Genomic DNA, 113,730 nt, shown 5'->3' with positions numbered 1-113,730 from the left:
GAAGATTCAGGCGCGAGACGGCTGCAAATCGTCGGACCCTCACGGCTCGAATCATAGCACCCGTGCGCCCGGGAGGGGGGCGCGACGCCTCGCTCGCTCGCGCCGCCGTCCCGCCGCCGCGCCGCTCGCCGCAGGACTGTATAGACATGTCGAAACAGACATGCTCGATAGGATAGATCGAGACGAGCCGCGCGCCCGCTCACCGGCGGCCGAGCGCGCGGTCGAGCTGCAGCTTGACGGCCTTGATCGCCTCCTGGCGGGCCTTCGGCTCGGTGCCGACGTGGGCGGTGCCGGTGCCCGAGGCGGTGTAGGCCAGGCCGGTGAACTCGCGGACGCGCTGCGCGGGCGCGTCGAAGCCGTGCACCGCGCCAGGGTACTCGACGAGGTCGATCATCCGCGGGAACCGCTGCGCCAGCCGGCGGCACGGTTCGGCGGGGGTCCAGTCGTCGTCGCTGCCGATCAGGATCGTGAGGGGGATCCGCGGGCGCCACTTCGAGTCGGCGAGGAAGCGCTGGCAGCCGGGATAGAAGGCGACGGCGGCGCGGACGACGGCGCCGCGCGGCGGGTCCTTGCCGGTGGTCGACAGCACGCTGGTGCCGCCGTGGGACCATCCGAGCAGGGCCAGGCGCCCGGGGTCGACGAACGGCTGGCCCGCGAGCCAGGCGGCGGCGCCCTCGGCGTCGCGCGAGCGGCGGCCCACCGTCACCGGCCGAGGCCCGCGCAGCCGGCACAGGCTGCCGACGCCGCGCGGGCCGAAGCTGTCGGGGAACAGCACCACGTAGCCCTGCCGCACCAGCCGCTCGGCCCAGTCGTCGTGACGCTCCGACAGCCGCGCAGGATCGACGGTGCTGAACAGGCCGCTGCAGCCGTGCAGCGCGATCACGGCGGGAAACGGGCCCGGGCCGGCCGGCCGATAGAGGTAGCCGGTGAGCGGCGTGCCGGCCGTGTCGGCGGAGCGAAACTCGACCCGCTCGGGCTGCTGCGCCGCAGCGATCGCGGGCGCCAGGACCGCCAGCGCCGACGCGAGCGCGGCTGCACCGACGGGCGCGCTGCGGGTCGTGAATCGCTGGACCATGCCACGACGAATGATAGCACCGTGGGCGCGTCGCGGGCGTCGGCGCGCGAGGCCGCGCAGGCGCGCGGGCGACCGGAGCCTGTGCGGCGGGCCACTCTCGGTCGGACGGGCCGTGCTGCTTTCTGCGGCGTCGGGGAGGAATGCGAGGCCACGTCGAATGCATCGCGTCGCCTCGCGCTCATGCGATACCCATGTCTGGCCGACAATGATGCTGGCACCTGCGAGGTGCGGTGTTATCGAGAGCGCGCGGCGGCGAGGCGATCGAGCGCGGCTTCGCTGGCATCCACGAGATCGCCGGGCTGCACGGTGAATCGTCGTACGAGCTCGGCGAGCTCGCTGTCCGGCGCGGCGCCGCTGCGGGTGGTGTTCGCGGTCGCGTGCCGCGACCGTCGGCGCCGGCGGGTATGACAGTGCTGTCACGGGGCGTGACACCGCAGTCGGTGTTTGCGCGCCCCGGGGCGAATGCTAAGGTCGTGGCGAGATTAACCTACCATGACGAAGCACATCCTCTCCCCCATGGCACTGTCGCTCGCGGCCTTGCTCGCGTGCAACCCCGACAAGAGCCCGATCGACAGCTCGACCGACAGCGCGACCGACAGCTCCGGCAGCGAGAGCGCAGGCTCCGAGTCGAGCAGCGGCGATCCGACGGGCGACCCGAGCGGCGATCCGTCCGGCTCCGGTTCCGGCTCGGAGTCCGAGTCCGAGAGCGGCACCTCGAGCGGCGGCGACACGACCGAAGACCCGACCGGCGGGACCGGCACCGGCGAGGGCGGCCAGGCGTGCATCGACACGCCGACGGTCATCGCGGTCGACGCCGAGACGGCGCTGGGCATCTCCGCCGAGGCGTTCCTGGCCGACAAGCTCGGGCCCCGGTCGACCACGCTCACCTTCGCCAGCGAGCCGCTGACCCTGGCCGACGCGTGGATCAACAAGGAGCTGCCGCTGACCGTCGAGCTGCGCTACGCCGGCGGCGAGGTCCGCTGGATCGACTCGGAGATCAACCCCGAGTACGAGGGCGAGGGCTTCCCCGAAGAGTGTGCCGATCGCCTCGAGATCGACGTCGGCTTCGACTTCGTCACCGAGGGGCTCGAGTTCGACGAGCACCGCGACGGCGTCCTGACGGTGGCGAGCGCCGACCGGGGCCAGCTGCGCGTCAAGCTGCTGCCGCCCGGGCTCGACGGCTCGTTCGACCCGGCGACGCTCTACAAGGCCGACGCGGATCCGCCGTGGGTGGTCACCGGCCTCGAGATCGGCGCGACGTTCCAGGGCGCGCAGGCCGGCGGCAGCCTCCTCAACGAGGTGCTGGTCGGAGAGAGCGAGGACGGCTTCGTCGGCTTCGGCCCGGCCGCCTCGTGGGGCGACGACATCGATCCGTGACCCGTCCTCAGGCGAACACGCGCGCGAGCACGCTGCGGGCGCACCAGTACCCGCACATGCCGTGGACCCCGCCGCCCGGCGGGGTCGAGGACGAGCACACGAAGATGTCCGGCGCCGGGGTGCTGTACGGGTCGAGCCGCGGCGCCGGACGGACGAGCAACTGCCGCAGATCGGCGAGGCCGCCGTTGATGTCGCCGCCGACGTAGTTGGCGTCGTAGCGCTCCATCTCGACGGCGTTGCGGCTGGCGCGGGCCAGGATCGTCGCGGTGAAGCCGGGCGCGAAGCGCTCGACGTGGGCCTCGATCGCGGCCGCGGCGTCGACCGGCGAGGCGTGCGGCACATGACAGTAGGCCCACGCGACGTGCCTGCCGGCGGGGGCGCGCGTGTCGTCGAACAGGCTCGGCTGGGCGAGCAGCACGAACGGCGGACGCGCGAGGCGACCGGCGTGGACGGCGGTGGTGGCGGCGGCGACGTCGGCGAGCGTGCCCGAGAGATGGACGGTGCCGGCGCGCGCGCAATTGGGGTCGCGCCAGGCGATCGGCGCCCGCAGGGCCCAGTCGATCTTGAACACGCCGGGGCCGTAGCGGAACCCGCGGAGCCGGCGACGGTAACGCTCGGGCAGGCGATCGCCGGCGACGGCGAGGAGCTGCCGCGGGGTGAGGTCGAGGACGTAGGCGTGGGCCGGCGGCAGCTCGGAGAGGTGGGCGACGCGACGGCCCAGCTCGAGCGCGCCGCCGTGGGCGCGCAGGCAGGCGACGAGGGCGTCGGTGATCGCCTGCGAGCCGCCGCGGGCGAGCGGCCAGCCGACGGCGTGGCCGGCCATGGCGAGCACCAGCGCGAACGCGGTGGTGCCGAACGCCTCGAGCGGGACCATCGCGTGCGCGGCGATGCCGGCCAGCAGCGCGCGCGCCGGCTCGTGTGCGAACCGGCGCTCGGCGAGGGCCCGCATCGGTCGCAGCGCGTGCACGCCGAAGCGCGCGAGCAGCAGCGGGTGCTCGCGGGCCGCCCACAGCGGTCGCAGCAGGAGCGGCAGCAGGTCGTCGAAGCGGTCGACGAGCGGGCCGAGGAGGTCGCGGTAGGCGAGGGCGTCGCCGGCGAACTGCGCGGCGGTGACGTTGACGCGGCGCTCGAGCATCACCGCGCTGCCGTCGGCGAGCACGTGCGCGAGCGGGGCCGGCGGATCGATCCACGCGAGGCCGTGGCGCGTCAGCTCGAGCTCGCGGAACAGCGGCGAGGCGGCGCCGAGCGGATGCACGGCCGAGCAGTAGTCGTGGACGAAGCCCGGCAGGGTGAGCGGCCCGGAGCGACAGCCTCCGCCGGGGGTGTCGCCGGCCTCGACGACCAGTGTCGAGAGGCCCGCGCGCGCGAGCACGACGGCCGCGGCGAGGCCGTTGGGGCCGGCGCCGACGACTACGACGTCGTGCGCGACGCGTGCCATTGCTGCAGCCGGTGGCGAGCGGCATCGAGGTTGATCCGCACGACCTCGCGGGCGGCCCACACGACGAACAGGGGCGTGCCGATCCGCGGCGGGCGATGCCCGTGCACGGCGCCCGGCTCGTCGTCGGGGCGGTACAGGTTGCCCTCGGTCGGCGGCTGGTCGCGCCCGAGGTGGAACGACCGCAGCGCGCGGTACAGCAGCCGCTCGCTGGTCCGCGGCAGCACGCGGTGGATCGCCAGCCCGAGCTCGGCGCTGCGCGGGACGAAGCGCTGGCGGCGAGGGTGCGCGGCCAGCTCGACGAGCGCCTCGGCGACCTTCTCGGGCGACTGCATCGGCGGCATCGCGTGCGCCTCGCGGCCGAGGTCGTCGGCGGCGGCCTGGAAGTGCGGGGTGTCGATCGCGTAGGGGAAGATCGTGCACACCTCGATGTCGGGGTATTCGGCCAGCTCGACGCGCAGCGCCTCCGACAGGCCGTGGAGGCCGAACTTGCTGATGACGTACGAGGGCACGAACGGGTGGCCGATCTTGCTGAGCACCGAGCCGACGTTGATCAGCGTGCCGCGCCGCTGGCGGCGGAAGATCGGCACGACGGCGCGGGCGCCGTGGATCGCGCCGAACAAATTGGTCTCGATCACGCGCCGGTGATCCTCGAGCGGGCCATCCTCGAGCCGCGCGAACACGGTGACGCCGGCGTTGTTGACCCACACGTCGATGTCGCGCCAGCGAGCAATCGCGGCCTCGGCGAGGCGCGTGACCTCGTCGGGCCGGGTGACGTCGGTCGGGACCACCAGCGCCTCGCCGCCGCGCGCGCGACAGCCTCGCGCCGTCTCCTCGAGCTCGTCCTCGCGGCGCGCGGCCAGCACGACCCGCCAATTGCGCTCGGCGAAGCGATGGGCCGCCTCGCGCCCGAGCCCGCTCGAGGCGCCCGTGATGACCGCCACGCCTTCATTCGTTCGTCGCATGATCGTGCAGAGTGGGGGAGGGGGTACAATCGTCGTTGCGCCGATGGGCGCGCGAATCGAGAATGCGGTTACTTGTGCTCGTCGGCCCTGGTCGGGGTCTTCTTTCCGACGTCGCCGCCCGGCGGCTCGGTCCCGGGCTCGGGCGCGGCCGCGGCGCCCGGATTGGCGGCGCCGCTGACCGGCGGAGGGGTGGCCTCCTGCGGGCCCGCGGGCGGGGGGCCCTTGGTGCGCGTGTCGACCGGCGCCGGCTGGGCCTTCGGCTGCTCGGGCTGGCGGGTGCAGGCGGCGGCGAGCAGCAGGACCAGCGCCGCGATCGCGGCATGCCGACCCTCGCTCGCCTGTCGCCCGATATGCGCCGTCCTCGCGCCTTGCCGGCCTGTCGGGGCCGGCCCCGGCGCCTGGCCGGGGCGCCAATGGTGGCACCGGCGAATGTGCGGTGTCCGCGTGGGGTCGTGGGCGGTCACTCGTTCGATTCCTCCCCCTCGTCCGTCTGGCCGTAGGCGGCCATCACGTCGGCCATGTCCTGGTACTCCTGATCGGGCATGCGCTCGAGCTGGCGGATGATCGCGTCGTCGGCGTCGTCCTCGCGCGCCTGCTGGATCAGGTCCTTCTTGCGCGCGGGGAAGTCGATGCCTCGCAGGTGTCGGGTGACGTTGATCGGTGAACGGCCGCCGGTGCCTCTGGTCATTGTTCAGTCTCCTTGGTGCCTGGGCGGCTTTTCGTAGCACGCGCGCGACCGCGCGCCAGCGGGGTCGACGGGGCGCGGGTCGGCGCGCCACGCGGAGCGCGAGCGATGCTCCGACAGGGCCGGCGAGGTCGGGCCCGCACCGCGGGGACCCGCGGCCGAGGCCCGCGCGCGTCGGCGTCGATCATCGTCGCCGGCATGACGCGGGTGCTGTCCCTCAACCTCAACTTCTACGGCGAGCGCCACGGCCCGTGGTGCGAGCGAAGGGCCCTGGTCGCGGCGGCGATCCGCGAGGCGCGGCCCGACCTGGTCGCGCTGCAGGCGGTCGCGCGCGCGCCGGACCGGGACGACGGGCTCGACCAGGCGGCCCAGCTCGGCCGCTGCGTGCCCGGCTACGAGGTCGTCTATCGCGCCGCGGCGGTGCACGCGGACGGGCGCGAGGAGGGGCTGGCGTTCCTGTCGCGCTACCCGCTGCTCGACCTGCGGGTCCACGCGCTGTCGCGCCGCGACGACGGCGAGGATACGTCTCGCCGCGCGCTGCTGCACGGGCTGTTCGCGGCGCCGGGCGGGCCGCTGCACCTCGTCGACGCCCACTTCTCGTGGGTCGAGGCGCAGGCGCGCGACAACGTGAGCGAGGCGCTGGCCTACCTCGCCGCGGTCGAGGGGCCGGCGGCGCTGGTCGGCGACTTCAACCAGACCCCCACCAGCGAGGCGCTGGCGCGGCTGCGCGACGCGGGCCTGGTCGACGCCTGGGCGGCGCTGCGACCCGAGGCGCCGGGCTACACCTTTTACGAGGACGGCGCGCTGCGCCGGCGCATCGATTATCAATTGTTGGATCGCCGGCTCGCGCCGCAGCTGCGCCGCGCCGACCTCGTGCTCGACGGACCCGGCGAACGGCGGGCGTCCGATCACGCGGGCCTGCTGGTGACGATCGACGACCCGGCGCGGGCGTGACGGCGAGCGGTGATTCGAGCGTCGCGCCGCCGCAGGCGCCGGAGCGGCGAGCCGGCGGCGGCTCGCACGAATGACCAGGGTTTTCGTCAGCCCAGCGGCCGCGGCGCTGCAGCCGGCGCGACAATGACGGGCGCCGGTTTTTCGCATGAGTACGTGATCGTTCGCTGAATGTGCAACGAGCGAGCGCATGGCGACTGGCCCGGTCCGGATGTCCATGTCATGAACGCGCCGTATGCAAGAATCAGCGGGAGACCCCACGATCTACGAGGTCATCCGGGCGGAGCACGCCCGGATCTCGCAGCTCCTCGCGGAGCTGCGAGGCGAGGACGCGGACGAGCCGGAGGAGCTGTTCGCGACCGTCCGCGACCTGCTCGAGCGACACGCGCGGGCCGAGGAGGCGGTGTTCTACGACGTCCTGCTGCAGAGCGGCGACGACGAGCTGCGGACGCTGGCCCGCGAGGCCGAGGCGGAGCACTCGGAGGTCCGCCGCCTGCTCGCCGAGCTCGAGCCGATGCCGGTCGACGACGCCAAGTGGGCGGCCGCGGTCGAGTCGCTGGCGCTGGCGGTGCAGCGGCACGTCGAGCGCGAGGAGAGCGAGATCTTCACGGCGATGGAGGCGATCCTCGACGACGATCAGGCGCGCACGCTGGCCGAGACGTTCGAGGCGATGGAGGCGCGAGTCGAATCGGAGGAGGCCGCCTGAGCGCCGCGGTCGCGCTCGCCCCCGCCGTGATCGTCCGCGAGGCTCTCGATGGCTCGACTGGTCGCACTCGCTGATTCGCTCGACGCGCGCGCCGACGAGGAGACGACGGTGCGACGCGCGGCCGGGCGGACGCAGGAGCGGCCGCTCGCGGTCGCGGGCTGTCGGCCGCGCGAGGTGGTGGTGATGCGGGCGCTGCCGGGGCTCGGCGACTTCCTGTGCGTGACGCCGGCGCTGCGGGCCCTGCGGGGCGCGTTGCCGGCGGCCCGCGTGACGCTGCTGGGGCTCGCGGGGACGCGCCCGCTGGTCGACCGCTATCGCCACCTGCTCGACGCGTTCCTCGAGTTCCCCGGCTTCCCCGGCCTGCCGGAGGCGCCCGCGAACGTGCGGGCGCTGCCCGAGTTCCTGCGCGCGGTGCAGGGCCGCTTCGACCTCGCGCTGCAGATGCACGGGAGCGGCGTGGTCAGCAACACGTTCGTGCAATTGTTGGGGGCGCGGGTGAGCGCCGGCTGTTACGCGACGCCGCTGGCGTGCCCCGATCCGGCGACGTTCATGCCGTATCCGGCGGGGCTCGCCGAGCCGCAGGTGTACCTGGCGCTGCTGGCGTCGCTCGGGATCGCGGGGCGCGGCGAGCGGCTCGAGTTCCCGATCGCGGGGCACGAGCAGGCCGAGCTCGACACGCTGCTGCGCGGGCTGGCGGTGGCGGACGACGCCGCGCTGGCGCTCGTGCACGTCGGCGCCGCGGACGCGCGCCGCCGGGTCGAGCCGTGGGTGCTGGGGCGAGTCGTCGACGGGCTGGCCGAGCGCGGGCTCGAGCCGGCGCTGACCGGCAGCTGCGCCGACGCGGCGCTGGCCGAATCGGTGCGCGCGCACGTCCGCTCCCGGCCGCTCGATCTGGTCGGTCGCACCTCGCTCGGCACGCTCGGCGCGCTGGTGCGGCGCGCGAGGCTGGTGGTCGCCGGCGACACCGGCGTGTCGCACCTCGCCAGCGCGCTGGGGACGGCCAGCGTGATCGTGTTCCTCGCCAGCGCGCCGCAGCGGTGGGCGCCGCTCGATCGCCGGCTGCACCGCGTGGTCGACGGCAGGACGGCGCCGGCCGGCGCGGCGGCGATCCTCGCCGAGGTCGACGCGGTGCTGGCCGCGACCGGAGTGGCCCATGCTTGACGCGGCGGCGCCGGGCTTCCCGCGGTCCGTCGACCGCCTGCTGGTGGTCCCGCCGGCGGCCGGGTGCGACGCGTTGATGGCACCTCTGAGACATGTCCGATCGGCCATGCCGCGGGCGACGCTGGTGCTGCTCGGCGATCCGGCGCTCGGGGGGTGCGTCGACGTCGACGAGGTGGTGCCGGATCGGGCGCTGGCGCATTTCGATCTGGCGGACCTGTCGGGGCTGATCGCCGAGCTGGCGGCGGCCAGGCTGGCGGCGGCGCTGGTGTTCACCGACGAGCGCGAGTCGGCGTTCGAGGCGGCGTACCTGGCCTACCTCGCCGGGGTGCGCGTGCGCGCCGGGTTCGCGGGGGAGTTCGGCGGCGGCGTGCTGGCGCCCGCGGTCGCGCCGCCGCCGGCCGGCACCGTCGGCGCGGCGCGCCATCTGTTCCTTCTCGACGCGCTCGGTCTGGGCGCGACTGCCACGCCGGCAGTGAAAGCGAGGCCCTCGTGCGACGACTCCGCGTCCTGACCTGGCACGTTCACGGCAGCTACCTCTACTACCTCACGCAGGCGCCGCACGCGTTCTGGCTGCCCGTAAGGCCAGGTCGCCCGGAGGGCTACGGCGGGCGCAGCGGCAGCTTCGCCTGGGGCGACGACGTGCACGAGGTCGCGGCCGAGGAGGTGCGGCGGCGCGAGTTCGACGTCGTGCTGTTCCAGTCGCGCCGCAACTGGGAGGTCGACCAGTTCGAGCTGCTCACGCCGGCGCAGCGCCGGCTGCCGCGGGTGTTCCTCGAGCACGACCCGCCGCGCGAGTCGCCGACCGACACGCGCCACCCGGTCGACGACCCCGAGGTGCTGCTGGTGCACGTCACGCCGTTCAACGCGTTGATGTGGGACGCCGGTCGCACGCCGGTGCGGGTGGTGGAGCACGGCGTGAGCGTGCCCGACGAGGCCCGCTTCCGCGGCGAGCTGGCGCGCGGGATCGTGGTCGTCAACAACCTGCCGCGACGCGGGCGCCGGCTCGGCCACGACGTGTTCGAGCGCGTGCGCGCCGAGGTGCCGCTCGACCTCGCGGGCATGGCCTCGCGCGAGCTCGGGGGCCTCGGCGACCTGCCGCTCCGCGAGCTGCACGCGCGCCTCGGCGACTACCGGTTCTTCTTCAACCCGATCCGCTACACCAGCCTCGGCCTGGCGGTGTGCGAGGCGATGATGATCGGCCTGCCGATCCTCGGCCTCGCCACCACGGAGATGAGCGCGGCCGTGCAGAACGGGGTCAACGGCTACGTCGAGACCGACGTCGGGCGGCTGGTGATGCACATGCGGCGACTGCTGGCCGAGCCGGAGGAGGCGCGCGCGCTGAGCGAGGGGGCGCGGCGGATCGCCCGCGAGCGGTTCGGCATCCGCCGCTTCGCGGCCGACTGGACGCGCGTGCTGGCCGAGGTGGCCGGCGTGCGGCGCCCGGTGGTCGCTCTCGGCGAGGCGCCCGGGAGGTTCGCGTGAAGCCGCTGGCGGTCGACCGCTCGCCGGAGCCGCGCCCGGCCGGGTGCCCGCTGCGGATCGCGATGATCAGCGAGCACGCGTCGCCGCTGGCGCCGCTCGGCGGGCGCGACAGCGGCGGGCAGAACGTGTATGTGGCCCAGGTCGCGCGCCACCTCGGGCGCCTCGGCCACCGCGTCGACGTGTTCACGCGCCGCGACAGCCCGACGTTGCCGGCGGTGATCGAGCTCGACGAGCGGGTGCGGGTGATCCCGGTCGACGCCGGGCCGGCGGCGCCGGTGCGCAAGGAGGAGCTGCTGCCGCTGATGCCGGCGTTCACCCGCTTCGTCGCGCGCCACGTGCGACGCGGCGGCTACGACCTGGCGCACGCCAACTTCTTCATGAGCGGCCTGTGTGCGGCGGAGCTCAAGCGCGAGCTCGGGCTGCCGTTCGCGGTCACGTTCCACGCGCTCGGCAAGGTGCGTCGCCTGCACCAGGGCGCGGCCGACGGGTTCCCCGACGCGCGGATCGCCATCGAGGAGCGGATCGTCCGCGAGGCCGACGCGGTGATCGCCGAGTGCCCGCAGGACGAGGTCGACCTGATCACGCTGTACGCGGCCGAGCCGGAGCGGCTGGTGACGATCCCGTGCGGCTTCGATCCGCGGGAGTTCGCGCCGGGCGACCGGCTGGCGGCCCGCGCCGCGCTCGGCCTGGCGCCGAGCGACAAGGTGGTGCTGCAGCTCGGGCGCCTGGTGCCGCGCAAGGGGATCGACAACGTCATCGCCGCGCTGGCGCGGCTGCCCGGCGACCTGCGGGCGCGATTGTTGGTGGTCGGCGGCGAATCACGCGACCCCGAGCCGGCGTTGACGCCGGAGATCGGGCGGCTGCGCGAGGTGGCGCGAATGGAGGGAGTGGCCGATAGGGTCGAGTTCGTCGGCAGCCGCGGGCGCGACGAGCTGCGCGACTATTACGTGGCGGCGGACGTGTTCGTCAGCACGCCGTGGTACGAGCCGTTCGGCATCACGCCGCTCGAGGCGATGGCCTGCGGCACGCCGGTGCTCGGGGCCAACGTCGGCGGGATCGCCCACACCGTGGCGCACGGCGAGACCGGCTACCTCGTGCCGCCGAAGGACCCCGACGCGCTGGCCGACAAGCTGGCGCTGGTGCTGGCGCAGCCGCGCCTGGCGGCGCGCCTCGGGCAATTGGCGGTGCGCCGCGTGCACGCGCTGTTCACCTGGGAGAAGGTCGCGGCGCGCCTGGCCGAGGCGTTCGTCGCGGTGGCCGGCCGGCGCGTCGAGACGTACGCGGCGCCGGTGGCCGCGGCCACGGTGGTCGAGCGCGGCTTCGACGGCCTGCTCGCCGTGCTCGCGCGGGCCCGCGGCAGCCTGCGCGACGACATCGTGCGCGCGGCCGACCTGCTGGCGGCGACGTTCGCCCGCGGCGGCAAGGTGCTGGTGTGCGGCAATGGTGGCAGCGCCACGGACGCGCAGCACTTCGCGGCCGAGCTGGTCGGTCGCTTCCTCGCGCCGGGCCGGGCGGGGTTGCCGGTGGTGGCGCTCACGGCCGACTCGGCGGTGCTGACCGCGTGGGCCAACGACGTCGGCTACGACGACGTGTTCGCCCGCCAGGTGCAGGCGCTCGGCCGGCCCGGCGACGCGCTCGTCGGCATCTCGACCAGCGGGCGCTCGGCCAACGTGATCGCGGCGCTGCGGGCCGCGCGGGACGGCGGGCTCGCCACGTTCGCGCTGCTCGGCGGCAGCGGCGGCGCGGCGCTGGACCTGGCCGACTGCGCGGTGCTCGTGCCGTCGCGCGAGACGCAGCGCGTGCAGGAGGTGCACACGCTGGCGCTGCACCTCATCTGCGAGCTGGTGGAGGAGCGCGTGCTGGCCCGCTCCGACGCCGTCCCCGTCGCGTCGCGTCGCCAGCGCGCCCTCTCGCAAGGAGAACCGCATGTCCCCGACCACCGATTCGTCCCTCGCGGGTAAGACCGCGCTCGTCACCGGCGGCGCCAGCGGCCTCGGGGCCGAGATCTGCCGCTGCCTCGCGGCCGCCGGCGCCCGCGTGGTCGCCACCGACGTGCGCACCGAGCCGCTCGAGCAGTTGGTCGGCGAGGTGCGCCGCGCCGGCGGCGACATCGAGGCCGCGCGCCTCGACGTGCTCGACGGCGACGCCGCGGAGGCGCTCGTGCACGACGTCCGGGCCCGCCACGGCCGCCTCGACTTCCTCGTCAACAACGCCGGCACCGACAAGACGCTGGCGATCGACGAGCTCAGCGTCGCCGACATCGACCGCGTGCTCGGGGTCAACCTGCGCGGGCCGTTCGTGCTCAGCCGCGCCGCGTTCCCGCTGCTGCGCGCCCAGGGCGGCGGCTACATCGTCAACATCGTCTCGACCGCGGCGAAGCGGGCGTGGGCCAACGCCAGCGCCTATCACGCCAGCAAGTGGGGCCTTTTGGGCCTCAGCCACGCGCTCCACGTCGAGGCGCGGCCGTTCGGGATCAAGGTCACCGCGCTGCTCGCCGGCGGCATGCGCACGCCGTTCATCCTCGACCGCTTCCCCGACACCCCGCTCGCCAACCTGCAGGACCCGCGCAACGTCGCCGAGACGATCCGCTTCCTGCTGGCGATGCCCGGCGAATCGGTGGTCCCGGAATTGATGGTGGTGCCGATGCGCGAGACGAGCTGGCCATGACGATCGCAAATGTGGGCACCCGCGGGCCGCGGCCCGCGATCTTCCTCGACAAGGATGGGACGCTGATCGACGACGTGCCGTACAACGTCGACCCGGCGCGCGTCTGCCTGACCCGCGGGGCGCGCGAGGGGGTGACGGCGCTGCAGGCGGCCGGCTACGCGCTGGTGGTCGTCACCAATCAATCGGGGGTGGCGCGCGGGCTGTTCGGCGGCGAGGCGCTGCTGATCGTGCGCGCGCGCATCGAGGCGCTGCTCGGCCGCCGGCTCGACGGGTTCTACTGGTGCCCGCATTACCCGGCCGGGGTGGTCCGCGAGTACGCGATCGCGTGCGGCTGCCGCAAGCCGCAGCCGGGCCTCCTCACCCGCGCCGCCGGCGAGCTCGGCCTCGACCTCGCGCGCTCGTGGATGGTCGGCGACATCCTCAGCGACGTCGAGGCGGGCTGCCGCGCCGGCTGCCGCACCGCCCTGCTCGGGCAGCCGCCGGACCCGCTGTCGCTCGCGCCGCAATACATGCCGACGCTCGTCGCCGGCGACCTCGCCGAGGCGGCGCGGCGGATCCTCGGCGCGACGGGCAAGTCAGGAGAAAGGAGCGCGCTCGATGACCCACGTCCTGCTCCCCGTGCTTGACGCGTTCGCCGGCGTGCGCGCGCTGGTGATCGGCGAGGCGATGCTCGACTCGTACCTCAATGGCCACAGCGAGCGGCTGTGCCGCGAGGCGCCGGTGCCGGTGGTCGACGTCGTCGAGCGCCGCGACGTGCCCGGCGGCGGGGCCAACACGGCGGTCAACGCGGCGGCGCTGGGGGCCCGGGTCACGTTCGTGTCGGTGGTCGGCGCCGACGACGAGGCCGAGCGCCTGGCGGCGGCGCTGGCGGCCCGCGGGATCGCCGGCGACGGCCTGCTGCGCGACCGCGAGCGCTACACGCTGATCAAACAGCGGGTGCTGGCGAGCGGGCAGATCCTGCTGCGGCTCGACGCGGGCAGCCGCGACGAGCTCGGGGCCGCGGCCGAGGCCGAGCTGCGCGCCCGCGTGCGCGCGGCCTGGCGCGAGGTCGACGCGGTGATCGTGTCCGACTACGGCTACGGCGTCCTGACCCCGGGCGTGATCGCCGAGATCGCGGCGCTGCAGGCCGCGGCGCCGCGCGTGCTGGTGGTCGACGGCAAGGACCTGCGCCGCCTGGCGCACGCGCGGCCGACGGCCTGCAAGCCCAACTACTGCGAGGCCGCGCACCTGCTCGGGCTGAGCAACGGGCACGGCGAGGGGCGCGTCGAGCAGATCGCCGCGCACGAGGCCGAATTGCTGGCGCTGACCGGCGCGCGCGTGGCCGCGGTCACGCTCGACACCTCGGGCGCCCTGGTCTTCGAGACAGGTCAGCCGCCGTACCGCACGTACACGCGGCCGTCGTCCGACGCCAACGCGACCGGGGCGGGCGACACCTTCGTCAGCGCGCTGGCGCTGGCGCTGGCCTCGGGCGCGCCGACCCACGCCAGCGCCGACCTGGCCTCGAGCGCGGCGACGGTGGTGGTCGGGCGCAACGGCACCACCGCCTGCAGCGCGGCCGAGCTGCGGGTGTTCCTCACCGCGCAGGACAAGGTGCTGACCGTCGACGACCTCGCCGCGCTGGCCGCCGACCTGCACCGCGCCGGCAAGCGGGTGGTGTTCACCAACGGCTGCTTCGACATCCTGCACCGCGGGCACATCACGTGCCTGAGCCGGGCCAAGGCGCTCGGCGACGTGCTGATCGTCGGCCTCAACAGCGACGCCGGCGTGCGCCGCCTGAAGGGCCCGACGCGCCCGATCAACCGCGCGGCCGATCGGGCCCAGGTGCTCGCGGCGCTGTCGTGCGTCGATCACATCGTCGAATTCGCCGAGGACACGCCGGCGCGGCTCATCGAGCTGGCGCGCCCCGATGTCTACGTCAAGGGCGGCGACTACTCGCTGGCGACGCTGCCCGAGGCGCCGCTGGTCGCCAGCTTCGGCGGCGAGGTGTCGTTCCTGCCGTACCTCGACGACTTCAGCACCACCGGGATCCTGGCGCGGATCGGGGCGAGGTCGGGCGGATGACGGCGGCGTGGGCAGGCGCGCGGCGGGTGCTGTGCATCCGCCTCGACTCGCTCGGCGACGTGCTCATGACCACGCCGGCGCTGCGCGCGGTGCAGGCCGGCGGGCGCCGGGTGACGCTGCTGACGTCGCGCGCGGGCGCGGCCGTCGGGCAGTTGGTGCCCGAGGTCGACGAGGTGTGGCCGTACGACGCGCCGTGGCTCAAGGCGACGGCGCCGCGCGACGGCGCGCTCGACCGCGCGTTCGTCGAGCGCCTGCGGGCGGCCCGCTTCGACGCCGCGATCGTGTTCACCGTGTACAGCCAGAACCCGCTGCCGGCGGCGCTGCTGGCGTTCCTGGCCGACATCCCGCTGCGCCTCGCGCACTGCCGCGAGAACCCGTACCAGCTGCTGACGGACTGGGTGAAGGAGCGCGAGCCCGAGGCCGGGGTGCGCCACGAGGTGCGGCGCCAGCTCGACCTGGTGGCCCACGTCGGCATGCGCGCGGACTGTGAGCAATTGTCCTTGCAGACATGTCCTGAAGACCTCGTCATCGCCGCCGCCGAGCTGCGCCGCAGGGGCGTGGGCCTGCGGCCGTGGGTGGCGCTGCACGCCGGCGCGACCGCGAGCTCGCGCCGCTACCCGCCCGAGTCCTACGCGGCGGTGGTGCGCGCGCTGGTCGGCGAGCACGGGGTCGACGTCGTGCTCACCGGCGCGGCCGACGAGGCCGGGCTGGTGGCGCAGATCCAGGCGGAGGCCGGGGTGCCGAGCCACTCGCTGGCCGGCCGGCTGCCGCTCGGCGCGCTGGCTGCGGTGCTGCGGCGGGCGGCGCTGCTGATCAGCAACAACACCGGGCCGGCGCACGTGGCCGCCGCCGTGGGCACGCCGGTGGTGTGCCTGTACGCGCTGACGAACCCGCAGCACACGCCGTGGGGGGTGCCCGCGCGGGTGCTGAGCCGGCCGGTGCCGTGCGCCAACTGCTACCGATCGATCTGTCCCGAAGGACACCACGAGTGCCTGCGCGGCGTGGCGCCGGCGGCCGTGGTGTCGGCGGCGCTCGAGCTGCTGCGCCAGCGCGCCGCGGCGAAGGTCCAACCGCGTGAGGTGCCCGCATGCCGACCCTCGACGTCCTGATCCCGACCTGCGATCGCCCGGCCGCGCTGGCGGTGACGCTGACCAGCCTGTGCGCGCAGTCGCGACCCGCCCCCGGGGGCGTGCCGTTCCGCGTCGTGGTGTCCGATCAGGGCGACGCGCCGATCGCCGGCTCCGGCGAGCTGCGCGGGGTGATGCGGGTGCTGCAGGCCCACGGCCACGCCGTCGAGCTGCACCGCCACCTGCCGCGGCGCGGGATCGCCGAGCACCGGCACTACCTGCTCGCGCAGTGCCGGGCCGAGCACGCGCTGTTCCTCGACGACGACCTGCTGCTCGAGCCGTGGGTGGTCGCGCAGATGACCGAGGCGCTGGCGCGCGAGGGCTGCGGCTTCGTCGGCAGCGCGGTCCACGGGCTCAGCTCGATCGGCGACGTCCGCCCGCACCAGCAGGGCGTCGAGCTGTGGCCGGGCCGCGTCGAGCCCGAGCTGGTCGAGCACGGCGGCCCGGCGTGGCGCCGGCACGAGCTGCACAACGCCGCCAACCTGTGGCACGTGCAGCGCTCGCTCGGGCTGACGCCGGAGCGCACGCGCCGCTACAAGGTCGCGTGGGTCGGCGGCTGCGTGCTCTACGACGTCGCCAAGCTGCGGGCCGTCGGCGGCTTCGAGTTCTGGACCGAGCTGCCGCGCGAGCACTGCGGCGAGGACGTGCTGGCGCAGCTGCGCGTGATGGCCCGCTTCGGCGGCTGCGGCCTGATGCCGAGCGGCGTCTATCACCTCGAGCTGCCGACCACGATCGCCGCGCGCGACGTCGACGCGCCGCGCGTGCTGCCGGTCGTGCCGGCGCAGGAGTCGACGCGAGGCGCATGAACCGGCGCGCCGACGCGACGCCGGAGTGGTCGCAGGTGCGCCGGCTCCTGGTCGTGCGCCTCGACAACCTCGGCGACGTGATCATGACCGGGCCGGCGCTGCGGGCGGTCAAGGCCGCGCTGCCGGGCGTGCACCTGACGCTGCTCGCCAGCCCGGGCGGGGCGCCGGCGGCCGCGCTGCTGCCGTGGGTCGACGAGGTGCAGACCTGCCGCGCGCTGTGGCAGGACCTCGGCCGCCTCGAGTTCGACCCGGCGCGCGAGGCCTCGCTGATCGCGGCGCTGCGGCGCGGCGCGTACGACGTCGCCGTGATCCTGACCAGCTTCAGCCAGACCCCGCACGCGGCCGCGTTCGCCTGCGCGCTGGCCGGGGTCCCGCACCGGATCGGCGAGTCGCGCGAGCACGGGCGAGCGCTGACGTTCGCCGCGAGCTCCGCCCCGGTCGGGCTGCATCAGGTCGCGCGCAACCTGCGGCTCGTGGCGGCGGTGGGGCTGCCCGCGAGCGACGGCCGGCTCGAGATCCGGCTCCCCGCAGCCGCGCTTCAGGCCGCGCGCCGACGAATCATGGCACTCGGGATCTCCGGCGATTATCTGCTGTTCAACCCGTTCGCCAGCTGCCCGGCGCGCACCCTCGATCCGCCGCGCCACGCCCGCGCGGCCCGCCTGCTCGCCGAGCGCTCCGGCTTGCCCGTGGTGATGTGCGGGGCCCCGCGCGACCGGGCGCGAGCGGCCGCGCTGGCGCGCGTACTCGGCGACCGCGGCGTCGACCTCGTCGGTGCCACCGAGCTGCCCGAGTTCGCGGCCCTGCTCGCCGGGGCGCGCCTGGTGCTCACCAACAACACCGCGGCGCTGCACCTCGCCGACGCGCTCGCGGTCCCGCAGCTGGTGACCTACGCCGGCACCGACCTCGTCTCGCAGTGGGAGCCGCGCGCCTCGCCGCACCGGCTGCTCCGCCGCGACACCGCGTGCACGCCGTGCTATCGCATGACATGTCCGTTAGGACAGGCATGCATGGCGCTGCCGGCCGAGGCGATCGCGGCCGTGGGGCTGGAACTGCTCGGTGACACGGCATTCAGCCGGAACCGGGGAACTTTGGCGGACCGACACGATCGAGAGCGCCCGTAGGCGCCGCAGGAAGCACCGGGTCGACGGGCGGGTTCAGTCGATGACGCCGAATCGATGCGCGGACGAACCGGCCAAGGCCGAGGAGCCACAGGGCGCCCACGGCCTTCGTCCACCAGCCTGGGTAGCATACGAAGAGGAGGAACCCGAGGTTGAAGACGTGATGGACCAGGCGGTCGTATCTTCCGAACACCCGCCTCATGAATTTATCGTATTCCTCGGGGCCGCCCCATCGAGCGGCGGGTGAAGGTACTTCTTCGGTCGAAGAGGACTCCATACCCGCACCGGCGATCAGCGTGCGCCGATATCGCCGGGCGAGGCGCTTGCGGGCGAGCCGCTCCACGAGCCCCCCCCAGAGTCGATAGTAGAGGTAGAAGCCCAGCGCGCTCTGCCACCAGACCACGTCAAGATGCAACGTGAGCGGAAAGATGATGAGGAAGAGAGGCCCCCAGAAGAGGAGCGCGATGGGCGTCAGCAATGCCCGCGACCAGAAGTGGTCCGTCGCCACCCAGCCCCAGGGCTGCGGGGGGAGCGGCGTGTAGGTCTCGAGCGCTTGCAGCTCGCCGGTGCGGCGGGCCAGCTCTTCGCGCAGGCGGTAGCGGTCGATCGCGGCGTCGGCCTGGAGCGCAGGCATGGGGCCCGTCCTGACTACTTGTTCTGCGCCTTCTCGCATTTGTCCTTCACGATGGATCCGGTGTGCTTCGCGACCCCAAAGCCCAGACCGACACAGGGGCCGGTGCCGAGAGGTGTCGTTGCCCATTCGCAGCCCGCGAACACGCCGGCGCCGATCGTCAGGGCGCTGATTCCGGCCGCGAGATTGCAAAGGAGTCCTCGCGTCTCCGCCAGCGCCTCGATGACGACGTCGTGGTCCCACGCTTGATAGACGCTTGCGACCACGAGATGCGCCTCTCTCGCGGTGAGAGCAGCGAACGCGGCGCTCTCCGTGGTGACTTTGCCGCCCACGAATTCCTGCTCGGCGAGCACGCGCTGGTCGAGAGTCAGCTGCGCCACGCCGGTACCATCCTCGTCCAGACGCATGGCAATGGTCACGTGACCGGGCGCGATGTGATAGTCGATCTGCATGTGGAGTCCGTCCGCGGTCTCCACGAAGGCGTCGACATGATGAAGATCGATCGGTGATTCGAGGTCAACCGCCGAAGGATAGTGCTCGTGCGCCGGCGTGGCAGGCGCGGGACTGGCAACGGGCGCCGCGAGCGAAACGGCGATGAAGAGTTCGGTCAGCATATGCCGCCATGGCAAACGCTGAGCCGTTCACAAGCGGACGGCAACAGATCCCCGGCCGCCGCGTCCGCCCGGCCGGCCGAACTGTTCCGCGCCGATGTCCGCGCCGATGTGTGCGGACTGGCCGCCCCGGTTCAGGGCGCGATCCAGGACGACAGCGGGCCGCCCGCGGTACAGCTCGTCCCAGGCGAGTCAGGCCGTACGCGTGCGCAGCTGACCCTCGTAGTCGCGCTTGCCGATCGGCACGCCGTGCGACCGCAGGATGTCGTAGGCGGTGACGGCGTGGAAATGGAAGTTCGGCAGCGAGAACGAGAGGATGAAGGTCTCCGAGGTGAAGGCCAGCCTGCGGGGGCCGATCTGGAGGTCCAGGTCCTTGCCCGCCCATCCGTCGACCTCGCCGCGGCGGAACGCCTCCAGCGCGGTCTCTGCCCTGACCATCATCGCCTGCAGCTCGGCGAAGGGGACCGGCCCGACCAGCGCGGGCGGAGTGAACGCTCCGGTCTTCAGCGCCTCCACGCCCCACACGGCGTGGTGCCATGCCGCTTCGATCTGGAAATGGAAGGGCGCCATGTCGTCGAACAGGCGCGTGTGCACGAAGGCATCGGCATCGACGCCCGTCTCCGCGAAATGATCGGCCGCACGGCCGAGAAACCCGCCGATGGCCCGCACGGTCTGCAGGAAGGTAGGCACGCTGAGGTCATAGAGCGATGTGGACATCGGGCGTAGCTTGCTCACCGGATAAAGTACGGCGACGAGGGCGCCCGCGTCAACACGGTCTTCGTCTCGCTCCTGGCCAGCTGCCACCTGCACGGCATCGCGGCGAGGGATCCGACGACGATGACTCCATGCATGCGCCTCCTTGTCTCGCTTGCCGGTCGCCATGCGTGCAGTCCCTCGGGGAGCAGCCGCGGCCGTTTCACGACTTGATAAACGCCGAACCTCGTGCAACCGGCGGGGCGGCGACCTCATCCTCCTCGAGACGTGCCGACGCGCCTGCCCGGGTGACGGCCGGCGCCCCACTCGAGCCGATCCGGACTGTGCACGCGCCTCGATCCATTCCCCGGCGTAATTCGGGGCGTCGGAAAGCGGTCCCGACGCGGGGCGGCGAACCGTTCACATCGGCGGAATTCGTAGGCATCAGGATGTGGGCTGTCGGTCCCTATGATTCCGCACGCGCTCGCGCAGGGAATGGGTGCCTGCACGGGACACGGTGCGAGCGCCGTGACTGGGCTCCGCTCGCCGGGAGGTCGGTCCTTCGGCTGAACAGCTCATTCACGGCCTCTGCGCAGATTGCGCTTGTTGCGCCCGCGCGGGCACCCGTCGATACTGCATTCGACATGAATGCATCATCTCCGGCTGCGAGAATGTCCTGCCGGGATGGTATCGACTGGAGGCTGCCGGCCTCGCATTGGCGCTCGTCGTCGTGCATGCACGCGAGGAGACGACCCGGCGCGTGAGCTGAAACGGACGTATGCATGCGTATTGCCACGAAGATCGCCATGGTGGGCCTCATGGGCCTGGTCGTCGCCGGTATGCTCTACTCGTCGAGCGACGATGCAGGTCCGGTGAGCGCCGCGAGCGACGGAGGTCCAGCCGAAGAGGGGGGCGCCAGTGGTCCGGCGGACCCGCGCGTCGCGGCCTCCGCCAGCGCGCCCGCCGGCGCCGGGCCGGTCGCGCCGGCGAGCTCGGGACGACTCGCCGACCTGGCGCAGAACCTGCTCGGGATGAAGCCCGGGCCGACCGCGCAGCAGGTGCGTATCGCCCGCGACTTCGAGGCGCTGTACACGAAGTGGGACCTGCCGTTGTTCGAGTCGATGTTCACCAGGCCGACCCCTGCCCATGTCCTGGAGGAGCGCATCGAATGGTTTCACGACCGTCTGGGCACCTGCTCGTCCGGCCAGCTGATGAGCTGGCGCGACGACCTGAACGCCCGCTACGTCTATCCGTGCGAGCGCGGCACGCTGGAGGTCGGGTTCCCGCTCGACGAGAAGTCGGGGCTGCTGACGGGCCTGGCGCTGGGGGCCCGCGGGATCGACCCCATCGACGCGGCGCGAGACGCCGCCGACGCGGCGCTGCTCCTGACCGTGGAGTGGAGCGACCAGGGGTTCTTGCAGACGTTCAGCGACGGCTTCGAGCTCGAGAAGATGAAGGCGTTCTTCGCCGACATTCGCCGCAAGTACGGCGCCTGCAAGCGCGGCGAGACGTACCTCGTCAGCGCCCGGGGCGCATTGTTCATGATCGACTGCGAGCGCGGAGTCCGCTTGATGAAGGTCGAGCTGAACGACGACGACAAGATCCGCGGGTTCAAGATCTCGTCACCTCCGGCCCCCGGCCCGCAGGCCGAAGCGGCGGGGTCCCAATGAGGCCGAGGCCCTGAGCTCGCGGAGCGCGGCCGAACCGCCGACCACGGGGCATTCGCAGGACATGTCCCCGCGAACAGGATCATTCGCGACGGGTGAGGTCGAGCGTCCGCGAGGGCGAGGTGTCGGCGCGCAGCGACTCGCGCAGGAGGTCGAGCGCGCGGCGGTTGTTGGTCTCGTCGGCGGAGGCGATGCAGTCGGCGGGGGCGAGCAGCTGGAAGTTGCGCATGTACGCGTCCATGGCGGTGAACAGCACGCACATGTCGCCGGCGATGCCGGTGAGGATCAGGCAGCGCGCGCCGAGGTGCTGCAGCAGGACCTCGAGCGAGGTGCCGAGGAAGCCGGAGTGGCGCGGCTTGAGCACGAAGTAGTCGCGCTCGTGCGGCACGAGCTTGTCGGCGATCGCGGCGCCGGGGGTGTGGGCGCGGACGTGAGCGATGAGGCCGCGGAAGTCGGAGCGCCAGCGGCCGAAGTTGTCGTTGACGTAGATGACGGGGATCTCGGCCGCGCGGGCACGACCCGCCAGCTCGGCGATCGGGTCGGCGACGGCCCGAGCGCGGCGCAGCAGCGGCTCGGCGTCGGGGAAGGTGAAGCCGTTGATCATGTCGACGATCAGCAGCGCGAGGTGACAGCCCTTCTCGGCGTCGTCGGATAGATTCGGCGCATCGGGCATCGCGGCGGCTCTCGTCGCTGTCATGGACCATCCCGGCCCACGGGCAACGCGACGCCGCGCGCCACGGCGGACCCATCCGCGCGACGCGCCTTTGCGGCGCCGCCACGCCCCGCGGTGGGTCCGCAGGCCGCAGGTGTCCGCGTCGGCGGAGCGTGTCGAGCCGGGTCGCGCCAGTTGCGCAATGGCGAGCGTCGACGCATTCGCCTTCGCCGGTGAATGCGTGGTCGCGGTGGGTGGTGCGCCGACGCAGTTCCGCGCGGCGATTGTGACCTCGTCGCCCCGGCCGTGTCCGCGCCGAACGGGCGGCTTGTCGCGCCCGCAACATAGCGCACACCCACAGGTCATGCCTCCCCGAACCAGCCCTCGCGTCGTCATCGCCGGCGGCGGCCTCGCCGGCCTGGCCTGCGCCAAGGTGCTCGCCGACGCCGGTCTCCCCGTCACCGTCCTCGAGAGCCAGGCGTACCTCGGCGGCCGCGCGGGCACGTTCCTCGACCAGGACGGCGAATGGGTCGAGCAGGGCCTGCACCTGTTCCTCGGGGCATATTCACAGTTCCGCGCGCTGCTCCGCGACATCGGCCGGCCGCCGCGCCAGGTCCTGTACTTCACCGACGACCTGCGCTTCGAGGAGCCGTCGGGCCCGGCGGCGACGTTCGGGACCAATCCGGTGTACGCGCCGCTGCGCACGCTGCTCGGCGCGCTCGGCAACAACGATTACCTCGGACCGCTGGCCAAGCTGTCGCTGCTGCCGCTGCTGGCCCCGTCGGTCCTGCCCGACGCGCTGCTGCAGCGGTTCGACCGCATGACGGTGGTCGACTGGTGGCGGCGCGCCTCGAACTCGAAGCAGGCGCTGGAGCGGGCGCTGCGGCCGTTCTGTCGCGCGATTCAGTTCACCGACGCGGAGCTGTTCTCGGCCTACAACCTGCTCGGCTGGGCCCACCAGACGCTCGTCCGCCCGCTGCGCGCACGCCTGGGCGGCTACCGCGGCGCGCGCGACGAGCTGATCTTCGCGCCGCTGGCGGCGTGGCTGAAGCAGCGCGGGGTGGAGATCCGCATGAAGGTCGAGCTCGACGAGATCGTGTACGACGAGGCCTCGCAGCGGATCACGAAGTTCCGCCTGGTCGGCGGCGAGGAGGTCGAGGCCGACGCGTACGTGGTGGCCGTGCCGGCGTGGGTGTTCGCCCCGAAGATCCCGCTCGCGCTGCGTCATCGCCCGTTCTTCGCCGACATCATCGACCTGCCGACGGCGCCGGCGATCTCGGTGCAGCTCTGGTTCGATCGCGTGATCACCCGCCGCGACGGCTACACCATGGTGGCGCGCAGCAATTGCCCGGTGTACCAGGACCAGGCGCGGTACACCTATCCGTACGCCAAGGGCAGCCGGATCTCCGTGATCGTCAGCCCCGCCGACGCGCTCCTCGACTGGAGCGACGCGGCGATCGTCGACCACGTGCTCGCCGACCTCGGCGCGGCTCACCCGGAGATCGCGGCGGCGAAGGTGGTCAAGCGCGTGGTGCTCAAGCACAAGAAGCACCTGATCCGCCCGCTGCCGGGGGCGATGACGAGGCGGCCGAAGCAGGTCACGCCGGTCGACAACCTGTTCCTCGCCGGCGACTGGACGCAGCAGGAGTTCTTCGGCTCGCAGGAGGGCGCGGTGCGCGGCGGCAACGCGTGCGGCCGGGCGATCCTGCGGCGCGTGCAGTACGGGCTGTTGAAGTGATGGTGCCGGCGCCGGCGCTCGTCGGCGTTCGTCGTGGTCACCTCGCCCGGTCTCATCGCGGCCAGTCCGCCAGGTCGGCCTCGGACTCGCGGTCGAGCGGAGAGCCGTCGCCGCGGATCGGGAAGCCCTGGCGGCCGCTCTGGAGGGCGCGGAAGGTGCCGTCGAGGACCACGCGATCGAGCCGATCCCAGGAGCGCACGACGTCGATGTCGTCGACGCTCAGGCGGCCGAGAGGACAGCTGTTGCGGCGGACCAGCGGGCCGTGACGCGGGTGCTCTTCCATGTGCTCGATCTCGGCGAAGAGCTCGACGCTCTCGAGACCGACCGCCTGCAACACCGCCAGCCATGCCGCGAGCTCGGGGCCCGACATCGCGCGAGCGGGCCAGAATCCGGCCGTGCGCCTGCGCTGTCCGGTCCGCGCCTCCGACTCCCGGAGCTTGGCGAATACAGGCCGCATCGCCTCGGCGGTCGGGGGCGCCGTGAATGCCGCCTCGTCGCCAGCCTCGACATGGACGGTCCCGGAGCGCTCCTGCCACAGAATGCTGCTCGCGTCGCTCGATCCGCACCACACCTGAATGCGCTCGCGCCCAGCACAGAGCTCGGGACCGGCGGGCCAGAGGTCGACGCCCGTGCGGCCGACGAAGGTGCACCAGGAAGGCGCGAGTCGAGGGAGCGCGGCGCGAGCGTGGAAATAGCCGGTCCAGCGCGCGTGCGCTGCGAGCAGCACCAGCGGGCCGACGAGCGCGATCCAGTGCAGGCGCGCAGGCTCGCCGCCGCGCCGCGCGAGCCGGCGCAGCACCACGGCGCAGGCGCCGACCGCGAGCGCGATGGAAGGACCGACGGCGAGGTCGACGATCAGCTCGCGCGTCACATAAGTGGCGTTGGCATGGAAGGGGATCGGGCGCTGCGCCAGATACCCCAGCCAGGCGAGCGGGGCCGTCACGACGCTCCACGTGGCGGCCTCCGCCAGCCCCCACCGCCACGACCGCCGGACGCGGCCGCAGCCGATGCCCGCCGCGAGCGGCAACAATAGGATCAGCGGAGCCGCCCCCGCGAGCTTCGCCTCGAAGCGCTCGACGATCCGCGTCGCCTCCCAGTTGGCCCCGAACTGCAGGTTCTCCGGCGGGAACCGCAGCGCGAGCAACCGATCGACGAACTCGGGGACACATGCGATAAGGAGGGCGATCGCCAGCGCCGACAGCCAGCGGGTCGGAACGAGGCCGGCTCGGCGCCAGCAGACGGCGATCCAGGCGACGACGGCCATCACCGCGGCCGCGCAGGCGGCGAGCGCCAGCGGGTCGAGCGGCTCGATCAATGCAGCACCTCGATCTCCGCCAGCCATGGTTCGATGGCGATCGCGTACACGGTCAGCGAGAGCGCGAGGACGCCGAGCACCACGAGGATGTCGGCGAGCAGGGACTCGAGGGAGGAGGTTGTCATCGGCGCGCGGACCTCGGTCGAGTATGCCGGTGTTGACGGCGGGCGTGGCTGCTAGCAGCGTGCGCCATGCCGTCGACGAGGGGACGCGAATTCGCGCTGGTCCGCGGAGCGCCGAGCGAGGCCGCGTGGGACGAGCTGACCGCGGCGCTGGAGGCCCGGCGCGCGGCCGGCGAGGAGCTCGGGCCCTGGGCTGAAGCGCTGGGCCCCGAGCTGGCCAAATGGCCCGCCGAGGTGCCGCGCCTGCTGCCGCTGCAGTGGACGTACCGGCTGGCCGCCCGGGGCAGCCTGCCGGAGGCCGCGCTGGCGAACACGCTGCTGCTCAGCGACCGCTGGGCCATGACGCACTTCGACGATTTCCGTCCGCTGACGCAGCGCGAGGGCGACGCGCACGACATCCTCGGCGACGAGTACGACGACGTCACGCCCGACGCTCGCACCGAGCAAGAGCGCGTGTTCCAGGCCGCCGAGCTGCGGGGAGTTGTCAATCTCGACATGTCGTTCTTCTCGGACGACAACCCCTATTCGCCGGGTCCGATGGTCTGGCTCGAGAGCCCGCAGCTGCTGTTCGCGGCGCCGTTCGTCGCCCATCTGCGCGAGCTGAATCTGGCGCACGCGCTCGCCAGCTGGGACGAGCCCGGCGCGCAGCTGAGCGAGCTGCTCCGCCGCGCGCCCGCGCTGCGCCGCCTCGATCTGTCGCAGAACGACCTCGGCGAGGCGGCGCTGATCGCCCTGGGCGCCTGTCCGGAGGCGCGACAGCTGCAGCGCCTCGTCCTCACCGGCAACAATTCCGGCCCCGCGTCGCGCCGGGCGTTCGCCGCCGCCGGCCTCCGCGGCGTGGTCGAGGATCTCGACGATGATGGCGATGATTGACGGGTACGAACCACACCCGGCGGAATATCGCGGCGCGTGACCGTGTTCGTCCCGGCGATGCGCGCTCGCCTGGCTCTGGTCTGCGTCCGGCTCATTTCAGCAGGAAGGCGACGAGCGTCCAGTCCTGGTCGGCCGGCGAAGAGCCGGTCAGGAGCACCGGGCCGCTGTCGAGGCGGACGGCCGCGCCTCCCACGATCGGCGAGGGGAGCTCGGGGCCGGGGGTGAGCGTGTTGGTCGTCGGCTCGTAGAATTGCGTGAGCGTGAACGGGTCCTCCCAGGAGCCGGGCGCGCCGACGATCCACACCCGGCCGTCGGCGAGCAGGACGCCGTGCGGTGTCTTGTCGAAGCGGACGTCCGGGTCCGCCAGCGTCTGCAGCGGGATCATCGTCTCCGTCTCGACGTCGAAGCGGACCAGCCACGGGCCGGGTTCGAAGAGGTGGCCGTCGTGGCCGAGCAGCAGGATGTCCCCGTCGGGCAGGGGCAGGGCCTCGCGGTCGAAGCGGCTCTCGTCGGCGGCGTCGTCGGTGATCTGGCGGCTCGTGCCGGCGTCGAGGTCGGCGATCTCGGGTCCCTTGGGGAAGGCGGTCGCGTCCGAGCCGTTGGAAATGATGCCGCCGAACAGGAGGACCTCGCCGCTCGGGAGCCGGGCGGCCGCGAACAGCGGGGCGATGTAGTGGCTGAAGTAGCCGAACTCCGTCTCGACCGGGAGCGGCGTCGTGACGCCCGTGGCCGGGTCGAAGCGCTCGGCGAGCAGGCTGTCGTCGCCGAGCGCGACGATCGTCCCGCCGGGCTCGACGATCGTCTTCCCTGCGATCCGTCCGGCCGTCAGCGACCCGACGACCTCGACCGTCGCGCCGTCGGCGGCGATGTGCTCGATCTCGAAGACGTCGACGTCCGTGTAGTCGGTCGAGCTGCTCCCGCCGAGCACGAGCACGCCGCCGTCCGGCGCGGGGGCGCTGTTGTGATAGGAGCGCGGGTGGAGCAGCGCGGGCCCGGGCGAAAAGCCGCCGTCGACCGTGAACACCTCCGTCGCCGGGACCTGCTCGAAGCTCTTGTTCTCTCCCTGACCGAGGACGATGTTGCCGCCGATCAACAGCGCGCGCCCGCCGGGCAGCGTCGCCAGCGTGAAGCCGCTGCGCGGCGAGGGGGCGGCGAGCGCGACGACCTCGTCCATGTAGACGTAGGGCTCGTCGATCCCCGCGGTCGTGGTCGCCTCCGTGGGCGCGCCGGTCGTCGCGCCGGTCGTCGTCTCGGTGGTCCCCTCGGCGTCGTCGGTCGTCGCAGCGTCGCCGGTCGCCTGCTCGGTGTCGGCCGCCTTCGGCCCGCAGGCCAGAGACAGCAGCAAGACGGCGGAGCCCAGGCGAGTGTGCGCGAAGCAGACGTTCGAAGCCATCCGGAGAGCCTAGCACGGCACACCGCGTGGAAGTCGAGCGGCTTGTCGATGGTGAACTGACCGCGCATGCCCGGCGTCGCCGGTGCAGCGGTCGTCGCGGGCGTCGAAGCTGAACAGGGGGTCGTCGCCAAACACGTAGAGGGAGTAATAGGCGTCGAGCTCGGGGGCGAATTCGTCGGGAGCGGCGACGAGGCGAGTCCTGGCGATGACCGGGCAGGCCCGCTCGGTCACCGGCTCGTCGGGCTCACCCGACTCGCCGGACGGCTCGGCCGGTTCGGGGCCGCAGGCGACCACGGCGCACAGACCGGCGACGAGGGCGGCTCGTCGGCGACGCCGTGGCGGTGCTGCGGCACATGGTCGAGCGGACATGTCCTGAAGGACCTATAACGAGGCGAGCGGGGGCCTCGGCGTACCGGGACCGTCGTGCGAGCGCCCGGCCCGAGGAGAATGCCGAGGGCAGGCGAGGACGAGCGCGCTCGAGGAGCGTAAGCCGCGCTCGCGCGCGAGGCGAGGCGGACGTGTCATGAGTCGCGAGCCCTGCGAGGGCAAGAACCGCATTCTGCTGCCGAGCGCTCACCATGGGACGGACCGGGCGGCTCGATGGACGACGTATTCGACCAGGCCCGCCGCGCGCGCTCGAGGTCGTCCTCGAGGTCGCGGGTGGTCTGGTCGCGGCCATTGGCCCTCTTCGCGGGCGGCGGATTTTGCAGGCGCGGTACCGCCATCGGCGGCGAAGCGGCCCATGATATCCTGCCGTCCATGTGGCGCGCGGTACGAGGCGACCGGATCGTGTACGACGAGTTCTGGCCGGGGCTCTGGTTGGTCGCGTTGGTCTGCTGGCCGATCGTCGGCGTCGCCTGTATCGATCCGTATCGGATCGATCTGTTGCAGTTCGTCGTGTCGGTCGCCGGCGCCGTCGCCGGCGTCGCGCTGCGCCGTCGCTGCGAGCTCGACCGGGCGAGCAGGAGCGTGCGCGTCGCGTGGGTGCTGGCGGCGACGCCGGGCCTGCCGGCGATCACGCTGCGTGGGATCGTCGACCGCTCGGCCTCCGTCGTCGCCGAGGTGATCGTCGACCTGCCGATCGTCAGCAGGTATGGCACGCGCTACCCGATCGAGCTTCTCTACAGCCAGCCGCTGCGCCGCCCCGGAGGCGACGTCGACCGGACGCGGGTCGCTGCCTTCGGCAGCTTCGCCAAGGCGCTCGAGCTCGCCCGGAGTCTCGCCGCGGATCTCGGCGTGACGGCGCGCGACGTGCGGTCGGAGACCGATGCGCCGGCGATCACGCTCGGCATGTGACCCGTCACCCCCGACTCGCGGGTGAAAGCGGCGCGACTCAACGCGGGCTCGGGACCGCGGCCGTCGGATCGAGATCCGGCGCCGGCATGTCGGCCAGAGCTCGCGCCATCCGGTGCGCGTCGTTCCAGGCCGTGGAAGCGGCCAGGACCGGCGCGAAGCGGCTGTTCACGAGCGCGGCGTCGCCATCGACGGCCACGACCTCGCCGGCGCGGTCGAGCTCGACGAACGCGGCGGCGTCGGCGGTCTCGGCGGCGAAGGTGCGCGAGCCGTCGAGGCGCGAGGTGTGCCGAATGCTGCCGAGCCCGGGGAATTGAGCGACGATCTCGAGCTCGAGGCGCTCGCGCTCGCGGGTGATCGTGACACTGATGATCGCGTCGCGCTCGGCGAGCTCGATCACCACCTGGCCCTCGATGCAGATGCAGCGGAGGTCGCTCGCGCCGCCGGTCGCCGAAAAGCCGGACCCGTCGAAGCTGATGCTGTACCCGAGGTCCTGGAGGAGTTCGGCGAGGGGCGTGAGCGTGGTGCCGCAGAACCCGGTCGGCACGGGGCCAGCGAGCGGTGCGGTGGCCGTGGCGGCGTCGGGGGCCATGACGAGCAGGCAGGCCGCAGCCGATGCGAGGCGCGCTGCGGAGGAACAGGAGGTGCGGAGCGAAGGACGGGACATGACGGCAGCGTGCGGGAGGGTGCCGGGGCGGCAACGTCGGGCAAGCGGCGGCGCCGTCGCCGGCCGCTCATTCGGGGTGCGGCGCAGCGGAGTCGGCGCGGCCGGCGAGCAGCCAGCGGCATCGGGCACCGAGGCGAGGTGGACGCCGCCGCGCCGGCGAGGCACCCGAACCCGGGCGGAGCTCCACGACGACACACGCGTGGTGCCCCATTTCACAGCGAGCGTCATGACGACGGCCCGCGATGTCCGTGATGTCCGACGCTCGCAGCGATCGCAGAGGCGACGATCACACGCAGGACGCGCTCTGGCTGAAGATGGGACCGCAGGTGCCATCCTCCGCGAAGGCGGCGCAGGCGTCCACCTTGGCCGCCTTGTAGCAGTCGATGAGCTCGCCGACGGTGATCGGGCAGTCCGCCGAGACCTCGTTGGCGATGCACGCGTCGGTCGTGTTGACCGTCAGGAACGTGCCGTCGCTGTCGCACGTGTACTGCGTGCCGGGCTCGTCGTCGATCGCGGCCGCGAGCGTCTCGCAGTAGGTGACCTGCTGCTCCTCCGAGAGGTCGGCGAGGGGGCATTCGGTGATGGTCTTGTCGCAGCCTTCGCCGCCGCCGCCGTTGCTGTCAGCGTCACCGTCGCTTTCGGTGCCGGAGTTGGTGTCGCCGCCGTCTTCGCCGCAGGCCGGCAGGGAGCTGAGGAAGGAGAGGGCGAGCAACGAGAGCAAAGTGATACGCATGAGGGTGGCCTTCGTGGGGATTGGTTCGCGGACCAGACGGAGCCCTCCCTCCGTGGTCGCGGCGAAAAAATCAGGCGCGAGCATTGGCTCGCGCGCGGTCCGAATCAGGCCGGTTCGACGGGGAGCGGCTCTTCGCCGGCGTCCAGCCGGGTGGCGATGAGGCGCAGGATGCTGTCGACCGTGCGCGTGCTCACCCCAATGGCACGACCGAGTTCGGCGCGCGTGCCTGCGACCAGTCGCTGGCGGGCCGACGCGCAGCGGCGCGCCGCCGTCGAGCGATGGATCCGGTAGATGACCGCGAGCTCGTCGATGCCGACGCGATCGAGCAGGTGGTAGCGGAGGAGCAGTCGCTCGGCCATCGGCAGCCGCGCCCACGCGGCCTCCAGCGCCTCGGTGAAGCGCGTGGTGTAGAGCTCCTTCTGATAGTCGACGTCCGGATCGCTCAGCGGTGTGATGAGCCGGCGGGCCAGCTCGCCGAGGTCGGGGGGTTGCCGCGCGCGCTTGCGATCGAGCGCGAGCCTGACCGCGACGGTCCGCACGAAGCCTCCCAGCGCGCCGCGCCCCGAGTAGCGGGCGAGCTTCGGCTCACCGCCGGGCGGGCCGACGAACAGGGCGACGCGCAGGGTCTGGACCACCTCGTCGAGCTCGGCCCCCGCGAGGTCGACCGCGCGCAGGTTCGGCAGCACGTCGCGGACGTAGCGGACCTCGGCGTGGCGGATGGCGTCGCGGTCGCCGAGCAAGCAGGCCCACGCGAGGAGGAGCTCGGCGCGGCGGTCCGCGGCCGCCGGGTCGGACCAGAGCTCGGGGTCCACGCCGGCCAGGCGGCGCGCGACGTCCTCTCGCTGCCACGTCACGGCCGGCCACGCGACGCGCGCCTGCTCGAGAACCGAGTCGACCAGGTCGTTCACGGGTGTGGCGATGCTAGATCTCCGACTTCACACGGGTCAACAGCGCGGCATCGGCGGCGGTTGACTCCCCGCGTCGACCTCGACGACATTGCGCGCGTTGGACGGCTGTCCGGAAGAAGAGACAATCTCGGCGTATCTCGAGGGCGATCTTGGCGCGGCCGAGCGCGCCGCCGTCGACGCTCACCTCGAGGCGTGTACGGATTGTCGGGTGCTGCTCGCCGGGCTGGCGCGCAGTCAGGTGGGCGTCCGGGTCGAGGACGACCGCAGCGCAGACCCCATGACCGGCGTGGTGATCGGTCGTTACACCCTCGCCGATCTCCTCGGCTCGGGCGGGATGGGGCTCGTCTATCGCGCCCACGACCCGGTCCTCGACCGCGAGGTCGCGGTCAAGCTCATCCACGCGCTCGATGTCCGCCCGGCCGATCGCGAGCGGCTGCTGCGCGAGGCGCGAGCGATGGCCCGGCTGTCGCACCCCAACGTCCTCACCGTGTTCGACGCCGGCGAGTCGGGCGACGAGCTGTTCGTGGCGATGGCGCTCGTCCGCGGCAGCACCCTGCGGCAGCACTGCGCGCGCAAGCGGCCCGACTGGCGCGAGGTCGCGACGCTGTGTCTGGGAGCGGCTCGCGGCCTCGCGGCCTCGCACCGGGCCGGCGTGCTCCACCGCGACGTCAAGCCGGACAACATCCTGGTCGGCGAGGACGGCAGCGTGCAGGTGACCGACTTCGGGCTGGCCCGGGCGACGACGGATCCGAGCGCGCCGCTCTGGCCGACCAGCCCCGAGAGCGGGAGGGCCGGTACGCCGGGCTACATGGCGCCCGAGCTGCGTGCGGGCGGCGAGCCGACGGCGGCGAGCGATCAATACGCGTTCTGCCTGACCCTGAAGGAGTGCCTCGGGCGGGTGCCACGCCGGCTCGAGAAGATCGTCCGCCGCGGCCTCGCCGTGCAGCCGGCCGACCGCTACCCGTCGATGGACGCGCTCGTGGTGGCGCTGGCGCGCGCGACCGAGCGCCGCTGGCCGCGCGTCGCCGGGCTCCTCGCGTTCGCGGCGGTCGTCGTGCTGGTGCTGGCGTGGGCGATCCCCGGAGCACCGCAGCCGCCGGTCGTCGCCGCGAGCGATCCATGCGACGAGCCGCGGGTGCGCATGGACGGGCTGTGGAACCCGGCGCAGAAGCAACGACTGCGCGAGGCCGTGATCCGCAGCGGCCTCGCGCGGGGCGAGCTCCTGAGCGAGCGACTGGAGGCCCGCCTCGACGAGCACGCGCGCCGCTGGGTCGAGATGCGCACGGAGCTCTGTCGCGACGGGAGCGAGGACCGGGCGATCGCGGCGCGCCGGATCGCGTGCCTCGAGGAGGGGTTCGGCGAGTTCGCGGAGTACTTCACCAGGACGGGGGATGTGGAGCGCTCCGTCCTGCAGCAGCTCGAGTGGCTGTCGTACGGCCTCAAGTCGCCGGAGCGGTGCGCGGCCGATGTCCCGATCACGCTGTTGCCGAGCCCCGATCCGGCGGTGCGCGAGGAGGTCGCGCGCGCGCGCAAGGAGCTCCGCGCGGCCCTCGCCATGGCCGAAGACGAGGCTCGATTCGACGCCGCGCTGGCGTCGGTGCGGGCGGTGCAGGCGACGGCGCGGCGGGTGGGCTACCTGCCGCTCGAGGCCGCGGCGCTGAACGACGAGGCCGACCTGCTCTTGCAGTCAGGTGATCTCGCGGGGACGCGGGCGCGGCTCGAGGCCGCGGCGGAGCTCGCCGAGGCGTCCGGCGACGACATCCGCCGGGCGCAGGTGCTCGGGAACCTGGTCATGGTGGTCGGCGTCGGGTTCGAGGAGCCCGACGCGGCGCTGGTGTACGCGGCGCGAGCGCGGCCGATCGTCGAGCGGCTGCAGATGCCGGTCCTCGCGGCCTCGCTGTTGCGGGTCGAGGCGCAGGCGCTGCTCTACAAGCAAGACGCCGCCGGGGCGCGCGACCGGCTCGAGCGCGCCCTCGCGGTGTGGGACCGGACGCTGGTCGGTGATCACGACGCGATCGTGGGGACCTTGAGCTTGCTCGGCGCTTGCGCGCAGAAGCTGGGCGCGTGGGAGGCCGGCGAGGACTACCAGCGGCGCGCCCACGAGATGGCGGTCCGGCTGCACGGGGAGCACCACGTGCTGACCGCGTCCTATTTGCGAGATTGGGCCAGCGGGGTCCTCGACCAGGCCAGGGCGGCAGACGCACCCGGCGAGCGCGAGCGCCTCGGACGCCTCGCGCTCGACAAGGCCGACCGGGCCGCCGCCGACCTCGAGGCGTCCCTCGGGGCCGAGCACCTGGAGAGCGGCGAGGCGCAGCTCGTCCGTTGCCGGGTGTTGTCGACGCTGTCGGAGTTCGAGCGCGCCGCCTCGGCGTGCGAGCAGGCGCTCGCGGTGTATCGCCGGGTCCACGGCGCGGACAGCCCGCTGCTGGTGGAGCCGCTGTCCCTGCTCGGCGCGGTGCACCACGCCCGCGGTGAGCTCGAGCCGGCCCACGCCGCGCTCGCGGAGGCGCTCACGCGCAGCGCCTCCGGCGACCCGACCACGCGGGCCGAGGTGCAGTTCTCGCTGGCCAAGGTCGTCGCGGACCTGGGGCAGTCGCGCCGCGCGCTCGAGCTGGCCCGCGCGGCGCGGCCGGCCCTCGCGGCCGATGCCAGGACCAGCAATTCGCTGGCCGAGCTCGACGCGTGGTTGGCCGCGCCCCGACGTCCGGGCAAACGAGCGCACCGTCCGACGCAGTGAGGCGCCCGGCGGGGTCGTCGGTGCAGGCGTGGGCGGACGCGATGATTGACATGATGACCCTCGAGACATGTTGCATCGCGCATGCACACCAGCGCGGCGATCGATCCCCGACGGGCGCGGCCGACGTCCTGTCGGTATTCGCCGGCGGCTCCGCGCGAGCGCGCCCGCGCGAGCGCGTGCGAACGCCCGCCGGGCGGCGAGGTGGCGCGTCCCCGAGGGCGCTCACGTGGGTCGCCCGCGGCCGCTGCGGGGCCTGAAACGCCGGCACGGAGCATTGCGCGGTTCTGTCGGCGCCGGCGGTCTCGCGGCTTGCGGTACCCTGGCGTGTCTCGACAATCGCCTCAGGAGATTCGACGATGGTCCGGTTCGATCGGTGCGCTGCTCCCGTGCTGCTCCTCCTCGCCGCCGCTGTGGTCGGCGCCTCGCCGGCGTCGGCGGGGCCCAAGCTCGGCGCCAAGGTGCCGAAGGACGCCGGCGCGGTGGAGCCGGGCGTGACGCCGACGACGCCCCCGCCGGCGCCGGGGAGCAAGGGCCCGCGGCCCGGGGTCAAGGCGCCGAAGGACGCCGGCGCGTCGAACCCGGGCGCGACCCCGACGTCGCCGGGTCCGGCGGGCCAGGGCGTCAAGCCCGGCGCCGACATCCCGAAGGACGGCGGCATGCTGGAGCACCTCGTGACGCCGATAACGCCGCCGGCGGCGTCCGCAGGCCCGGGCATCAAGCCCGGGGTCAACATCCCGAAGGACGGCGGGGTGATGCACCCGGGGGTGAGGCCGACGACGCCCTCGCCGACGCCCGAGGTGAAGGGCTGGCCGCACTCGATCCTCTCGGGGAGCTCGACCAACTGCGCGCGCAATCCTCTGCCGCACGAGGTGCTCGTCTACCGCGACAAGAACTTCGCCGGCAGCTGCGCGGTGCTGGTGCCGGGCTTCTACCCCTACGCGGGCAACTTCCTGGTCGGCAACGACGCGATCAGTTCGGTGAAGGTGGGCAGCGAGGTCCGGGCCCGCGTGTTCAAGGACCCGGTGTTCGCCGGCGACTGGAACGCCTACGCGCCCGGGACGGCGGCCGCGGAGCTCGGCGGCTTCAACGACAGGATCTCGTCGATCCGCGTCGAGCCGGCCAAACGCTCGCAGCTGTGCGACGACCTCCGCGAGGGAGAGATCGCGCTGTTCGAGAACCCGCGCGGCCAGGGCGACTGTGTGGTGCTGCCGAGCGACGAGTCGTACGCGAACGCGGAGAGCATGGGCATCGAGAACGACAGCATCTCGTCGATGCGCAACAACAGCGCGCGCCGGCTGACCGCCTACTGGCACCCGTCGTTCTCGCAGGGGGGCATCGAGCTGCCGCCGCACACGCTCGTCGATTCGCTCCCGGGCGACGGCTTCCTGACCGAGGGCCTCAACGACAACATCTCGAGCATCAAGATGGCGAACTAGCCGCCGTCGCGCCGAACGCACGGGCGAGGAGGCCCGCGTCTTCGAGGAATTCGCCGGCCATCACGGCAACCTGGTCTGATAGCATCCGGGGCGATGAGCCTCGCCACCGCCCCGACCCAGCCCGGCGCGCGCTTCGACGACGCGGAGCTCGCGGAGCTCGCCACGGTCCTCGGGCGCGAGTACGCGATCGAGCGCGAGCTCGGGCGCGGCGGCATGGGCGTCGTGCTGCTCGCGCGCGACCTCCGGCTCGAGCGGCCGGTCGCGGTCAAGGTGCTGCCGCGCGAGCGGGCCGCCGACGCGGCGCACCGCCAGCGGTTCCTCCGCGAGGCGAAGACGGCGGCGAAGCTGTCGCACCCGAACATCGTGCCGGTCCTCCACGCCGACGAGGCCGGCGCGTTCGCGTACTTCACGATGCCGTACGTCGACGGTGAGACGCTCACCGAGCGCGTGCAGAGCCGCGGCCGACCGACGGCGCGCGAGGTGGTGCGGCTGCTCCGCGAGGTCGCGTGGGCGCTGGCCTACGCGCACGCGCGGGGCGTGGTGCACCGCGACATCAAGCCGGAGAACATCCTCGTCGAGCGCGCGACCGGCCGCGTGCTCGTCACCGACTTCGGGATCGCGTTCGAGGCCCAGGCGTCGCGGCTGACCGGCGACGACCACATGGTCGGCACCGCGACGTACATGAGCCCCGAGCAGATCCTCGGGCGCGAGCTCGACGGGCGCAGCGACCTCTACTCGCTCGGCGTCGTCGGCTATTGGCTGCTCGCGGGTCAGCACCCGTTCGAGGGTGCGGCGACGCCGACGGTGCTCGTCAAGCACGCGACCGAGCCGGCCCCGCCGCTGCGTACGCTCGCCCCCGAGGTCCCCGCGAGCCTCGCCGCGGCGATCGATCGCTGCCTCACCAAGGAGCCCGACGCGCGCTGGTCGTCCGGCGAGGCGCTCGCCGAGGCGCTCGCCGCCGTCGAGGGCGAGCTCGCCGGCGTCCCCGCGCACACCGGCGGCGACCTCCTGCTCGACGAACGCCAGGTCTCCGCGGTGCTCCAGCGCGCCGCCCAGCTCCAGGCCGACGCCGCCCGCCGCGTCGAGGAGCGCTCGCGGGCCGAGACCTCGCCGACCCCGACGACCGCGAGCGCGCTGCGCGTGTCGGAGGTCCAGGCCGCGGCGGCCGAGGCGGGCATCGCCCCCGAGTTCGTGGCGATGGCCGCCGCCGAGCTGCCCGCCGGCGGCGCGCTCGCGGTCCCGAAGGTCTCGGCGGCCGCGGAGGGCCGCTGGGCGGTGCGCCTGTTCGGCAAGGACGTGCGCCAGCTGGTCGCCTCGCGGGTGTTCCGGGCCCCGGCGAAGGCCGTGCTCGACGCGCTCGCGCACGTGTGGCAGGCGAGCCCGTACAACCTGCGCCTGCTCGACGCCGTCGGCCCGCACCCGCTCGACGGCGGCGCGGTGACGTTCCGCGTGCCGAAGTTCACCTTCAACGCCGACGGGTCCGCCGTCGGCGGCTTCCCTTATTACATGTACGTGCTGGGGATCCGTCAGGTCCGCTTGACGATGCAGCGCCGCGGCCGCGACGCGATCGAGTGCACGGTGACCGCCGAGCTGCACGAGACGATCGCGTTCGGCCGCAAGCTGTTCTATGGGTGGGTGGGCAGCATGACCACGATCGCCGGCGTGGCCGCCGGCGTGGCCATGTTCTTGACGCTGCTCCCGATCTTCGCCGCGCTCGGCACCCTCGGCGTGGCCGTCACGACGTACACCGGCCTCTACAAGCTCAACCATGTCGCCTACGCCTATTATTTCAGGCAGGCGCAGGAGTCGCTCGAGACGCTGCTGGCCGACGTCGACGCCAACCTGCGCACGCAGGCGTTGTTCGGCAGCATGCCCGCCCCGCAGGCGGCGCTGTCGCGCGGAGAGGACTGATCGGGCATGTCCTCCAGGACATGTCTGATGTGAGCCGGTCGGCTCACTTGTGCATCTGTGGTGAATGGATCGGTCGAGCGTGTGCCCATTTGTGAGGAGTGAGGATTCGTGCCAGGGCGAGGGCGGCGCCGGGGAAAAATATCGGGCTGTTCCATGCGAATGCGTCGAGTCGATGAGGCGGCCGACGTCCAATCGCCGGCGAGCCCGCTGTCGCTGCGAGGTCCACGTCAGCCGCGCGACGGAGGCGCCGGGTGGGGCGTCGGCATCTCGGGACAGACGAGCGGAGCATGAACAGCGGCGCCTCGGACTCGTGCGGGTCGCCACCGTCCCGTTCGACTCGTGAGCGGACGGGGCGCTCCGCTGCCGGTGCAGCCTCGTCGCTGCGGGGGCGGTCGACCGCGACGATACGACGACGCCGTGCGCGCGCAGCGAGCCGATCACGCGGGCGAGCTCGACCGGCCCGGCTGCCGGCGGGGAGCGTCGAATCGAACGCCGTTCGCAGAGCGGTGCGGCTGAGAGCGCATTCGCGCGCAGATCCGCCGGCGAGCGGCGACGGCTGCGGCCGCCGGGGCCCTGCGGCGATCGGGCCTCGCGGCGACGTCCGCACCGGCGATCGCGGGTGCTCCCGGGGGCGTCGTCTGTGCAGTGCACACAATCGTGATCGCCGCGATCGCGGGCCTACGAACACGAGACCGCGACGCGGCGAGGACGGCCGCTGCGGGGTCTTCCGGGCGCCGCTGAGGTCGTCGATCCACGGGTTCCTGTCGCCGGTGTCAGACCCGAATCGAATCGCTCATAATCGCGCGTGTCGCCATAGTTCGTCGATGAGGGCTCGACCGATCTCGTGGTCGACGGAGGACCGCGATCGGACCGTCGCGCAGGGCGATGAATCTTCGCGAAAGTGGCTCCTGAGGCCGCGTAGAGGGCCGTCGGCCGGCGATCGGCGCGACGACCTCGGGGCTCGCGGAGCCGGCTCGTCTGCCCGCGGACGGCGCTCGCGGCCCGTCGTGAGTTGCCGCCGCGGCTCCGCTTGATCCGCGCGAGAACACTCCGTTGCGATATACACATCGTCACGGAGTACGGACCTTGCCACAGATGATTTTGGAAGACTTCAACCTCGAGAACGCCGAACGCCGCCTCTGCAACGAGGCCCTCACCACCGCCGGTAACATCGTCGGCGCGGCCGCCCTCCTCGGCATCACCCGTCACGCGCTCAAGCGCCGGATCATCAAGCTGGGCCTCGAGTGGCCGCGACGCGGCGGTGAGTCCGCCGCGGTGTCGGCGTCGGCGTCGGCGCACACGAGCTGAGACGACGGCCGCGGTCCAGGGCGACCCCCTGGCCGCGCGGACCGGCTCCGCGGCGCTCTCGACGGGCGCCGCTCCGCGGCCGCGACCGGGTCTCCCCGTGACGCGCCGAACCTCGCCCGCGAGCAGCTCCCGGCGTCGACCGTCGCCTGCTCTTCAGTACATGTCCTGATGTTCAGAAGGTCGCCGTGGGCGCGAGCGCGCTCCGCAAGGCCCGGGGGATCCCCGGAGCGGCGGAGCGGCTCGCGCCGGCAGGGCGATCGCCCGCACATGGGCGCAACGCGGTCCCTCAGCGTTGTCTGCCGGGGGGGCGAGCGACGGTGGTTTGTGGCATCCTCGGCGTATGGATGAGGGTGATCGTTTCAGCGAGCTGCGCGCGGGGGTCCGGCAGGCGATCCTCGACCGCGACGGCGTGACCGACCGTGCGACGCGACGCCGCGCCTACGACGGCGAGGGCGCGCCGGGGGCGATCGCCGAGTACGTGGCGACGGTGCAGCGCAACGCCTACCGCGTCGACGACGAGATGGTGAGGGCGGTGCGCCAGGCCGGGCTCGACGACGACGCGATCTTCGAGCTGACGGTGGCGACCGCGGTCGGCGAGGCGACGCGGCAGTACGACGCGGCGATGGCGGCGCTGGCGGCGGCGCTGGAGAAGCGAGGGGGCTGACATGCGGATCCCGTCGATCGAGTCGCCGCGGGCGCTCCGCGAGCAGCTGATGCTGGCCCTCATGCGCGTGCTCAGCGGCCACCGGGCGCCCGACGTGGTCCGCACGCTGCGCTACCGGCCGGACATGTTCGGCGCGCCGATGGGCGCGGTGTTCCAGGAGGTGATGCGCGGGCCGTCGGATTGGTCGATCGGCGAGCGCGAGCTGTTCGCCGCCTGGGTGTCGAAGAAGAACGAGTGCGAGTTCTGAACGCGGGCCCACGGCGCGGTCGCGTCGAAGGTGATGGGCGACGGCACGGTCGCGGCGGCGCTGGCCGACCCCGACGCCGCCGAGCTGCCCGAGAAGGTCAAGGCGACGCTGCGGCTGCTGACGAAGGTGACCCGCGCCCGCGAGGCGCTCGGGCCGGCCGACGTCGAGCCGGTGCTGGCGGCCGGCGTGTCGCGGCAGGGTGTGATCGACGCGCTGATGGTCGCGTTCGCGTTCAACGTGATCACCCGCCTGGCCGACGCGTTCGAGTTCGAGGTGCCGCCGCAGGCCTCGTTCGACGCCTCGGCGAAGCGGCTGCTGTCGCGCGGCTACAAGTAGGAGCGGGGCGCGCCACGACGGCCGCACCAGGCGCCGCGCTCGACCTGCACGAAGACAGGACGAGCGCCACACCCGGACGTGACCGAAGGGACAGATCGAGCTCAGCGCGTGGCGACCGCGAGGCGCTCGATGTGGTCCTGCCAGGCCGCCAGGGCCGCGGGGCGGAGGTCGGCCAGGGCCTGCGGGCCGGTGTGCTCGAGCTGCAGGCGGGCGCCGCCGGGGCCCTGGGAGATCTGCCAGCGCACGCGCCCGGCCGGGTGCCCGTCGTGCTGCCACCTGTACTCGAGGACAGAGGACGGCGCGAACTCGGTCACGGCGCCGGCGGGCGCGAGGCCGACGGTCGCGGCCGGCGGGGGCGGGCCGCCGACGACCACGGGGTCCGCGGCGCCCGCGAGCAGGGCCTCCCAGACCCGGGCGACGGGGCGACGGAACTGGCGCTCGAAGCGGACCGCCCAGCCCTGCTCGGTGGCGACGGCGGAGCCCTGGGCGAGCCCGAAGCGGGCGATGAAGGCCTCGTGGGCGGTCCAGGTGTCGTCGGGCGCGACGAAGGGGCGCCCGTCGAGGGAAGCCGCGAGGGCGTCGAGGCACACGTGCCAGCCGCTGGCGAAGCTGGCCGCGCCGGCGCGGTCGTCGAAGGTGTGGACGAGCACGAGCAGGCAGCCCGAGGGTTCGGGGTGGACCTCCCAGCGCAGGTGGTCGCCGCTCCACGTGTACGCGAACACGCGCGGCGGCTCGAGGTGGGTGACCACACCGGTGCTGACGTCGTCGTCCATGGTGAAGCGGATCTCGCCGCCGACGCGCAGGTCGATGGCCATCGCCGCAGGGAACCACGCCAGCAGGTGCGGGGCCTCGGTGAGGGCGCGCCAGACCTTGGCGGGCGCGTGCGGCAGGCGATGCTCGATGCGCAGGACGGTGCGGCCGTCGATGATGTGCAGGGTGTCGTTCATGTGCGCTCCTTCGCAGGGGGGTCGTCGGGTTCGTCGGGCATGGCGTCGAGGTGGCGTTCGAGGGCCTCGAAGCTGCCGGCCCACATGCGGCGATAGGGCGCGAGCCACTGCTCGACGGCCCGCAGCGGCTCGGGACACAGCCGATACCAGCGCCGCGTGCCGTCGCGACCGACCCGCACGAGGCCGGCCTCGCGCAGCGCCTTGAGGTGCTTGGAGGTGCTCGGCTGCGGCAGGCCGAGCCGCTCGGTCAGCTCGCCGACCAGCCGCGGACGCTCGCGCAGGAGGTCGAGGATCTGCCGGCGCGCCGGCTCGGCCAGGACTTGGAAGGCCTCGGACACGCCCGCAACATGGCACGACGTCTATATGCTCGCAAGAGAATATAAATGCGCGATCGCCGCTATGTGACGCCGCGTGACCCCCACGGAGGGTCGCGCGGCACCTGTCTCTTCGAGCATGCGGGCCCGAAGGCCGCGGCGATCAACCCTGGGCGATGCAGCGCTCGATCAGCTTGCGGCTCATGCCGGTGAATCGGCACAGGCGATCGACGCGGTCGTCGGCGTAGGCGAGGTTGATGATCATGAGGTCGAGGTCGAGGATCTTCAGCAGGCTGCGGGCGGCGTCGCTGCGCCGCTGGGGGTCGTCGACGTGGGCCTCGATCAGGGCGACGCCCTCGCAGCGGAGGAAGCTGGTGACGGCCTCGACCCACCACGGGCGCACGCCGACGCGCACGTGGGCGAGGCCGATCCGCCAGCGCTCGGCGAAGTAGCGCTCGCCGTACTCGCCGGCGAACAGCTCGCCGAGCCAGCGCAGGTGCGTCTGCTTGAGCGCGTCGACGCGGCCGGCGATGAGCGCGGCCTGCTCCGGATCTTCGTGCAGCCGGGCGTAGAAGCGATCGGTGAGCACGGGGCCGTGGGCGGCGAACAGCGGGGCCAGCTCGCGCAGCCGGGCGGCGTCGCCGGCGTCGAAGCCGAGGTGGTGCTGGAGGACGGGCATGAGCGCGGCCGTGTCGGTCATGGAGGCTCCGGGGACGCCGCGTCGCGCGTGAGCCAGGGGCCGAGCAGCGCGAGCAGCTTGCGGGTGATGTGATTGGTGTGGCGCCGCCAGGTGCGGCCGCCGGGGACGAGGACGACGAGGAACAGGCGCGGCGCGCAGTCACGCGCGAGCGGACGAATCACCAAGCGGTCGGCGTCGGGCTCGCACAGGGTGAGCTCGTCGACGCCGGCGAGGCCGAGGTCGCGGACGGCGCGGGTGACGATGTCGTCGAACAGCCCGGTGAGCCCGGCCGCGACGTCGCGGCGCGCGGGCTCGCCGGCGGCGGCGACGAGCAGGCCCTGGTCGGTGCACACGAGGGACAGCGGATAGCCGCCGCGGCCGTTCATGCCGGCCAGGAGCGCGGTGAGCTGCGACTCGACGCCCGGCATCGACGCTCACCCGAGCAGGCGGCCGATCTCCTTCGCCGCGCGCGAGATGTCGAGGAAGACGAGGCCGAGCTTGGCGGCCTCGGTGGCGAGGACGGTGAGCACGGCGTCGGCGCCGGTGCGCGCGAGGATCGTGAAGCCCTGCGAGCCGCGGACCATGACGAGCGAGAACTCGCCGCGCGCGAGCTCGCGGACGATCCGCTCGCTCATGCCGAGCAAGGCGGCGCTCATGGCGGCGACGCGGTCGTCCTCGACGTCGGCCGGCAGGGCCGAGGCGATCATCAGGCCGTCGTTGTCGACCACGGCCGCGGCCTCGATGTCGGGGGTGGTGGTGGAGAGTTGGCGCAGGAGCTTGCTGATCTGTTCGGATCGACTCATCGATGGTCCTCCGCGTCGGTCGCGGTGCGTCGCCGGGCCAGGGCCCGCAAGTTCTGTTGAATCACGCGATCGCCGGGCCGGCGGGTCAGCGCGCGGCGCAGCAATTGTTCGGCGGCGTCGAGGTCGCCGCGGCGCAGCAATTCGCGGCCGCGCTCGACCATGACGTCGATGTCCTCGGTGTCGACCGCGGCGAGCGCGGGCGGGCGCCGCTGCGCGGCGGGGACGCGCTCGATCGCGCCGAGCCGCAGGGCGTCGAGGGCGGCGTCGATCACGAGGGTGGCGATCCCGAGGTCCGGATCGACGAGCTCGGACAGGGTGCGCTGGCCGTCGAGCTCGAGCACGATCGGGTCGAAGGGGCCGCCGGTGGGCTTCCACGGGCGCTCGTCGACCCGCCGCAGGACGGCGTCGGCGAGCCGCTTCCACTCGTCGCGCAGGCGGTAGGCGTCCATCAGCGCGAAGGTGACGTTGTCGCCGCAGCGGTCGCCGGCCGGCTCGCCGCGGGCCAGCACGAAGCGGCCGCGGTCGTGGAACGCGAGCTCCCGCAGGGCCTCGACGCCGGACAGGCGGCCGCAGACGACGCTGCCCACATGACCTTTGAGCAAGGCGATCTCGCCGCGGCCCTCGACGCGCAGCCAGCCGCTGACCGCCTCGACCTGCGCCAATTGCAGCAGCGAGACGAGGCTGACGTCGCGCAGGTCGCCGCGCAGCAGCTCGGTAGATCGCGGACGCAGCGCTCGGATGGGCTCAATCACCGCAGTTCCCCCGGTCACCATCAATCGATGCACTGCACTGTATCATCGTGGGTGCGCCTGACCAGCGCCACGTGCCGGCAAGAGTTGCGGGGGCGTGCCCGCGGCCTCGCTCGCGCGTGCGAATCGCCGCGCGAGGTGCTGACATTGCGTCATCGGGCGCGACGCCGACGCGGTGCCGGCGCGCGGCGACGGCGAGTCGTCAGTCGTGCACCTCAAGTGAAAAGATTGCTGGCGGCGGGTCGACGCGAACGCGAGTGACGTGCACCTCGAGTGTAAAGAGGTCGCTCGCCCGTGCAGGGGCCGCGGGCCTGTGGGGCGGGGACGGGCGGGCGCGCTCGATCGCGCGAGGCGTGGCGGCCGGGAATAGGCGGCCAAGACTCGGGTTTCACTGCCGCATGTGTCCACGCCGGCTCCTCGCCGCGTCGCTGATGGCGGCGGGCTGTAGCACCCATCTCGCTCCGCTGCTCGACTCGCCGGTCTCCGTGTCGGCGCTGCCGGAGGCCGCGGGTCCGCCCGTCTCGCTGCTGGTGTGTCGATTCGCCGACCACCGCGACACTCGCCTGGTGACCCCTTCGCCGGTCGGGCTGATCCCCGGGCCCAATCTGTTCTACACGGGGGGCACGCTGCACCGTGTCGATCGCTTCGCCGACGTCCACGGCGGACGGCACCAGGTGCGCATGGGCGACCTCGAGACGGCATTGCCCGATCTGCTGGCGGCGTCGATCCGCGAGGTGCGACCGAGCTGGCCGATCGAGGTCACGGCGTCGCCCGACCGCTGTCGCTCCGGCGGCGACGCGATGTTCGTGATCGACGGCGCGATCCGCCGCACCGACCTGCGCATGCACACCAACATCGTCCCGCTGGGGTTCCTGGCGCTGGTCGGGGTGCCGTTCAGCTTCCTCCATTTCACGGGCGAGCTCGACGTCGAGATCCGCCAGGCGGGCACGGGCGCGGTGCTGTGGCGCCACGGGTTCGAGATCGACGAGCGCCGGTCGGCCGGCTTCTACTACGGCCATCGCGCCGCCTACGAGATGTTCTCGGCGCTGCTGCACGAGACGGTGGCGCAGAGCGTCGTCAGCGTGGTTCACGTCGGCGAGCGCGGCGCTTGAGCGCGGCGCGCATGCAGTGCCGCCGTTGCCGGCCCCGTGTTCGGGGCGTTGCGAGCGCTCGCGTGGTCCCATGATTGTGGCGAGGAGCACGATGATGCAGGCGTCGCAGGAATGACGGCTCGTCGCGGCGGGTCGGGTTCGTGGGGAGGACGAGCGAGCGCAGCGGCGTCGGCGAGCGTCGTGGGCGCGTGGGCTCCCGACTGCCGAGGAATGAAGCGAGCTGCCGTCGATGGGCCTCACGTGGTGTCGACGATTCGCGTGCAGGTCCGTGCGGATTTCCTTGCGACGAGCCTCGGCGGCGGCTACCGTGCGCAGATGCGACATCTCTACGCATTGAGCATCATGGCATTGGCGACGGCGTGTCCTGCCGGCCCGGGCGATCCAAACGACACCGCGGGGACGACCGAGCCGGCGACGACCGAGACCGCGACCGATCCGGGGACGACGACGATCGAGCCGACCACAACGACCGGGACGGCGCCGACCACGGGAGGGGACACGGCGACGACGAGCGAGACGACCGGCGGCCCGGTGCAGGGCGGAGCGCGCGTGGTGTACACCACGATGAAGCCGCAGGGCGGCCAGCACGAGCTGTTCTTCGTCGATTGCACCGGCGACACGCCCGGGCCGGCGATGCGGATCCACGAGCCCCTGACCGAGGGCTGGGGGGTCGTCAACTCGGTGCGGTTCTCGACCGGCGCGCGGTGGATGCACTACACGCTCGGGCACGCGACCGAGGGGCAGCAGGTGTGGCTCGTCGACATGTCCGGGCCGGTGCCGGGAGCGCCGGTGCAGGTCGACATGCCGCCCGAGCTGCCGCCCGAATTCGTGCCCTGGAACTTCTCGCACGACGAGGCCAAGCTGGCGATGCTGCTCGCCCGGCCGGGAGGAGGCATGCAGCTGTTTCTCTGTACCATCGCGCCCGACGGGAGCTGTACGCCCGAGGAGTGGGGCGTGCCGTTGCAGCCGGGCGCGACCCAGGGGTTCACGCACCACTTCTCGCCCGACGACACGCGCATCGCCTACCTCGGCGATCCCGACGGCGACGGGGTCCTGCAATTGTTCCTCGCCGGCACGGCGCCCGGCGACGCGGGGTCGGCGGTGGTGGTCTCGGGCGACGCGCCGCTCGACGACGTCTTCGACAAGGTGTGGTTCAGCAAGGACGGCACCACCCTGTATTTCGCGTTCGGTCCCGGTCCCAACCTTCCGGGGGTGCGGGCGGTCGACATCACCAGCGAGCCACCGGGCTCGCCGCAGACGGTCGTGCCGGTGGGCGGGCGCCACGTGGCACGCGCCGACGATTCGGCGGTGCTGTGGGGCAAGGACGGCGAGCTGTCGTTCATCGCCCTGGCCGGCACCAAGCCGGGTCCGACGCTGCCGCTGCACACCGTGCCCGGGTTCGTCGCCGGCGGCCAATTCGTGTGGTCGACCGACGGGCGCTTCGCGCTGTATCTGGCCGCTGCCGAGGACCACCCGAATACGTGGGAGTTGTTCGCGGCCGACGCGAGCGGGCCGACGCCGGGCGAGCCGTTCAGGGCGAGCGCGCCGATCGCCGCGAACGGCTCCGTGGCTCGCGCGGCCGTCGGGCCCGATCCTTCGTACGCGCTGTACACCGTCTCCCCCGAGCTCGGCGCCTCCGACGAGCTATGGATGGTGCCGCTCGACCCGCCCGGCGCGCCGGTCGAGCTCAGCGGCCCCCTGCCGCCCATGAGCGTGCTGCCCGGCAGCATCGTGTTCAGCGGCGACGGCTCGCGGATCCTCTACACCGTCTCGCAGAGCCCCGGGGTGAACGACCTGTTCCTCGTCGACAAGGCGAACCCCGGCGCGGCGATCCAGGTCAACGCGCCGATGCCGTCGGACGAGGACGTGTGGTCGGCTGAATTCATGCAGGACGGGCAACACATCCTCTATACGGTGCGACGCGAGCTCCCCGGCGTGCCCGAGATGCGGGCGCTGCTGGTCGACCTCGACGCGCCCGGGCAGGAGCTCGTGGTGTCGGACCCGGCGCACAACGTCGGGGTCGTTCACGTCTTGCCGCCGAGCAGCGAGTGAGCGCGGGGGCCCGCGGCCGCGGATCCGTCGTTTCACGGTCGACATGACGACGGCTGCGAACGGCGAGCCGTGAGAACCGGAATGTATACACGGCGATCCACGGTGACATGATTTGCCGGGGGGCCCCCGCATGCCCTGCGGGCCTCGGACGGGTCGCTCCAGCCGGCCGAACATTCGTGGAGATCGCGCTGGCCGTCGCGGTCGGGGCGAGGGAGGTGCGCCCCTGCGAAGCGGGCCGGCGGGAGTGCCGCGGCGTTTTGCTGGAGGGCGCGAATTGTGGAGACAGGCCGGTGCATGACCAAGGATGCGCGATGCCGAACCTTTCTCGAATGTGAGAGTCGCGCTGAACAATGGATCGGGGGTGTGCCTAACGCGCGTGCTGCCACTCGCTGCACGAGTCTTGAATGTCAGGCATCGTTGTTTGTCCGGGAGATCTCCTCGGTGCCCGACCTCGACGCGTAACATTGTTGTTCTGCGACGAGTCGCGTTGGGATACATCATTGAGGGGATGTCATTCTCGACGCCGCCGTCGGACATGTGTCCGGTCAGACGAATTCTGATTACGCGGCGTTGCGCCGCGGTGTATATCTATTCATACCCGCGACAACACGGGACATAGAAAATTATTGGCTCCACAACTGCGGGCATTTCCCTCGAGGCTACCTATTCGAGCTCGAGCGGGGGGAATTGCCGATCGCGTTGTCGCTCCAGCACGTGCCGTTCGCGCATAAAGGGGGAAATGTGCACCTTCGTCGCTCTGATGTATACACGGGAGTTGACTACACGGACCTCAGCCCGTCGCCGAGGGACAAGACCGCTGCAGGGTACACAATCGCAGCTTCGTGCGAGCAGGCGCTGGTATGGCTGCGCCTGGGGCTGTTCGGGCCGTCCCCTGCGAACCACCGCTGCGCCGGGGCGTGGCTCGACGGGGCCCTCGACCCGGCCGCGCTCGAGCAGGCGACGTTGCGCCTGGGGGAACGCCACGATCTGCTGCGGACGACCTTCTGCGAGCAGATGCAGGACAGCAGCGAACCGCGGCTGGTCCAGGTGATCGCGCCGGGTGCCTCGCCGCGGCTGGTCCGCCTCGACGGCGGGGAGCTCGACGAGGAGGAAGTGCTGCGCCGCGCCGGTGATGCCGCCCGTGGTCCCCTCGACCCACACCACGAGCCACCCTGGCGGATCTACTTGATCCGCCAGCGCCCGGGCCGGCACCTCGCAGTAATGGTCGTACACGCGCTGCTCGCCGATGCGGACAGCGACGCGGCCTCTCTCCTTAAGGAATGGCAAATGCTGGTCGATGGCCCCGGTCGAACGGCCGGACAGGTGACCGCTCGCTATACGCATCACTTGCGCGCGCAGGCCGAGTCGCTGGAGAGCCCGCGGACGCGCGGGTCCATCGCATGGTGGCAGGCGCAGCACGCCGCCGCGCCGCCGTTGCTCGAGCTGCCGGTGGATCGGCCGCGCTCGCCGGTGCCCGCGCGCGCGGGCGCGAGGTTGACGCGGCGGGTCGAGGCCGGGCTGTTCGCGGCGATGGCGGCCGCGTCGGCGCAGCTCGACGCCGACGTGGTGACGCTGGCGCTGGCGGGGCTGCTCGCCCTGCTGCACCGCTACACCGGTCAGCCGGAGCTGGTGGTCGAGGCGCGCGTGCCCGGCGAGACGGCGGCGATCGGCCTCGGCCCGGTCGCCGATCGCCTGATGCTCCGGGTCGCGGTCGCGCCGCAGCTCGGCTTCCAGGGGCTGCTGGAGCGCACCCGCCGGGCGGTCGAGACGGCGCAGGAGCACGGGGCCCTGGCGTCGCTGGTCGCGGCGATGACGACCCGCGCGCCCGGTTGTCAGGTGTACTTCCACGGCGCGTGCGCTGAGCCGTCGGCGGTCGCCCTCGACCTCGGGTTCGTCGCCCACGAGCTCGAGCTGTCGGTCGACCTGCGCCAGGGGCTGCTGGTCGCCGCGTACGACCGCGACCTGTTCGAGCCCGACACGGTGCGGCGCCTGCTCGGGCACTGGGAGATGGTGCTGGCCGCGGCGATCGCCGAGCCGGCGCGGCCGATCGCCGGCCTGTCGCTGCTGGTGCCGGCCGAGCAGCAGACGATCGTGCACGCGTGGAACGCCACCGGCGCGGCGTACCCGGGGCCCGATTGCCTGCACGGGTTCTTCGCGGCCCAGGCGGCGCGCACCCCCGAGGCGCCGGCGGTGGTCGACGCGAGCGGCAGCCTGACGTACCGCGAGCTGCAGGCCCGCGCGACGCGGCTGGCCTGGCGGCTGCGCGCGCTCGGGGTCGACGCCGACGTGCCGGTCGGGCTGTTCCTCGACCGCTCGCTCGAGCTGGCCGTCGGGGTGCTGGCGATCTTGCTGGCCGGCGGGACCTACGTGCCGCTCGACCCGGCCTACCCGGCGGAGCGGTTGCAGTGGATCGTCGAAGACAGCGGCGCGGTGGCGATGGTGACGTGCTCCCGCCTGGCGGCCGCGCTGCCGCCGAGCCGGGCCGAGCCGGTGCTGGTCGACGTCGAGGCGGAGGCGCCGGCGGTCGCGCTGCCGCGCACGCGCCCCGGCGACCTCGCGTACGTGATCTACACGTCGGGCTCGACGGGCCGGCCGAAGGGGATCGGCATGCCGCACGCGGCGCTGGTCAACCTGATCGAGTGGCACGCAGCCGAATTGCTGGGCGGGGCGCGCACGCTGCAGTTCGCGGCCCTCGGCTTCGACCTGTGCTTCTACGAGCTGTTCACGGCGTGGCGCACCGGCGGCGTGGTCCACATGATCGACGAGGCGGTCCGCCACGACGTCGCCCGCCTCGGCGCGACGATCGCGGCGGAGGCGATCGAGAAGGTCATCCTGCCGGTGGTGGTGCTGCAGCAGCTGGCGGAGGAGTACGCCGAGCGGCCCGAGGTGCTGCGCAGCCTCAAGGAGGTGACGACGTCGGGCGAGCAGATGCACCTCACCGCGCCGGTGATCGCGCTGTTCGAGCGCCTGCCGCGCTGCACGCTGCACAATCACTACGGGCCGGCGGAGAGCCACGTGGTCACCGCGTACGCGCTGCCCGAGTCGCGCGCGCAGTGGGTGCCGCACCCGCCGATCGGGCGGCCGATCGCCAACACGCGGGTGCTCGTGCTCGACCCGCACATGAACCTGTGCCCGGTCGGCGTGCCGGGCGAGCTGTACATCGGCGGCGAGTGCCTGGCGCGCGGCTACTGGAACCGCCCCGACCTGACGGCCGAGCGCTTCGTGCCCGACCCGTTCTCGGCCGCACCAGGGGCCCGGCTGTACCGCACCGGCGACATCACGCGCCAGCGACCCGACGGCACCATCGAGTACCTCGGCCGCCGCGACGATCAGGTGAAGATCCGCGGCGTCCGCGTCGAGCTCGGCGAGGTGCTGTCGGCGATCTCTCGCCACCCGCGCGTGCAAGAGGCGGTGGTGGTCGCCCGCGAGGACGCGCCGGGCGAGCGCCGGCTGGTGGCCTACTTCGTGGCCACGGGCGGCGAGGCCGGCGAGCTGGCGAGCGAGCTGCGGGTGTTCCTGCGCCGGTCGCTGACCGAGGCGATGATCCCGACGGCGTTCGTGGCCCTGCCGGCGATGCCGCTGACGCCGAACGGGAAGATCGACAAGCGCGCGCTGCCGCGGCCGGAGGACGACACGGCCAGCAGCACGTCGGTGCCGCCGCGCTCGGAGCTCGAGGCGTCGATCGCGGGGATCTGGCAGGACGTGCTGAAGGTCGAGCGGGTCGGGGCGCACGACGACTTCTTCGCCCTCGGCGGTCACTCGCTGACGGCGACGCAGGTGCTGTCGCGGGTGCGCCGGACGTTCGCGGTCGAGGTGCCGCTGGCGCAGCTGTACGCGGGGCCGACGGTGGCGGCGCTGGCAGGATTGGTGCGGGCCCGCCGGGCTCCGGTGGCGGCCCGGGCGCCGATCGAGCCGGCGCGGCGCGAGGGGCCGCTGCCGCTGTCGCTGGCGCAGGAGCGGCTGTTCTTCATGCACCGCCTGGCGCCCGAGAGCACGGCCTACAACTGCCCGCACGGGTTCCGCGTGCGCGGGCCGCTCGACGCGGCGGCGCTGCAGCGCAGCCTCGACGCGCTGACCCGCCGCCACGAGTCGCTGCGCACGACCTTCGCCGAGGTCGAGGGGCAGGCGCGGCAGGTGATCGCAAGGGACGGGGCGGTGCCGCTGCGCCGCTTCGACCTGCGCTGCCTGCCGGAGGAGCTGCGGGCGCTCGAGCTCCAGCGCCGGCTGGCGAGCGAGGTGCGGCGGCCGTTCGACCTGTCGCGCGGGCCGCTGATCCGCGGGTGCCTGATCCAGCTGGCCGACGACGAGCACTTCCTGCTGCTCGACCTGCACCACATCGTGATCGACGGCTGGTCGATGCGGCTCCTGCTCGACGAGCTGGCGGCGCTGTACGAGGCGGAGCGGCGGGGGACCAGCGCCGCGCTGGCGCCGCTGGGGCTGCAGTTCGCCGACTACGCGGCGTGGGAGCGGGCGCGCCTGCAGGACGGGCTGCAGGCGTCGATCGCGTGGTGGCGCAAGACGCTGGCCGACGCGCCGCGGCTGCTGCCGCTGCCGACCGACCGGCCGCGCCCGAACACGCAGAGCTTCCGCGGCGGGACGATCGCGCTGGCGCTCGACGCGACGATCACCGCGGGTTTGCGCCGCCTCGGGGCGCCGGCGGGGCTGTCGCCCACGCTGGTGCTGCTGGCCGGGTTCGCGGCGCTGCTGCACCGCTACACCGGCGAGTCGACGATCGTGGTCGGCCTGCCGAGCGCGGGCCGCGACCAGGTCGAGCTCGAGGGGCTGGTCGGCTTCTTCGTCAACATGCTGCCGATCCGCGTCGACCTCGCCGGCGACCCGAGCTTCGTCCAGCTGCTGACGCAGGTCCGCCGGGTCACGCTCGACGCGTACGACCACGACGCGGTGCCGTTCGACCGCATCGTCCAGGAGCTCCGCCCGGAGCGCACGCTGAGCCACAACCCCGTGGTGCAGGTCGGGTTCGCGCCGCAGCCGCCCGGGGCGCGCGACCTCCGGCTCGCGGGGCTGCAGGTCGAGAGCGTCGAGGCCGACGTGCCGCGGGCGGTCTTCGACCTGACGCTGTACGTGCGCGAGGAGGGCGGCGAGCTGGCGGTGCTGCTCGAGTACAGCGCCGACCTGTTCGAGCGCGCGACGATCGAGCGGATGGGCGGGCACCTGCTGGCGCTGCTGCGCGGGGCGCTCGAGCGGCCGCAGCGACGGGTGTCGCAGGTGCCGCTGCTCGCCGCCGAGGAGCGCGAGGATGTGGTGGTCCGCTGGAACACGACGGCGGCGCCGGCGAGCCCGCCGGAGGAACTGATGCACGCGCTGGTGAGCCGCGCGGCGGCGGCGGACCCGGAGCGCACGGCGGTGGTGATCGGCGAGGCGCGGCTGTCGTACGCCGAGCTCGAACAGCGCGCCGAATCGCTGGCGCGGCGCCTGCGAGCGCGAGGCGTCGGCGCCGAGTCGCTGGTGGCGATCAGCGTCGAGAAGTCGCTCGACCTGATCGTCGCGGTGGTCGCGGTGCTCAAGGCCGGCGGGGCGTTCGTGCCGCTCGACCCGGCCTACCCGGCGGAGCGGCTGGCGTTCATGCTGGCCGACAGCGGGGCGCGGCTGGTGCTGACGCACGCGCGGCTGGCCTCGCGGTTCGCCGGGCATGCATCGATTGAACTCGACGGCGCGTGCGACGAGCGTGAAAGTGACAGTGAGCCGCGGCCGATCGCCGCCGACCCGACGCGGGCGGCGTACGTGATCTACACGTCGGGCTCGACCGGGCGGCCGAAGGGGGTGGTGGTCGAGCACCGCAGCGCGGTCAACCTGGCCCGGGCCCAGCGGGTGATGTTCGGGCTGACGGCCGACAGCGTGGTGCTGCAGTTCTCGGCGCTGAGCTTCGACGCGTTCGTGTTCGAGCTGCTGCTGGCGTGGGGCGTGGGCGCGACGCTGTGCCTGGTGCCGCCGGCGCTGCCGATCCCCGGGCGCGAGTTCAGCGAGCTGCTGCGCGCCCACCGGGTGTCGATCTGCGTGCTGCCGCCGTCGCTGCTGGCGGCGATGAGCGACGACCCGCTGCCCGACCTCGTGCACGTGGTGGCCGCGGGCGAGGCCTGCAGCGCCGAGCTGGTGAGCCGGTGGGGCCGCGGCCGTCGGTTCGTCAACGCCTACGGGCCGACCGAGGCGACGGTGTGCGCGACGTGGGCGCCGTGCGAGCCCGGCGACGGGCCGCCGCCGATCGGCAAGCCGCTGGTCGACGTGCAGGTCTACGTGCTCGACCCGGCCGGCAACCCGGCCCCCGTGGGGGTGTTCGGCGAGCTGTACGTCGGCGGCGCGGGGGTGGCCCGCGGCTACCTGGCGCGGCCCGAGCTGACGGCGGAGCGCTTCGTGCCCGACCCGTTCTCCGGGGTGGCAGGGGCGAGGCTCTATCGCACCGGCGACCGCGTGCGCTGGCGGACCGACGGGCAGCTCGAGTTCGCCGGCCGGCTCGACCGCCAGGTGAAGGTCCGCGGCTTCCGCATCGAGCTCGGCGAGGTAGAGGCGGTGGTCCGCGCCCACCCCGACGTGCAAGACGCGGTGGTGGTGGCGCGCGAGGACCTGGTGGCCTACGTGGTGCCGCGGGCGCCCGGACGGCCGCTGAAGTCGGCGGTCCGCGAGTTCGCGCAGGCGCGGCTGCCGGCCCACATGGTGCCGTCCGCGGTGGTCGCGGTGGAGGCGTTCCCGACGCTGCCGAACGGCAAGGTCGACGTGCGCGCGTTGGCCGAGCGGAGCCCTCGGAGCGAGGGGGGGGCGACGGAGCAGCCGCGCTCGCAGGTGGAGCGGGCGCTGGCGGAGATCTGGCGCGAGGTGCTGGCGATCGACGCGGTCGGCCTCGATGAGCCGTTCTTCGAGCTCGGCGGCCACTCGCTGCTGCTGGCCCGGGTGCGCACGGCCATCGAGGCGCGGTTCGGCCGCCGCCTCGACATGGTCGAGCTGTTCCAGCACCCGACGATCCGCAGCCTGGCGGGCCGACTGTCGGGCGCCGTGACGGAGGTCGCAGGTGCACGGATCGCGGCGCGCAGCGAGGCGGGCGACGACGCGATAGCGATCGTCGGGATGGCCGGCCGCTTCCCCGGGGCCGGCGACGTCGAGGCGCTGTGGCGCAACCTGCTGGCGGGCGTCGAGGGCATCCGATTCGCCGGCGCGGAGGAGCTGGCGGCGGCGGGCGTCGACCCGGCGCTGCGCGGCTCGTCGGGCTTCGTGCCGGCCTTCGGGGCGCTGGCCGACGCGTTCTGCTTCGACGCGGCGTTCTTCGGCTACAGCCCGCAGGAGGCGCGGCTGATGGACCCGCAGCAGCGAGTGTTCCTCGAGTCGGCGTTCGCGGCGCTCGAGGACGCGGGCTGCGATCCGGCGCGCGGCGAGCTGCGGGTCGGGGTGTTCGGCGGCTGCGACGCGCCGCGCCACTGGCTCGAGCTCGGCGGCGCCAGCGGGATCGACGAGTTCCAGCGCGGGGTGGCCAACATCCCCGACAACCTGACGTCGCGCGTGGCCTACAAGCTCGGCCTGCGCGGCCCGGCGGTGACGGTGCTGTCGGCCTGCTCGACGTCGCTGGTGGCGGTGCACCTGGCCAGCCAGAGCCTGCGCGCGGGCGAGTGCGACGTGGCCCTCGCCGGCGGCGCCGCGGTGGCCCCGGCGACGGTGCTCGGCCACGTCCACGAGGACGGCTCGATCCTGTCGCCCGACGGCCACTGCCGGCCCTTCGACGCCGAGGCCGGCGGCACGGTGGCGGCCAGCGGGGTCGGGGTGGTGGTGCTGAAGCGCCTGGCCGACGCGCTGGCCGACGGCGACGCGATCCGGGCGGTGATCCGCGGCTCGGCGATCGGCAACGACGGCGCCGACAAGGTCGGCTACACCGCGCCGGGCCTGCAGGGCCAGGTCGACGTGCTGCGCCGGGCCTACGCGGCCGCCGACGTGCCGCCCGCGAGCGTGGCGCTGGTCGAGGCCCACGGCACGGCGACGCGGCTCGGCGACCCGATCGAGGTCGCGGCGCTGTCGCAGGTGTTCCGCGGCGAGGACGGGCGCACCGGCTGGTGCGCGCTCGGGTCGATCAAGAGCAACCTGGGCCACCTCAGCGCGGCCGCCGGGGTGGCGGGCCTGATCAAGGCGGCGCTGGCGGTCGAGCGCGGCCAGATCCCGCCGACGCTGCACTTCCGCCGGCCGAACCCCGAGCTGCGCCTGCAGGACAGCCCGTTCTTCGTCAACGCGGCCCCGGTCGCGTGGCCGGCGGGCGGCGGGCCGCGGCGCGCGGGGGTGAGCGCGTTCGGGGTCGGGGGCACGAACGCGCACGTGGTGCTCGAGCAGGCGCCCGCGCCGGCGCCGAGCGAGCCCGGACGACCGTGGCAGATGTTGCCCCTGTCGGCGCGTACGAGCGCCGCCCTGGCGACGCGGGCCGAGCTGCTGGCCGGGTACTTGCGCGAGCGGCCGACGCTCCCCGTGGCCGACGTCGCGTTCACGCTGCAACAGCGGGCGGCGCTGTCGCCGGCGCGCTGCGTGGTGGTGTGCCGCGAGGGGGCCGAGGCCCAGGCGGCCCTGACGGCCCGGCGAGGCCCCCTGGTGGTCACGGGGCAGGTGCGCGCCCGCGCGCCCCGGCTGGTGTTCGTGTTCCCCGGCGGCGGCAGCCAGCACCTCGACATGGGCCGCGAGCTGTACGCCCACGCGCCGCCGTTCCGCGCGGCCCTCGACGAGTGCGCGCAGCTGTTCCTCGACGAGCTCGGCGAGGACATCCGCGCGCTGATGTTCGCGCCGGCCGGCGAGGCCGAGGCGGCGGGGCAGCGGCTGAAGACGCCGTCGCGCAACATGGCGGCGATCTTCGCGGTCGAGTACGCGCTGGCCCGGCTGCTCGTGGCCTGGGGCCTGCGCCCGGCGGCGGTGTTCGGCCACAGCCTCGGCGAGTACGTGGCGGCGGCGATCGCCGGGGTGATGCGCCTGGCCGACGCGGTCGCGCTGGTGGCCACGCGCGGGGCGCTGTGCGACGCGGCCCCGCCGGCGGCGATGGTCACGGTGCCGCTGGCCCCGGCCGCCGCGCAGGCGCTGCTGCGGCCCGGGCTGTCGCTGGCGGCCGTCAACGGGCCCGAGGCCTGCGTGGTCGCCGGCGAGGCGGCGGCGATCGAGGCGTTCGTCGCGTCGCTGGCCGCGGCCGGCGTCGAGGCCCGCCGCCTGCCGATCGCCACGGCGTCGCACTCGGAGCTGATGCAGCCGCTGGTCGGCCGCCTGGTCGAGCGCGCCCGCGCGGTCGAGTTCTCGGCGCCGCAGATCGCCATGATCTCGGGCGTGACCGGGACGTGGATCGGCGCGGAGGTCGGCGACCCGGCGTACTGGGGCCGCCACCTGCGCGAGACGGTCCGCTTCGCCGAGGGCGTGGCGACGCTGCACGCCGACCTCGATCTGGCGTGCGTGGAGGTCGGCCCGGGCGCCCACCTGGCCAGCCTGATGCGCAATCACCCGGACGCCGGCCCCGAGCGGCTGGTGGTGTCGGCGATGGCCCACCCGCGCTCGGGTCGCGGCGAGCTCGAGGCGCTGATGCTGGCGCTGGCCCAGCTGTGGTGCGCGGGGGTGACGATCGACTGGCAGGCGTTCGCGGCCGGGGAGCGCCGCCGCAAGGTGCCGCTGCCGACGTACCCGTTCGCGCGCACCCGCCACGCGCTCGAGCTGCGGCCGGCGGCGCCGGTGCTGACGCTGGTGACGCCGCCGCCGGCGAGCGAGGCGGTGGACGAGGCGCCGGCGCCCGAGTCGCCGCGCGACCCGCTGACGCGGATGGTGGCGGAGGTCTGGCGCGAGAACCTGGGCGTGACGAGCGTGCAGGCCGGCGACAACTTCTTCGACCTCGGCGGCACGTCGCTGATCGCGGTGAAGATCCGCGCCCGCGTGCGCGACATCCTCGGCGTGACGACGCCGGTCCACGCGCTGCTCGAGCACCCGCGCTTCGACGAATTCGTGGCGTCGCTGCGCGAGCTCCTCGGCGGCCAGACGGAGGGCCGCCGCCGCTCGCTGCTGGTGCCGCTGCGCCCGGGACGCCCGGGCACGCGCCCGCTCTTCCTGGTCCAGCCGATCGGCGGGACGGTCTACACGTACCTGCCGCTGGCGCGCCACCTCGACGCCGGCGGCGCGGCGATCTTCGGGGTGCGCGCGTCGGGCACCGACCCCGGCGAACCGGTGATCGACGACGTGCCGACGATGGCCGAGCGCTACGTCGAGGACATCCTGCGCGAACAACCAGTCGGGCCCTACACCGTCGGCGGGCACTCGGCGGGCGGGATCACGGCGTACGAGGTGGCGCGCCAGCTCGAGGCCCGCGGCCACGCGGTGCGGGTGCTGATCCTCGACGCGCCGTCGATGCCGGCGGTGTACGACGACGTGATCGAGACGATCGACGACTTCATGCGCAGCCACGAGGCGTTCGCCACCAGCGAGTCGGCGTCGTACCAGAGCTTCGTGGCGGCGCTGGAGACGGACCAGGCGCTGCGGCAGATCGTGCTGGCGACGTGCCTGGCGGAGCAGCGCTACCGGCCGCGGCCGATCGGGGCGGAGGTGGTGTACTTCGCGGCGAGCGAGCAACGCGACGCCCGCGACACGCACGCGGGGATGTACTGGCTCGACCTGGCGGAGGGGCCGTTCTCGCTGTACCGCACGCCCGGCGACCACTTCACGATGATGGACGAGCCGCGCGTCGAGACGCTGGCGCGGCTGATCGATCAGCACCTCGCTCGCGACCTGCACCGGCGCGCCAGCGGGGCTTGAGGGGCTCGCGCGGGCGGAGGCGCGAGCGGAGGCGCGGAGGTACTGGTGTGAGAGGAGGCGCGGGGCCAGGGAGAGCTGGGTGACGGCGGGCGCGGAGCGGCGGACGCAGGTCCCTCGCTCGGCGGGCCCCTACCGGTTCACGTGCTCGGCGCTGTCGCTTCGGAGGGGATGGTCCTGAGGACAGGTTGTTCGTGCGGGCGGAGGACGGCGCCTGCGCGCGCTGAACCGCGTCTCCGTCCCACCGGCGTCCCACATCCGCCGCTCCGCGCCCGCCTGCGACGAGCGTCGCGGGCCCCGCTCGTCGCCGGGCGACGGGTGTCTGCGTGAAGCCGCCGGGCGGCCGCTGTTCCTCGGGACATATGACTGCGGGCGGGGCTCCGGCGGCCATGCTCGACGAGGTCACCGGAGGCGCGGACGCACTCGCGCGAGAGGAGGCGCGGGGCCAGGGAGAGCTGGGTGACGGCGGGCGCGGAGCGGCGGACGCAGGTCCCTCGCTCGGCGGGCCCCTACCGGTTCACGTGCTCGGCGCTGTCGCTTGGGAGGGGATGGTCCTGAGGACAGGTTGTTCGTGCGGGCGGAGGACGGCGCCTGCGCGCTGAACCGCGTCTCCGTCCCACCGGCGTCCCACATCCGCCGCTCCGCGCCCGCCTGCGACGAGCGTCGCGGGCCCCGCTCGTCGCCGGGCGACGGGTGTCTGCGTGAAGCCGCCGCCAGGGAGAGCCGGGTGACGGCGTGTCACGAGGCGAGCAGCGCGAGGGCTTGCTTGCGGGCGGTGGCGCGGACGGACCTGCTGAGGGCGGGGTCATGGGTGGTGCGGGCGAGGACCATGCTGCCGACGCACAGTGTGACGATCAGCTGGACGCGGGCGTCGGCGTCCGGGGCGCCTTCGGGCAGGGCGTTGCGGAGGACCGCGGCCATGCTGTGGATGACGGCGGTGTAGGCCCGCCGCGGCTCCGGGCCGGCGCGGGTGACGTCGGAGGGCAAGGCGTACAGCGGGCAGTGCTCGTCGGGGTCGTCGAGCACCTCGTCGCTGAGGTAGCGCTCGATGAGCATGCGCGCGAGCTTGTTCGCCCCGGGCAGCGGACGCTTCGCGCGCGCGAGCCTGAGGGCGAACGGGTTGCAGTCGGTGTAGCTCTGCACGGCCTCGACGTACAGCGCGGCCTTGCTGGGGAAGTGGTTGTAGAAGCCGCCGCGGGTCAGCTTGGCGCGGGCCATGATCTGATCGATCGAGACGGTCTCGAACCCGTGGCGGTTGAACAGCTCGCGCGCGGCCATGACGATGCGCTCGCGCGTGCGGGCCTTGTGCTCGGCGGTGTAGGGCATCGCGGGGCTCCTGGCCTCGTGTAGCACGGCAGAGAATATGTTCTTGAACATATTTAGTCGCGGGCTACGTTCCTCGCGGCGGACACACGAGCCGCACGGAGGATGAACATGAAGATCTACTGGTTCGAGGCCCAGGCCCCGCGACGGGTGCTGGCCCTGGTGAAACACCTCGGAATGACGGCCGAGTTCGTCGAGCTCGATCTGGTGGGGGGCGACCTCAAGACCCCCGCGTACGCCAGGCTCAACCCCAACATGAAGGCGCCGGTCCTCGTCGACGGCGAGTTCGTGCTGTGGGAGTCGTCGGCGATCATGGCCTACCTGTGCATCAAGGCCGGCTCCGACATGTGGCCGGCGCACGCCCCGGCCGAACAGGTCGAGGTGCTGCGCTGGCTCGGCTGGAACGACTGCCACTGGAGCGAGGCGGTCGGCTCGTTCTACTTCGAGCACATCATCAAGCCGGGGTTCGGGTTCGGCACGCCCGACCGCGAGGAGCTGAATGCCAAGGTCGACGGCCTGCTGCGCTACGCGAAGGTGCTCGACGAACACCTCAAGGGGCGAGAGTTCGTGGCCTGCGGGCGCCTGACGATCGCCGACTTCCACCTGGCGTCGATGGCCACCTACTGGCGCGAGTCGGAGATGCCGCTCGCCGATTTCTCCAACGTCGTGCGCTGGCTCGACGGACTGATGCGAATCCCGGCGTGGGTCGACCCCTGGCCGGCAGAGCGGACGCGGCGCGCAACCTGCGGATAGCAGGCCCGCCGGTCTCCTCACGCGAGCGGCCCGGCACGCGGCTGCGACGCCGCGTGAAGCGGCGCATGTGGGAAGGGTCGTTGCCGGGCGATAAGCGGGGGCGGGCGACGATCGTCGTAGGCGGGCGCGGAGCGGCGGATGTGGGAAGGGACGTTGCCGGGCGACGAGCGGGGCGCGCGACGATCGTCGTAGGCGGGCGCGGGGTGGTGGATGTGGGAAGGGGCGTTGGCGGGCGAAGAGCGGGGCGGGCGACGATCGTCGTAGGCGGGCGCGGAGCGGCGGATGTGGGACGCCGGTGGGACGGAGACGCGGTTCAGCGCGCGCAGGCGCCTGTCCTATGCGCGCGCGATGCACCTGTCCTCAAGACCATCTTGTTCGGAGCCACCGCGCCGAGCACGTGAACCGGTAGGGGCCCGCCGAGCGAGGGACCTGCGTCCGCCGCTCCGTGCCCGCCGTCACCCAGGTCTTCCAGGCCCCGCGCCATCAGTCGCGCGAGAGCCACCGCGCCCGCCGTCACCCGGGTCTTCCAGGCCCCGCGCCATCAGTCGCGCGAGAGCCTCCGCGCCCGCCGCCACCCAGGTCTTCCAGGCCCCGCGCCATCAGTCGCGCGAGAGTCTCCGCGCCCTCAGTCGCGCGAGAGCCTCCGCGCCCAGTCGCGCGAGAGCCCCGTGCGCGAGGGCGTCAGGCGGTCGGCAGCGTGAAGAAGAACAAGCTGCCGCGTCCGAGCTCGGACTCGACGCCGACCGTCCCGCCGAGGCGCTCGATGATCCGGCGCACGATCGACAGCCCGAGCCCGTGCCCCTCGGCGCGGACGTTGTCGAGGCGAGAGAACTCCGCGAACAGCCGCTCCTGCGCCGCCGGTTCGATGCCCGGCCCGTTGTCGCGGACCCAGAAGCGGATCTTGCCGTCGTCGAGCTCGTCGGCCCCGAGCTCGAGCCGCGGCGGCGAGCCGCCGTACTTGAGCCCGTTGCTGATGTAGTTCGTCCACGCCTCCTCGATCCACGGCGCGTAGCCGAGGGCCGCCGGCCAGGTCTGCGGCGCCGACAGCTCGCCGGCGTACTCGGTCAGCATGTAAGCCATGCGCTGCTGGACCTGGAGGATGATCGCGCCCATGTCGAGGCGGCTCGACTGGACCTGCTGCTTGCGCACCCCGGCCAGCAGCAGCAGCTCGTCGATGATGTTGGTCGCGGTGTGCGACGCGCGGCGGATGTTCTCGACCACGCGCTCGACCTCGTCGGTATCGACCTCGTCGATGTGCTCGAGCAGGTACTCGGAGTAGCCGACCATCGCCCCGAGCGGGTTCTTGAGGTCGTGGGCGACCGTGCGGGCGAACGCGTCGAGCTCGGCGTTGCTGGCGGTCAGCGACTGGTTGACGCGGTGGAGCTCGTCGGTGCGCTTCTGGACCAGCCGCTCCATGTTGGCGTACAGGTTGGCGTTCTCGATCGAGATCGCGGCCTGCGAGGCGATGAGCTTGAGCGTGTGGAGGCGGGCCTCGGGGAACACCGACGGGATCAGCTCGTTCTCGAGGTAGAGCACGCCGGTGAGCTTGGTCTGGTGGACCAGCGGCGTGCAGAGGATCGAGCGCATACCGCTGCGGGCCACGTAGGCGTCGGTGGTGAACGGGCCGGCGCGGGCGGCGTCCTCGAGGACCACGCTGTCGCTGGTGTGGACGACGTAGTTGACGATCGAGACCGGCACGGACGCGGCCTCGGGCAGCGGCAGCGGGACCTTGAGCGTGTACGAGCCGGTGTCGACCGACGACTCGGCGACCACGCACAGCTGGCCGTCGCGCTCGAGCAGCAGCACCCCGCGGCGGGCGCCGGCGTTCTCGATCATGATCTGGATGATCTTCTCGAGCAGTGGTTCGACCGCGATCTCGGCGGTGAGCGCCTGTGCGGCCTTGATGACGCTGGTGAGGTCGAGGCCCTGGTTGCCGGTGGTCGACAGCGAGCTGGTGATGAGCGCGCGGTTGCTGCTGGCGGTGATCGTGCTGCCGACGGTCTCGGCGCGGGCGGCCAGGTGCGGGTACTTGACGTCGAGCGCGCGGACCTTGGCGAGCGCGCCCCAGCGCTCGTAGCCGTAGCGGGCCTGGCCGAGGTAGACGCGGGCGATCTGGCTGCGGCCGCGGTGCTGGTGGAAGCGGCCGCACAGCTCGTTGGCGATCGCCTCGTGGTGGATGAACTGGCTGCGGCGGGCCCACTCGATCGCGCGGTCGTACTCGTCGAGGGCGACCAGGTCCTGGCCGCGCAGGCGGGCGATCTCGGCGTCGATGATGTGCAGGCGGTGCTGCTCGTTCTCGGGGCACAGCTGGGCCCACGTGGCCGTGACCGCGCGGTGCTCGAGCAGCTTCTCCATCAGCGACGCGCGCTCGGCCTCGTCCTCGGCGAGGCCGTGGCTGGCGGCCAGCGCCAGCGCGGCGTAAAACGGCAGGTCGGCGGTCTGCGGTCCGCCCACCGAGATGAACATCAGCGGCTGGGCGGCGGCGATCAGCGCCAGCGCCTCGGGGTACGCCTCGAACAGCGTCGCCACCATCAGCTTGGTGATGTGGTGCAGGCAGCGCACGATCACCAGGCCGGCCGCGTCGACGCCGCGCAGCCAGGCCGCCTCGCCCTCGTTGTCGCCGAACAGCGGGCCGCCGAACCACCGCTCGTGCTGCAGCGCGTCGACGACCTCGCCGAGCAGCACCAGCTGGGCGGTCGACATCGCGTCGCGCGTGCGCACCATCAGCGCCTGGCCCTGGTCGATCTCTTCGCGCACGGCCGACAGGTCCTCGCCGCGGCGCAGGTTGGCGAGCGCGTGGAACACCGCGCCCTGCGAGGCGTACATGAAGTCGCCGTGCTCGAGGCCGAGGACGCGGGCCTGGTGGAGGTGGTGCAGGCTGTCGCGCAGCGGGCGGGTGTGGCCGGTGTAGAAGCCGACCATGAAGTGCACGCGGCTGGCGACCTCGGTCGAGGTGAAGCGCTCGAGCAGCTGCAGCGCCAGCCGGCCGAAGCGCAGGGCGTCGGCGGGGCGGCCGAGCGGGCCGACCAGCAGGTAGCCGTAGGTCGCGAAGCCGAACGCCGACAGCTCGCCGGGCCCGTGGGTGAGCGACAGCAGGACGTGCTTGAGGATGACGACCGAGCCGAGGCGGGCGTCGACCACGAAGCCGGCGCCGAACGCCTCGTTGAGCAGGCGCAGCACCCCGGAGTGGGCCGGGTCGCGCATCGCCGGGGCGTCGGCCAGCGACTCGACGGTGCGGCCGGCGAGGTTGGCCTCGATCTCGCCGTAGACGGCGCCGAAGGTCGCCATCGTCTCCTCGGGGCCCTCGGGCAGGCGCTCGCCGAACTGCGCGAGCCCGGCGCGGCTGGCCACCAGGCCCTCGGCGAAGCGGCCCTGCGAGCACAGCAGCATGATGCGCAGCGCGAACAGGTCGGCCTGCTCGACCGGCGAGCGGGCGCGGCCGATCAGCTCCTCGAGCTTGGCGTCGGCCAAGTCGACGCGGCCGCACATGTAGTCGCACTCGGCCTGCTCGCGCTGCAGCCCGAGGGTCAGCGCGTACTCCGAGTCCCACGAGGCGTCGGGGAGCACGGCGACGCCGGCGGCGGCGAACGCTGCGCCGGCGGCGTACGCGGTGGCCCGCTTGGCCGCGCGCGCGGCCTCGAGGTTGGCGCGGGCCAGCTGCAGCCGCTCGCGCGGGTCGGTCAGGCGCGGGGCACCGGCGTTGAGGTGGCGGACCACCTCGAACAGCGCGTCGCCCCGCAGCTCGCCGACGTGCGCGGCCTGCAGGCTGCGACCGATCCGCAGGTGGACCTCGTGCAGCGCCTCGGGCGTGCTGAGCGACAGCGCCGCCTGCTGCACGCGGTCGTGCAGGAACCGGCACGCGACCACCAGCTCCGCTGTCTCATTCGCCTCGGGCGGGCCGTCGTCGGTGGCCGCGAGCAGGCGGTAGTTCGAGTCGAGCGGCACGACCAGGCCGGCGTGCAGGGCGGGCCACAGCTCGGCGGCCACCCGCGCGAGGCTGCGCTCGGAGATCCGCGCCAGGCTGACGACGTCGAACTCGTGGCCGACGCAGGCGGCGATCGCCAGCAACTGCTGCGTGTCGGCCGAGAACTCGCGCAGCCGCTCCGACATCAGCTCGGCCACGTTCTCGGTGATCGGCGCGGCGGCCACGGCCGCGGCGTCCCACGACCAGACGCCGGCGGCCGCGTCGAAGCGGATCAGGCCGCCGCGGTGCAGCATCAGCAAGAACTGCGTCAGGAAGAACGGGTTGCCGTGGGTCTTGTCGAACACCAGCGACGCGAGGCCGTCGAGGCGTTCGACCTCGTCGCGCGGCGGGGCCACGCCGGGGCGCTCGCGCGTCAGCGTGTCTGCCAGCAGCGCGCGCACGCTGGCGCGGTCGAGCGGTCCGAGGCTCAGCTCGTGGAGGGCCACGCCGTCCTTGCGCAGCTGGGTGACGGCGGCGCGCAGCGGGTGGCCGAGGTCGACCTCGGCGTCGCGGTAGGCGCCGACGATCAGCAGGTGGCCGCCGTCGGGGTCGGTGAGGATCAGGCGCAGCAGCGACAGCGTGCCGGCGTCGGCCCACTGCAGGTCGTCGAGGAAGATCACCAGCGGCGACGTGCGCGGGCACAGGGCGCGCACGAAGTTCTGCATGACCAGGCCGAAGCGGTTCTGCGACTCGGTCGGGCGCAGCGGCGGCAGCGGCGGCTGGCGACCGATGACGCGCTCGAGCTCGGGCACGAGGTCGACCACCAGCTGGCCGCTCTGTCCGACCGCCAGCTGGATGCGGGTGCGCCACTCCGCCAGCGCGCGCGACGACTCGGTGAGCAGCTGGCGGATCAGCTCGGACAGCGCCGAGGCGAGCGCGCCGAACGGCACGTTGCGCTGGACGAGGTCGAACTTGCCGCTGACGAAGCGGCCGCCGCTGCGGGCGATCGCGCGGTGGACCTCGTGCGCCAGCATCGACTTGCCGACGCCGGCGCCGCCGGCGACCAGCAGGAGCTCGGCGCGGCCGTCCTGGACGCGGGCGAACGCCTCCGTCAGCGCGCGGACGTCGGCCTCGCGGCCGTAGAGCTTCTGCGGGATCCGCAGCACGTCGGCGCGGTCGGCCTGGCCGAGCTCGAACGCGGCCACGTCGCCCGTCTCGTCGAGCTCCGCGAGGCAGCGGGCGAGGTCGGCCGACAGCCCGTGCGCGTGCTGGTAGCGGTCCTCCGGCCCCTTGGCGAGGAGCTTCATGACGATGTCGGAGACGACGCGGGGGATCGTCGGCGTGCGCACCCACGGCGGCACCGGCGTGCGGGCGATGTGGCTGTGGACCAGCTCCATCGCGTCGTTGGCGGTGAACGGCACCGAGCCGGTCAGCATCTCGTAGAGCGTGACGCCGAGCGAGTAGAGGTCGGTGCGCTGGTCGACGACCCGGTTCACGCGCCCGCTCTGCTCGGGCGACATGTACATCAGCGTGCCCTCGAGCGCCTCGGGGCTCGACACCTGCGGCGCCTCGTGGGCCAGGGTGGTCGCGATGCCGAAGTCGATCAGCTTGACGCTGCCGGTCGACGAGTTGACGAGGATGTTGTGCGGCTTGATGTCCTTGTGGATGATGGCGCGCTCGTGGAGGCGGGCCAGGGTGTCTGCCAGCGAGACGCCCAGCTCGAGCGCGCGGCGCAGCTGCAGCGCCTCGCCGCGGATGACGTCGGACAGCGGCACGCCGCCGTCGTCCTCCATCACCAGGGCGAGGCCGTTGCCGTAGTTCTCGAGCGAGTACACGCGCACGACGCCGGGCACGTCGAGCTCGCGCAGGGTGACGAACTCGCGGCGCAGCTGCCTCAGCGCGCGCGGGCTCGGGTACTCGCCCTTCAGCACCTTGATCACCACGGGGGTCTGCTCGTCTTCGCGGACGCCGCGGAAGATGATCGAGTTCTGCCCCTCGTGGAGCCGTTGCTTGAGCGAGAAACGTGGAGAGGCGTCCATGAGTGGAGCGTCGCTGCGCGGAACAGGCGTATCATACTGTTTGGCGGGCCAGGCGTGCGTCTCGCTCGCCGACCCCCTGCATTCGCGCGCCGCGCAGGGCCACGCCCGCAGGCGAGGTCGCCCCTTGACGGCCTGGCGGCGATGACGCGCCGCGTTTGCTCGCGCTGTGCCTCCAGTGGCGCCGCGGCGCGCCTGCGGCACGAAACCGCGCCTTGCTCCATCGCACCGGCGATTCGCGCGATGCGTGCAGCACGGCCGGGCGCGGCCGCGTGTTTCGGTTCTCGGTCGCCGCGCCGCCATGTACACTCAACCATCTTGACCGTCGGCGGCCGTCGTGAGCGCCTCGCCGCCAGGACGATCTCCGGAGCTCTCGCGATGTTTCAGTCACCGTCCGCGCCCGTAGTCAAGTACGACATCCTGAGCCCGGTCTTTTTCGCCGACCCCTATCCCACGCTCCGTCGCATGCGCGAGGAGGACCCGGTATTTTGGCACCCGCTGTTGAAGTGCTGGGTGCTCACCCGCTACGCCGACGTCCAGCGGGTCTTACGCGACACGCGATCGGAGTTCTCCAACTCGAAGGCCGAGCAGTACGGCCTCGGCGCGCCCGAGCGCGTGCGTGACAAGCTCGACGTCTTCAACGCGTTCGTCTCGAAGTGGGTCGCGTTCATGGACCCGCCGAACCACACGCGGCTGCGGGCGCTGATCAGCCGGGCGTTCACGGTGCAGGCGGTCGAGCGCCTGCGGCCGCGGATCCAGAGCGCGGTCGACGAGCTGCTCCGCGCGGTCCGCGAGCGTGGACGGATGGACGTGGTGGACGACTTCGCGGCGCAGCTGCCGATGATCGTCTTCAGCGAGTTGATGGGGGTGCCGCGCGAGGACGGCGAGCGGCTGCGGCAGACCGCGCTCGTCGTCATGTCGCTGTTCGGGGCCGGCATCGCCTCCGCCGAGGCGGTCGAGTCGGCGTACGCCGGCGTCATGAGCTACTACGAATACTTCAACGCGCACATCGCCGCGCGTCGCAGCCGCTCGACCGAGGACCTGCTCAGCAAGTTGATCGAGGCGCGGGTCGACGGCGTCGGCATGACCGACGACGAGCTCGTGGCGATGTGCGTGACCCTGTTCCTCGCCAGCCAGGAGACCACCTTATATATGGTGGCCAACGCGGTGCACACGCTGCTGCTCCACCCCGAGCAGGCCGAGCGCCTGCGCCGGGACCCGCGCCTCATCGACAACGCGCTCGAGGAGATGCTGCGCTACGACAGCCCGACCTTCGGCACCTTCCGTCGGGCGCTCGTGGACATCACCGACCTGTCCGCAGGGGGCAAGATCGCGGCGGGCGACTATGTGCTGAGCGTGCTGGTCTCCGCGAACCGCGACGGTAGTCGGTTCCCCGATCCCGACCGGTTCGACATCGAGCGCCAGGATACTCGTCACCTGTCCTTCAGTTCCGGTATCCACACTTGCCCCGGCGCGGCGCTGTCGCGACTCGAGGGACGTCTGGCGATTCAAACGCTGTTGCGCACGTTCTCCGAGCTGCACCGCGACAGCGACGCGCCGCTCGAGTGGCTGCCGAACATGATGGTCCGCGGCTTCAAGTCGCTGCCGATCCGCATGACCCCCGCCTGAACGGCGGTCGCCTGCGTCCGCCTCGCGCCCCGCCCGAGCCGCGCTCGGCGGGGCGGCGCCAATTGAGCGGACGTGCGGAACCGCCGTGTGTGTGCAGAGTGGCGATTGTACATACAGGCAAGAACCTCGGTCGGCCGACCCCATCGCGGGTGGGCGTCGTTCGGCCGCTGGTCGGGTGCGGTGGGATATTCGGAGCGGGCGCCTGCGACACGCGCGCGCATGAAATAGTTAATAAGTCCCTAGCACTATGATCCTTTGACCTGCTAACATGCACTAATAAGTCGGCGCGGGTGTCGCACGCCGAGCCCGGAAGCGGGCCTCTCAGACACGCAATTGCATCGGACCCGGGGGGGGACGATCGTTGACATTTTTGTTCGGCGCAATCGGAGGTGGGAGATGCTGTCGATAAGTGCGCGCGCTCTGTTGTGGTCGGTCGTTCTCGGGGCGGGTTTCGCGGGGATCGGGGAGGCGCAGGCGGCGGCGCCGACGTACACCCTGTTCGAGAGCGGACAGGTCCGTCCGCTTGCGCTGTCGCCCGACAAGAAGACGCTATTCGCGGTCAACACGCCGGACGGCCGGCTCGAGGTCTACGACGTGACCTGGTGGGGCCTGTCGCATCGCACGTCGATCCCGGTCGGCGTCGAACCGGTCGCCGTCGCGGCCCGCAGCAACAGCGAGGTGTGGGTCGTCAATCACGTGTCGGACAGCATCAGCGTCGTCCAGGTCGGGGTCGGCACGGCCAACCGCGTGACCCGCACGCTGCTGGTCGGCGACGAGCCGCGCGACATCGTGTTCGCCGGTCCGAACAAGAGCCGGGCCTTCATCACCACCGCGCACCGCGGGCAGAACATCGGCTTCGACCCGCAGCTGACGACCCCGAGCGTCGGCCGGGCCGACGTCTGGGTGTTCGACGCCAACAACCTCGGCGCGGCGATGGGCGGCACGCCGAAGACGGTGATCAGCCTGTTCGCGGACACGCCGCGGGCGCTGGCGGTCTCGCCCGACGGCTCGAAGGTGTACGCCGCGGCTCACTTCTCCGGCAATCGCACGACCACGATCGACTCGGTGCTGGTCGCGGGCGACACGCCGGAGCCGAACGAGAACCACGCGGGCATCCCGGCGCCCGGCAACCCCCTGATCGTCAAGTACGACGGCCAGCACTGGGTCGACGAGCGGGGCGACCAGTGGGACGACAACGTCAAGTTCAGCCTGCCCGACAAGGACGTGTTCGTCATCGACGCCAACGCGGCCACGCCGAAGCAGGTCAGCGGCAACGCCGGCTTCTACACCGGGGTCGGCGCGATCCTCTACAACATGATCGTCAACCCGGTCAGCGGGAAGGTCTACGTCGCCAACACCTCCGCGCGCAACGAGATCCGCTTCGTCGGGCCCGGCATCTTCGCCGAGTCCAACATCAACGGCCACTTCGCCGAGAACAACATCACCGTCCTCAACCCGCAGACCCACGCCGTCTCGACCCACCACCTGAACCCGCACCTCGATTACGACGCGCCGTTCCAGCCGCTGCCGAACGAGGACGCGGAGCTCAGCCTGGCGCTGCCGCAGGGCATGGCGATCTCGAGCGACGGCGGGACGCTGTACGTCGCCGCGCTCGGCTCCGACAAGATCGGCGTGTTCGACACCGCCGCGCTCGAGAACGACGCCTTCTGGCCCGACCCCTGCGACCAGATCCAGGTCAGCGGCGGCGGCCCGACCGGGGTGCTGCTCGACGAGTCGCGCGACCGCCTGTATGTGATGACCCGCTTCGACAACGCGGTCGCGGTGATCGACACCGACGACGGCGACGAGATCCAGCACCTGGCGATGCACAACCCCGAGCCGGCGAGCGTGACGCAGGGGCGCCGCTTCCTGTACGACGCGACGTACACCTCGGGCCGCGGCGACTCGGCCTGCGCGACCTGCCACGTCTACGGCGACGTGGACCACCTCGCGTGGGACCTCGGCAACCCCGACGGCGACGTCACGATCGCGCCCGGGCCGTTCAAGACCATCTTCCTGCCCGACTTCCCGATCGACTTCCACCCGATCAAGGGGCCGATGACGACCCAGAGCCTGCGCGGCATGGCCAACCACGGGGCGATGCACTGGCGCGGCGACAAGAACAGCCCGAATTTCCCCCCGAACGCCCAGCCGAACGCCGGCTCGTTCGACGAGGTGGAGGCGTTCAAGCAGTTCAACAAGACCTTCGTCGAGGTCATGGGCCGGACCGAGCAGATCCCCGCGGCCGACATGCAGAAGTTCACCGACTTCGCGCTGCAGCTGACCTACCCGCCGAACCCGGTCCGCAACCTCGACAATTCGCTCACCGCCGATCAGGCGGCCGGCCGCGCGCTCTACATGAACAAGCCGGCGACGCTCGGCATGACCTGCAACTTCTGTCACGTGCTCGACCCGACCGGCAACGCCCAGTACGGCGTCGATCGCCCGGGCTTCTTCGGCTCCGACGGCTCGTACGTCGGCACCGAATTCGTGCAGACCATGAAGGTCCCGCACCTGCGCAACGCCTATACGAAGATCGGCAAGTTCGGCCTGCCGCGCAACGCGTCGATCAATCCCCAGGAGGACGACTCGTTCCTCGGCGACCAGATCCGCGGCTTCGGTTACACGCACGAGGGCTCGATGGACTCGGTGTTCGGGTTCCTCAGCCAGATCGGCTTCGTCGAGGACCCGATCTTCAACCCCGGCGGGCTCGAGTCCGACACCCCGACCGAGCGCCGCCAGGTCGAGGCGTTCGTGCTCGCCTTCGACTCCAACATGGCGCCCATCGTCGGGCAGCAGATCACCCTCACCAGCAGCAACTCCGCGACCGTCAGCCCGCGCATCACGCTCCTGAAGACCCGGGCGAGCGCCGGCGAGTGCGACCTCGTGGCGCACGGCTACTACAACGGGGAGATGCGCGGCTATCTGTGGAAGAACGGCGCGTTCCATCAGGACGAGCGGTACAAGCCCACGCTCACGGATGCGCAGCTGCGGACCCGCGCCAACGCGTGGCAGCAGGAGCTCACCTACACCTGCGTACCGCCCGGCTCCGGCCACCGCGTGGCCCTCGACCGCGACCTCGACGGCACGCTCAACGGCGACGAGAATACGTGGTGCGGCTGAAAACGCGCGGATCCGTCACGTATCGCGTGAGGGGCGATAGCGCGCGAAACCGGCGATCGCGGCCCTCGCGCTGTCGGCATTGGCGCGAGTCACGGATCCGCGCGCCCGTCGGCCGTCGGGTGTTTCGCACGGAGGCCGTCGGTGCGGCGCCGCCTTTGACCCGATACACTGCCCGGCGATGGCGGCCACCGTAAATTCGGCTCTCAAGTTCCAGGTCCTCGCCGAGCTGCTCGAGTCGGAGGGCACGGCGCTGATCTGCGTCGACGGCCAGGAGGTCGTGACGATGGCAGAAGGAAGGGGGCTCGAAGCCATGGGCGTCGCCGATCGGGCGACGCTCGGCAATTCGCTGGCGGCCGTGTTCGCCAGGAGCCCCGAGGTGCTCCCGGTCTGGCGCAAGTGCCTGAGCGGCGAGCGCGTGCGGACCGAGAGCGTCCACGGCGAGGCGTACTGGCTGCAATTGTTCCATCCGCTGCCCGGGCCCGACGGAGCCGTCGCCGGCGCAGCGATGCTCGCCATCGACGTCACCCGCGACCTGACCACGATGCGTCAGGCGCAACTGCTCCGCGAGCTCGTCAACAACGTGCCGACGAACGTGTTCGCGGTCGACCTGCGCGGCATCTGCGAGGTCTCCGAGGGCGGCCTGTTGGCGGAGATCGGCGTGAGGCCGGGGGAGTACGTCGGCCTCAACGTGTTCGAGGCCTACGGCGGCGTGATCCCCGGCCTCGACGAGGCGATGAGCGCGGCGTTCCGCGGCGAGCAGCGTGTGGTCGAGTTCAGCTTCGGCGATCAGCTGTACAGCCAGGCGACGCTGCCGCGCCGCGACGCCCAGGGCAACAGCGCCGGGGCCTTCTGCATCTCCACCAACATCACCGAGCGGCGCCGCGACGAGGAGCTGCTGCGCTCGCAGATGCGCATCATCCAGGAGCAGAAGGAGGCCATCTTGCGCCTGTCGAGCCCGATCATCGAGGTCGGGCACGACGCGCTGGCGGTCCCGCTGGTCGGCTCGATCGACGGCGAGCGCGCCGCGATCATCATGCACGGCCTGCTCGAGGCGATCGTGCACAAGCGGGCCCGCTTCGCCATCCTCGACCTCACCGGCGTCGACACCGTCGACCCGACGTCCGCCGAGCACCTGATTCGCATCATCCACAGCGTCCGCCTGCTCGGGGCCCAGGCGATCATCACCGGCATCCGCCCGCCGATCGCCCAGATCATGGCCGAGCTGGGCATCGACCTCAGCCGCCTGCACACGCTGCGCTCGCTGCAGGACGCGCTGCGCCACTGCAGCGAGTCCGGCGCGCGCTGAATCCGGCGAGTCGCCGAAGTGCCCGCGCATGCTCCCGCGACGCGAGGCCCGCGCGCAGGCGCGCGCCCGCGGTGAGCGCCGGGGCGCGGGCCCCGGCGAGCGGGTGCCGGCGGCTTATTCCCGCTGTCGACGAGCAGCAGGCGCACGGGGCGGAGGCGCCTGCGCAGGCGGTTCGGGGGTACCATGACGAGTTCATGGGATTTTCACGACCGTCTTCATCGATGCGCGAGCGCACCTATCCTCCTCCATTCCCCGACGGCTGGTACCGCGTCGCGCTGTCGACGGAGGTCGGGCGCGGCAAGCTCCGCTACCTCGAGTGCCTCGGGCAGCAGATGGTCGTGTACCGCAGCGACGTCGACGACCGCGTGCACGCGATGGCGGCGTTCTGCCCGCACCTCGGGGCCAACCTCGCCGGCGGGTGCGTGAAGCAGGGTCACGTCGAATGCCCGTTCCACGGCTGGCAGATGGCGTGCGACGGCAAGGTGGCCCACATCCCGTACGCCAAGCGGCTGCCGACCCGCTCGTTGCAGGCGACGTGGCCGATCCGCGAGCAGTACGGGCAGATCTTCATCTATCACCGCGGCGGCTGCACGCCCGACGCCGGCGTGGCGCCGCCGTACGAGATGCCGGCGGTCGCCGACATCGACGACGGCCGGCTGGTGTTCCGCGGCCGGCACGACGCCGGGGTCGTGCACATGCACCTGCTCGAGTTCGCCGAGAACAGCGTCGACTTCCAGCACTTCGGCCCGCTGCACGGCCGGATGTTCGTGCCGTGGACGCGCATGCAGGTGCCGGGTATCGCCATCCGCCACGAGGCGGCGTGGGAGCTCGACATCGACCCCGAGCGCAAGCACCTGGCCTACTTCAAGAACCACGCGATCCTCAAGGTGTTCGGCCGGTTCGTGCAGAGGACCCGCGCGTCGGCGCTCATCACGTTCTACGGCCCCGCCGGCGTGGTCACGTTCCGCTTCACGATCCCCGACCTCGGCGAGATCGTGATGTTCCAGACCCACCTCCCGCTCGGCCCGCTCGAGCAGAAGGTCGACTTCCACTGGTTCGCCGCGGCGAAGATCCCGCGGGTGCTGGTCTCGTACGTGATCGGCAACTGGGTGTCGCAGTGGCAGAGCGACGTGGCGATCTGGGAGAACAAGATCCACCGCCCGCGGCCGGTGCTGGTCCAGGAGGACGGGCCGATCCACCGCCTGCGCCGGTGGTTCTCGCAATTCTACCCCGAGGGCAGCGGCGCCAGGTGGAGCCCGCAGGGCGAGGCGGCGGCAGAGCCTGTCCTCTAGGGCATGGCCTTGGGGTCAGGCGCTGCGGTCGATGATCTGCTGCGGCCGCGCGCCCATGAGGTGCTTGCGGACCCGCTCGGTCTCGTTGCTGCCGACCGAACGGATGGCCTCGCGCAGCTCGAGCTCGGTGACGCCGAGCTCGCGCGTCCAGTAGTCGAGCTCCCAGTCGTGATTGAGGTCGATCTTCTTCGGGTCGTGCGGCCCGCGGGTCTTCGGAGCGTTCTGCATGGACTCGAGTGTGGTTTCCCGGGCCCGGCGGCGCATGCGGGCTCAGGTGATCGCGGGTGCCGTCATTCGTCGAGGTCGTCGGGGCTGTAGTCCTCGCCGCGCCCGCCGGGCTGCGGGCACGCGGAAGGCTCGCGCGCGGGGGCCTCGCCCGCGGGGGCGTCGTCGTGCCGGCCGCGGCCGGTGACGTGCTGCAGCGCCTCGATCCGCTTCGACGCCTCGGCCTTGGTCAGCGCCGGGTCGAACGGCTCGTGGGCCTCCTCGCACAGCGTCTTGAGGTACGACGCCTGGGCGTCGGTCATCCGCTCGTCGCCCGTGACCCAATCGTCGGGGTCCTTCTCGAGGTTGGAGGGGACATCGTGGTCGCGCGGTCCGATCTTCGGGTTGTCCTTGCGCATGCAATCACTATACGGACCGGCGCGCCGCTGCCCACTCGGCGGCCGCGTGGCGCCGGTCGCAGCGGCGCCCGCGGCGGGGCCCGGCGCGGGCGACGGCCACGGCGCGGCCGGCGACAGGCTGCCGGCAATGGCCCCGGTCGCCATGGGGGAGGGGCACGCGCCGCGGCGAGGTCCCGGTCCTGCAGGCTGGCTCGGCGGTGCCGCCGGCGCGGACATCAAGGTCGACAGCACGCGGCCTCGCAGGGAGCGGGAGCTCGCGCGTCGATGTCGTCGCGAGGGTTCATTTCGCGGCGTCGGCTTGCGGCTCGAGACGGTCGCCGTCGCGCACGAACACCTGCCACGGTTCGTGGCCGCGACGCACGGCGATGCGCTGCGGCGCGCGGACTTCGATCGCGTACGCGAGGTCCCGGTCGTGATCCCACCAGACCTTGCGATCGGCTCCGCCGACCTCGAGGAACACCTCGTCGACGGTGTACGTGTCGCAGCGGGGGGCGAAGGTGCTGTGATTCGAGCCGGAGCGGCTGGTCTCGCTGTGGAGGACGATGCGGATCTCGTCGGCGCCCGTGCCGGCCCGCGCGAGCACCTCGGTCCGCCGGCCGGGACACGCCAGCGCGGCGAGGCAGACGAGGAGGAGCGGGTGAAAGCGCGCTGGGCGGCGCATCGGGAAACAGCCTATCACACGTGCTCGCGCGGCCGGCAGGCGCACCTCGAGCAGCTCGAGCTCGGGCGAACGGTCGGCCGGCGAGCGCCGGCGAACCTGTTTCACGCGCTCACGCGGCCGGCAGGCGCACCTCGAGCAGCTCGAGCTCGGGCGAACAATCGACCAGCGCGTGCGGCAGCGCGGGCGGGACGACCACGCAATCGCCGGCGGTGAGCGAGTGGGCCGCGCCGGCGTGCAGGGTGACGGCGCCGGCCAGCACGAACCACAGCAGCAGCTCGCCGTCGTGCTGGGCTGTCGGCGTGGCGTCGGCGCCGTGCGGCCTGACCACCCGCACGTCGGCGACGCCCGCGGTGGCGGCGGCGATGCCGGTGTCGCGCGCGAGGAAGCCCGGGTGGCGCCATTCGCCCCAGCGCGCGCTCGCGGCCTGGTGACGGACGAAGCGCTGGCCGCCGAATTCGCGCTCGGGTCGCAGGTCGGCGGTCGGCAGGGCGAGCGCGTGGTCGGCGAAGGTGTCGTGCTCGGCGGGGCAGCTGACCTCGAGCACCTCGAGACCCGGCGAGCTCTCGAGCACGCGGTGACGGATGTACGGCGGCTGCAGCACGCAGTCGCCGGCGTGCAGCTCGAACGGCGGGCCCTGGTCCTCGTAGACGACGCGCACCCAGCCGCGCAGGCAGTAGATCAGCTGGAACCGGACGATGTGGTAATGCACGTAGTCGGGCACCGGGCCGCCGGCCTCGATGCCGATCTGCGAGCCGATGAAGCGGCCGCCCTGGCGATCGGGGATGAGGTCGCGGTAACGCATGCCGGCCCGACCGACGTGGACGTCGCCGCCCTGGCGCGTGAGCACGAACGCGGGGACCAGCGGCGGCAGGACCAGCGGCGGCTCGGCGGCCACCAGCTCGACGCGGGTGCCGTTGGGCGCGACGAGCTCGCGCGCGCCCCCGGCCAGGCCCGCCGGGTCGTCGCACAGGAGGCGCAGGACCCCGGGTGAGCCCGAGGCGCCGCGCTGCAGCCGAACCCGCAGGCCGTGGCCGCTCAACACCGCCGTCCGCGGCGCGTCGGCCGGGGCGATCGCGTCGACGCGGAAGCCGAGCACGTCGACGAAGAAGGCGACGGCGGGGTCGAGATCGGCGCAGGGCAGGACGACCTCGGCGGCGCGGATGCTGCTGCTCTGGGACATGTTCTTCCAGACCTGTGGTGAAGGACATGTTGAAAAAGACATGTCCGATGAGACCGAGATCGCGCGCCGCTCGACGGAGCGCGGGACCACTCTAGCTCGAGCGGCCGCGACGGCGGATCGGGGGGCCGAGGCCACAAATTCCCGCGATCCGCGCGAACAGGGGGGCATGGTACCCTCCGGCCGTGCGACGCGACACGGGACGAAGATTGTGCGTGCCGGCGATCCTCGCGGTCTCCGCGGTGACCGCAGCGCCGGCCTGCAGCGACGACGACAAGAAGACGACAGCGACGCCGGTGACCGAGGGGACCGAGGCCACCGGCGACACCAGCACCACGACCACGACCGGGACGACGACGGACCCGACGATGGCGACGATGGCGCCGACGACGACGAGCACGGGCACCGACACCGACGGGGTGCCCGACTGCAGGATGATCGAGGACAAGGCGACCTGCGAGGCGACGCCGCTGTGCGTCTGGCCGCCGGAGATCCTCCAGTGCACCGTCGACTGCGCCAAGATCGAGGACGAGGCCACCTGCGGGGTGCAGCAGTTCTGCCTCTGGGCCGACGGCAAGTGCGAGCTGCTGCTCATATGATAGCATCCCGGGCGGCCCGGTCGGGCTGCGAGCTTCAGGACGACGACGGACGATGGACCCCGAGCGCTGGACCGAATGGACCCTCTGCCGCGCGCCGGTGGTCCGGATCTACGAGTGCGCCGAGCGCCTGGTCGTGCTCTCGCCCGAGGGCGACGGCCACGCGCTCACCGGCGACTCGGCGGCGCTCGCCGCCGAGGTGTTGACATTCCTCGCGGCGCCGCGCTCGGGCGCCGAGGTGCTGGCCCACGTCGAGGCGCTGACCGGCGCGCCGATCGAGCGCCCGGAGGTGATCGCGGAGCTGCTGCGGCTGTTGCTCCGCGCCCGCGCGCTCGAGCACGCGGGCCGTGAGCCCAGGTCGCCGCGCACGCGCGCCCCCGGGCCGCGGGTGGTGCTCGGGCTGACCGGCGCGGTGGCGACGATGCACGCGCCGGCGCTGGTCCAGCGGCTGCAAGCGCGCGGGTTCGAGGTGCGGGTGACGGCGACCGACAGCGCGCTGCGGTTCGTCCGCGCCGAGGCGCTCGAGGCGCTGACGCACCACCCGGTGGTGAGCTCGATCTGGCCCGAAGGGCAGATCCATCGCGTGCCGCACATCGAGCTGGCGCAGTGGGCCGACGCGGTCGTGATCTGCCCGGCGTCGGCGACGACGATCGCCCGCCTCGCCGTCGGTGACCACGCGTCGGTGGTCGCGGCCGTGGCCCTGGCCGCGCGCGCGCCGGTGCTGGTGGTGCCGTCGATGAACCCCGCGATGTACGCGGAGCCGGCGGTGCAGCGCAACCTGGCGCGCATCGTCGAGGACGGGCTCCACGTGGCCCACCCCGCCCGCGCGCTGGAGGTCGCCGATCCACCGGGGACACGCACGCCGATGCTCGGCGGGGCGCCGCCGCCGGAGGTGGTGGTGCAGCTGCTCGAGGCGATCGTCCGCGAGCGCGCGAGCGCGGCCGTGACGAGCCCGCCGCGCGGCGCCGAGGGCTGGGATCGGCTGTACCGGACGTGCGCGCCGCAGCAGTTGCCGTGGCAGTCCGAGGCGGCCGACCCGGACCTGCTGGCGGCGCTGGCAGGCGAGGGCGAGACGGGCCTGTCGGTGCTCGAGATCGGCGCTGGCCTCGGCGCGCTCGCCACGGCGATCGCGGGTCGCGGTCATGCGATCGTCGCCACCGACGTGTCGACGGCGGCGCTCGAGCAGGCCCGCGCGCGGGCGCCGGAGAGCCGGGCGATCTGGCTGGCCGACGACATCACCGAGACGCGCCTGCGCGGTCGCTTCGACGTCGCGCTCGACCGCGCGTGCCTGCACCTGCTCTCCGACGCGGAGGCCCGGCGCTACGCCGCCGCGCTGGCCGGCCTGGTCAGGCCGGGCGGAGCGCTCGTGGTGAAGACGCTGGCCGAGCCGACCCCCGGGGTGACGCCGTACTCGGCCGAGTCGATCGCGGCGCTGTTGGGCCCCGAGTTCGCGCTCGAGCGCGAGGCCGCGAGCACGCTGCCGGGCCCGTCGGCGGCGCCCGCAGCCAGGCTGTTCGTGCTGCGCCGGCAGGCCGACGGCTAGCCAGGGTCGTGCCGCGCAGCCCGACAGGAATTGGGGTGTCTCCGAGAACATGCTTGAATGAGCATGTTCTAGTGAGCATGCCGTAAACGACATGGCCATCAGGGCATGTCCGAGGGAACACATGGCATCGCCGCTCACGCGCCGCGGCGGCTGCCGGCGAGGGTGCCGAGGATCATCGCGCGCATGGCGATTGCGAGGGCGGGGTCGTCGAGGCGTTCGGGCTCGCGGCGGATGGTGGTGCGGATCAGGCCGCCGAGGCCGCGGACCAGGACGGTCGCGGTGAGCTCGGGCGCGGCGAGGTCGAGCTCGGGGCGGGCCGCGAGGGCCTGGCGGACCATGGCCTCGACCGCGACCTCGAAGGCGTCGATGGTGTCGAGGTGGTCGCGGGCCAGCGATTGATGCAGCGCCTGGTGCAGGCGCGGGGAGACGCGGTGGCTGGCGACGATCGCGGCGACGAGGCGGTCGACGGCGGCGGGCAGGTCCAGGCCGTCGATGCCGGCCAGGGCGCCGGCGAGCACGGCCTGCATCTCGGCGACGTGGCGACGCCCGATCTCGACCAGCAGCGCCTCGCGGTCGGCGAAGTACTGGTAGAGGGTGCCGATGCTGACCCCGGCGCGCGCGGCCACGGCGTTGGTGGTGGCCGCGGCCGGACCCTGGCGGGCCAAGATCTGAGCGGCGGCCTCGACGATGACGTCGACGGTGGCCTGCCCCCGGCTCTGAATCGGGCTTCGACGCCGCTTTACGGGCTTTTTGCGGGCGGGGGCGGCCACGGGGCAAACGCGAGTAGCGAGGATCTGAGCAAAGCCTCATGTTTCTCGCAAGCCCTCAAGGAGTGTTTCACATGCGCAAGATCGTCGGCCTGATCCGCTTCGCCAGCACCTACGTCCGCCTCGTCCGCGACACCGACCGCCTCGACCTGGTGTTCGCCCTCGCCGATTCGTTCGACGACTCGCCGGGCCTGCAGCGGATGCTCGCCAGCCCCGAGGTGAAGCAGTACCTCGCGCGGCCGCTGCCGCCGTTGACGCTCAAGCTCGCGGAGCTGCGGGCGATGCCGGAGGGCAGCCTCGGGCGCGAATTCGCGGCGTTCCTCGACCAGCGCAAGCTCGACCCGACCGGGGTCTATCACAGCGCGCTCGACACCGCCGGCGACGCGGTGGCGATGAAGCGCCACCTCGAGCGGAGCCACGACCTGTGGCACACCGTGCTCGGCTTCGACACCGACGTGGCCGGCGAGCTCGGGCTGCAGGCGTTCTACATCGCCCAGCTGCACTCGCCGCTCGGGCACCTGCTGCTGTCGGCCGGGCTGCTCAACGGCATGCTGTTCCACCACGAGGACGGCGACCGGCGCATGGAGGCGATCACCCGCGGCTGGCGCCTGGGCCAGGCGACGCGGCCGCTGTTCGGGGCCGACTGGGCGGCGATGCTGACCTGGCCGATCGAGCAGGTGCGGGCACACTTCGGGATCCGCCTCGAGGACGTGCGCGCGGCGGCGATGGCGGCCTGACAGCGGCCGGGCTCGTGATCGAGCTCGGCGGACGCGAGCTGCTGCGCGAGCTCGAATCCGGCGCGCGCGGCGCGATCGGCGAGGCGAGGACGCGGGCCGACTTGCTGGCGATCACGGGCCCGCACGGGCTCGCGGGGGACGTCGGTGTAGGTGGAGGGCGGCTCGTCATGGTCGCCGACGACGACTTTCTGTTGAGCGCCGGCCGCCGCCGCGGCGAGATGCGGCCCGACGACCAGGAATTCGTGGTGCTCCAGCTGCCGCCCCTGTGATCGCGGGGGCGGTCGACCTCGCGGCGTAGATCGTCGGCGCGGCGGCGGCGTTGAGGTGGTGAGCAACAATCCCTCGGCGCGCTCCTGCGACGGCGATCGAACGATCTGCGCCTGTCGCAAGGAGCTGCGGCGAATGGAGGGCACGCAGTCATGACCACCTTATGCGATCACCATGGAGCCTTGATCTTGTCCGCCGCGGGCGCCTCCTCGACCCCGCGATGCAGTCGCTGCGGCGAGTCGATCGCCGGCCGCGAGGTTCGAGGGGCGAGTGGCATGATGGGCGCCCGCAATGAGAACTCGGTGTTGTTCTCGCTCGACAGCCTGCGCAGCCTGGATGTCGGTCGCGTCGACGAGCGGCCCGCGCCGGCGGCGAGGCGGCCGGTGCCCGAGCCGGAGCCGCAGGACGGCTCGGGGCTCATCGATGTCCGGGCGATGCGCGCGATGATCCAGGCCGCGCCGCCGCAGCCGCGAGCGCCGCGGTTCAGCGAGCTGACGGCGGCCCCGCTGCTGGTCCCGCCGACCCCGGTGAGCGCGAAGCGGCCCGCCACCGTGGCCCCGCCGCCGCTCCCGCTGTACCTGGTGCTCGGGCTGGTGGCGCTGGGAATGATGGCACTGGCGGCGCACGTGGCGGTGCGCGGGTCGGTGCCGTCGCCGGTGATCATCGAGCGCCACATCGCCGCGGCCCCGCTGGCCGCCGCGGAAGCGCCGGAGCCGGAGCCGGAGCCGGAGCCGGAGCCCGAGGCGGTCGAGCCCGAGGCACCGGTCGCGGTCACGTTCGCGGAGCCGGAGCCCGGGCCGAGCAAGCGCCCGCGCAAGTCGCCCGCCAGGCCGGCCTCGCCGGCCGGGGAGAAGCCGCAGCCGGTCAAGGTCGCGACCCCGGCGGCCCCTTCCGGGCCCGCGCCGGACAGCGTCGAGTGCCTGCTCGCGCCGGGCGGCTGCAAGGCCAAGCCGTCCTCGCCGCCGCCCAAGGTCGAGCAGCCGGCGGCTGTCTCTTCGAGCAGCTTGCCGGAGAAGCTCGAGCCGGGCGACATCGCCGACGGCACCCGCGCGGCCAAGGCGTCCGCGCTCGAGCGCTGCCGCGTGCACGCCCGCGGCGGCGAGAAGGTGACGATCAAGCTGTCGATCTCCGGCCCGGACGGCAGCGTGCTGTCGTCGGCGCCGCAGGACGACGCCGGCAACGCGGCGCTGGCCAATTGCTGCGCCGGCGAGCTGATGCGCGCGACCTTTAAAAAGGTGAGCAAGGCGCAGATCGGCGCGGTGGCGACGCTGAAGTTCTGAAGCCCGCGACCCGCGACGGCCCGTCGCGCCCGCGCCGAACCCTCACGCCTCGACGGCCGGCGCGGAATGTACACAGCGCGACCGGCCGTCGCGGGGCTGCCGTGGCGAATGAAAACACGGCAACGCTGCCCCGATCCGGAATGAGGGCTGTCGCAGGAGGGCTGCGAGTCGGCGATCAGGGGACGGCGGGGAGGCCGCGCGAACGACCGAGGCGGACCTGCCGCCGCATATCGACGGCGCTCGCGGCACGGCGGGGGATCGAGGCGGACCTGCCGCAGTACATCGGCGGCAATCGTCGCACGGCGACAGCGCAGGGGATGATGGCAGCGCGCTGATCGGTCGCGGGTCTGCCGCCGGCGCAGATCGACGAATCGGGCCAGTGCGCCGCGAATCGCGGCGCGCGCCCGCCGGCGCCGCGATTTCGGGGCGGTGATTGACGGCAGTGCGACCCGTCGTCGCGGGCGCGCCGCCGGCGTTCGCTCGGTTATCCTCCAGGTGTGGAGACGCCTGCCGTTCATCTGGTGTTGCTGGCGAAGTTCGCCGGGGTGCTGCTGTTCGTCGCCGGCTCGGGCGCCTCGCTGCTCGCCAGGACGCGCGAGGAGCGGCGGCGGGCGACGCACCGGATCGCCTCGACGGGGCTGTTCATCGCCTGGAGCGGCGGCTTCGCCCTGGCCTCGCTGTCGGCGATCCCGCTGACGGAGTTGTGGATCGTGCTCGGGCTCGGCCTGTCGCTCAGCGCCCACATCGTGACGGTGAGCGCGGTCGAACGCGGGGCGACCCGCGGCCACGTCGTCGCCTTCGCCGCGCTGCTGCTCGGGATCCTCGGGGCGATGATCTTCCGGCCGGTGTTCGGCGCCTGACACTGCGTCGCCGGTTCGCGGTCATCCCGACCCAGCCGATAGAAGTCCAAAGGGGCATGTCCTTGAGGACATCCGAGAACGTTCGCGGCGATGCGGCGCTCGGCAGGCTTCCGATGTCCTGGCCGGAGGTCGGGCCAGCGGGTAGGCGGCGCTCCACGACCCAGCCATCCGGGGAGCCCGAGGGGGCCGGGACGGTCGACGATCCAGGGAGTCAGCGTGGCCGAGCCGAACATCAGCGCGGCGGACAGCAACCCCAACCGGCAGTGCCAGCGGGGGATGAGACCAGCCCGCCGAGCGCCCAGGACAGGTTGACGAGGGCGAGCGCGAGGAAGGTGCCGTGGAGGGTGACGAGCGCGGTGTGCAGCGCCCACGGACCGGCCGGCGGCGTTCGACGGATCGTGGTGCGAGCGCAGGCCATCGGGGGTGAATTGGCTTGCGAGGCGCGCTCGGAGGTGCTTCATTCCTGCCCATGAAAACGTCCGCGTGCCCGATCGTCGGGGTGCTCGTGTCGACCCTGATCGGCTGCGCCGGCGGACCGCCCCCGAAATGCCCGGAGCCGGCCCCCACGGCCGCGACGGCGCCGGCCCCCGTCGAAGCGAAACCGGCGGCGGGCCCCGTGACCGCGACGACGACCGCCGCCGAGGTCATCGAGTGGATCAACGCCGGCGACGTCGAGAGCCTGTTCGCGCGCTTCTCGCCCGAGATGCAGGCCGCCGTCCCGATCTCGACGCTACAGCCGGTGGTCAGCCAACTCCTCGCGGTCCGCGGCCGACTCACCGGCGTCACGCCCCTCGAGGCCAGCGAGCGCGACGGTGAATTTCGCGTGATCGGCGAGCGGGGCGAGCTCAGGCTGCTGGTGACCGTCGACGAGCAGGGACGGATCGCGGGGCTGAAGGTCAAGGAGCCCGACACGGCGCCTCCGGTGGCCCGCAGCGCGCCCGTCAGTCTGCCGTTCCGCGGCGAGTGGCTGGTCGTGTGGGCCGGCGACCGGCCGGAGCTCAATCACCACATCGATCATGCGTCGCAGCGCCGCGCCGCCGATCTGGTGATCGTCGACGCCGCCGGCAAGACGCACAAGGGCGACGGACGCGAGCTCACCGACTATTATGCGTACGGCCAGGACATCCTCGCGGTGGCCGACGGGGTGGTCGTCACCGTCGTCGACGGCGTGCCCGACAGCGTGCCCGGAGAGCTCAACCCATACATGGCCCCCGGCAACATGGTTGTGCTCCGCCACGAGGGCGAGCTCCACTCGGCCTATGCCCATTTGATCCCCGGCAGCATCAAGGTCAAGCCCGGGGCCAAGGTCCGCCGCGGGCAGGTGCTGGGCAAGTGCGGCAACAGCGGCAATTCGAGCGAGCCGCACCTACACGTGCAATTGCAAGACGGCCCCCGGTTCCAGAAGAGCTGGGGCATCGAGGCCGTGTTCGCCGAGGCGGTGATCGTCCGCGACGGCGCGTCGACGCCGCGCACGGACTACACGTTCTTGAAGGGCGACAAGGTCTCGGCGCCCGTCGCCGGCAAGAAGTGAGGTCAGCGCGAGCGACCAGCAGCGCCGTCACCCCGCTGGCTCGACGCGTTGGAACCGGGCGCGGGCCGTCAGCTCTCGCGCTGCCCCAGGTTCGCGTGGATGATCGCCCCGTTGAGCGCCGGTCGGTCGAGCGTGAACGCGACGATGTCGGCGACCTCCTCGGGCGTGAGCAGGCGGCCGTACGAGACCATGCCGAGGACCTGCTGCATGACCTCGGGACCGCGCGCGCGCAGCGGGTCGAGCAGGGGCGTATCGACGAAGCCGGGGCACACGCAGACCGCGTGGATGCCGGTGCCGAACAGGTCTTGCACGGTGGCGCGCATCAGCCCGACGAGCGCGTGCTTGCTGGCGCAGTACGACAGGCGGCCGGGCACGCCCTTCTCGGACAGCGTCGAGCCGATGAAGATCACCGACGAGCCCGGGGCCATCGTCGGCAGCAGGCCGGCGGTGAGCTCGGCCGGGGTGACGACGTTGAGCCGCATCGCCTGCTCGCAGGCGCGGGCGTCGAATTCGCTGACCGCGTCGGCGATCGGGAAGGCCGCGTTGTGGATCAGGTGGACGCGGCCGCGCGCGCCGATCAGCTCGCGCACGCGCACGATCGCCTCGGCCACCGCGGCGGCGTCGGCGAGGTCGACCGCGACGTTGATCACCCCATCGGCTCGACATGGCCTGCGGGACAGGTTGATGACGCGCCGACCGTCGGCGCGCGAGCGGGCGGCGATCGCCGCGCCGATGCCGGCGCTGCCGCCGGTGAGGACGATGGTGTCTGTGGCCGTGCTCATGTGCCCCTTTGCCAGCTCGCCGAGCCGAGCTGACCCGGGCCCGAGGATACCTTGACCGTGAGGCCGTGGATCGGCGCGACCTGGAGGACCTGGCCCTCGTCGACGAGGCGGGAGCACAGGTGGCGCGCGAGCTCCTCGACGGTGACGTTGCGGACCGGCAGCACCTGCACGTCGCTGCGCAGGAACGGGATCGTGTGGCCGTCGAACTCGGCGAACAGGTACGGGCCCTCCTCGCGCAGGATCAGGTGCGGCGAGCGGCCGGGGAGCAGGACCCACTCGTCGAGGTCGCGGCACAGGTCGAGCACGATGCGCTTGAACTCGCCGTAGTCGCCCATCATGCCGTTGTCGTCGGGCTCGCCGGTGAGGCTCACCGAGACGGCGAAGTTGTGGCCGTGCAGGCGCTCGCGCCGGTCGGCGGAGAAGATCGTGAAGTGCCCGGCCGAGAACTTCATCGATTCCTTGGCGAGCTCGATGGTGGTGAGTTCGAGCGTCGTCGGATCGCGTGGTTCGTCGGTGGTGCTCGCGGTCATCGCTGGCCTCGGGTGACGGAATTGGCGTCGGGCTCGTCCTCGCCGCGGTACACGCAGCCGCAGGTGCAGGTCTCGCGCACGCCGACCTCGGTCAGCAGCGGCAGGGCGGGCCGCAGGCGGCGCCAGATCCAGCGGGCGAGGACTTCGCTGGTCGGGTTGTCGAGGCCCTCGACCTCGTTGAGGTAGCGGTGGTCGAGGAGCCGGTGGAGCGGCTCCCAGGCGAGGTCGAGGTCGCCGAGGTCGATGATCCAGCCGGCGTCGGCGCGGACCGGGCCGCGCACGCGCACCTCGACGGCGTACGAGTGGCCGTGGAGCCGGCTGCACTTGTGGCCAGGTGGTACGGCCGGCAGGCGGTGCGCGGCCTCGAAGCGGTAGACGCGGAAGAGCTCCATCGACGGGGGGATAGCTCGCAAGCGACGGGTCGTCCAGCCCGCGCTAGGAAACCACCTTGTGGCGGATGAGGTTGAGGAATTCCTGACGCGTGTTGAGGTTGTCCTTGAAGACACCGAGCATCGACGAGGTCACCGTCCACGCGTTGGGCTTCTGCACCCCGCGCATGATCATGCACATGTGGCTGGCCTCGATGACGACGGCGACGCCTTGCGGCTGCAGCACCTCCTGGATGGCCTCGGCGATCTGGCGCGTGAGCCGCTCCTGGACCTGCAGGCGGCGGGCGAACATCTCGACCACGCGGGCGAGCTTCGACAGGCCGACGACCTTGCGGTCGGGGATGTAGCCGATGTGCGCGCGGCCGATGAATGGCAGCATGTGGTGCTCGCACAGGCTGAACATGTCGATGTCGCGGACGAGCACCATCTCGTCGTGGCCGACGTCGAAGATGGCGCCGTTGAGCAGCGCGTCGAGCGACTGGTCGTAGCCGCTGGTGAGGAACCGCAGCGCCCGCGCGACGCGCTCGGGCGTGCGCTCCAGGCCCTCACGCGCCGGATCTTCGCCGACGCCGCGCAGCAGCGCGGCGACGGCGTCCATCATCGAGGAGAGCGCCGCGTCGGCGGCGGACCGGTCGGGCAGGTCGGACACGAAGCGCGAAGGATAGCACCGCGGCGCGGTCCGCTCCAAACCGCGCGCGGAACGACGAGCTCAGCCGACCGGCGCGGGGAAGCAGCTGAACTCGATCTGGCCGTTCACGTCGCCCCAGTCGAGGTTGACCTCGAGCGCCTCGACGCCGAGCGGCATCAGGACGCGGTTCACGCTCGCGTAGTCGGAGGCCTTCATGTAGCCGGCGAACTCCGAGCTGATGTACGCGCCGCCGCCGTAGACCGTGACGTACTCGTACAGCGTTTGCATCTCGACGTCGGTCGGCTGGTCGCCGTCGTCGAACTGGCCCGAGCCCTCGAGGTACATGACGATGTCGTAGTCCATCGCCAGCTGGGCGGGGTTGCCGACGTATTGCGCCGGCAGGTGGTAGTACGACGATTCGCCGGGGTAGGTCCAATTCTTCGGGCCGTCGGACGGGCCCCAGCCGAACCAGAACATCGTCGGGTTGGGGTCGGGGCTGCCGGCCAGCCACTCGCGGATCGGGCAGTCCGTCTGCTCGTTGAAGGGCAGGCTGCTGTCGGCCGTGGCGATGAAGCGGCCCGCGCCCGCGTTGCCGAGCGCGTACACGATCTCGCCGTCCAGCGTCGCGTGGGCGAACACGTTTTGATTGAGGATCGCCAGCGTGCCCGATTGCTGTGAGTCGATCGTCAGCCCACAATCCACGCACTCCGTCATGCCGACGTCCGGCTGCACCCCGAGGTCGAACTTCGCCCCGCCCGACGTCGTCAGCGGCGGCGCGCCCGTGCTCGACGCCTCCGTCGTGGTCGGAGCGGTCGTAGCGACGGCGTCCGTCGACGTGCCGGAGCCGTCGTCGCTGGTGCCCGTGGTCGCGTCGGTCGTCGTCGTCGTCGCGGGCGAGGTCGTCGGCGGCGGCGGCGTCGTCGTGATGCCGGCGCTGATGCTGTCGAGGCGGCCGCCGTCGTCGCCGCAGGCCGTCAGCAGGGCCAGCGAGGCCGCGGCGCAGGCGAGGGGAGCGCGGGTGATTATTTCAAGCATGGCGGCCACGGTACGCGGCGCCCGGACCCCTCACAAGCGTCGCGCGGGCTGCGCGAGGGCTGCACGTGCAGGTCGGGGCTCCGGCGTCCGGACGCGTGTACGCGTGTTGCCGGCCGAGCTGCGCGCGTTGTTGCCTGCAAGGCAACAGAACGTTTCACTGTCCGGGCTTATCTTCGAGCCTCACGACTCCATACTCGGACCGGCATGCGCGAGCAAGACCATCCCACTCCCTCGACCGTCGACGCCGTGCTGGGCGTGATCCCGCTCGGCGAGCCGCCGTGGCCGACGCTCGATCCGTTCCTCTTCTGCGTCCACCACGACGACGCGTACCCCGCGGGCAACGAGCAGCTCGGGCCGGCGGCCTCGCTCGCCGGTCGCGAGATCGGCCGCGACTTCGCCGGCATCGACGGCTGGCGCATGTACCACGGCGACGTGGTGCCCGGATTCCCGGCGCACCCGCACCGCGGATTCGAGACGGTGACGATCGTGCGCCGCGGCCTCATCGATCACAGCGATTCGCTGGGGGCGGCCGCGCGGTTCGGCGGCGGCGACGTGCAATGGCTGACGGCCGGGGCCGGCATCGTGCATTCGGAGATGTTCCCGCTGCTCGACCGCACCGGGCCCAATCCGGCCGAGCTGTTCCAGATCTGGCTCAACCTGCCGCGCGCGAACAAGCTGGCGCCGCCGCACTTCTCGATGCTGTGGCGCGAGACGATCCCGACGCTCGTGGCCACCGACGGCGAGGGTCGTCGCGCCGAGATCACGGTGGTCGCCGGGCGCTTCGACGGGGCCGCGCCGCCGGCTCCGCCGCCGAACTCGTGGGCCGCGCGGCCCGACACCGACGTCGCCATCGCCTCGATCGTGCTCGCGCCCGGGGCCCGCTGGACGCTGCCGGCCGCCGCGCCCGGGACCCTGCGCGCCCTGTACTTCTTCCGCGGTCGCGAGGCGCAGATCGCAGGCCGGCAGGTCGGCGTCGGTCATCGCGTGCAGCTGCGGCCCGAGGCCGCCGTGGAGCTGGTCGGCGGCGCCGAGGCGAGCGAGCTGCTGCTGCTGCAGGGCCGCCCGATCGGCGAGCCGGTGGCCGCGTACGGCCCGTTCGTGATGAACTCGCAGGCGGAGATCCAGAAGGCCTTCAGCGACTATCAACGCACCCGCTTCGGCGGCTGGCCGTGGCGCAGCGACGGCCCGGTGCACGCGCGCGAGGAGGGGCGCTTCGCCGTCCACGCCGACGGGCGCAAGGAGCGGCCGGCGTAACGACTGCGGGCGCCGTGGCCGGCTGCTCGGAGAATCACACCTGGGTGCGGCGGATGTCCGTCGACCTCGCGGCCGCACTCTCGTCCTGTCCTGAAGGACAGCTCACGCGACGCCGCGATCGTCGTCCTTGCGGGCGCTGACGCGACCGGCGAGGACGAGCGCCTCGTGCTCGGCGCGGCGCACCAGCTCACACGCGCGACGCACCTCCGCGGGCAGGCGCGCGACCGTGACGACCGAACCGACCCACAGCCACTTCTTGAAACCGGCCTTCCGCACGGCAGCCACGGCCACCCGCGAGGCGGCGACAGCGACCGTGGCGCGACGGAGCCCGACCACGAGCGCCTGCCCGCCGCGCCCGGCGTCCTCGATCCCGCAGGCCACGCGCCAGCCCTCGGCGACGTGGGCCTCGCACAACCGGGCGCGCGTCAGTGCGGCGATCACCGCCGGCAGCACCGCGCGCAGCTCCGATTCGGTGGCGCTCCCGGCGAGGGTGCGCCGGACCGCGTCGGTGGCGATCGCCAGCACCGCCGCCTCGGCGCCCGCCGCCACCAGCGTCCCGCCGATCGGGCCCGTCGCCAGCTCCAGCGCCGTCGCGGCCGCCCGCACGCCCCCGGCGGCGAGCACGTGCGTCGACTTCTCGGCGGCCCGCGTCCGCACGCGCGCGACCCTGTCGGCCGCCCACGCCTGCACGGTCCGCAGCGCCTGCCTCGCTCGTCTGTCTCGTCGCACCTCGGTCACGAGGGCGAGGTTCGCAGATCCTGCTGACGCATGAGCGTCACCATTGCGACCTTCTCGCGACGCGGCAGGCGTGCGCGACCCGGCGGCGCCGGCGCCGATCGGTCGCAGCGCCGGTACCGCCGAGCGTTGTGCGATCACAACAGCGTGTAGCGAGGAAAGATCGCCAGGTAGCCCTTGGCCTGCAGGCGGTCGCCCTCGACGATCACCTTGACGTAGAACTGGCGGTGGATCGCCACCCGCCAAGGCGCGCCCGGCAGCGAGACCGTGGCGTGGCCCCACCAGTCGAGCAGCGCGCGCGTCTTGGTCGGGTCGCACGCGCGCTCGTCGGCGAGCGCCGCGAAGGTGCGCTGCCACGCGGGGAAGTCGCCCGGGCCGCGGGCGACGTACGCCTCGAGGCCGAGCAGGGGGCGCAGGCGATCGCCGATGGCCACCTGCACGCCGACCTGGCGGAACTCGTCGCCGATGACGGCGAGCGCGCGCTCGACCGCCGCGATCTCGCCGGGCCACTCGATGCGGCGCAGCCAGGCGGGCACGTCGCGGGCGAGCAGGGCGACGTGGACGCGCAGGTCGTCGACCCCGCGGTGCGGCGTGGCGGCGACGTGCAGGGCCCGACCGGACGGCGGCAGGGCCTCGGCCGCGCGCCGCAGCGAATCGATGCACATGGCCGATGGGGCATGTCCCAGGAGCAAGGTCGAGCCGCGCTCGGCGGCCGCCAGCAGCGCGGCCATCGGCGGGCGCTCGGCCCCGCGGTGGGCGCGGAAGGTGTTGGCGCAGGCGGGGTCGAGGCACAGGAACGCGAACGAGGCGGGCGGGCCGGCGCCGTCGAAGTCGAACTCGAGCCACACCGACGGGCTGTCCTTCAGGACAGGGTCGTGCGGCCACTCGCGCACCAGCGCCGCCGGCCCGGGCGCGCACAGCCCGGGCTCGGCCGCGAGGGCGCGCAGCAGCTGATCGCGGCCGCCGTCCCACGCCTCGCAGCAGCCGGCGAAGTCGACGCGCGGGTCGCCCTCGGCGAGCCGGCACTCGAACCCGAGCCAGTTGAAGGCCGGGGGCAGCCGGCGCGACCACGCGGCGATCGCCTCGAAGCGCGCCGGCGCGACCAGCTCGGCCGGGACGTGCGAGGCGACCGCGGCCAGGACCTCGTGCGGGACGGGCGGCACGGCTCAGCCCCGCCGGACCTTGAGGGTTCCGTAGTAGCGGGCGACCTTGCGGAACGGGCGCGGCCGCAGGCGCGTGACCGCGACGTCGACCTGGTACTCGCCCGGCTCCTCGAAGGTGGCGAGGCACTCGAAGGTGACCTCGTCGACCGGCGGCGCCGGTACGGGGATCGGCAGGACGGGCGCGCCGTGGACGACGGTGAGCTCGCGCCGGAAATAGACCTCGACCGCGAACTCGGGGCTGCCGGAGAACTCGTCGGGCGGATCGACCTCGATCGTGATCGCCAGCGCGACCGGCTGACCGAGGCCGACGAGGTCGGGTTGGACGCCGCCGATCGACAGCGTCGGCCCCGGCCACAACATGGTCGGCTGCGGGACCTCCTTGATCGCGCGGATGGCGTCGACGACGCCGACCGGCAGCAGCGTGACGATGCCCTCGGGCAGATTGACGAGCGCCTGATAGTCGGCCGGTTTGACGTTGTAGTCGTCGAGGACGGCGGCGGGGTCGTTGGCGAAGCGGTCGCGGACGCCGGCGACGTCGCGGGCGAAGTCGGTGAGCAGATACAGCAGCACGAGGTTCCTTTCGCTACAGTTCGGGATAGGGGATGAAATCGGCGAACAGGGCCACGCGGGTGCAGACCTCGCCGGGGCACTGGTCGAGCATGCATTGATCGAGCTTGCAGCCGAGCGAGGCCACCAGGTCCTCCTGGCCGGACACCAGCAGGCCGACGATCGCGTGGGTCTCGGAGTCGAAGATCGGCGAGCCGGAGTTGCCGCCGTAGGCGTCGAGGTTGGCCTTGAAGTGATCGACCGCGGCCTCGCGCACGAGCGCGTTGCCGGCCAGCTTGCGCGGCAGGCCGAGCGGGTGCCCGACGACGTGAACCGGGCGCGCCAGGCCGATCGGCTCGCACGCCAGCGGGCGGATCGTGCGGCCCTCGACCTCGCGGTCGAGCTCGAAGATGGCCCAGTCGGCCGGGTCGCCCTCGGCGCAGCGCAGCAGCTCGGCGCGCAGCTCGTAGACCTCGTCGGCGGCGATCCGGACCACGCCGTCCTGCACGGCCGCGACGTCGAAGGCGAAGGTGACGACGGTGCTGGCGATCTCCGCCGGGGAGATGCAATGCGAGGCGGTCACCAGCCAGCGGCTGCGCCGGCGGGCCGGGTAGCGCGCGACCAGGAAGCCCGAGCCGCGGGCGCCCGGGATGCACGGCTCGCGCCCGAAGCGGGCGTCGCACAGGTCGAAGTGCTCGCGCAGCGGTTTGGTGCGCAGGAGGTAGTGGCCGTCGACCAGCTCGCCGAGCTCGGCGCGGTCGAACAGGACGGCCACGCCCTCCTCGTCGGCTCGCAGCTCCCGCAAGTAGTCGGTGGCCTGGCGGTCGTGGATGTCGAGCTTGCCGAGGAGCACGTCGAGCCGCGGCGGCAGGGCCCGGCCCTCCGGCGGCACGTTGACGAGGTCGTTCGAGCCGTGCACCGCCACCAGCTGCCGGATCGCCGCGGCGGCCAGGGCCGGGGAGGACGCCCCGCCGAGGTCGATCGACGCGACGTCGGTCGGGAGACGGCGATCCAGCTCGCGCAACAACAGCTCGAGATTCACGTGGCGGAGATCGGTGGGCGGCATGTCTCGCGGTTCTTCGCGCAATGCTACGCGCTGGCCGCAGTGCGGCAGTTACCGCGCGATTACAACGAATCGAGACCGCGGATCGATCTCCGCCGGCGGCGCCTCGCGGGACGCCCTCACACGAGGAGCAGCTCGAGCCCGCCGGTGCAGCGCTCGCAGGGGTAGATGTCGTCGGTCTGCGGCTCGATGAACCACACCGCCTCGTCGCAGGTGACGGCCCAGTTGACGGCCTGGCCGGCGACGGTCATCCAGTCGAACTTGCCCCACGCGAGCCCGACGCACAGCCCGTAGCGCAGCTCGCCGGCGTCGTACGCGTGGGCCGTCATCTCGCCCTTGATCGCGTAGGCGAAGTCGTCACAATCGTAGCGCTCGAGCATGTGCTGCTTGCGGTCGGCCTGGCTCTCGCGCAAGATGAGCGCCAGCTCCCGGCGCGACGGCAAATAATAGCTGTTGTCGCCGAAGCGCAGCAGCGCGGCCGGGCTCAGCTTGCCGGCGAGGGTGGTACGAATCAGACGGTCGAGCCATTCGGAGGTCGCTATCCGCCCCGGAGAGCCCGGCTCGGCGGCGAGGTCGGCGTTGTCTACGGATATCACCGATCTCGCCGCGATCCGGGTCCCCGAGAGGCGGCCGCGCGCGGATATATAGGAGGAACTCATCGACCGCCCCGATTCGCCGGGCAAAACTCGCACGCTCGCCCCGGCGTGTACATTACCGCGGCGTTACGGCCGAGGCCGCTCAGACCCGGACGATCTCGATCTGCTCGACGCCGAGGCGCAGCTGACGCGTGCCCTTGCGCCGCTCCACCAGCTTCGCGGCGTCGAGCACGCCGTGCTGGCCGAGCTGCCCGCGACTGCGATGGATGCTGATATTGAGGTGACCCGGCTCGATCTTCAGCATCGTCAGCAGCCGGTCCTGATGCACCCACCCCTGCTCCGGCCCGGGTACGCCGCGCTGCCGGTCGGCCAGCCGCGCCCGCGCGAGCAGCAGGAGCGGGTAGTGGTGCGCGCGGGCCTGGAGGTCGATCCGCCGGCCCTCCGCGATCGCCACCAGCTCGACGTACTCCTCGTCGGAGCTGTGCGAGAACCGCAGCTGCAGGTCGGCGACCACGAGCCCGGCCTGGCTCTCCTCCCAGGTGCCCGAGCCGCCGGTCGGGAGGTGCACGCGCCACATCTCGCCGCGCACGAGCACGACGGCGCGGTCGCCGACCTCCGAGATCTCGCCAGGACGCTCGCCCATCCACCGGTCAGGCATCTCGGGGTACAGGACCAGCTCGGGCGCGTCCTCGTCGGGCAGCGCCAGCAGCCCGCCGTCGGCGACGCGGATCCGGCCGCTGTCGAGGTGGATCGCCATCGGCCGCGGCGCGCTGTCGTCGACGAACTCGAAGGCGCCCGACTGGCGGCCGAACCGGAGCTGCAGGCCGCGGCGCAGCGGCACCCGCTCGCCGAACGCCAGCCGGTGCTCGCCGACGCTGGTGCCGTTGCGGCTGCCCAGGTCCTGCAGCTCCCACACCGCGCCGGTCCATTGCACGACGGCGTGCTGGCTCGAGACGTCGCGCGCCGCGAGGATGAGGTCGCACGCGCGGGAGCGGCCGACCAGGCAGCGGGCAGGAAGCAGCTCTTCCCGCCCCGTATCGAGCCCCAGGAGCGCTCCCACGGGCCGCGATGTTATCGCAATCACGGCAGGAAGACGCGCTGCCAGCGTTCGGGGTCGCGAACACCTAGCTCACGGAGGGCGCGGTCCGCCTGCGCGAGCCGCTCGTGATCGGCGCCGGCGAGCCGCCGCTCGAGAGCCCAGGCGGCCATGGTCATGTCGACTTCGCCGAAGCCGCGTGCGGCCGCGGCGAGCTCGGCAGCCGCCCCGGGCCGCTGCGGGGCCGCCCGCGCCCGGATCCACCGCGCGTGCAGCCCGGCGTCGGGCCGCGACTCGCAGGCGAGCCGCCTGGCGATGCACGCGGCGCCGCGACGATCGCCCCGGGCCAGGGCGCAGCGGGCCCGCAGCAGCAGCGCGTCGATCCGCGAGATCGGGTTGCGCAGCAGCCCCGCGCGGGAGATCGCGCCCCAGCGCTCGCGCAACGCCGAGTCGGCGCGCACGGCCTCGCCGTCGTAGAGGTCGCAGCAGACCTCGATCCGCAGGGCGTAGAAGTGCTGCAGGGTGTAATCGCGGCGGGTCCAGCGGCGCACGCTGTCGCGGGCGTAGTGGCGAGCGGTCGCCAGATCGCCGGCGGCGACGCGGGCCTGGGCGAAGAACTGACTGAACACCACGAGGCCGTAGAGGTCGCCGCGAGCCTCGGCGTCGCGCAGGTGTTCGCCGGCGCGGCGCTCGACGTCGACGAATCGGCCGAGCTGGTCGAGCGCGGTCAATTCGAAGCAGGCCCCGAGCACGCGCTCCCACGGCATGCCGGCCCGCGGCGCCGACAGGGCGTCGAGGCCGCGGGCGCACCGCGCGGCGCACTCGCGCCAATCGCCGCTGATCATCGCGTCGGCGGCGGAGCACACGTAGGTGAGGCCGAGCAGCTGCGGGTCGTCGCGGGCCTCGGCGATCTCGCGGGCCCTCTGGACATAGCGGGCGCCGACCTCGGCGCGCCCGATCATTCGATGAAATGCCCCGAGCACGGCGAGCCCGCGGCCGATCCGCTGCGGCTCGCCGGCCTGCAGCGCGGCCAGCAATGCCCGCACCGCGAACAGCATGCCGTCGGCCGGCATCGTGTTGGTGAGGCCCATGCCGACCGACCAGCACAGGTCGACGCGCCGCAGCTGCGCGTCGGTCGGCGCGACGTCGCCGCGGGCCTCGATGCCGCGCAGGCGCAGGCGCGCGTATGTCCATAGCAGGGCCAGCGCGGCCAGCGGGGTCGAGCGCGGCCACCACAGGCCCTCGGCGCGCAGCATGGGCCGCAACAGGTCGAGCCCGCGATCGATGTAGCCGCCGGCCATCCACGCGTCGGCGGCCTGGCGCAGGAGCTCGGAGCGGCTGTCCTCGGGGACATCTTCGGCGCCGCGCAGGAACGCCTCGGCCCCGGCGGCGCAGCGACCGGCGCGCACGAGCACGCGGCCCTGGCGGCGGCGCAGCTCGGCGGCGCGCGGGCGGTCCTCGCCGGCGATCCACTCGGCCGCGTCGCCGAGCAGCGCCGCGGCGCGCTCGAACGCCAGCGCCTGCTCGGCCTCGGCCGCGGCCTCCTCGGCGGCGCCCGAGGCCCGGGCCAGCTCGCCGGCGCCCTTCCAGTGGCGCGCCCGCAGCTCGGGGGCGCCCCAGCGCTCGCGCTCGAGCGCGCCGGCGAGGGCCGCGTGCAGCTCGACCCGCAGCCCCGGCTCGAGCCCGCCGACCACGCCCTCGCCGATCCGGTCGTGCGTCGGCTCGACGATGTCCCACCGCCGCGACCCCTGCATGCGGATCAGCGCCAGCGCCCGCAGGGCCCCCAGCGTCGCGCCCGGGCTCTGCACCCGCGCGGCCTGCAGCAGCACGCCCTGCGGCAGCGGCTGGCCCGCGAGCGCGACGGCGGCGAGCAGGCGTTGCGCCTCCGCGGACAGGCCCTGCGCGCGCCGCCGGACCCACTCGGCGATCGCCGGTACCGGCCCCGCGGCGCCGCCCAGCGCCAGCGCCTCGAGCAAGAACGGGTTGCCGCCTGACTCTTGGGCCAGGTCGGCGATGGCCGCGTCGGCGCGCTCGCCGAGGTGGTGGCGCAGCAGCGCCTCGCAGGCGTCGCGGGCGAGCGCGGCGACGGCGAGCCGGCGCTCGGCGATCGCCTGGCCGCGGGCGTCGGCGCGCGCGTACAGCTCGCGCAGGCAGGCGCTGTCGGCCTCGCGGTCGCTGCGGCAGGTGGCGACGATCGTCAGCGCGAGCTCGTCGTCGCGCGGCAGCAGCAGGTCGAGCATCAGCCCGGCCGTGTCGGCGCCGGCGTGGTGGAGGTCGTCGACGAACAGCACGACCGGACGACCGCCCGCGGCGGCGGCGATCAGGGCCCGCACGGCGGCGAACGCCGCGGCCCGCTCGACGGCGCCCTCGGGGTCCTCCTGCGGCCCGCGCAGCAGCGCCGACAGCACCGGGAACACGGTCGAGGCGGCGGCGACGTCGACCTCGCGCCAGCACCTCGCGGCCCGCAGCCGGCGCATCAGCGCGTCGACGACCGCGTCGAAGCCGCCGTAGGGCACCGATTCGCACTCGTAGCAGCGCCCGGCCAGCACCAGCGCCGCGCCGTCGCGCTCCAGCTCGCCCAGCACCTCGCGCACCAGCCGGGTCTTGCCGACCCCCGAGGCCCCCGACACGCGCACGAAGTTCGGCGCCCCGGGGGTTGCCTCGGCGAGGGCCTGCAGCAGCGCCGCGCGCTCGTCGTCGCGGCCCAGCAGCGGCACCGGCCCGCGGTCGTCGCCGGCCTTCACCGTGACGCCGAGGCGGCCGGCGATCTCGGCCCCGTCCGGCCTGTCCTTCGGGTCAGGTGCGAGCATCGCCGCACACAGCCCGTCGAGGTCGGGCGGGACGGCGCCGGCGCGCTCGGACGGCCGGCGATGCGGCCCCGGGAGCTCGCCGGTGAGCAGCTGAAACAGGATCACGCCGACGGCGAACCAGTCGCTGGCCGGCGAGGCCGCGGCGCCGCGCAGCAGCTCCGGGGCGATGTACCCCGGCGTGCCGGCGGCCCCGCGGGGGCTCGCGCCGGCGCTGACGGTCGCGCTCTGGGCCAGGCCGAAGTCGAGGATCACGACCCGACCCCCGGCCTCGACGAGCACGTTGGCGGGCTTGAGGTCGAGGTGGAGCACCCCGGCGGCGTGCAGCGCCCGCACGCCTGCGGCCAGCTGCGCCAGCGCCGGCCGCAGCTGGCCCGGATCGGCGCGCACGGCCTCGACGAGCCGCGCCCCGCCGACGTACTCCATCGCCAAAAACCACGTCCCGTCGGCCACCACCAGCGCCTCGTGGCGGACCAGGTTGTCGTGGCGGATGCCCGCCAGCGTGCGGAATTCCTGCTTGAGCCGGAACAGCCGCCACGGATCGAGTCGGCTCAGCGTCTTGATCGCCACCCGGTCGCCGAGCTCGTCGTCGATCGCCTCGTAGACCAGCCCCATGCCGCCCGCGCCGAGGTAGCGGACCAGGCGATACGGCCCGATGCGCTCCCCCGGGGTCGGCGGCGGGTCGGACGGCCCGTCGCTGGACTCGTCCGCGGTCGTCTGCGTCGTCTGCGTCGAGTCCGACGTCAGGGCCATGCTCGCGGCGAGGTTAGCCGAACCCGGCCCATGGACGCGAGCGCGCGCTCGCCGAACCAGAGTTCCGGATCCAATGTGGGTGAAGCAGGCACTGGAGATGGGCGCAGGGCCGCGGCCGCGGACCGGGCGACCGACGGGGTCATCACATTTCGTCGTGGTCGATGCAATCGTGGCAGGAATCCTGCCGCGACGTCATTCGCCGTGCTCGACGCCCTCGGGTGTCATCGGCCGCATGTGCCCTTGGGGACAGGAAGGCCCCGAGCGTCGCCCGCGCCAGGGGCGGGGAGATCTGTCATAGATTGGTCATTGCGCGCTGGCGCGCGTGGGGGCGCGGCGGCGGCGGCGGGCGAGCGAGACGCGATCGGTGGCGAGCGATCGATCCGGCCCGATCTGCGTCCGCGAGCGGGTGTCTGGGCAGGTCGATGCGCGCTTGTAAGCTCACGCTTCTTCGCTTCCGTCGCCGGCGCGCGCGGGTTAAGCATGACCTTCCATGGATCTCGAAGAATTCGCGGCGCTCCGGGCCGAGTTCGCTGTTCGGGGGTGGCATCGCAAGGCCACCGGCGCGGTCGTCGCCGAATTGCTGCTCCACTTCGCGCTCGCCATCGCCGGCTATGTGATGTTCCTGGCCTGCGAGTCGCAGGCGCTGGCGTGGCTGGGCCTGGCGATCTCGACCTACGGGACGCTGGGGGTCACGACCAACACCCACACGTCGACCCACAACGGCACGAGCGACAAGAAGTGGGTCAACGAGCTGCTGTCGTACCTCGGCTATCCGCTGTTCGCCAACCTGTCCCTCACGTACTGGCGCAACGCACATATCACGATTCACCACGCCGCGCCCAACGTGATGGGCATCGACGACGACCACGACTTCATGCCGTGGTTCGTCACCACGGAGGCGGAGATGCGGCAGGCGCGGGGCCTGGCCCGCTTCTACTACCGCCACCTGCAGAAGTACTTCTTCCCGATCATCTTGTGGGTGCACGTCTTCTTGCGCCAGAAGTCGAGCTGGGTCTACCTGACGAAGGCGCTGCTCGACCCGAGCCGGCGGCGCCGGGGCCACTGGCTCGACCTGCTGGCGATGTCGCTCTACTGGGTCGCGTGGGTCGGCGTGCCGAGCCTGTTCATCCCGTTCTCCGACGCCCTCCTGGCCTCGATGGTGCGGATCGCCTTCCTCGGCTACCCGCTGTTCGCCGTGCTGGCTCCCGCCCATTACCCGCACGAGGCCGGCTGCGTCCGCCGCGGCGAGTGGCCCAAGGACTTCCTGGCCCTGCAGACCTGCACCACCATCAACTTCCGCACCGGCCCGCTCGGCGGCTTCGTCTGCTCGGGTCTGCAGTACCAGATCGAGCACCACCTGTTCCCCAATTATTCACACGTGTATTACAAGCGGATGAGCCCGCACGTGCGCGCGTTCTGCGAGCGCGTGGGCTATCCCTACCGCACGATGGGCTGGGGCGAGGCGCTGCTCAAGATCTTCGCCATCTTCGCCCGCCCCAAGCCGGTCGCGCCCGACCTCGAGACGCTGCACGACGATCTGCAAGGCCGCGCTCCCGAGGCCGCCGGCGAATCGGTGGTCTGAGCGGCCGATTCGCCCCCGAGCAGCCGAGTGCGCTCTCGAGGGCGCTCGAGGCGTGGCGAGCGACGTTGGCCCGACGCTCTGGTCGCAATCCCCGCCGGCTTCTCCGCCATCCTGTATCCGCCCGTCGGAAGGCCGGCTGCGGCCGTTGTGGCTCGCGGCGCGCGAGGCGGCCGACAGACAGTGTAGGGAGCGGCATGGGACCCACCGCGCTCGCCGCGTGCATGTGTTGCCTGCGTCGTTGGAGGCAACACCACCGTTGATGCTATCAATGGCGGAATCGATTGTGACAAGGAATGCAAGCCCGACTGCCCGATCGCGTAGGCGACCATGACACGGCTTGAAACATCCAGCCCATCGGGCAAGGGGGTCGCTTACCTCGATCGCCGCCAGCGGTTGGGCTTCTCGCCCACTCTCGCCTTCTGGACGCGGCCCGACATCCAGAAGCTCACGGGGCCGTGGTTGGCCGGGTTCGTCGTCCTGTGGTCGATCGCCCTCTCGATGTTCGTGATGCAATGGGTTCCCATCTGGGCGAGCGGCCTTCTCGGGGGGGCGGGCCTGTTCCTGTTCATCGCACTGTTCGAGCGCTACCTGCGAACCCGTCTCCGGAGCCGAGCCCTCGAGGAAGGCGAGGGGCCCGAATCGGGGGCCTGACGCTCGCCGCCAGGCCTGCGGAGTATCAGCCCTCGTCGGAGGGCCTGGCGTCGAGGTCGGCGCGGGCCTTGGCGCCGAGGCGCGACAGGCCGATGTTCTGATCGAGGAGCACCTTGCACGGCACCGCGACCTCGCCGTCGGCGGTCTTGAGGACCACGCAGACGCCGAAGTAGCGGATCACCACGCCCTCGACGTCGCCGACGCGAATGGTGTCACCGGGGCGCGCCAGCCGGCTGAGGAAGTGGCCGGCGACGAGGTTGTGGAACGAATGGCGCGAGCCGAGGGCGAACGCCAGGGCGATCGCGGCCGCGGTGATGGCGGCGACGACGACCAGCAAGGTCTCGATCAGCGAGGTCTCGAGCCCGGCCTGTCCGCCGGCGACGATCACCGCCACGGTCATCACGCCGTAATAGGCGAGGTTGCCGAGCAATTCGGGGTGCTCGACGTCGCCGCGGCGCTGGCCGAAGCCGATCGCGGCCCGGCGGACCAGCCCGGCCACGCCGGCGCCGACGCAGAGCACGAGGCCGGCGGCGGCCAGGCGCGGCAGGAAGGCGATCAGCGCCGCGGCGCCGGCGGACAGCGCCTCGAGGCCGAGGATGTCGGCCGCGGCGGCGCCGGTGGCCAGCAGACCGGCGGCGTACACCAGCCCGGCGACGAAGTGCGACACGCCCTTGCGCACGCCGATCGCGTACAGGAGCCGCGCCGCTCCGGCCCGCTCGGCGAGCGCGTCCAGCCCGGTCTTCTCGATGGCCCAGCGCGTCATCCTGCGGGCGATCGCCGAGGCGATCAGGCCGCCGACGACGACGGCGACGAACAGCGCGGCGGTCGGCAGCAGCCTGCTGATCTGTTGGGTGAGATCCTCGAGCATCACTTGTCCTCCTCGTCGGTTGAATCGTCGGTCGCGGGGGCCGGGGTCAGCAGCGAGCCGGCCATGTTGCCGGTCTCGACGGCCACGGACGCGAGCAGCGCGACCGCGCTGGGCGGCCGCACGGCCTCGACCGCCGCGACCTGGTCGATCTCGTGTTTGACGCGCTCCCCGAAGTCGGCCGCGAGCGACACGAGCTCCTCGCGTAGCACCTCGAAGACGCCGTGGAGCCAGTCCGACTCAAGCTGGTCTGGTGTCACCACGTCCTCCTCCCCTCTTCTCGTACTCGCGCTGAAACTCGGCCCGCGCCCGCGTGAGCCGCATCTTCGCCGCCGATTCGCCGATCTCGAGCAGATCGGCGATGTCCTTGAGCGGGAGCTCCTCGACGAAGCGCAACACCATGATCTCCCGGTACGGGTACGCCAGCTCGCCCAGGACCTGCTTGAGCAGGTCCCGCTCGCCGAGCCGGCCCGTCATGCTCTCGTTGGCGTGCGGCATCGGCACGCCGCTCTGCTCCTCGTAATGGGCCCGCGCCCGCGCGTCGCGGCGGTGATTGAACGCGAGGCGGCGGGCGATCACGCGCAGCCAGCCGCGGAAGCGCGAGCCGTCGCCGCAACTCTCGATCGCCAGGAACGCGCGGACGAACGCGTCCTGGGCCACGTCCTCGGCGTCGCTCTGGTTGCCGAGCAGGTGGGTCAAGAGCCGCACCAGCCACTGCTGGTGGCGGTCGACCAGCGTCTCGAACGCGAGCTGACCGGCGAGCCCGCGCCGGGCGGCCTCCCGCACCAGCGCGGCGTCGTCGGGCTCGGTCGTCATGGGCTCGCGGGGCCGATACGCGTCGGCGGTCACGATTTCGCCCCCTGGGCGCCGTATGTCAAGCCTGGCGCGGGGTTTCGCGGCGACCGCGCTGCGCCGCAGGCAGCCGCGAGGCCCTCGGGACAGGTCTCGCGGTGTTCTGCGAGGCACTCGCCGGTCGTGATTTGGCGCTCGCCCGGACGCGTGTCGACGCCGTCCTCCATGCGATCGGTCCCGGGCTCGCGCCGCGAGCCGCCGATGCAGCGCGGGCGCGGCGCTGGCCCGCGCAGCGCCGCGGCGTTCGCCGATGGCGTCGACGGCGACACGACGCTGTCTCCTCATTGCCCGGGGCGAGGTCGGCTCAGACGGCCTCGCTCGGGTGCTGGAGGTGATAGACGAGCGTCGCCAGCAGCGCGCCGGACAGGGGCCCGACCAGGTACAGCCACGCGTGGCCGAGAGCGGCGCTGTCGAGGGCCGCAGCCGCCGCGCCGAGGCCGACGGCCGGGTTGAACGCGCCGCCCGAGACCGAGCCGCCGGCGAATGCGGCGACCACGATCGTGAAGCCGATCGCCAGGCCGTAGAAGGAGTTCTTGGCCACGGCGTCGTCGGTGGCGACGTCGAGGACCACGAGGACGAGCGCGAAGGTGAAGAGCGTCTCGACCAGCAGCGCGGACGTGAGGTCGGTGGTCCCGGGCGCGACCAGGAACGCCTGATGCGTCACGATCGGGGCCAGCGCCGCCGCCAGCGTGGCGCCGGCGAACTGCGAGCCGGCGTAGCCGAGTGCCGTCGGGAGCCCGAGCTTGCCGCGCAGGTACACGGCCAGCGTCACGGCCGGATTGTAGTGACCACCGGAGATGTGGCCGCCCATGTAGACCATGCACATCAACGCCGCGCCGATCACGAGCGGGGCCAGAGCCCCGGCGTGCGCGACCGCCAGCGCGATGCTGAAGACGAACAGGAAGGTGCCGACGAATTCGGTGACGTAGTTCTTCATGACTGGGGATACCTGCGCCGCGTATCGACGGCGTCTTGCGTGACGGTCGGGGAGGGAGCGACTGTCCGCGATACCGGAGAGCGCCCGCAAAGATGCATTCGTGTCGAAGGCGCGAGGTCGACGCCCCGCGGGAGCCCGCGGGACGTCGATCCGCGGATCATGTCACCGCAGCTTGAACTCGATGCGGCGGTTCTTGGCCTTGCCGGCCTTGGTGGCGTTGTCGGCGATCGGCTCGTCGGGGCCGGCCCCGCGGGTGGTCATGCGACCGGCGTCGACGCCCTTGTCGGCGAGGTACTTCTTGACCGCGTCGGCGCGGCGCCGCGACAGGTCGATGTTGTGGTCGCGGTCGCCGTCGCTGTCGGTGTGGCCGCTGATCTCGACGCCCACGTCCGGGAACTCCTTGAGCACCTTGACGGCGGCGTCGAGCTTGGCGCGCGAGGCCGGCTTGATGGTGTCCTTGTCGACGTCGAAGAAGATGCCCTCGATGACGCCGGCGAACTTCTGGACCTTCTTCGGCACCTCGTCGGGGCAGCCGTCGGCGTCCTGGTAGCCGTTGACGGTCTCGGGCTGCTCGACGCACTTGTCGTCGGGATCGGGGATCTTGTCGCCGTCCTTGTCGGGGATCGGGCAACCATCGGGGGCGACGCCGGGCTCGTCGGGGCAGCTGTCCTTGCCGTCGAGGAAGCCGTCGCCGTCGCGGTCCTTCTCGGGGCAGCCGTCGGGGGCGATGCCGGGCTCCTGCGGGCAGGCGTCGACGCTGTCGAGGAAGCCGTCGCCGTCGCTGTCGGGCTCGGCGGCCGCGGGGCAGCCGCGCGGCGCGACGCCCGGCGTGGTCGGGCAGTCGTCCTTGCTGTCGAGATAACCGTCGCCGTCGGAGTCCTTCTCCTGCGCGGGCGCGTCCTTCTTGCGCCCGAGCGTGAGCGAGAGGCCGAGCAGGACCTCGAGGTGGTGGGTGCGCCCGGCGTCGACCCGGTACTGGCCGGTGAGGTTGTCGCGGACGTCGAGGCGCAGCGCCAGCAGGCGATTGACGTAGAACTTGACGCCGCCGCCGAAGTGCAGCGTCGGGTCGACGTCTTTGCCGATTCCGCTGGTGCCCATCAGGCCGGCGCCGAACAGCGCGAACGGGGCGATCCGGTACGGCAGCTGGAGGATGCCGTAGCCGCGGAACATGCCGAGCACGGCGCCGCCGCCGTCGGCGACCTTGGTCGGCGCGACGCCGCCTTCGATCTCGAGGCCGAAGAACGACAGCGGGTAGTAGCCGACGCGCAGGCCGATGTCGGGGGCGATCCGCTTGTACGGCTGCCACGCCCGGGTCGGGTCGTAGAGCTCGTGGTCCTGCGCCGGCAAGAGGATGCCGCCGTAGATGCCGAGCTCGACCATGTTCCGCGTGGGGCGGTAGCGCTTGATCCACGGGGTGCTGTCAGAATTCTTCTTCGCGTCGGCGGCGGGCTTGGCGTCGGATTTGCTCGTCTTGGCGTCGGACGTGAGGCCGGCGGTCGAGACGGAGGCCTTGGCGTCCGCGCCAGCCTCCTGGGCGCCGGCGACGGCCGGGACGGAGGCGAGCAGCAGGGCGAGGGGGAATTGGAAGGTGCGCATGATCGAACCGCCTATTCGATGCAGAAGGTCTTGTAATCGGAGAAGCAGGCCCCGACCTGGGAGTAGGTGTATTGGCCGAACTTGCCGGACAGGTACGTCGTGTCCATGATGGTCTTCTGGGCGACGATCGCGTCGTCGTCCTTGGTGCGGATGACGATCGTCATCTCGCCGGTCTTCTTGTGCGTGAGCTCGAACAGGTAGTCGGTGTTGAAGCTCCAGCCGGCGGTCGAGAATTCGGCCGGCGCGGCGAGCAGCTTGGAGTTGGCGGTGTCGGCCGGCGCGTGCACGTCGGCGCAGGCGAACGGGTCGTCGCCGTCGACGCCGACCATCTTGACGGTCATGCCCTGGGGGACGTTGCCGCCGCAGTTGGCGAAGTTCTGGTTGCCCCGCTTCCAGTGGAACACGTAGAAGTGCTCGGTGTCCTGGATGCCCCACATGAAGCCGACCCAGTCGTCGTCGTTGTCGACCTGGTTGACGCGGAAGGTCCCGGTGACCTTGGCGTCGTCGAGGTCCCAGCCGCAGAACAGCGCCGAGGGCCGGCCGTTGACCGTCTGGCACAGCTCCTTGTCCTGCGCGTCCCACTGCCAATTCGTCGGCAGGTCGTTGACCCACGGGAAATCGTAGGTCTCGCAGATGTCGGGGTTGAGCTCGAGCGGCAGGTTGTTGATGTAGACGGTGACGTTGTCGCTGGCGACGAGGCCCTGGCCGTCGGTGACGTCGATGGTGTAGGTGGTGGGACCGGCCGGCGCGGCGACGGGGCCGGCGATGCCGGGGTCGTCGAGCGAGTCGGCGGGGCTCCAGGCGTAGCTGTAGACGCCGTCGCCGCCCATCGGCGTGGCCATGAGCGGGGCGGTCTCGCCGAACTCGACGCACATGGTCGGGCCGGCGTCGACCGTGAACTCGGGCCAGCACTTGAGGCCGACCTCGTCGCAGCCGCCGAGGCACACCTCGGTGGAGCTGTTGGTGCCGTTGGCGTTGCAGGTCTGCAGCGCGTCCTCGCCGAGGCAGACCACCTCGTCGGGCTCGCACGGCTGGCAGTCGGTCACGACCTCGGCGTCGGCGTCGTCGCAGTCGCTGCCGGGGACGACGCCGTCGGGCGGCTGAGAGTCGCCCCAGTCGTCGCCGTCGACGTCCTTCATGCAGGCCTCGGGCGAGTCGTTGGGCGCGGCGCCCGCGAAGGTGTGCTCGCTGCTGTCGTCGCAGTCGGTGCCGGGGACGACGCCGTCCGGGACCTCGGAGTCGCCCCAGTCGTCGCCGTCGACGTCCTTCATGCACGCCTCTTCGGAGTCGTTGGGCGCTGCCCCCGGGAAGGTGCCGGCCTCGCCGTCGTCGCAGTCGGTGCCGGGGACGGTGCCGGGGCCGGAGGGCGTGGCGTCGCCGTAGCCGTCGCCGTCGGCGTCCTCCATGCAGGCGGAGTCGGACTCGTGCTCGGCGGCGCCGGGGAAGGCGTCGGCGTTGTCGTCGTCGCAATCGGTGCCCGGCTCGACGCCCTCCGGCGGGGCGCCGTCGCCGTAGCCGTCGCCGTCGGCGTCCTCCATGCAGGCGGAGTCGGACTCGTGCTCGGCGGCGCCGGGGAAGGCGTCGGCGTTGTCGTCGGCGCAGTCGTCGTCGTTGGGGACCGAGCCGGGGAAGGCGCTGTCCTGGCACGTCCCCGGGTCGCCGAACCCGTCGCCGTCGACGTCGGCGCAGTGCATGCCGCCGCCCATGGTCGCCGAGCCCTGCGTCGGGTCGGCTTCGGTGTCGCCGGCGCTGTCGGTGGATTCGCCGGCGGACTCCGATTCGGCGGCGGACTCCGACTCGGAGGCGGACGCGGTGAGGCCGCACTGCTGATTGTTCTGCTGGCTCCACACCCAGCCGTCGTCGCCACACACGCCCCCGCAGCCTTGCAGCGCCAGCAGGGTCGCGCAGCTCAGGGTCATCCGGCCGAACTGCAAATATTGGTGTCTCATGGGTCAGTCGCTCCAGTTCTCACATCAAGGGTCGAATGGCCGCGGCGACGCGATGCGTCGCGCGTCGCCGGGCCGCGAACGGCCGCCTCCGCGGCCGGCGACGCGCACGTGGTCGCCGGACCGACGGCGTCGACGAGCCGCGAGGTCGTGCCCGCCCGCGCGCGGCCCTGGCGGCCGCGGGAGGCGGAGATCGAATGTTGTCAGCCGTATCCAGCCGGCCGCAGCCGGTTCATGTCCTCAAGGACAGGTCATTACTTGCGCGCCGCGACGGCGGCGCTGAGGATCCCCTTGCCGCTCGGGCTCGCCGGGGTCGGATCCTTCTCGAGGGTGATCAGCACCGTGAAGGCGGCGTTGGGCGAGCTGGCCTCGAGCTGGCCGCGGCGGTCGCCCTCGTCGTAGGCCAGCGTGCCCGCGCGCACGGCCGGCAGATCGCCCGACACGAGCCAGACCACGAAGGCGGTGGCCTCGGCGTCGAGGCGCGACGGCGGCGCCAGGTTGGTGATGTCGAGCGTCACGGCGTAGGTGCCGGTCTTGTTCTTCTTGGCCACGATCTTGGCGTCGGAGCCGAGCGCGGGCGCCTGGGTCGGGGCCTGCACGGTGGTCGCACAGGCGGCGACGGTCGACAGGAGAGCAGCGGTGAATAGAGGAACGAGGGCGCGTTTCATGGTCGGAAGGACAGTGGTGGAAGGGTCTGCCGTACTCACACGGCTCGAGGCGCTCGGGTCACACGAAAAATTTCGAGGTCGAGGCGACGGTGGTCAGTGTGTCGACCTTCGTCCCGTGACGCGAGGGGTGCACGGCTTTCCACCCCCCGGTCCCGTGGCTTTCCCGGCCAGGGCGGCCGGTCGGCGTCGAAGCGTCTGCCGTACTCACACGGGCCGAGCCGCCGGGGTCACAAAAAAAATTCATGGCCGGCGCAGGCGGGCCCGGGCGGGCGCCGGGCGGGCGCCCGCCCACGTCCGGCGCCGTCGCGGTGCGAGTGAAGACGGGGCGAGGGGGGGACGCAATCTCGCGGCTCGTCCGGCAAAATCGGCGCGCTTCGCTCGCGCGCGGCGCGAGCCGCTCGCGGTCATGGCGGGGCCTCACGCCGGGCGTGTCGACGGGTCCTCTTCAATGTTGCGCGCGCTCGCTCTCGGCGCCGGTCTCGTGCGGTTCGCGGTAGGAGCCGGGGGCGGCCGGGAGCTGAAGCGGCCGCACTGCGACGGCGAGCGTGCGCACCATCTCGGACAGCGTGGCGCGGACGTCAGTGCGCTCGCGATCGAGCAACCACACGGCTCTCACGGGGATGAGCACCGCGAACAGGACGGCGAGCGGCCAAAGGCCGAGCAAGACGAACACGGCCAGCACGGAGCCCAGCGTGAAGGTCTCGACGAGGAGCTGGAGAGACCTGGGGAGCAGCCCGTCCCAGTGGAGCTCGAGTAGCGAGCCGCCGTCGTCGCGCTTGTGGAGCACGCCGAAGATCTCCAGCCCGAGCTGTCCGGTTCTCGTGGGTCTTCGTCGCCAGCGGAACGTCTCGCCGTCGACCTTCAAGACGGGCCGGCCGCGCTCGTCCTCGATGGTCGGCAGGACCTGTCGCAGGTGCTCGAGCACGTCGGCCGGAGCGGAGGTCAGCTCCAACGAGCGGCGCCAGGGTCGCGTGAGCTCCTGGGGCGGCGAGAGGTGGAGCTCGATGTCGGACATGCGATCGGACGTCGGCGAAATTTCGATTGTAGACCGGCGCCTCACCGGCCGCCCGAAAGACGCGCTGCAGCGTGCCTCGTCACGCGGCTCGCGGGGCATGGCCCTCGACGATCCCCGCTCGGCCATGCGCGCGAGCGCCCCGCGCTCGCGTGCGGCGCGGCCCCGCTGTCGCATCCGCGAATTCCCCAGCACCGCTGCGCACGGGCCGAGCCGCCGTCGCGCGGCCGAGAGGACGAACGACTGATTCGATTGCGCGGGCGCGCGAGGCTCGAGTCGCGTGATGTTGTGGATGAGCCGGCTCGCGGTCGCGTGCCATCGAGGCCGCGAGGCCTCATACGAATCGTAGCGAGCCCTGGTATCTTCGCGTCATGATCCTTCGCCTCGCCTGCTCGATCGTGCTCGTCGCCGTCTCTGCTTGCTCCTCCGGGCCGTCCGGCGATTCGTCGACGGACGCCGGCAGCGCGACGGCGACGACGACCACGACGACGGACGCCACTGGACCGACGACTACCAGCGAGAGCACGACGGACGCGGGTTCGACGACGACGACCACGACCACGTCGACGCCGACCACGTCCACCAGCAGCAGCGCCGCGACCGACGACAGCACCTCCGAGACCGGCACGACCACCGGCGGGCCGTTCTTCTGCGCGGTCGAACCGGACGGCTGCTGCGTGGTCACGATCGAGGTCGAGGCCGACACGTTCTTCAGCGACGCGGTCGACGGCATCGGCGGCGGCTGCCCGGTGGTACAGAACCCGAACGAGCCCCTCGCCTGCGAGCACTGGAGCTTCGGCAAGGCCAGCCAGGCGCCTCTGTTCAAGGACGACGGCCAGGTCGACTCCGCGGTGAAGGGGACGAGCGTGATGGCGCTGCGGTTCCCGATGCAGGACGGCGCGCTGTTGTCCGAGGATGGGCCGATCCCGAACGAGGTGATCGCGGCGAGCAGCCTCGAGCTGGCCGCCGAGATCGAATGGGACAAGATCAGTGACCTGAAATTCTCCATCCATGCGTTCGACCCCGACCAATCATGGCAGGAGGGCGACGGGCTCGCGGCGACCCCGTGCGTCGACGGCCTGGCCTCGTGGGCCTGCGCCGAGTGCGGGCCGATGATCCAGCAGTGCGTGACGCCGTGGGCGAACATGCCGCCGATGACCGCTCTCGGCGTCGTCTCGGCTCCGGACGGCGGAGATCCGGGAGCGCTCGCCCTCGACCTGGCGGAGCTCGGCGCACCGTCCAGCTGGGTGCCGGCGCTCACCAGCGGCCTGGTGCTGGCGCCGAGCTCGTCGACCTACGAGGGTCAGGTCCTGAACGAACAGGTGCCGTTCGGACCGCTCGTGGTCGAGGCCCGCGAGTCGCAGTCTGCGCCGCCGCGGCTGCGCCTCACGCTCTGCCAGCCGTGAACGACCGCCGACGCACCCGTCGCTGTCGATCCCCTGTCGTTCGCCGTCCTGGTCCGCGCCCCCGGCCGAGGGGTTCGTCGCGGGGTCCAGGTGCCACGATTCACAGGATCGAGGAGCAGGCCCCGAGCGCCTTCATGTCCTTGGCATTGAGCGCGCAATCGACCTCGGCGCGCGTGCCCTGCTCGGCGCAGGCCTCGAGGATGTCGGCGCGGACCTCCTCGAGGATCTCCTCGACCGCCTTGGCCTGATCGCCGGCGTCCGTCATCGCCAGCTTCTCGAAGTGGGTGAACATCTTGGTGCAGGTCTCGGGCTCGACGCCGGTGCCGTGCTTCTTCACGTGCAGCTCCTGCTCGGCCTCCTTCTCGGCGTCCTCGCAACGCAGCAGCTCGTCGAGCGTCCTGGCCTCGGTGACGCACTGCGCCACCTCCGTGAAGATCTCGGGGCCGACGTGGACGCGCTGGTGCTCGAGCGCGTGGATGCAGTCGAGCAGCGGCGGCGCCTTGTCGGCCAGCAGCCCGGCCATGTGGGTGCACAGGGCCTCGTTGGTCGGGCCCTTCTCGGCGTGGTGCGACAATTCGGCGAGGTGCTCCTTGAGGGCCGGGTTGGTCACCGCCTCGGACGTCTCGAGCGTCGACGCCGCTCGCGCCAGCACGCCCGACTTGTCGTGGCCGATGTCGAGGTGGAGCGGCGCCGGCTTGGCCTCCGGGGCCTTGGCCTCCGGAGCCTTGGCCTCCGCACCCTTGGCCTCGGGCGCCCTGGGCGCCTCGGCGAGCTTCTTTTCAGGCACGGCCTTGCCGGCATCGCTGCCGCAGGCCAGAGCGAGGGAGAGGCTGACGAGAATGGCTGCAGTGCGCATCGCCGGCACGCTACCCCACCCGCGATTGCGGTGAACATGGCGAATCACCTGTGATGCGATTCACGAGAGTGCGATCGGCGGTGCGATTCGACGCGCCCGCGCGAGCGGGGGCTCGTCACCCCGGATCAGCGTCGCGAGCACGGCGGCGCCGTGGATCCCGCTCTGCGGCGGGCATCGGCTGAACGGATTGCCAGCGTCGACAGCCCACAGCCGGCCGTCGCGGGCGCAGCGGAGGTCGCCGAGCGGTGCGCCGCGGCCCAGGTCCGCGGCCTCGGCGAGCGCGCGGCCAGCGAATCACCGCACGGCATGAACACGAGGACGTCGGGATCGGCGGCGCGATCTCGTCCTGCTGCTCGGCGTGACGGTTCGCCTGTCCGGGAGAGCAGATGTCGCCGCCGCCGAGTGCCACCAATTCGCGCACCCGGTGGCCGCCGAGGAACGGTGGGTGCCCCCATTCGAGCGTGAACGTGCTCGCCCATGACCGATCGAGCATGTCCACAGGGGCAGGCCGACCGCGCAGCGGCGCTCACGGCCGCGCCGTGATCTGCTTGCCGACCAGCTCGAGCGCGAGCTCGATGCCCTCTTGCAGGTGAGCGAGCGTCGGGATCGCGCCGATGTCGACGCCGAGCTCGGTGAACGTGCGGGCCACGTGCGGGCTGATGCCGGTGAGGATGGTCTGGGCGCCGACGAGGCGCATGGCGGCGGTGGTCTTGAGCAGGTGATCGGCGACCCTGGTGTCGACGGCGGGCACGCCGGCGATGTCGAGGATCATCACCATCGCCTGCTCCTCGACGACCCGGAGGAGCACGGTGTCCATGATCTGCTGCGCGCGCTGGGTGTCGATGCCGCCGATCAGGGGCAGCAGCAGGACCCGGTCGTGGACCTTGGCGACGGGCGTCGAGAGCTCGCGGAGCGCGGCCTGGTGGCGGCCGATCGTCTCGAGGTTGGCGGCGATGTACGCGTCGATGGCCAGCGACATGTCGAACATCACGAGCTTGAGCAGGTCGGCGTAGATCGCGCTCGCCTCGGCCGGATCGGCGAATTCGCCGAGGAGCCTGGCGTGGAGGACCGAGAGGTAGTGGCGGTAGGCGCCGATGTACCAGCGCGGCGGCATGCCGATCGCCTCGTGCGCCGCGCCGACCCGCAGGCGATCCTCGACGTAGGACAGGTCGCACCGCCCGGCGAACAGCTGCAAGAAATAGTCGCGCTGTAGCCGCTTGACCCGGCGAATGGTGGCATCGTCGGGGAAGTAGCTCCGCGACGCGGGGTGGCCGAGGATCAGGCGGTAGAAGTCCTCCACCACGTCGTCCATGTGCTTCTGCGCGAATGGCTCGAGGCGCCGGAGCCGCTCGAGGCCGGAGTCCTCGATCTCGAAGTAGGCCCGGCGGGTCGCGAGCTCGCGCTCGTCGAATTCGATGCCGGCGCGCAGCGCCTGTGCTGGGGGCAGGTCGCGTTTCATCTGCGGCGCACGATATCAGATCGGGTCCGGCCGCCGGGGCCACGCGCTTGCGATCGGAATCGCGTCTGTCGTGCCGCGATTGCCGGCGCGCCGGCCGCCCGCCGCCATCGCGGCGCCCGTCGCACGATGACGTCGCGTCAGGTCATGTGTTTATATTGGCAGTGTGGACGACGGGGCCCGCGCGGGAGCATGATCGATCGGTCATGTCCATGAGGCCATGTCGCCGATCGCCGGGCGACACGCGACAGGGCCGCCCGGTGGGGGCGGGCGCACTCATGGGAGCGAAATCGATCGGGCCGGCCCGCGAGCGACCGCCGATTCATCGTTCTGCGGCGATGGCGAGCCGATCGCCGGCGGCGTGCCGCCGGGGCTCGCGGCGTTGTATGGTGGTGTGACCATGACTCGCGCACGCACCTTCGTCATTCTCGCGATCTCCGCCGTCATCGCCGGCTGCACCGGCACCGAGCCGGCGAAGGACAAGGTGGTGGCGACACCGGCGGCCGCGCCGCCGAGCGAGAAGACGGAGCCGACACCGCCGCCCACGCCCGCGCCCGAGGCGGTACCGACCCGGCCGCCGGGCGAGTTCGATGTGTCGCCGGCGATCCCGGGCGAACAGGCCAGCACGCCGCCGGTGCGCCGGGTCGAGGGTGCGCCGCTGCAAATTCTGTGGAAGGCGCAGGTCGGCAAGACGACCTTCCGCACGACGATGGCGCTGGTCGACGGCCAGATCGTGATCGGCACCCACGGCGCGACGCTCGACGGCAAGAACGAGGGCTCGGACGGGGTGTACGTGCTCGAGGCGCGGACCGGCGCGCGCACGCGGCTCATCCATACGCCGGGCGGGGGCGACCGCGACGTCGGCGGCGTGGCGATCGACGGCGATACGGTGTGGTTCACGACCGACAATTCACAGATCGTCGCGGCGACGCTGGCGGGCAAGGTGTTGTGGACGGCGAAGGCCAGCGGCAAGGTGCGGCCGGCTCCGGCGCTGGCCGACCTCGACGGCGACGGCGCGCTCGACGTGGTGGTCGGCGACGAATCGGGGGTGCTGCGCGCGCTGCACGGCAAGACCGGCGCGACGCTGTGGCACAAGAAGAGCGGCACCAACGAATACAACGCGCGCGGCTACATCGCCGCCGTGGCGATCGCCGACCTCGACGGCGACGGCCAGGACGACGTGGTCGCCGGGGCCCGCGACGCGATCCTCGCCGCCTACCGCGGGCGCGACGGCGAGGTGTTGTGGCAACAGGCGCGCGACTCGGGGATCCACGCGTCGCCGACGATCGCCGACTTCGACCTCGACGGGAAGCCGGAGGTGCTGGCGGCCTGGTCGTACGGCGATCTCAGCGTGCACGACGGCGCCACCGGCGAGCCGCGCTGGGCCACGGTGGTGCAGCAGGACGGCGCCGGCATCGACGGTCTGTTCGCCACGCCGGCGCCGCTGGCGGGCGATCCGGGGGTGATCGTGGCCGGGACGGCGTGGTGGGACGACAACGACGGGGTGGTGCTGGTCGGCGCCGAGCGGCGAGAGTTCCGCTCGTTCGAGCAGCGGGTGTCGGCCAGCGCGGTGGTGATGGACCTCGCGGACGACGGCCGCCTCGACGCGATCGTGGGCACGGAGAAGGGGCTGCTGCTGGCATTTTCGCCCGACGGCGGCCGGCGCGAGCTGGCCAGGCTCGGCGGGCCGATCGAGGCGCCGGCGATGGTCGCCGACGTCGACGGCGACGGGACGCAGGAGCTGCTGGTGGCCAGCAACGACGGCTCGCTGACGTGCTTCACCACCGGGTCGAAGACGCCGACGCCGATCCCACGCTTCCGCGGGGCGTCGCCGCACAACCGCGGCGACATCGGCAAGGTCGCGCTCGGCTGGCACTCGGGACAGGTCGACGCCGGCGAGAAGGCCCCGGGAGGCCGCGGGATCCGGATCGACTATCTGCGCTGCTGCCAGGACCTGGTCGACGCGGCCACGCGCGCGCCGGCGCCCGACAACGCCCGCCTGCTCGACGCGGCGTCGAAGTGCAACTCGCTGGCGGCGGCCGCGGTCGAGCGCGCCAACGCGATCGCGGCGGTGAAGCTGGCGGCGGCGCCCGCCGACCTGCCGGCGAGCTGCGAATGAGGGCAGCGAGCGTCGTCGCGAGCGGGCATGAGCGGACGGAGAGGATCGCTCATGCGTAAATATGCCTGACGGAACATGTCCATGCGGACAGCCTGAAGGGCGAGCGGCGGCTGGCTCGGCCCGTCTCTGCCGGGGTGAAGCCGGGCGAGGTGGCGGGACCGCTGGGCTCTTGAGGCCTTCGTGCGCGGGGCCGAAACCGAGCAGGCCAGATCTGCGGTGACGGGGCCCGCGGGCGATTGATAGGATGCGGGTATGAGCACCCGCGCCTCCTGGCTCGTCCTCGCCGCCGCGACCGTCGCATTGCTTCCGGGGGCGGCGCTGGCCGACATCCCGCCGGATCCCGACTCGCCCGACGCCAATTGCTCGCGGGAGAAGCAGTGCCCGACCGGCGAGTTCTGCGACTACTCGTTCATGCCCGGCCAGCCGGAGTCGGAGTGGAAGCTCGTCGGCGAGGAGTGCCGCACGGCCGCCGCGGCCAAGGGGCTGCAGCGGCGCTGTCGCGACGGCGGCAATTACTCCGGCGTGGAGCTGTTCTGCCCGCCGGGCGCGACCGGCAGCTGGTCGCCCCCGGGCACGAAGACGGCGCCTGCGCCCGAGTCGCACAAGCCCGCGCCTGCGCTTGCGCCTGCGAGCGAGCCGGCCAAGCCGGGCCCTGCGCCTGCGAGCGAGCCGGCGAAGCCGGCCACGAGCTCGTGCGCGGTCGGGAGTGCAGGCGCAGGCGCCGGCTGGCTGGTGCTGGCGATCGCGCTGCTGCGGCGGCGGCGGTGAGGCGGGCGAGTGACGCGGGCGAATCGTGAGAGGCGCGAGCATGACTGCTCGCGGTTCTTGTGGTGTCTTGACCGGGGAGCGAGCGGCGCTCGTTCTTCGGCCGTGCCGGTCGTTCATGGTTCTGAGGATAGGTCCATAGGAGCATGTCCACAGAGACATGCCCAAGAAGACATGCTCTTTCGGCTATGCCTCTTCAGGCACCTCGGCGCCCGCGCGGTCGGCGGCGATGGTCGCCAGCAATTGCTCGTACTGGGCGCGCCGGTCGGGCCGGGCGTCGCGGGCGGCGCGGGTGAGGGCGCTCTCGGCGAGCGGGCCGAGGCGGCGCAGGGCGGCCGCGATCTCGCGGTGGAGCGGGTCGCGGTCGTGGGCCAGGCGGGCGATCAGCGGGGCGACGGCGGGGGCGTGGCGGCCGTGGGAGACGGCGCGGATGGCAGCGCGCCGGATGTTCGGGTCGGGGTCGTCGAGCAGCTCGAGGGTGGCGTCGAGGTAGCGGAGGCGGTCGCCCGCGGTTCGCAGCAGGCGGTGGGCCTGCAGGCGCACGCGCGGGCTGGCGTGTCCGACCAACTCCTCGAGCAGGTCGAGCCAGTCCGCGCCTGACGCGGAGGACATGTCCTTGAGGTCTTGCCGGATCTGCTCCGGGTCGGCGGTCGGCAGCCGGGCTCGCAGCTCGGCCACCGTGCGCGTCGAGGTCTCGCCGGCGGGGGCGGGCAGGGGCGTGCGCAGGGCCTCGAGGTCGAGCGGCGGCGGACGATCGCGGGCGGCGAGCGGGGCGGCGTCGGCGTGTTCGCCCAGACGGGCGGCGTGGTCCGGGGCGCGCGCGAGCAGGTCGCGCCAGGGGGGCGGCAGGGTGGTCGGCGGGGCCAGCAGGTCGAGGCAGCCCCACTCGCCGGCGCGCAGGCGGGGCTCGAGGTGCGGCAAGAGGCGCGCGGCGGGGAGCCAGCGCAGGCACGCCGCGATCGGGCGGCGCAGCCCGGCGGCGTCGGCGGCCCACCAGCGGATCAGCGCCGGCACGAGCTCGAGGAGGACGTCGAACTCGAGCGCGCTGCACAGGGTGACGACGCGGGCGCGCAGCTCGAGGTCGTGCTCGGCGGCGGGGGTCCACGCGGCGTGCTCGGCGGCGAAGGCGGGGCCGAGGCGGCTGGCGCGGCGGTTGTCCAGGAGGACATGTCCTTCGAGACATGCCGCGAGCACGGCCCGCTGGGCGGCCGGCTCGGGCCATCCGAGCAGGAGGTCGGCGACGTGCTCGCGGTCGTGCGGCCCGGAATCGGCGAGGCGCGCGAGCAGGCGGGCGAGGGCGGCGGCGCTGCGGGGCGGGGGCTGGTGCCGCGC

General features: G+C 72.6%; 98 protein-coding genes and 2 pseudogenes (1 of these 100 only partly in view). 46 read left to right on the top strand and 54 right to left on the bottom strand.

Features of this window, described 5'->3' with window-relative positions:
* Nucleotides 1-43, bottom strand: the beginning of a protein-coding gene (locus K7C98_RS15590; protein ID WP_224192456.1) for a dienelactone hydrolase family protein. It extends 839 nt beyond the left edge of the window; only the first 43 of its 882 coding nucleotides appear in the window; it begins with the start codon at nt 41-43; its stop codon lies beyond the left edge, outside the window.
* A 156-nt stretch (nt 44-199) separates the two neighbouring features.
* Nucleotides 200-1,075 (bottom strand): dienelactone hydrolase family protein, encoded by an 876-nt coding sequence (locus K7C98_RS15585; protein WP_224192455.1) that lies wholly within the window; start codon nt 1,073-1,075, stop codon nt 200-202.
* Nucleotides 1,076-1,591: 516 nt separating this feature from the next.
* Here K7C98_RS15585 and K7C98_RS15580 point away from each other — a divergent pair.
* Complete coding sequence (locus K7C98_RS15580) at nt 1,592-2,452, top strand: hypothetical protein (RefSeq protein ID WP_224192454.1); 861 nt, start codon at nt 1,592-1,594, stop codon at nt 2,450-2,452.
* A 7-nt stretch (nt 2,453-2,459) separates the two neighbouring features.
* On the opposite strand, the gene K7C98_RS15575 is transcribed toward K7C98_RS15580, so the two are convergent.
* From K7C98_RS15575 to K7C98_RS15560, 4 genes are all read right to left on the bottom strand, one after another.
* A complete protein-coding gene (locus K7C98_RS15575; protein ID WP_224192453.1) occupies nt 2,460-3,890 on the bottom strand; it encodes a phytoene desaturase family protein in 1,431 nt (476 codons plus the stop codon).
* Nucleotides 3,863-4,852 (bottom strand): SDR family oxidoreductase, encoded by a 990-nt coding sequence (locus tag K7C98_RS15570; protein WP_224192452.1) that lies wholly within the window; start codon nt 4,850-4,852, stop codon nt 3,863-3,865. Before K7C98_RS15570 ends, K7C98_RS15575 begins: the two co-directional genes overlap by 28 nt.
* Nucleotides 4,853-4,920: 68 nt before the next feature.
* Nucleotides 4,921-5,316 (bottom strand): hypothetical protein, encoded by a 396-nt coding sequence (locus K7C98_RS15565; RefSeq protein WP_224192451.1) that lies wholly within the window; start codon nt 5,314-5,316, stop codon nt 4,921-4,923.
* A complete protein-coding gene (locus K7C98_RS15560) occupies nt 5,313-5,540 on the bottom strand; it encodes a DUF2795 domain-containing protein (RefSeq protein WP_224192450.1) in 228 nt (75 codons plus the stop codon). The genes K7C98_RS15565 and K7C98_RS15560 overlap by 4 nt, the downstream gene beginning before the upstream one ends.
* A gap of 195 nt (nt 5,541-5,735) precedes the next feature.
* Between K7C98_RS15560 and K7C98_RS15555 the strand changes: the two genes are divergently transcribed.
* The 13 genes and pseudogenes from K7C98_RS15555 to K7C98_RS15500 all read left to right on the top strand — a co-directional run bounded on the left by K7C98_RS15555 (nt 5,736) and on the right by K7C98_RS15500 (nt 17,619).
* Nucleotides 5,736-6,491, top strand: coding sequence for an endonuclease/exonuclease/phosphatase family protein (locus K7C98_RS15555; RefSeq protein ID WP_224192449.1), 756 nt, complete (start codon nt 5,736-5,738; stop codon nt 6,489-6,491).
* A 232-nt stretch (nt 6,492-6,723) separates the two neighbouring features.
* Complete coding sequence (locus tag K7C98_RS15550) at nt 6,724-7,194, top strand: hemerythrin domain-containing protein (RefSeq protein WP_224192448.1); 471 nt, start codon at nt 6,724-6,726, stop codon at nt 7,192-7,194.
* 48 nt (nt 7,195-7,242) lie between these two features.
* The gene (locus K7C98_RS15545; protein ID WP_224192447.1) at nt 7,243-8,355 is read left to right on the top strand and encodes a glycosyltransferase family 9 protein; all 1,113 of its coding nucleotides are present in this window, start codon (nt 7,243-7,245) and stop codon (nt 8,353-8,355) included.
* Complete coding sequence (locus tag K7C98_RS15540) at nt 8,348-8,866, top strand: hypothetical protein (protein ID WP_224192446.1); 519 nt, start codon at nt 8,348-8,350, stop codon at nt 8,864-8,866. Before K7C98_RS15545 ends, K7C98_RS15540 begins: the two co-directional genes overlap by 8 nt.
* Nucleotides 8,845-9,837: a glycosyltransferase gene (locus K7C98_RS44805; protein ID WP_224192445.1), complete on the top strand. Its 993-nt coding sequence runs from the start codon at nt 8,845-8,847 to the stop codon at nt 9,835-9,837. Before K7C98_RS15540 ends, K7C98_RS44805 begins: the two co-directional genes overlap by 22 nt.
* Nucleotides 9,838-9,899: 62 nt before the next feature.
* Nucleotides 9,900-11,165: pseudogene (locus K7C98_RS45505) on the top strand (glycosyltransferase); the annotation flags it as partial.
* Nucleotides 11,142-11,798: a D-sedoheptulose-7-phosphate isomerase gene (locus K7C98_RS45500; protein WP_431312834.1), complete on the top strand. Its 657-nt coding sequence runs from the start codon at nt 11,142-11,144 to the stop codon at nt 11,796-11,798. The pseudogene K7C98_RS45505 and the gene K7C98_RS45500, both read left to right, overlap by 24 nt.
* Nucleotides 11,764-12,504, top strand: coding sequence for an SDR family oxidoreductase (locus K7C98_RS15525; RefSeq protein ID WP_224192443.1), 741 nt, complete (start codon nt 11,764-11,766; stop codon nt 12,502-12,504). Before K7C98_RS45500 ends, K7C98_RS15525 begins: the two co-directional genes overlap by 35 nt.
* On the top strand, nt 12,501-13,130 hold the full coding sequence (locus tag K7C98_RS15520) for a D-glycero-alpha-D-manno-heptose-1,7-bisphosphate 7-phosphatase (protein ID WP_224192442.1): 630 nt from the start codon (nt 12,501-12,503) through the stop codon (nt 13,128-13,130). The genes K7C98_RS15525 and K7C98_RS15520 overlap by 4 nt, the downstream gene beginning before the upstream one ends.
* On the top strand, nt 13,102-14,565 hold the full coding sequence (rfaE2, locus tag K7C98_RS15515) for a D-glycero-beta-D-manno-heptose 1-phosphate adenylyltransferase (protein WP_224192441.1): 1,464 nt from the start codon (nt 13,102-13,104) through the stop codon (nt 14,563-14,565). Before K7C98_RS15520 ends, rfaE2 begins: the two co-directional genes overlap by 29 nt.
* Entirely contained in the window at nt 14,562-15,674 is a 1,113-nt protein-coding gene (locus K7C98_RS15510; protein ID WP_224192440.1) for a glycosyltransferase family 9 protein, read from the top strand. The genes rfaE2 and K7C98_RS15510 overlap by 4 nt, the downstream gene beginning before the upstream one ends.
* Complete coding sequence (locus K7C98_RS15505) at nt 15,653-16,498, top strand: glycosyltransferase (protein WP_224192439.1); 846 nt, start codon at nt 15,653-15,655, stop codon at nt 16,496-16,498. Before K7C98_RS15510 ends, K7C98_RS15505 begins: the two co-directional genes overlap by 22 nt.
* A complete protein-coding gene (locus tag K7C98_RS15500) occupies nt 16,495-17,619 on the top strand; it encodes a glycosyltransferase family 9 protein (protein WP_224192438.1) in 1,125 nt (374 codons plus the stop codon). The genes K7C98_RS15505 and K7C98_RS15500 overlap by 4 nt, the downstream gene beginning before the upstream one ends.
* On the opposite strand, the gene K7C98_RS15495 is transcribed toward K7C98_RS15500, so the two are convergent.
* From K7C98_RS15495 to K7C98_RS15485, 3 genes are all read right to left on the bottom strand, one after another.
* Nucleotides 17,567-18,250: a hypothetical protein gene (locus tag K7C98_RS15495; RefSeq protein WP_224192437.1), complete on the bottom strand. Its 684-nt coding sequence runs from the start codon at nt 18,248-18,250 to the stop codon at nt 17,567-17,569. The two genes, K7C98_RS15500 and K7C98_RS15495, sit on opposite strands and share 53 nt — an antisense overlap.
* A gap of 14 nt (nt 18,251-18,264) precedes the next feature.
* The gene (locus K7C98_RS15490) at nt 18,265-18,861 is read right to left on the bottom strand and encodes a hypothetical protein (RefSeq protein WP_224192436.1); all 597 of its coding nucleotides are present in this window, start codon (nt 18,859-18,861) and stop codon (nt 18,265-18,267) included.
* Between the two features lie 189 nt (nt 18,862-19,050).
* Nucleotides 19,051-19,740, bottom strand: coding sequence for a DUF1993 domain-containing protein (locus K7C98_RS15485; protein WP_224192435.1), 690 nt, complete (start codon nt 19,738-19,740; stop codon nt 19,051-19,053).
* 593 nt (nt 19,741-20,333) lie between these two features.
* Here K7C98_RS15485 and K7C98_RS15480 point away from each other — a divergent pair.
* A complete protein-coding gene (locus K7C98_RS15480; RefSeq protein ID WP_224192434.1) occupies nt 20,334-21,221 on the top strand; it encodes a hypothetical protein in 888 nt (295 codons plus the stop codon).
* A 79-nt stretch (nt 21,222-21,300) separates the two neighbouring features.
* On the opposite strand, the gene K7C98_RS15475 is transcribed toward K7C98_RS15480, so the two are convergent.
* On the bottom strand, nt 21,301-21,891 hold the full coding sequence (locus K7C98_RS15475) for a cysteine hydrolase family protein (RefSeq protein ID WP_224192433.1): 591 nt from the start codon (nt 21,889-21,891) through the stop codon (nt 21,301-21,303).
* 343 nt (nt 21,892-22,234) lie between these two features.
* Between K7C98_RS15475 and K7C98_RS15470 the strand changes: the two genes are divergently transcribed.
* The gene (locus K7C98_RS15470) at nt 22,235-23,608 is read left to right on the top strand and encodes a hydroxysqualene dehydroxylase (RefSeq protein WP_224192432.1); all 1,374 of its coding nucleotides are present in this window, start codon (nt 22,235-22,237) and stop codon (nt 23,606-23,608) included.
* Between the two features lie 52 nt (nt 23,609-23,660).
* Here the strand turns inward: K7C98_RS15470 and K7C98_RS15465 are convergent, their stop codons facing one another.
* Nucleotides 23,661-24,923, bottom strand: a complete 1,263-nt coding sequence (locus K7C98_RS15465) for a hypothetical protein (RefSeq protein ID WP_224192431.1) — start codon at nt 24,921-24,923, stop codon at nt 23,661-23,663.
* Nucleotides 24,920-25,048 (bottom strand): hypothetical protein, encoded by a 129-nt coding sequence (locus K7C98_RS43620; protein ID WP_263429525.1) that lies wholly within the window; start codon nt 25,046-25,048, stop codon nt 24,920-24,922. The genes K7C98_RS15465 and K7C98_RS43620 overlap by 4 nt, the downstream gene beginning before the upstream one ends.
* 66 nt (nt 25,049-25,114) lie before the next feature.
* Here K7C98_RS43620 and K7C98_RS15460 point away from each other — a divergent pair, with 66 nt between their 5' ends.
* Nucleotides 25,115-25,918, top strand: coding sequence for a hypothetical protein (locus K7C98_RS15460; protein ID WP_224192430.1), 804 nt, complete (start codon nt 25,115-25,117; stop codon nt 25,916-25,918).
* A gap of 91 nt (nt 25,919-26,009) precedes the next feature.
* Here K7C98_RS15460 and K7C98_RS15455 read toward each other — a convergent pair whose 3' ends face one another.
* Both K7C98_RS15455 and K7C98_RS15450 read right to left on the bottom strand, forming a co-directional pair.
* Nucleotides 26,010-27,311, bottom strand: a complete 1,302-nt coding sequence (locus tag K7C98_RS15455) for a hypothetical protein (protein ID WP_224192429.1) — start codon at nt 27,309-27,311, stop codon at nt 26,010-26,012.
* A gap of 9 nt (nt 27,312-27,320) precedes the next feature.
* Nucleotides 27,321-27,680: a hypothetical protein gene (locus tag K7C98_RS15450; RefSeq protein WP_224192428.1), complete on the bottom strand. Its 360-nt coding sequence runs from the start codon at nt 27,678-27,680 to the stop codon at nt 27,321-27,323.
* A 309-nt stretch (nt 27,681-27,989) separates the two neighbouring features.
* Here K7C98_RS15450 and K7C98_RS15445 point away from each other — a divergent pair, with 309 nt between their 5' ends.
* On the top strand, nt 27,990-28,607 hold the full coding sequence (locus tag K7C98_RS15445) for a hypothetical protein (RefSeq protein WP_224192427.1): 618 nt from the start codon (nt 27,990-27,992) through the stop codon (nt 28,605-28,607).
* Between the two features lie 37 nt (nt 28,608-28,644).
* Here K7C98_RS15445 and K7C98_RS15440 read toward each other — a convergent pair whose 3' ends face one another.
* The 3 genes from K7C98_RS15440 to K7C98_RS15430 all read right to left on the bottom strand — a co-directional run bounded on the left by K7C98_RS15440 (nt 28,645) and on the right by K7C98_RS15430 (nt 30,912).
* On the bottom strand, nt 28,645-29,196 hold the full coding sequence (locus tag K7C98_RS15440) for a hypothetical protein (RefSeq protein WP_224192426.1): 552 nt from the start codon (nt 29,194-29,196) through the stop codon (nt 28,645-28,647).
* A gap of 361 nt (nt 29,197-29,557) precedes the next feature.
* A complete protein-coding gene (locus K7C98_RS15435; RefSeq protein ID WP_224192425.1) occupies nt 29,558-30,004 on the bottom strand; it encodes a hypothetical protein in 447 nt (148 codons plus the stop codon).
* A 104-nt stretch (nt 30,005-30,108) separates the two neighbouring features.
* Nucleotides 30,109-30,912 carry a hypothetical protein gene (locus K7C98_RS15430; protein WP_224192424.1) on the bottom strand — a complete coding sequence of 268 codons (804 nt, stop codon included), beginning with the start codon at nt 30,910-30,912 and terminating at the stop codon, nt 30,109-30,111.
* Between the two features lie 97 nt (nt 30,913-31,009).
* Here K7C98_RS15430 and K7C98_RS15425 point away from each other — a divergent pair, with 97 nt between their 5' ends.
* The 7 genes from K7C98_RS15425 (at nt 31,010) to K7C98_RS15395 (ending at nt 39,551) form a co-directional block, all read left to right on the top strand.
* The gene (locus tag K7C98_RS15425) at nt 31,010-33,649 is read left to right on the top strand and encodes a protein kinase domain-containing protein (protein ID WP_224192423.1); all 2,640 of its coding nucleotides are present in this window, start codon (nt 31,010-31,012) and stop codon (nt 33,647-33,649) included.
* 386 nt (nt 33,650-34,035) lie between these two features.
* Nucleotides 34,036-35,085, top strand: coding sequence for a hypothetical protein (locus tag K7C98_RS15420; RefSeq protein ID WP_224192422.1), 1,050 nt, complete (start codon nt 34,036-34,038; stop codon nt 35,083-35,085).
* A gap of 93 nt (nt 35,086-35,178) precedes the next feature.
* Nucleotides 35,179-36,996, top strand: a complete 1,818-nt coding sequence (locus K7C98_RS15415) for a serine/threonine-protein kinase (protein ID WP_224192421.1) — start codon at nt 35,179-35,181, stop codon at nt 36,994-36,996.
* A gap of 1,095 nt (nt 36,997-38,091) precedes the next feature.
* Nucleotides 38,092-38,304: a helix-turn-helix domain-containing protein gene (locus K7C98_RS15410; protein ID WP_224192420.1), complete on the top strand. Its 213-nt coding sequence runs from the start codon at nt 38,092-38,094 to the stop codon at nt 38,302-38,304.
* 340 nt (nt 38,305-38,644) lie between these two features.
* Complete coding sequence (locus tag K7C98_RS15405; RefSeq protein WP_224192419.1) at nt 38,645-38,968, top strand: hypothetical protein; 324 nt, start codon at nt 38,645-38,647, stop codon at nt 38,966-38,968.
* A gap of 1 nt (nt 38,969) precedes the next feature.
* Nucleotides 38,970-39,215 carry a hypothetical protein gene (locus tag K7C98_RS15400; protein ID WP_224192418.1) on the top strand — a complete coding sequence of 82 codons (246 nt, stop codon included), beginning with the start codon at nt 38,970-38,972 and terminating at the stop codon, nt 39,213-39,215.
* A gap of 33 nt (nt 39,216-39,248) precedes the next feature.
* Complete coding sequence (locus K7C98_RS15395; RefSeq protein WP_224192417.1) at nt 39,249-39,551, top strand: hypothetical protein; 303 nt, start codon at nt 39,249-39,251, stop codon at nt 39,549-39,551.
* 101 nt (nt 39,552-39,652) lie between these two features.
* Here K7C98_RS15395 and K7C98_RS15390 read toward each other — a convergent pair whose 3' ends face one another.
* The 6 genes from K7C98_RS15390 to K7C98_RS15365 all read right to left on the bottom strand — a co-directional run bounded on the left by K7C98_RS15390 (nt 39,653) and on the right by K7C98_RS15365 (nt 43,046).
* On the bottom strand, nt 39,653-40,498 hold the full coding sequence (locus K7C98_RS15390; protein WP_224192416.1) for an SRPBCC family protein: 846 nt from the start codon (nt 40,496-40,498) through the stop codon (nt 39,653-39,655).
* The gene (locus K7C98_RS15385) at nt 40,495-40,836 is read right to left on the bottom strand and encodes an ArsR/SmtB family transcription factor (protein ID WP_224192415.1); all 342 of its coding nucleotides are present in this window, start codon (nt 40,834-40,836) and stop codon (nt 40,495-40,497) included. Before K7C98_RS15385 ends, K7C98_RS15390 begins: the two co-directional genes overlap by 4 nt.
* Before the next feature lie 139 nt (nt 40,837-40,975).
* On the bottom strand, nt 40,976-41,512 hold the full coding sequence (locus K7C98_RS15380) for a protoglobin domain-containing protein (protein WP_224192414.1): 537 nt from the start codon (nt 41,510-41,512) through the stop codon (nt 40,976-40,978).
* Nucleotides 41,509-41,919 (bottom strand): hypothetical protein, encoded by a 411-nt coding sequence (locus K7C98_RS15375; protein WP_224192413.1) that lies wholly within the window; start codon nt 41,917-41,919, stop codon nt 41,509-41,511. The genes K7C98_RS15380 and K7C98_RS15375 overlap by 4 nt, the downstream gene beginning before the upstream one ends.
* Before the next feature lie 6 nt (nt 41,920-41,925).
* Nucleotides 41,926-42,294, bottom strand: a complete 369-nt coding sequence (locus K7C98_RS15370; RefSeq protein WP_224192412.1) for a roadblock/LC7 domain-containing protein — start codon at nt 42,292-42,294, stop codon at nt 41,926-41,928.
* Entirely contained in the window at nt 42,291-43,046 is a 756-nt protein-coding gene (locus tag K7C98_RS15365) for a DUF4388 domain-containing protein (RefSeq protein WP_224192411.1), read from the bottom strand. The genes K7C98_RS15370 and K7C98_RS15365 overlap by 4 nt, the downstream gene beginning before the upstream one ends.
* 395 nt (nt 43,047-43,441) lie before the next feature.
* On the opposite strand from K7C98_RS15365, the gene K7C98_RS15360 reads away from it, so the two are divergent.
* The 3 genes from K7C98_RS15360 to K7C98_RS15350 all read left to right on the top strand — a co-directional run bounded on the left by K7C98_RS15360 (nt 43,442) and on the right by K7C98_RS15350 (nt 56,965).
* Entirely contained in the window at nt 43,442-44,155 is a 714-nt protein-coding gene (locus K7C98_RS15360; RefSeq protein WP_224192410.1) for a hypothetical protein, read from the top strand.
* 342 nt (nt 44,156-44,497) lie between these two features.
* A complete protein-coding gene (locus tag K7C98_RS15355) occupies nt 44,498-46,207 on the top strand; it encodes a hypothetical protein (protein ID WP_224192409.1) in 1,710 nt (569 codons plus the stop codon).
* A gap of 741 nt (nt 46,208-46,948) precedes the next feature.
* Nucleotides 46,949-56,965, top strand: coding sequence for a non-ribosomal peptide synthetase/type I polyketide synthase (locus K7C98_RS15350; RefSeq protein WP_224192408.1), 10,017 nt, complete (start codon nt 46,949-46,951; stop codon nt 56,963-56,965).
* Between the two features lie 735 nt (nt 56,966-57,700).
* Here K7C98_RS15350 and K7C98_RS15345 read toward each other — a convergent pair.
* Nucleotides 57,701-58,288 carry a TetR/AcrR family transcriptional regulator gene (locus K7C98_RS15345; protein ID WP_224192407.1) on the bottom strand — a complete coding sequence of 196 codons (588 nt, stop codon included), beginning with the start codon at nt 58,286-58,288 and terminating at the stop codon, nt 57,701-57,703.
* Nucleotides 58,289-58,396: 108 nt separating this feature from the next.
* On the opposite strand from K7C98_RS15345, the gene K7C98_RS15340 reads away from it, so the two are divergent.
* Nucleotides 58,397-59,038 carry a glutathione S-transferase family protein gene (locus K7C98_RS15340; RefSeq protein ID WP_224192406.1) on the top strand — a complete coding sequence of 214 codons (642 nt, stop codon included), beginning with the start codon at nt 58,397-58,399 and terminating at the stop codon, nt 59,036-59,038.
* 681 nt (nt 59,039-59,719) lie between these two features.
* Here K7C98_RS15340 and K7C98_RS15335 read toward each other — a convergent pair.
* Nucleotides 59,720-64,981: an ATP-binding sensor histidine kinase gene (locus K7C98_RS15335; protein WP_224192405.1), complete on the bottom strand. Its 5,262-nt coding sequence runs from the start codon at nt 64,979-64,981 to the stop codon at nt 59,720-59,722.
* Nucleotides 64,982-65,356: 375 nt separating this feature from the next.
* Here K7C98_RS15335 and K7C98_RS15330 point away from each other — a divergent pair, with 375 nt between their 5' ends.
* The 4 genes from K7C98_RS15330 to K7C98_RS15315 all read left to right on the top strand — a co-directional run bounded on the left by K7C98_RS15330 (nt 65,357) and on the right by K7C98_RS15315 (nt 72,328).
* Nucleotides 65,357-66,607 carry a cytochrome P450 gene (locus K7C98_RS15330; protein ID WP_224192404.1) on the top strand — a complete coding sequence of 417 codons (1,251 nt, stop codon included), beginning with the start codon at nt 65,357-65,359 and terminating at the stop codon, nt 66,605-66,607.
* 396 nt (nt 66,608-67,003) lie between these two features.
* On the top strand, nt 67,004-69,730 hold the full coding sequence (locus tag K7C98_RS15325; protein WP_224192403.1) for a hypothetical protein: 2,727 nt from the start codon (nt 67,004-67,006) through the stop codon (nt 69,728-69,730).
* A gap of 178 nt (nt 69,731-69,908) precedes the next feature.
* Complete coding sequence (locus K7C98_RS15320) at nt 69,909-71,036, top strand: PAS domain-containing protein (RefSeq protein WP_224192402.1); 1,128 nt, start codon at nt 69,909-69,911, stop codon at nt 71,034-71,036.
* A 221-nt stretch (nt 71,037-71,257) separates the two neighbouring features.
* Nucleotides 71,258-72,328 carry a Rieske 2Fe-2S domain-containing protein gene (locus tag K7C98_RS15315; RefSeq protein ID WP_224192401.1) on the top strand — a complete coding sequence of 357 codons (1,071 nt, stop codon included), beginning with the start codon at nt 71,258-71,260 and terminating at the stop codon, nt 72,326-72,328.
* A gap of 15 nt (nt 72,329-72,343) precedes the next feature.
* On the opposite strand, the gene K7C98_RS15310 is transcribed toward K7C98_RS15315, so the two are convergent.
* From K7C98_RS15310 to K7C98_RS15295, 4 genes and pseudogenes are all read right to left on the bottom strand, one after another.
* The gene (locus K7C98_RS15310; protein ID WP_224192400.1) at nt 72,344-72,556 is read right to left on the bottom strand and encodes a DUF3606 domain-containing protein; all 213 of its coding nucleotides are present in this window, start codon (nt 72,554-72,556) and stop codon (nt 72,344-72,346) included.
* Nucleotides 72,557-72,723: 167 nt separating this feature from the next.
* Nucleotides 72,724-72,951, bottom strand: a pseudogene (locus tag K7C98_RS15305) (DUF3072 domain-containing protein); the annotation flags it as partial.
* Nucleotides 72,952-73,231: 280 nt separating this feature from the next.
* Nucleotides 73,232-73,612 (bottom strand): hypothetical protein, encoded by a 381-nt coding sequence (locus tag K7C98_RS15300; protein WP_224192398.1) that lies wholly within the window; start codon nt 73,610-73,612, stop codon nt 73,232-73,234.
* Between the two features lie 109 nt (nt 73,613-73,721).
* Complete coding sequence (locus K7C98_RS15295) at nt 73,722-74,792, bottom strand: cupin domain-containing protein (RefSeq protein ID WP_224192397.1); 1,071 nt, start codon at nt 74,790-74,792, stop codon at nt 73,722-73,724.
* 182 nt (nt 74,793-74,974) lie between these two features.
* On the opposite strand from K7C98_RS15295, the gene K7C98_RS15290 reads away from it, so the two are divergent.
* Both K7C98_RS15290 and K7C98_RS15285 read left to right on the top strand, forming a co-directional pair.
* Nucleotides 74,975-75,388, top strand: coding sequence for a hypothetical protein (locus K7C98_RS15290; protein ID WP_224192396.1), 414 nt, complete (start codon nt 74,975-74,977; stop codon nt 75,386-75,388).
* 52 nt (nt 75,389-75,440) lie between these two features.
* Nucleotides 75,441-76,928 carry a flavoprotein gene (locus tag K7C98_RS15285; RefSeq protein ID WP_224192395.1) on the top strand — a complete coding sequence of 496 codons (1,488 nt, stop codon included), beginning with the start codon at nt 75,441-75,443 and terminating at the stop codon, nt 76,926-76,928.
* Nucleotides 76,929-77,062: 134 nt separating this feature from the next.
* Here the strand turns inward: K7C98_RS15285 and K7C98_RS44800 are convergent, their stop codons facing one another.
* Nucleotides 77,063-77,698, bottom strand: a complete 636-nt coding sequence (locus K7C98_RS44800) for a TetR/AcrR family transcriptional regulator (protein ID WP_224192394.1) — start codon at nt 77,696-77,698, stop codon at nt 77,063-77,065.
* 71 nt (nt 77,699-77,769) lie between these two features.
* On the opposite strand from K7C98_RS44800, the gene K7C98_RS15275 reads away from it, so the two are divergent.
* The 4 genes from K7C98_RS15275 (at nt 77,770) to K7C98_RS15260 (ending at nt 80,839) form a co-directional block, all read left to right on the top strand.
* Complete coding sequence (locus K7C98_RS15275) at nt 77,770-78,432, top strand: Coq4 family protein (RefSeq protein WP_224192393.1); 663 nt, start codon at nt 77,770-77,772, stop codon at nt 78,430-78,432.
* A 14-nt stretch (nt 78,433-78,446) separates the two neighbouring features.
* The gene (locus K7C98_RS15270) at nt 78,447-78,701 is read left to right on the top strand and encodes a hypothetical protein (RefSeq protein WP_224192392.1); all 255 of its coding nucleotides are present in this window, start codon (nt 78,447-78,449) and stop codon (nt 78,699-78,701) included.
* 276 nt (nt 78,702-78,977) lie between these two features.
* On the top strand, nt 78,978-79,979 hold the full coding sequence (locus tag K7C98_RS15265; protein ID WP_224192391.1) for a hypothetical protein: 1,002 nt from the start codon (nt 78,978-78,980) through the stop codon (nt 79,977-79,979).
* A gap of 497 nt (nt 79,980-80,476) precedes the next feature.
* Complete coding sequence (locus K7C98_RS15260) at nt 80,477-80,839, top strand: hypothetical protein (RefSeq protein ID WP_224192390.1); 363 nt, start codon at nt 80,477-80,479, stop codon at nt 80,837-80,839.
* Between the two features lie 232 nt (nt 80,840-81,071).
* On the opposite strand, the gene K7C98_RS15255 is transcribed toward K7C98_RS15260, so the two are convergent.
* The gene (locus K7C98_RS15255; protein ID WP_224192389.1) at nt 81,072-81,257 is read right to left on the bottom strand and encodes a hypothetical protein; all 186 of its coding nucleotides are present in this window, start codon (nt 81,255-81,257) and stop codon (nt 81,072-81,074) included.
* Between the two features lie 51 nt (nt 81,258-81,308).
* Between K7C98_RS15255 and K7C98_RS15250 the strand changes: the two genes are divergently transcribed.
* Entirely contained in the window at nt 81,309-82,370 is a 1,062-nt protein-coding gene (locus K7C98_RS15250) for a peptidoglycan DD-metalloendopeptidase family protein (protein WP_224192388.1), read from the top strand.
* 68 nt (nt 82,371-82,438) lie between these two features.
* Here K7C98_RS15250 and K7C98_RS15245 read toward each other — a convergent pair whose 3' ends face one another.
* The 5 genes from K7C98_RS15245 to K7C98_RS15225 all read right to left on the bottom strand — a co-directional run bounded on the left by K7C98_RS15245 (nt 82,439) and on the right by K7C98_RS15225 (nt 85,734).
* A complete protein-coding gene (locus K7C98_RS15245; protein WP_224192387.1) occupies nt 82,439-83,152 on the bottom strand; it encodes an SDR family oxidoreductase in 714 nt (237 codons plus the stop codon).
* Nucleotides 83,149-83,682, bottom strand: coding sequence for a 6-pyruvoyl trahydropterin synthase family protein (locus K7C98_RS15240; RefSeq protein ID WP_224192386.1), 534 nt, complete (start codon nt 83,680-83,682; stop codon nt 83,149-83,151). The genes K7C98_RS15245 and K7C98_RS15240 overlap by 4 nt, the downstream gene beginning before the upstream one ends.
* Entirely contained in the window at nt 83,679-84,074 is a 396-nt protein-coding gene (gene queD / locus K7C98_RS15235; protein WP_224192385.1) for a 6-carboxytetrahydropterin synthase QueD, read from the bottom strand. Before queD ends, K7C98_RS15240 begins: the two co-directional genes overlap by 4 nt.
* A 43-nt stretch (nt 84,075-84,117) precedes the next feature.
* Entirely contained in the window at nt 84,118-84,672 is a 555-nt protein-coding gene (gene folE, locus K7C98_RS15230) for a GTP cyclohydrolase I FolE (RefSeq protein ID WP_263429530.1), read from the bottom strand.
* A gap of 108 nt (nt 84,673-84,780) precedes the next feature.
* Nucleotides 84,781-85,734, bottom strand: a complete 954-nt coding sequence (locus K7C98_RS15225) for a hypothetical protein (protein WP_224192383.1) — start codon at nt 85,732-85,734, stop codon at nt 84,781-84,783.
* Between the two features lie 204 nt (nt 85,735-85,938).
* Here K7C98_RS15225 and K7C98_RS15220 point away from each other — a divergent pair, with 204 nt between their 5' ends.
* The gene (locus K7C98_RS15220; RefSeq protein ID WP_224192382.1) at nt 85,939-86,988 is read left to right on the top strand and encodes a pirin family protein; all 1,050 of its coding nucleotides are present in this window, start codon (nt 85,939-85,941) and stop codon (nt 86,986-86,988) included.
* A gap of 102 nt (nt 86,989-87,090) precedes the next feature.
* Here K7C98_RS15220 and K7C98_RS15215 read toward each other — a convergent pair whose 3' ends face one another.
* The 7 genes from K7C98_RS15215 to K7C98_RS15185 all read right to left on the bottom strand — a co-directional run bounded on the left by K7C98_RS15215 (nt 87,091) and on the right by K7C98_RS15185 (nt 95,687).
* Nucleotides 87,091-87,645 carry a hypothetical protein gene (locus K7C98_RS15215; RefSeq protein ID WP_224192381.1) on the bottom strand — a complete coding sequence of 185 codons (555 nt, stop codon included), beginning with the start codon at nt 87,643-87,645 and terminating at the stop codon, nt 87,091-87,093.
* A gap of 215 nt (nt 87,646-87,860) precedes the next feature.
* A complete protein-coding gene (locus tag K7C98_RS15210) occupies nt 87,861-88,886 on the bottom strand; it encodes a hypothetical protein (protein WP_224192380.1) in 1,026 nt (341 codons plus the stop codon).
* 3 nt (nt 88,887-88,889) lie between these two features.
* Nucleotides 88,890-89,456, bottom strand: a complete 567-nt coding sequence (locus tag K7C98_RS15205) for a hypothetical protein (RefSeq protein ID WP_224192379.1) — start codon at nt 89,454-89,456, stop codon at nt 88,890-88,892.
* A gap of 13 nt (nt 89,457-89,469) precedes the next feature.
* The gene (locus K7C98_RS15200) at nt 89,470-90,498 is read right to left on the bottom strand and encodes a trypsin-like serine peptidase (protein WP_224192378.1); all 1,029 of its coding nucleotides are present in this window, start codon (nt 90,496-90,498) and stop codon (nt 89,470-89,472) included.
* 116 nt (nt 90,499-90,614) lie between these two features.
* Nucleotides 90,615-91,091, bottom strand: a complete 477-nt coding sequence (locus K7C98_RS15195) for a lectin MOA-related protein (protein WP_224192377.1) — start codon at nt 91,089-91,091, stop codon at nt 90,615-90,617.
* A 142-nt stretch (nt 91,092-91,233) separates the two neighbouring features.
* Nucleotides 91,234-92,151, bottom strand: a complete 918-nt coding sequence (locus tag K7C98_RS15190; protein WP_224192376.1) for an FHA domain-containing protein — start codon at nt 92,149-92,151, stop codon at nt 91,234-91,236.
* Nucleotides 92,152-92,171: 20 nt separating this feature from the next.
* A complete protein-coding gene (locus K7C98_RS15185; RefSeq protein WP_224192375.1) occupies nt 92,172-95,687 on the bottom strand; it encodes a serine/threonine-protein kinase PknK in 3,516 nt (1,171 codons plus the stop codon).
* A 490-nt stretch (nt 95,688-96,177) separates the two neighbouring features.
* Here K7C98_RS15185 and K7C98_RS15180 point away from each other — a divergent pair, with 490 nt between their 5' ends.
* On the top strand, nt 96,178-97,269 hold the full coding sequence (locus K7C98_RS15180; RefSeq protein ID WP_224192374.1) for a fatty acid desaturase: 1,092 nt from the start codon (nt 96,178-96,180) through the stop codon (nt 97,267-97,269).
* A 327-nt stretch (nt 97,270-97,596) separates the two neighbouring features.
* The gene (locus K7C98_RS15175; RefSeq protein ID WP_224192373.1) at nt 97,597-97,920 is read left to right on the top strand and encodes a hypothetical protein; all 324 of its coding nucleotides are present in this window, start codon (nt 97,597-97,599) and stop codon (nt 97,918-97,920) included.
* A 25-nt stretch (nt 97,921-97,945) separates the two neighbouring features.
* Here K7C98_RS15175 and K7C98_RS15170 read toward each other — a convergent pair whose 3' ends face one another.
* The 8 genes from K7C98_RS15170 to K7C98_RS15135 form a co-directional block, all read right to left on the bottom strand.
* Entirely contained in the window at nt 97,946-98,788 is an 843-nt protein-coding gene (locus tag K7C98_RS15170; protein ID WP_224192372.1) for a mechanosensitive ion channel domain-containing protein, read from the bottom strand.
* Nucleotides 98,788-99,045, bottom strand: coding sequence for a hypothetical protein (locus K7C98_RS15165; RefSeq protein ID WP_224192371.1), 258 nt, complete (start codon nt 99,043-99,045; stop codon nt 98,788-98,790). The genes K7C98_RS15170 and K7C98_RS15165 overlap by 1 nt, the downstream gene beginning before the upstream one ends.
* Nucleotides 99,026-99,601, bottom strand: a complete 576-nt coding sequence (locus tag K7C98_RS15160) for an RNA polymerase sigma factor (RefSeq protein WP_224192370.1) — start codon at nt 99,599-99,601, stop codon at nt 99,026-99,028. Before K7C98_RS15160 ends, K7C98_RS15165 begins: the two co-directional genes overlap by 20 nt.
* 340 nt (nt 99,602-99,941) lie before the next feature.
* Nucleotides 99,942-100,574 carry an MIP/aquaporin family protein gene (locus tag K7C98_RS15155; RefSeq protein WP_224192369.1) on the bottom strand — a complete coding sequence of 211 codons (633 nt, stop codon included), beginning with the start codon at nt 100,572-100,574 and terminating at the stop codon, nt 99,942-99,944.
* Between the two features lie 162 nt (nt 100,575-100,736).
* On the bottom strand, nt 100,737-102,170 hold the full coding sequence (locus K7C98_RS15150) for an OmpA family protein (protein ID WP_224192368.1): 1,434 nt from the start codon (nt 102,168-102,170) through the stop codon (nt 100,737-100,739).
* An 11-nt stretch (nt 102,171-102,181) separates the two neighbouring features.
* A complete protein-coding gene (locus tag K7C98_RS15145) occupies nt 102,182-104,119 on the bottom strand; it encodes a hypothetical protein (RefSeq protein WP_224192367.1) in 1,938 nt (645 codons plus the stop codon).
* A gap of 251 nt (nt 104,120-104,370) precedes the next feature.
* Nucleotides 104,371-104,784, bottom strand: coding sequence for a hypothetical protein (locus K7C98_RS15140; protein WP_224192366.1), 414 nt, complete (start codon nt 104,782-104,784; stop codon nt 104,371-104,373).
* A 445-nt stretch (nt 104,785-105,229) separates the two neighbouring features.
* Nucleotides 105,230-105,799, bottom strand: a complete 570-nt coding sequence (locus K7C98_RS15135; RefSeq protein WP_224192365.1) for a hypothetical protein — start codon at nt 105,797-105,799, stop codon at nt 105,230-105,232.
* 368 nt (nt 105,800-106,167) lie between these two features.
* On the opposite strand from K7C98_RS15135, the gene K7C98_RS15130 reads away from it, so the two are divergent.
* Nucleotides 106,168-107,202 carry a hypothetical protein gene (locus K7C98_RS15130; protein WP_224192364.1) on the top strand — a complete coding sequence of 345 codons (1,035 nt, stop codon included), beginning with the start codon at nt 106,168-106,170 and terminating at the stop codon, nt 107,200-107,202.
* A gap of 100 nt (nt 107,203-107,302) precedes the next feature.
* Here the strand turns inward: K7C98_RS15130 and K7C98_RS15125 are convergent, their stop codons facing one another.
* Together K7C98_RS15125 and K7C98_RS15120 are read right to left on the bottom strand one after the other, a co-directional pair.
* Nucleotides 107,303-108,058, bottom strand: a complete 756-nt coding sequence (locus tag K7C98_RS15125; protein ID WP_224192363.1) for a hypothetical protein — start codon at nt 108,056-108,058, stop codon at nt 107,303-107,305.
* 526 nt (nt 108,059-108,584) lie between these two features.
* Nucleotides 108,585-109,517: a protoglobin domain-containing protein gene (locus K7C98_RS15120; RefSeq protein WP_224192362.1), complete on the bottom strand. Its 933-nt coding sequence runs from the start codon at nt 109,515-109,517 to the stop codon at nt 108,585-108,587.
* Between the two features lie 397 nt (nt 109,518-109,914).
* On the opposite strand from K7C98_RS15120, the gene K7C98_RS15115 reads away from it, so the two are divergent.
* Nucleotides 109,915-111,633 carry an FG-GAP-like repeat-containing protein gene (locus K7C98_RS15115; protein WP_224192361.1) on the top strand — a complete coding sequence of 573 codons (1,719 nt, stop codon included), beginning with the start codon at nt 109,915-109,917 and terminating at the stop codon, nt 111,631-111,633.
* A 252-nt stretch (nt 111,634-111,885) separates the two neighbouring features.
* Nucleotides 111,886-112,401: a hypothetical protein gene (locus K7C98_RS15110; protein ID WP_224192360.1), complete on the top strand. Its 516-nt coding sequence runs from the start codon at nt 111,886-111,888 to the stop codon at nt 112,399-112,401.
* A gap of 183 nt (nt 112,402-112,584) precedes the next feature.
* Here K7C98_RS15110 and K7C98_RS15105 read toward each other — a convergent pair.
* Nucleotides 112,585-113,730: HEAT repeat domain-containing protein (locus K7C98_RS15105; protein ID WP_224192359.1), on the bottom strand; the 1,146-nt coding region annotated here is incomplete at its 5' end.

Source organism: Nannocystis pusilla, from assembly GCF_020073745.1.
Taxonomy (GTDB): Bacteria; Myxococcota_A; Polyangia; order Nannocystales; family Nannocystaceae; genus Nannocystis; species Nannocystis radixulma.
This window is presented reverse-complemented; position numbering and strand designations above follow the sequence as displayed.

Coding starts and splice junctions, on each gene's coding strand:
- K7C98_RS15585 (WP_224192455.1), bottom strand. CDS start 1,075: ATGGTCCAGCGATTCACGACCCGCAGCGCGCCCGTCGGTGCAGCCGCG.
- K7C98_RS15580 (WP_224192454.1), top strand. CDS start 1,592: ATGGCACTGTCGCTCGCGGCCTTGCTCGCGTGCAACCCCGACAAGAGC.
- K7C98_RS15575 (WP_224192453.1), bottom strand. CDS start 3,890: ATGGCACGCGTCGCGCACGACGTCGTAGTCGTCGGCGCCGGCCCCAAC.
- K7C98_RS15570 (WP_224192452.1), bottom strand. CDS start 4,852: ATGCGACGAACGAATGAAGGCGTGGCGGTCATCACGGGCGCCTCGAGC.
- K7C98_RS15560 (WP_224192450.1), bottom strand. CDS start 5,540: ATGACCAGAGGCACCGGCGGCCGTTCACCGATCAACGTCACCCGACAC.
- K7C98_RS15555 (WP_224192449.1), top strand. CDS start 5,736: ATGACGCGGGTGCTGTCCCTCAACCTCAACTTCTACGGCGAGCGCCAC.
- K7C98_RS15550 (WP_224192448.1), top strand. CDS start 6,724: ATGCAAGAATCAGCGGGAGACCCCACGATCTACGAGGTCATCCGGGCG.
- K7C98_RS15545 (WP_224192447.1), top strand. CDS start 7,243: ATGGCTCGACTGGTCGCACTCGCTGATTCGCTCGACGCGCGCGCCGAC.
- K7C98_RS15540 (WP_224192446.1), top strand. CDS start 8,348: ATGCTTGACGCGGCGGCGCCGGGCTTCCCGCGGTCCGTCGACCGCCTG.
- K7C98_RS15525 (WP_224192443.1), top strand. CDS start 11,764: ATGTCCCCGACCACCGATTCGTCCCTCGCGGGTAAGACCGCGCTCGTC.
- K7C98_RS15520 (WP_224192442.1), top strand. CDS start 12,501: ATGACGATCGCAAATGTGGGCACCCGCGGGCCGCGGCCCGCGATCTTC.
- rfaE2 (WP_224192441.1), top strand. CDS start 13,102: ATGACCCACGTCCTGCTCCCCGTGCTTGACGCGTTCGCCGGCGTGCGC.
- K7C98_RS15510 (WP_224192440.1), top strand. CDS start 14,562: ATGACGGCGGCGTGGGCAGGCGCGCGGCGGGTGCTGTGCATCCGCCTC.
- K7C98_RS15505 (WP_224192439.1), top strand. CDS start 15,653: ATGCCGACCCTCGACGTCCTGATCCCGACCTGCGATCGCCCGGCCGCG.
- K7C98_RS15500 (WP_224192438.1), top strand. CDS start 16,495: ATGAACCGGCGCGCCGACGCGACGCCGGAGTGGTCGCAGGTGCGCCGG.
- K7C98_RS15495 (WP_224192437.1), bottom strand. CDS start 18,250: ATGCCTGCGCTCCAGGCCGACGCCGCGATCGACCGCTACCGCCTGCGC.
- K7C98_RS15490 (WP_224192436.1), bottom strand. CDS start 18,861: ATGCTGACCGAACTCTTCATCGCCGTTTCGCTCGCGGCGCCCGTTGCC.
- K7C98_RS15485 (WP_224192435.1), bottom strand. CDS start 19,740: ATGGCGACCGGCAAGCGAGACAAGGAGGCGCATGCATGGAGTCATCGT.
- K7C98_RS15480 (WP_224192434.1), top strand. CDS start 20,334: ATGCGTATTGCCACGAAGATCGCCATGGTGGGCCTCATGGGCCTGGTC.
- K7C98_RS15475 (WP_224192433.1), bottom strand. CDS start 21,891: ATGCCCGATGCGCCGAATCTATCCGACGACGCCGAGAAGGGCTGTCAC.
- K7C98_RS15470 (WP_224192432.1), top strand. CDS start 22,235: ATGCCTCCCCGAACCAGCCCTCGCGTCGTCATCGCCGGCGGCGGCCTC.
- K7C98_RS43620 (WP_263429525.1), bottom strand. CDS start 25,048: ATGACAACCTCCTCCCTCGAGTCCCTGCTCGCCGACATCCTCGTGGTG.
- K7C98_RS15460 (WP_224192430.1), top strand. CDS start 25,115: ATGCCGTCGACGAGGGGACGCGAATTCGCGCTGGTCCGCGGAGCGCCG.
- K7C98_RS15455 (WP_224192429.1), bottom strand. CDS start 27,311: ATGGCTTCGAACGTCTGCTTCGCGCACACTCGCCTGGGCTCCGCCGTC.
- K7C98_RS15450 (WP_224192428.1), bottom strand. CDS start 27,680: ATGTCCGCTCGACCATGTGCCGCAGCACCGCCACGGCGTCGCCGACGA.
- K7C98_RS15440 (WP_224192426.1), bottom strand. CDS start 29,196: ATGGCCCCCGACGCCGCCACGGCCACCGCACCGCTCGCTGGCCCCGTG.
- K7C98_RS15435 (WP_224192425.1), bottom strand. CDS start 30,004: ATGCGTATCACTTTGCTCTCGTTGCTCGCCCTCTCCTTCCTCAGCTCC.
- K7C98_RS15415 (WP_224192421.1), top strand. CDS start 35,179: ATGAGCCTCGCCACCGCCCCGACCCAGCCCGGCGCGCGCTTCGACGAC.
- K7C98_RS15410 (WP_224192420.1), top strand. CDS start 38,092: ATGATTTTGGAAGACTTCAACCTCGAGAACGCCGAACGCCGCCTCTGC.
- K7C98_RS15405 (WP_224192419.1), top strand. CDS start 38,645: ATGGATGAGGGTGATCGTTTCAGCGAGCTGCGCGCGGGGGTCCGGCAG.
- K7C98_RS15400 (WP_224192418.1), top strand. CDS start 38,970: ATGCGGATCCCGTCGATCGAGTCGCCGCGGGCGCTCCGCGAGCAGCTG.
- K7C98_RS15395 (WP_224192417.1), top strand. CDS start 39,249: ATGGGCGACGGCACGGTCGCGGCGGCGCTGGCCGACCCCGACGCCGCC.
- K7C98_RS15390 (WP_224192416.1), bottom strand. CDS start 40,498: ATGAACGACACCCTGCACATCATCGACGGCCGCACCGTCCTGCGCATC.
- K7C98_RS15380 (WP_224192414.1), bottom strand. CDS start 41,512: ATGACCGACACGGCCGCGCTCATGCCCGTCCTCCAGCACCACCTCGGC.
- K7C98_RS15375 (WP_224192413.1), bottom strand. CDS start 41,919: ATGCCGGGCGTCGAGTCGCAGCTCACCGCGCTCCTGGCCGGCATGAAC.
- K7C98_RS15370 (WP_224192412.1), bottom strand. CDS start 42,294: ATGAGTCGATCCGAACAGATCAGCAAGCTCCTGCGCCAACTCTCCACC.
- K7C98_RS15360 (WP_224192410.1), top strand. CDS start 43,442: ATGTGTCCACGCCGGCTCCTCGCCGCGTCGCTGATGGCGGCGGGCTGT.
- K7C98_RS15355 (WP_224192409.1), top strand. CDS start 44,498: ATGGCATTGGCGACGGCGTGTCCTGCCGGCCCGGGCGATCCAAACGAC.
- K7C98_RS15345 (WP_224192407.1), bottom strand. CDS start 58,288: ATGCCCTACACCGCCGAGCACAAGGCCCGCACGCGCGAGCGCATCGTC.
- K7C98_RS15340 (WP_224192406.1), top strand. CDS start 58,397: ATGAAGATCTACTGGTTCGAGGCCCAGGCCCCGCGACGGGTGCTGGCC.
- K7C98_RS15335 (WP_224192405.1), bottom strand. CDS start 64,981: ATGGACGCCTCTCCACGTTTCTCGCTCAAGCAACGGCTCCACGAGGGG.
- K7C98_RS15330 (WP_224192404.1), top strand. CDS start 65,357: ATGTTTCAGTCACCGTCCGCGCCCGTAGTCAAGTACGACATCCTGAGC.
- K7C98_RS15325 (WP_224192403.1), top strand. CDS start 67,004: ATGCTGTCGATAAGTGCGCGCGCTCTGTTGTGGTCGGTCGTTCTCGGG.
- K7C98_RS15320 (WP_224192402.1), top strand. CDS start 69,909: ATGGCGGCCACCGTAAATTCGGCTCTCAAGTTCCAGGTCCTCGCCGAG.
- K7C98_RS15315 (WP_224192401.1), top strand. CDS start 71,258: ATGCGCGAGCGCACCTATCCTCCTCCATTCCCCGACGGCTGGTACCGC.
- K7C98_RS15310 (WP_224192400.1), bottom strand. CDS start 72,556: ATGCAGAACGCTCCGAAGACCCGCGGGCCGCACGACCCGAAGAAGATC.
- K7C98_RS15300 (WP_224192398.1), bottom strand. CDS start 73,612: ATGCGCCGCCCAGCGCGCTTTCACCCGCTCCTCCTCGTCTGCCTCGCC.
- K7C98_RS15295 (WP_224192397.1), bottom strand. CDS start 74,792: ATGTCCCAGAGCAGCAGCATCCGCGCCGCCGAGGTCGTCCTGCCCTGC.
- K7C98_RS15285 (WP_224192395.1), top strand. CDS start 75,441: ATGGACCCCGAGCGCTGGACCGAATGGACCCTCTGCCGCGCGCCGGTG.
- K7C98_RS15275 (WP_224192393.1), top strand. CDS start 77,770: ATGCGCAAGATCGTCGGCCTGATCCGCTTCGCCAGCACCTACGTCCGC.
- K7C98_RS15265 (WP_224192391.1), top strand. CDS start 78,978: ATGGGCGCCCGCAATGAGAACTCGGTGTTGTTCTCGCTCGACAGCCTG.
- K7C98_RS15255 (WP_224192389.1), bottom strand. CDS start 81,257: ATGGCCTGCGCTCGCACCACGATCCGTCGAACGCCGCCGGCCGGTCCG.
- K7C98_RS15250 (WP_224192388.1), top strand. CDS start 81,309: ATGAAAACGTCCGCGTGCCCGATCGTCGGGGTGCTCGTGTCGACCCTG.
- K7C98_RS15245 (WP_224192387.1), bottom strand. CDS start 83,152: ATGAGCACGGCCACAGACACCATCGTCCTCACCGGCGGCAGCGCCGGC.
- K7C98_RS15240 (WP_224192386.1), bottom strand. CDS start 83,682: ATGACCGCGAGCACCACCGACGAACCACGCGATCCGACGACGCTCGAA.
- queD (WP_224192385.1), bottom strand. CDS start 84,074: ATGGAGCTCTTCCGCGTCTACCGCTTCGAGGCCGCGCACCGCCTGCCG.
- folE (WP_263429530.1), bottom strand. CDS start 84,672: ATGATGGACGCCGTCGCCGCGCTGCTGCGCGGCGTCGGCGAAGATCCG.
- K7C98_RS15225 (WP_224192383.1), bottom strand. CDS start 85,734: ATGCTTGAAATAATCACCCGCGCTCCCCTCGCCTGCGCCGCGGCCTCG.
- K7C98_RS15220 (WP_224192382.1), top strand. CDS start 85,939: ATGCGCGAGCAAGACCATCCCACTCCCTCGACCGTCGACGCCGTGCTG.
- K7C98_RS15200 (WP_224192378.1), bottom strand. CDS start 90,498: ATGCCGCCCACCGATCTCCGCCACGTGAATCTCGAGCTGTTGTTGCGC.
- K7C98_RS15185 (WP_224192375.1), bottom strand. CDS start 95,687: ATGGCCCTGACGTCGGACTCGACGCAGACGACGCAGACGACCGCGGAC.
- K7C98_RS15180 (WP_224192374.1), top strand. CDS start 96,178: ATGGATCTCGAAGAATTCGCGGCGCTCCGGGCCGAGTTCGCTGTTCGG.
- K7C98_RS15175 (WP_224192373.1), top strand. CDS start 97,597: ATGACACGGCTTGAAACATCCAGCCCATCGGGCAAGGGGGTCGCTTAC.
- K7C98_RS15170 (WP_224192372.1), bottom strand. CDS start 98,788: ATGCTCGAGGATCTCACCCAACAGATCAGCAGGCTGCTGCCGACCGCC.
- K7C98_RS15160 (WP_224192370.1), bottom strand. CDS start 99,601: ATGACGACCGAGCCCGACGACGCCGCGCTGGTGCGGGAGGCCGCCCGG.
- K7C98_RS15155 (WP_224192369.1), bottom strand. CDS start 100,574: ATGAAGAACTACGTCACCGAATTCGTCGGCACCTTCCTGTTCGTCTTC.
- K7C98_RS15150 (WP_224192368.1), bottom strand. CDS start 102,170: ATGCGCACCTTCCAATTCCCCCTCGCCCTGCTGCTCGCCTCCGTCCCG.
- K7C98_RS15145 (WP_224192367.1), bottom strand. CDS start 104,119: ATGAGACACCAATATTTGCAGTTCGGCCGGATGACCCTGAGCTGCGCG.
- K7C98_RS15140 (WP_224192366.1), bottom strand. CDS start 104,784: ATGAAACGCGCCCTCGTTCCTCTATTCACCGCTGCTCTCCTGTCGACC.
- K7C98_RS15135 (WP_224192365.1), bottom strand. CDS start 105,799: ATGTCCGACATCGAGCTCCACCTCTCGCCGCCCCAGGAGCTCACGCGA.
- K7C98_RS15130 (WP_224192364.1), top strand. CDS start 106,168: ATGATCCTTCGCCTCGCCTGCTCGATCGTGCTCGTCGCCGTCTCTGCT.
- K7C98_RS15125 (WP_224192363.1), bottom strand. CDS start 108,058: ATGCGCACTGCAGCCATTCTCGTCAGCCTCTCCCTCGCTCTGGCCTGC.
- K7C98_RS15120 (WP_224192362.1), bottom strand. CDS start 109,517: ATGAAACGCGACCTGCCCCCAGCACAGGCGCTGCGCGCCGGCATCGAA.
- K7C98_RS15115 (WP_224192361.1), top strand. CDS start 109,915: ATGACTCGCGCACGCACCTTCGTCATTCTCGCGATCTCCGCCGTCATC.
- K7C98_RS15110 (WP_224192360.1), top strand. CDS start 111,886: ATGAGCACCCGCGCCTCCTGGCTCGTCCTCGCCGCCGCGACCGTCGCA.